Below are 94,149 nucleotides of genomic sequence, written 5' to 3'. Positions count from 1 at the left end.
GTAGCGGCCGAACACCTGCCAGCTCACCGCGCAGATCACCGCGACGAGTCCGACGATGCCCAGCCACATGCAAAGCCGCGCGAGCGTGCGGCACAGGGTGGTGTACATGATGGTTGATCCTTGGGGAGGTATGACTCCCTCCCCTTGCGGGGGAGGGCGGGGGTGGGGGCCGGGGGCCGGTCCACCGCCAAAGCGGCGAGCTTCGCTGGCGCCGTCGGCCCCCATCCCCACCTTCCCCCGGTGGGGGAAGGAGCAAGACAGGACGACGCGGCGGCGCGCGGCCGGCTTACTTGGTTTCTTGGACGCGCTTGACCAGGTCCTTGAGCTTGTCGTCGGTGATGAACTTGTCGTACACCGGCTTCATCGCCGCCTGGAACGGCGCCTTGTCGATCTCGATGATCTCCGCGCCCCCGGCCTTCACGGTGGCCAGCGACTTCACCTCGCGCGCCTCCCACTGCTTGCGCATGTAGGGCACCGACTCCTTGGCCGCCTGGCGGATCCAGCCCTGCTCCTCGGCCGAGAGCTTGTCCCAGGCGCGCTTGGAGAACAAGAGCATCTCCGGGGCCATCGAGTGCTCGGTCTTGGTGTAGTACTTGGCCACCTCGAAGGCGCGCGCGCTCTCGTAGGTCGGGTAGTTGTTCTCCGCCGCGTCGATCAGCCCGGTCTTCAGGCCCGTGTAGACCTCCCCCATGGGCATGGGCGTGGCGTTCGCGCCCATGGCCTCGAGCATCGTCACCCACAGGTCCGACTGCTGCACCCGCACCTTCAGGCCCTTCATGTCGGCGAAGGTGCGCACGGGCTTCTTGGCCGTGAACATCGAGCGCGCGCCGCTGTCGTAGTAGGCCAGCCCGACGAAGCCCTGCTTCTCGCAGCTCTTGAGGATCTCCTCGCCGATCGGGCCGTCGAGCACCTTGTGCAGGTGGTCCACCGAGCGGAAGAGGAACGGCATCGTGGGCACCTGGGTCTCCGCGCAGATGTTGTTCATCGGCGCGATGTTCACACGCACCATCTGCAGCGCTCCGATCTTGGTCTGCTCGATGGTGTCCTTCTCCTGGCCGAGCGAGGAGTTGTTGAACACCTTGATCGTGTGCTTGCCCCCGGACAGCGCCTTGAGCCGCTCGCCCATGAACTTCACCGCCGTCACCGTCGGGTAGTCGTCCGGGTGGATGTCCGCCGAGCGGAACTCCGTGGCCTGCGCGCTCAGGCTGGCGAATGCGGTGAGAGCGGCGCAGGCACAGGCGGCCAGCGCGGTCAGGGTGCGTCGATGCGATTTCATTTGTCTTCCTCTGCGGGTGGTGGTTTGGTTGGATTTGTCCGGGAATCTTCAAAAGACGCAGGCCGGCTCGGGCAGGCCGGCGACGCCGGGGCGCAGCGCGAACACGCCGCCGGCGAGCGGCTGGTCCGACAGGTCGCCGCCCGGGCGGATGGAGGTGACGAACAGCGTGTCGAGCCGCTCGCCGCCGAAGGCGCACATCGCGGGCTTCTTCACCGGCACGGCGAGCGAGCGGTCGAGCCGGCCGTCGGGCGTGAAGCGATGCACCCGGCCGGCGTCGTTGCCGCAGATCCAGTAGCAGCCTTCGGCATCCACGGCCGCGCCGTCGGGTCGGCCCGGCAGCGACTTCATGTCGACGAACAGGCGCCGCCCGTGCGGCGTGCCGGTGTCGGTGTCGTAGTCGAAGGCCCAGATCGCCTGCACGTCGGGGTGCGAGTCGGACAGGTACATCGTGGCGCCGTCGGGACTGAAGGCGAGGCCGTTGGGCACGACGAGCGCGTCGAGCTCCAGCCGCAGCGCGGCCTCGGCGTTGACGTCGGCCTGGTAGCGGTAGACGCGGCCGACGTCGCGGCCGGCGGCCATGTCCATGAGCATCGTGCCGGCGCGGAAGCGGCCCTGGCGGTCGCAGCGGCCGTCGTTGAAGCGCATGCCCGGCGCGGCGTGCGCGGCGCTCGCCAGCAGCGTGCTGCCCAGCGTGCCGTCGTCGCGCGCGGCGATGGCGAACAGGCCGCTCTCCATGCCGGCGATCCACTGGCCCGGCCGGCCCGCGCGCGGAGCGATGCAGGCCAGCATCTCGTCGCCGGTCCAGGTGGCGTGGGCGCCGGTCGCGGGATCGAGCCGGTGCAGCCGCCGCGCCGGGATGTCGACCCAGTAGAGCGCCCGTTCGTCGGCCCGCCAGACCGGGCTCTCGCCGGTGGCGCAGCGCGCGTCGAGGACGAGCTCGGCGTCCGAGCCGGAACCGGTCGGCATGACGTGCGCCATGGTCAGAACGGACCCTGGGCCGTGAACGCGCCGCCCTGGTAGAGGGCGTTGGGGTCGTCCGCCGCCACCGGCGGCTGGGCCTCGACCTTGGCGCGGAAGGGCTCCGAGCTGTCCCGGGCGACGAAGCCCAGGTGCGCCGCCTTCGCGTTGTCCCACCAGACGTCGCGGTTGGCCGACATGCCGTAGACCACCGTGTGTCCCACGTCCGGCGTGAACAGGGCGCGCTCGATCAGTGCGGTCAGGTCGTCGTAGCTCAGCCAGGTGCTCATCATCCGGCGGTTGAGCGGCTCCGGGAACGAGGAGCCGATGCGGATGCTGACGGTCTCGATGCCGTAGCGGTCGAAGTAGAACTGGGCCATGTCCTCGCCGAAGGACTTCGACAGGCCGTAGTAGCCGTCGGGCCGGCGCCGGGCATCGGCGTCGATGGTCTGGTCCTGCCGGTAGAAACCGATGGCGTGGTTGGAACTGGCGAACACCACGCGCTTGACGCCGTGGCGGCGCGCCGCCTCGTAGACGTTGAACACGCCACGGATGTTGGCCTCGATGATCTCCTCGAACGGCCGCTCCACCGAGATGCCGCCGAGGTGGACGATGGCGTCGCAGCCCGCGACCAGCGCGTCGACGGCCTGCTTGTCGGCGAGGTCGCAGGTCACGATCTCCTCGTGTGCATGCGCTCCCGGGGCCAGCGCCGCGATGTCCGACAGGCGCAGCGTCTGCGCGAAGGGCAGCAGCCGCTCGCGCAGCACCTTGCCGAGGCCGCCGGCGGCGCCGGTCAGCAGCAGGCGCGCGAAACGGTCGTGGCGCGGTGCGGGGGAGGCCTGGGAAGGTCCGGAAGGAGCGGGGGCGCCGGCATCGGTCATCTGCGTCGTCTCTTGTAAGTTATCGGTTGTCATACAACCTGTGCGCCGATTATCATGAGCCGATGGCGAGCGTGTCAACAGAACTTCCCAGCATGTCCGAGGCCTCCGCCGCGGACCCGGCGCCGGCCGTCCCGGCGGGTCCGCCGCCACCGCGCCCGCGGCCCCGTGGCCGCGGTCTGGCGCACAGCCTGGTCGACGATTTCAGCGTCCGCATCCGCGACGCCGTGCTGCGCCCGGGCGACAAGCTGCCCACCGAGTCGGAGATCATGCAGGCCTTCGGCGTCAGCCGGACGGTGGTGCGCGAGGCGCTGTCGAAGCTGCAGGCCGGCGGCCTGGTCGAGACGCGCCACGGCATCGGCACCTTCGTGCTGCACCCGCGCGCGGGCAGCGTGTTCCGGCTCGACGCCGGCGACATCGCGACCTCGGTCGACGTGCTGGCGGTGCTGGAACTGCGCATCAGCCTGGAGACCGAGGCCGCCGGCCTGGCCGCCGTGCGGCGCAGTCCCGAGCAGCTCCAGGCCCTGCGCGCGGCGCTCGACGAGTTCGAGCGCAACGTGACGCTCGGGCACGACACGGTCGAGGCCGACTTCCGCTTCCACCTGCAGATCGCGCAGGCGACCGGCAACCCGTACTTCGCCGACATCCTGTCGCACCTCGGCCGCACCATCATCCCGCGCACGCGCATCAAGGCGATCCGCGACCACGTGCGCGGCGGCGCCTACCTCAGCCGCGTCAACCGCGAGCACGAGGAGATCCACGCCGCCATCGCGCGCCGCGACGCCGAGTCGGCCCGCGCCGCCATGCGCATCCACCTGACCAACAGCCGGGAGCGCCTGCGGCTGTCCCAGCAGGCGGCGCGGACCGCCGACGCGGCCGATCCGGACGCCGCCGTCGCGCCCGACTGGAGCGACTGAGCCGTCGCGCCGCTCAGGGAAAGCCCTGTTGCGGAGCGAATTTCCTTCAGTCATACGATGACTGACCACTGCCGATGGGTGCTTCGCGCACCCCAGAACCTTCCAGGAGACCGACCATGACGCCTTCCCGCCGCCACTTCGGCGCCAGCTGCCTCGCCGCCGCGTGCCTCGCCGCGCCGTTCGCCACGTTGGCCCAACCCGCGCCCTGGCCCTCGAAGCCGCTGCGCATCGTCGTGCCCTACCCGCCGGGCGGCTCGTCCGACATCATCGCGCGCGCCATCTCGCAGCCATTGGCCGAGGCGCTCAAGACGACGGTGCTGGTGGAGAACAAGCCCGGCGCCAACGGCAACCTCGGCGCCGACTACGTCGCCAAGTCCGCGCCGGACGGCTACACGATCCTGCTGTGCGACGTCGGCGCGCTGGCGATCAGCCCGTCGGTCTACACCAAGCTGGCCTTCGACCCGTCGAAGGACCTGCGCGGCGTGACCATGCTGGCGTACTCGCCGCACCTGCTGGTGGTGCATCCGTCGGTCAAGGCGAACAACCTCAAGGAACTGGTCGCGCTGTCCAAGACCGCCGACCTGAACTTCGCCGTCACGGCCTCGGGCAGCGCGCCGCACCTCGCGGGCGTGGCGCTCGAGCGCGCCAGCGGCGCCAAGTGGACCTACGTGCCCTACAAGGGCGGCGTGCAGGCGATCCAGGACACCGTCTCCGGCCAGACCCAGGTGCTCATGAACGGCATGCTCGCCACGCTGCCGCAGGTGCAGGCCGGCCGGCTGAAGGTGCTGGGCGTCTCCAAACCGACCCGCATGCCGCTCATCGGCGACGTGCCCACGCTGGCCGAGCAGGGCGCCACCGGCTTCGAGTCCGGCACCTGGCAGGGCGTGGTGATGGCGCGCGGCACGCCCGACGCCATCGTCAACCGCCTTAACAAGGAGCTCGTCGCCGTCATCCGCTCGGCCGACATCCGCTCGCGCCTGGCCGGGCAGGGCGCCGAGGTCGTGACCATGACGCCGCAGGAGGAGGAGCAGTTCTTCAACAAGGAGCGCGCGCGCTGGGCGGCGGTCGTGAAGCAGGCCGACATCCGGCTCGACTGATCCGGGCCGCGGCACCGAAAGAAATCCGACAACGACAGGAGACGAAGACATGACCCGCAAGACCACCCTCATCGCCGCCGCCGCGCTGGCGATCGCCGCCGTGAGCGGCTGCGCCAACATGCCGCGCCCGCCGATGGCGGGACCGGCCATGGCCAGCGCCGACATGCCGGCCGCCACGATGGCCGTGACGGCGGCCGCCGAGCGCCTGCGCGTGGCGATGATCGACCCCACGCCCGCCGCGCTCGGCGCGCTGGTGGCCGACGACCTGAGCTACGGTCACTCCGGCGGCAAGGTCGACACCAAGGCCAGCTTCATCGCCGACCTGATGGACGGCAAGTCCGATTTCGTCACGCTGGTCGTCACCGACCAGACCGTGAAGGTGACGGGCGACACGGCCGTCGTGCGCCACACCCTGACGGCCGACACCAACGACGCCGGCAAGCCCGGCAAGGTGGCGATCAAGGTGCTCGGCGTCTGGCAGCGGCAGGCCGACGGCGCCTGGCGCCTGCTGGCGCGTCAGGCGGTGCGCCCGCCGGTCTGACGCCGGCGCCGGGCGGCGAGCCACGCGCCGCCCTCGAACAGCAGCTCGCTCGCGATCGCCAGCGCCGCGGCCGGCAGCGCGCCGGCCATCAGCAGCTGGCGGTCGTTGAGCGCCAGTCCCGTGACGATGCGCTCGCCGAAGCCGCCCGCGCCGATGAAGGCGGCGATGGTCGCCGTGCCGATGGCGATCGCCGTCGCCGTGCGCACGCCCGCCACCAGCGTCGGCAGGGCGATCGGCAGCAGCACGAAGCGCAGGTTCTGCCCACGCGTCAGGCCCAGGGCGGTGCCGGCCTGCCGCACGCCCGCGGGCACCTCGCCCAGGCCGGTGACGGTGTTGCGCATGATGGGCAGCAGCGCGTAGAGCGTGAGCGCGATCAGCGCCGGCCATGTGCCGATGGCGCCCAGCGCCGAGATCAGCACCGCCAGCAATGCGAGCGAGGGCACCGTCTGCAGCAGGCTGGCGACGCCCAGTGCCAGCGCCCGCCAGCGCGCGTGCGCGGACACCGCCACCGCCACCGGCACCCCGATCAGGATCGCCAGCCCGACGGCGACGGCCACCAGCAGCAGGTGCTCGCGCGCGAGCCGACCGAGGTCGGCGCCGAACAGCTTGGCCGCGAAGCCGCGTGGTGCTTCCGACACCGCGCCGCCGGCGAGGAAGTCGCGCGCGATGGTGTCGAAGGCCACGCCCTGCAGCTCGGCGCGCGCGTTCATGGCGATCATGGCGCGCTCGTCGATGCGGCCCTCGAGCGTGCGCAATGCGGCCCAGGCGGCCGGCTGGCGCGCGGGCAGGTCCAGCCGGTGCAGCAGCACGGCGTCGTAGCGCGGGAAGTAGGCCCGGTCGTCCCGCAGCACGCGCAGGCCCAGGTGGTCGATGCGCGCGTCGGTGGTGTAGATGTCGATGACGTCGATCTGCCCGGCGGCGATGGCGTCGTAGGCCAAGCCGTGGTCGATGCCGGTGGGCCGCTGGGCCAGGCCGTAGCGCGCGGCCAGGCCGCGCCAGCCGTCGGCGCGGCCGATGAACTCGTTGGACAGGCCCAGGCGCAGCGCCGGGTGCGCCGCGAGGTCGGACAGCGTGCGCACGCCCAGGCGGTCGGCATCGGCCGCGCGCATCGCCAGGGCGTAGCCGTCGTTGAAGCCCAGCGGCACCGCGACGGCCAGGCCCAGCGGCGCGAGCGCGGCGTTGAGCGCCTCGGGCGCGAGGGCCGACGCGTCCGTCGCGCCGCCCTTGAGGATCTCCAGCGCGATGGTGCCGGTGTACTCGGCGTAGACGTCGATGGCGCCCGAGCGCAGCGCCTCCTGGACGATGGCCGTGTTGCCCAGGCCCTGGCGCAGCACCGGCGGCACCGGCGCGCGCGCGGCGGCGGTCTGCGCCATCACCTCGGCCAGGATGTACGACTCGGTGAAACGCTTGGAGCCGATGCGCAGGGCGTCGGAGGCGGGGGCCGGGGTCTGCGCGAGGCACGACAGGCCGGACCCGATCAGCAGCCACGCCAGCACCCGGCGCGCGAACCGGCCCGCCGTCGATCGCCATGGGTCGCGAAAGGCGCCGGACACCGGGCGGGACGGGGAGGGCGACGGTGCGGACATCGCGGCAGTGTAGGGGCGGCACCGGGGGCGGCCGGCCGTTCACGTCGGCTTCCTACAGGCGGTCGTGCGCGAGGCCGATGCGCCGCGACGGGGCGGCGCCGCGACACTCGAAAGGCCGCCGCGCGGCGCCCGCGCGACGGCCACGGCCGGTCCGCACGATCGCCTGTTTCGAACCATCCACGACGAAAGACATCCCCGCCATGGCCTCCCACGATCCCGACCACGCCACCCTCGTCGACGTCCACGGCGCGCGTGAACTCCCCCTGGTGACGGTCGAGGGCTACAGCCTGCAGCTGCGCGACAAGGACGGCTTCATCGGCGACGGCGCCAGCCAGACGGCGTTCCGCGAACTGCTGCAGCAGGCACGCAAGGCGCGGCCGGAGGGAACCCCCGATCCGTTCGGCCGCAAGCACTCGCGCAACTTCACGAAGAAGGAGCTCGACGCCATCCTGGCCGACGACGAGCCCCCGGCGGCGGCGGCGATGCTGCACGGCGTGATCGAGACCTTCGCCGTCGAACTCGCGCACGTGACGCGGCAGTTCCTGCGCGAGCCGTCGTGGAAGGGCGTCGAGCGCGTGGTGATCGGCGGCGGCTTCCCGGAGAGCGACGTCGGCGAGCGGGCGATCCTGCAGGCCTCGGTGATCCTGCGGTCGCAGCGCATCCACGTGCCGCTCGGGCGCCTGTCGCACGAGGTCGACGACGGCGGGCTGATCGGCTGGGTGCACCTGGTGCCGCCGACGATGCTGCGCCATCACGACGCCATCCTGGCCGTCGACATCGGCGGCACCAACCTGCGCTGCGGCATCGTCAAGTTGCGCAGGAAGCGCGCCGAGGACCTCTCGAAGGCCAAGGTGCTGGAGCGCCAGAAGTGGCGCCACGCCGACGACAAGCCCACGCGCAGCGCGCTGGTCGAGCGGCTGGCGTCGATGCTGCAGGAACTCATCGACCACTGCGACGAGGAAGGCCTGAGCCTGGCGCCCTTCATCGGCATCGCCTGCCCGGGCCAGGTCCGCAAGGACGGCTCCATCGCGCGCGGCACGCAGAACCTGCCGGGCGACTGGGAGAGCGACACCTTCCACCTGCCCAGCGAGCTGCAGAAGAAGCTGCCGACCGTCGGCGGCATCCCGACCATGGTGCGCCTGCACAACGACGCCGTGGTGCAGGGCCTGAGCGAGCTGCCGCTGATGCGCGACGTCAAGCGCTGGGCCATCCTGACCATCGGCACCGGCCTGGGCAACGTGAGCTACGCCAACAAGCCCGAACCGCCCGAGGACCCGGAGGAGGAGGCGAGGAAGGCGCGCAAGGCGAGGAGGAAGCAGCGGGAGGCGAAGGAGAAGGCCGCCAGGAAGAAGGAGAAGGCGGAGAAGGAAAAGGCGGAGAAGAAGGCCGCGAAGGCGGGCAGGTCGTAGCGCGGCGGCGCCGACCGCCGACCCCGCCCCCGGGTCAGAGCTGGAAGGCGATCGTCAGCAGCAGCCCCTCGGCCAGATCGCGCACCACGCCCGGCCGGCGCGCGCGGTAGGGCTCGCCGGCCGAGGCGGTGGTCTCGATCCATTGCGCCAGCCAGTCGATGTCGCCGGCGCCGTAGAACACGACGGCGGCCTCGTGGTTGAGCAGCAGGCTGCGCAGGTCGAGGTTGATCGAGCCGCACAGCGCCAGCGTGTCGTCGACCACCACCGCCTTGGCGTGCGCCATGAAGGGCAGCAGGCGGAAGATCACCCCCGCCGCGGCCAAGTCGCGCATGGCGCGGGCGCGCACGAAATCCGCCAGCCGGTGGTTGGAGCGCCGCGGGATCGCCACGGTCACCTGCACCCCGCGCCGGGCCGCCAGGCGCAGGGCGTTGCGCAGGCCGTCGTCGGGCACGAAGTAGGGCGTGATGGCGAGCACCCGGTGCTCGGCGCGGAAGCAGGCGTCGATGAGCAGCGCGTTGGCGGTGTCCTCGGTCTGGTCGGGGCCGCTGGGCAGGAACTGCGCGAGCGGCAGCGGCGATCCGGCGCCGTCCTCGGGCGCGGCCGGCGGCACCGGGATCTCGCGCGGCGCGTCCTGCCGCACCGAGCGCCAGTCGTGGTCGAACTGCTGGGCCGCCGCGTGCGCGACGCCGCCGTCGAGGTCGAAGGACAGGTCGCGCCAGGGCTGCGGATGGGCGTCGTTGCCGGTGAAGTACTCGCCGGCCAGGTTGCGGCCGCCCGCCCAGAGCCGGGCGTCGTCGGCGATCAGCATCTTGCGGTGGTTGCGCAGGTTGCGCGGGCCGCTGCGCCGCAGGCTCAGCAGCGGGCGGAAGACGGCCACCTCGGCGCCGGCCGCGCGCAGGGCGTCGAGCCGCTGGCGCGGCAGCGTGAGCGCGCCGAAGCCGTCGAGCAGCAGCCGCACGCACACGCCCTCGCGCGCGCGCCGGGCCAGCCGCTCGACCGCCTCGGCGCCCAGCGCGTCGTCGCCGATGATGAAGGTGCATACGTCGATGCGCGCGCGCGCGCCGTCGATCACGCGCCAGAGCGCCTCGCGCGCGGCGGCGCCGTCGGCGTGGAAGCGCGTGCGGCAGGGCGAGGGCGCGGGCAGCCCGAAGCTCTCGATCAGCTCGGCCGCCCAGTGCGCGACCACGTGGGTGCGCGGCGGCCGCGGCAGGCCGACGGGCCGCAGCTTGCGCTGGCCGAACAGCAGGTAGCCGGGCAACGCGACGTAGGGCATCAGCACCAGTCCCATGACCCAGGCGATGGCCGTCGTCGGCGGGCGCTGTTCGCGGCGCGCCCGCGTCGTCACGACGTACACCAGCAGCGCGATCGAGACGACGAGGAAGTGCTGCGAGGGCGAGGGCAGCCAGGCGAGGAACAAGGGGGTCATCGGCCGCGAGGTTAACGCGCGCGCCGCAGGTCCTGCGCCCGGGCCGCCCGCCACGACCGCCTCAGATCGGCAGCGCGGTCGTCGTCTTGACGCGGTCGAGCACGAAGCTGGTCTTGCAGTCCTGCACGCTGGGGTGTCGGAGCAGCGTGTCCATCACGAAGCGGGAGTAGTGCGCCATGTCGGCCACGACCACGCGCAGCAGGTAGTCCATGTCGCCGGTGAGCGAGGCGCACTCGACCACCTCCGGCCAGGCCTGGACGGAGGCGCGGAAGGCGTCCATCGGGTTGCGCTTGTGGCTCTCGGTGTGCTTTTCCAGGCGCACGTTGATGTAGGCCATCAGCGGCAGGCCGACCCGCTCGGGCCGCAGCAGGGCGACGTAGCCCTGGATCACGTCGGCCTCCTCCAGTCGCTTGACGCGCCGCAGCGTGGCCGAGGCCGACAGGCTGACCTGCGCGGCCAGCTCGTCGTAGGTGGCGCGGCCGTGAACCTGCAGCGCGCGAAGCACGCGCAGATCGATGGCATCGAGTTCGACCGGAGCGTTCATGCCGTCGATTTTGCAGGAATCCTGCGTTCCTCGATCGTCGGTACCGCAAGTTGCAGGAATCGTGTGCCGAGAGCGCCTAGCATCCGAAGACATCCCCCACCCGATGAGCACACCACTTCTGGAGACGACGATGGCCGATCTGTTCGACAACCCCATGGGCCTGCAAGGCTTCGAATTCGTCGAGTTCGCCTCGCCGACGCCCGGCCTGCTGGAACCGGTCTTCGAGACCCTCGGCTTCACGCTCGTGGCCAGGCACCGTTCCAAGGACGTGGTGCTCTACCGCCAGGGCGACATCAACTTCATCATCAACCGCGAGCCCAAGAGCCCGGCGGCCTACTTCGCGGCCGAGCACGGCCCGTCGGCCTGCGGCCTGGCGTTCCGCGTCAAGGACGCCCACAAGGCCTACAACCGCGCCCTCGAACTCGGCGCCCAGCCGGTGGAGATCGCCACCGGCCCGATGGAACTGCGCCTGCCGGCCATCAAGGGCATCGGCGGCGCGCCGCTCTACCTGATCGACCGCTTCGAGGACGGCAAGTCGATCTACGACATCGACTTCGAGTTCGTCGAGGGCGTCGACCGCCATCCGCCCGGCCACGGCCTGAAGCTCATCGACCATCTGACGCACAACGTCTACCGCGGCCGCATGGCCTTCTGGGCCGACTTCTACGAGCGGCTGTTCAACTTCCGCGAGATCCGCTACTTCGACATCTCGGGCGAGTACACCGGCCTGACCTCCAAGGCCATGACGGCGCCGGACGGCCAGATCCGCATCCCGCTCAACGAAGAGGCCAAGAAGGGCGGCGGCCAGATCGAGGAGTTCCTCATGCAGTTCAACGGCGAGGGCATCCAGCACATCGCCCTGATCTGCGACGACCTCAAGGACACGGTCGACCGACTGGCCCTGGCCGGCGTGCAGACGGCCACCGCGCCCAACGACTACTACTACGAGATGCTCGACAGCCGGCTGCCGGGCCACGGCCAGAACGTGCCCGAGCTGCAGTCCCGGGGCATCCTGATGGACGGCACCACCGAGGGCGGCGAACCGCGCCTGCTGCTGCAGATCTTCTCCACACCGGCGCTGGGTCCGGTGTTCTTCGAGTTCATCGAGCGTCGCGGCGACTACCGCGAAGGCTTCGGCGAGGGCAACTTCAAGGCGCTGTTCGAATCGCTCGAACGCGACCAGATCCGCCGCGGCGTCCTCGAAGCCGACCCCGTCTGACCTCGCGTCGAAAGGAGTTCGTCATGGACACACCGGTGATCGATCGAGGCGAGGCGCCGGTGAAGCACGGCCTCGCGGCGGGTGACGCGGCCGCGCCGGAGCGGCCCGACTGGACCATTGACCAGGGCTGGGAGCGCTACACGCCGGCCGACCACGCGGTCTGGCAGACGCTGTTCGAGCGCCAGTCGACGCTGCTGCCGGGGCGCGCCTGCGAAGAGTTCGTCGCCGGCATGGCCCAGCTGCCGATGCGCGCCGACCGCATCCCGGATTTCGTCGAGCTCAGCGAAGTCCTCATGCGGCGCACCGGCTGGCAGGTGGTGGCCGTGCCGGGGCTGGTGCCCGACGAGGTGTTCTTCGAGCACCTGGCCAACCGGCGCTTCCCGGCCGGCAACTTCATCCGCGGCGCGCACCAGCTCGACTACCTGGAGGAGCCCGACGTCTTCCACGACGTCTTCGGCCACGTGCCGATGCTCATGGACCCGTCGATCGCCGACTACATCCAGGCCTACGGCGTCGGCGGCCTGCGGGCCAAGGAACTCGGCGTGCTCGACAAGTTGGCGCGCGCCTACTGGTACACGGTCGAGTTCGGCCTCGTGCGGCAGTCCGGCGGCCTGCGCATCTATGGCGCCGGCATCGCTTCCTCGTACACCGAGAGCGTCTTCGCCCTCGACGACCCCTCGCCCAACCGCATCGCCTTCGACCTCGAACGCGTCATGCGCACCAACTACCGCATCGACGACTTCCAGGAGAGCTACTTCGTCGTCGACAGCCTCGCCCAGCTGCTCGAACTCGCCCGCATCGACTTCGCGCCGCTGTACGAGCGCATCGCTCGCCAGAGTGACCACCAGCCCGGCGACGTGCTCCCCGAGGACCGCGTCGTCACCCGCGGCACCGGCCGCTACCACGCGGCCAAGCGCCACCCGATCAAGGCGCAAGCGCAGGCGTAGCAGGCATCAGCCCGGGGACACCGCGGAACCGGCTTCGCCGGGCCGCCGGTGTCGCCCCCGGAAGGGGGTTGGCGAAGCGACACGCAGTGCGCGAAGCCTGGGGGTGAGCTTCACCTCCCGATGTCCGGCCACCGCCGGTGCAGCCAGGACCAGGCCGCGAGACCGATGCCCAGCATCAGCGCCGACGTCAGCGCCAGCGCGATCGCCGAATGCATCACCAGCGGCGCGATGGCGCCGGCCACCAGGCCGTTGGCGGTCGAGCCGATCACGGCCTGCAGCGACGACGCCATGCCGCGCCGTTCCGGGTGCAGGTCGAGCACCAGCAGCGTGACGGCCGGCACCATCAGCGCCCAGCCGAAGGCGAAGATCGCCACCGGCGGCAGCGACCAGACCGGGTGCGCCGGAAAGACGAGGTGGATCGCGATGTTGACGAGCGACACGATCGCCATGATCAGGAAGCCGTGCCGGATCTGGCGCTTGGGCGGCACCCGGCCGGCCATGCGGCCGCTGATCCAGGCGCCGGCCATGATGCCGCCGATGGTCAGCAGGAAGAACCAGAAGAAGCGCGTGGGTGGCAGGCCCAGCAGATCGCCCAGGAACGCCGGCGCCGACAGCACGTAGAGGAACATGCCGTTGAAGGGCACGCCGCTCGCCAGCGCCAGCAGCAGGAAGCGGGGGTCCGAGCACAGCTCGCGATACCCGCGCAGCAGCGGGCGCGGGGCGAAGGGCTGGCGCTGGTCGACGTGCAGGGTCTCCGGCAGCAGCTTCCAGTTGGCCGCGAACAGCACCACGCCGACGGCCACCAGGAACCAGAACACCGCGTGCCAGCCCGCGTGCACGAACAGGAAGCCGCCGACGATCGGCGCGATCGCCGGCGCGACGCCGAAGTAGATCGTGACCTGGCTCATCACCTTCTGCGCCTCGGCCGGCGGGAACATGTCGCGGATCACCGCGCGAGAGACCACGATGCCGGCACCGGTCGACAGCCCCTGCATGGCCCGGAAGAACACCAGCTGGCCGATGGTCTGCGACAGCGCGCAGCCCAGCGACGCCAGCGTGAACACCGCCAGCCCCGCCAGCACCACCGGCCGGCGCCCGAAGCTGTCCGACAGGGCGCCGTGGAACAGGTTCATGAACGCGAAGCCGAACAGGTAGGCCGAGAGCGTCTGCTGCATCTCCACCGGCGTCGCCCCGATCGACGCCGCGATGCCCGAGAACGCCGGGATGTAGGTGTCGATCGAGAACGGCCCCAGCATGCCCAGCACCGCCAGCAGCACCGCCAACGCCCAGCGCGGCGCCTTCCAGAGGGTCTGGGCATCCGGATTCATGGGTCGTCTTCCTGTCTGTCTTTGGGTTGAATGGGGACTCAGCGTCGCCCAAAAGCAGCAAAGCGCCCGTAGGCGCTTTGCTGCATGTTCGTGGACACCGCGGAACCGGCTCCGCCGGGCCGCAGGTGTCGCCCCCTCGAAGGGGGGAGGCGCTGCTACGCGAAGCGAGCAAGCCTGGGGGTGGTCAAAGCGTATCGATGAAGGACCGCAGCTTGTCCGAACGGCTCGGGTGCTTGAGCTTGCGCAGCGCCTTGGCCTCGATCTGGCGGATGCGCTCGCGCGTCACGTCGAACTGCTTGCCCACTTCCTCCAGCGTGTGGTCGGTCGACATCTCGATGCCGAAGCGCATGCGCAACACCTTGGCCTCGCGCGGCGTGAGCGAGTCCAGGATGTCCTTGACCACGTCGCGCAGGCCGGCCTGCATCGCCGCCTCGATGGGCGCCGTGTTGCTGCTGTCCTCGATGAAGTCGCCCAGGTGCGAATCGTCGTCGTCGCCGATCGGCGTCTCCATGGAGATCGGCTCCTTGGCGATCTTCATGATCTTGCGGATCTTGTCTTCCGGGATCTCCATCTTCGCCGCCAGGATGCCGGCATCGGGCTCGAAGCCGAACTCCTGCAGATGCTGGCGCGAGATGCGGTTCATCTTGTTGATCGTCTCGATCATGTGGACCGGGATGCGGATGGTGCGTGCCTGGTCGGCGATCGAGCGGGTGATGGCCTGGCGGATCCACCACGTGGCGTAGGTCGAGAACTTGTAGCCGCGGCGGTATTCGAACTTGTCCACCGCCTTCATCAGGCCGATGTTGCCTTCCTGGATCAGGTCCAGGAACTGCAGGCCGCGGTTGGTGTACTTCTTGGCGATGGAGATCACCAGGCGCAGGTTGGCCTCGATCATCTCCTTCTTGGCATCGCGCGACGAGCGCTCGCCGTCGTTCATGCGCTTGTTGATGTCCTTGAGCTGGGTCAGCGGCACCACCACGCTCGACTGGATGTCGGCGAGCTTCTGCTGCAGTTCCTGCACCGGCGGGATGTTGCGCGCGAGCACCGTGCTCCACGGCTTGCCCGAGGCGGCCTGCTTCTCGACCCACTTCAGGTTGAGCAGGTTCGACGCGACGCGGTTGCCGTTCTTGTCGAAGCCGCTGAAGTCGCGGATGAAGTCCTCCTGCGGGAAGCCGCACTTGTCCACGATGATGCGGCGCAGCTCGCGCTCCTTCTTGCGCACGTCGTCGACCTGCGTGCGCACCAGGTCGCACAGCTTCTCGATGGTCTTGGCCGTGAAGCGGATGGTCATCAGCTCCTCGGACATGGCTTCCTGGGCCTTGAGGTACGCCGGCGTGCCGTAGCCTTCCTTCTCGTAGATCTGGTGGATCTTCTCGAACATGGAGGCGATGCGGTCGAAGCGCTCCAGCGCGTCGCGCTTGAGTTCCTCGAGCTTCTTGGTCAGCGCCTTGGAGCCGCCCTTGCCGTCGTCGTCGTCCTCCTCGTCGAACTCGTCGAAGTCCTCCTCGGCCACGTAGTCGTCGGCCTCGTTGGGGTTGGAGAAGCCGTCGACGATGGTCGAGATGACGACCTTGCCGTCACGGATGGTGCCGGCCATCTCCAGGATGGCGGCGATGGTCGCGGGCGAGGCGGAGATCGCCTCCATCATGGCCATCAGGCCGCCCTCGATGCGCTTGGCGATCTCGATCTCGCCCTCGCGCGTGAGCAGCTCGACCGTGCCCATCTCGCGCATGTACATGCGCACCGGGTCGGTCGTGCGTCCGAACTCGCTGTCGACGGTGGACAGGGCGGCCTCGGCCTCCTCTTCCGCTTCCTCGACGGTGGTCGCGGTGGGAGCGGTGTTGTTGAGCAGCAGCGTCTCGGCGTCGGGCGTCTGTTCGTAGACCGCCACGCCCAGGTCGTTGAGCATGGTGACCACGACTTCCATGGTCTCGGCGTCGACCAGCTTGTCGGGCAGGTGGTCGGAGATCTCGCCCTGGGTCAGGTAGCCGCGGGTCTTGCCCAGCGTGATCAGGGTCTTCAGGCGCGAGCGGCGCTTGGCCATGTCCTCTTCGGACAGCACGGTCTCGTCGAGACCGAATTCCTTCATCAGCGCGCGTTCCTTCGCCTTGCTGATCTTCATGCGCAGCGGCTTGACCTTCTCCTCGGTCGAGCCGGGCGTGCCGGTGGCGGCCGGCTCGTCGCCGACGAACTCGTCCTCGATGTCGGACAGGTCGACGTCGCTCGACGGCTCGGAGGCCGCCTTGGGCTTGCGGCCGCGCTTGGCGCCGGCGGCGGGCGCGGCGGCACCGGCGGCGGCGGTCGTGGCGGCCTTGGGCGGACGGCCGACCTTCTTGGCCGGCACGGCGGCGGTGGCGGTGTCGGAGGCGACGGTGGCGGCCTTGGCGGCGGCTTTCGGGAGATCGGCGGACGGGTTTTTGGTGGGCACGGTTTTCACTTGGGTTGTCGCATTCGCCTTCGTTGCGGAGGCACCCTTCACAGGTGCTGCCGCTGCGGCTGCTTTCAACGGTGGGGCCGCGGCGGTGGGCGGGACGACGGACGCGGCAGGCTTCTTTGGACTGGTCATAAAACCTCGTGCGAAAAGAATGGACGAGCGGAATCAGGCGTCACGCTCCCGACGCGGGAACGGACACGGAGAGCGAGGAAACACGAGCGAACGCGGGACGACGCGTTCCTCGGGCCATCGACGGCCAACGGCAAGATGTCGGGCGAACATTTGGGATGCAGTCCTTGCGGTGTATGAGCCCGTTTCCCTGTGGGAAGTGCATTGCGCATGGGGCCGGGTCCGGAGGTGCTGCTGTCGCTCTTGCCTGGTTTCGCGATCAGCGAAGCCACACATTATAGCGAGCTGCCCAATTTCAAGGCACCCGGAAGGTGCCGGCTACGCATCGTTACATCCCGCCGGTGGCGGGTTTCAGGCGCTGGCGCAGCTCGAGGCGGCGCTTCTCCAGCGCCCGGTAGCGCTCCAGGGCCGACGGGTCGGTCTCGGCCGCGGCGATGGCCTCGCTCTGGCGCGCCTTGAGCGCGTCGTCGAGCATGAAGTCCAGCACGTTGCGCAGCTCCCGCACCGCATCGGCGGCCGAGTCGGCCTCCGGGTCGCGGCCCGGATCGCTGTCGGGATGGCTCATGAGGCGCTCGGCCAGGCCTTCGAAGGACTGGCCGCGCAGGCCCTCGCGCAGGGCGGCCCAGGCCTGCACGCCGTGCTCGTGCAGCTGGCTGTCGAGCCAGCGGAACAGCAGGCCGTGCTCGCCGGGCAGCGCGCACAGCAGGTCGTGCAGCTCGTGCGGCAGGGCTTCCCACTCGGCCATGTTCGACAGCAGGCGGCGCGCCGCGACGTCGGGCCGGCTCGGCGGCAGGGTGCGGGTGCGCGACGGCGCTCGGGGCGGCGGCGCGCCCCGACCGCCGGACCGGCGCGGCGCGGCGCGGCGCTCGCCCGGCTCGTCCCAGCCGACGGGCTCGCGGTCGTCGCGGTCGTCGCGGAAGTCGTGGCCGTCGAACGCGTCCGGGCCGGGACCGTCGTCGCGTCGCGGGGCCGACCGGGACGACGCCGAACCCCGGCGCGACGCGGCGGCGGCGCCCCACAGTTCGGTCAGCTCCGCCGTGCCGAGCTGCACCGTCTCGGCGATCTCGCCGAGCAGCTGGCGCTTGAGCGCGCCGTCGGGCAGTGCGCTCCACAGGGGGCGGGCATGGCTCGTCATGCGGGCGCGGCCCTCGGCGCTGCCGAGGTCGCAGCCCTCGCGCGCCGCCTCCAGCATGAAGCGGCTCAGCGGCGTGGCCTCGGCGACGACGCCGGCGAAGGCCTCGGCGCCGAACTCGCGGATGTAGCTGTCGGGATCGTGCTCGGCCGGCAGGAACAGGAACTTGATGCTGCGCACGTCGCTGGCATAGGGCAGGGCGCCGTCGAGCGCCTTGCGCGCCGCGCGCCGGCCGGCGGCATCGCCGTCGAAGCTGAAGACCACCGAGTCGGTGAAGCGGAACAGTTTCTGCACGTGCTCGGGCGTGCAGGCGGTGCCCAGCGTGGCCACCGCGTTCGGGAAGCCCAGCTGCGCCAGCGCCACGACGTCCATGTAGCCCTCGGTGACGAGGGCGTAGCCGAGCTGGCGGAAGGCGGTGCGCGCCTCGTACAGGCCGTAGAGCTCGCGGCCCTTGCTGAAGACCGGCGTCTCGGGCGAGTTCAGGTACTTGGGTTTCTCGTCGCCCAGCACGCGGCCGCCGAAGCCGATGGTCTCGCCCTTGACGTTGCGGATAGGGAACATCACGCGGTCGCGGAAGCGGTCGTAGCGCTTGCCGTCCTCCTCCTCGCCGACGATCACCAGGCCGCTCTCGGCCAGCAGCGGGTCGTCGTAGCTGGGGAACACGCTCGCCAGGCTGCGCCAGCCCGCGGGCGCGTAGCCGATGCCGAACTGCTTGGCGACCTCGCCGGAGACGCCGCGGCCCTTGAGGTAGTCGATGGCGCCGGGGGACTGGCGCAGGTGCTTGCGGTAGGCGTCGCCGGCCTTCTCCAGCACGTCGGTCAGCGTGGCCTGTTTCTCGCGCTGGCCGGCGGCGCGGGCGCGCTCCTCGGGCGAGGCGTCGTCCTCGGGCACCTGCAGGCCGTACTGGCCGGCCAGGTCGTGCACCGCCTCGACGAAGCCCATGCCCGCGTGCTCCATCAGGAAGCCGATGGCGTTGCCGTGCGCGCCGCAGCCGAAGCAGTGATAGAACTGCTTGGTCGGACTGACCGAGAACGAGGGCGACTTCTCGCCGTGGAACGGGCACAGGCCCATGAAGTTGGCGCCGGCCTTGCGCAGCTGCACGTAGCGCCCGACGATCTCCACCACGTCCGCGCGCGCGATGAGTTCCTGGATGAATGCTTGGGGGATGGACATGTAGGCGCGGAGCGGCAAATCATACGCAAGCCACCGTGCCGACACGACCGGGCGGCATACTGGCGCGGCCCGACATTGTCCTCAACCGCCCACCTGCGCACCGCATGATCCGCAGATTCCTCCGCCTCGACGATCCGCTGTTGCGCCATCCGCTGCGATTCCTGTGGGAAGCGCTCAAGGGCTTCCGCGCCAACCAAGGGCTGCTGCTGGCCGGCGCGGTCGCCTACTACGCGCTGCTGTCGATGGTGCCGCTGCTCATCGTCAGCGTGATCGCGCTGTCCCATTTCATCGAGCAGCGCGAGCTGCTGGTCACCATCGGGCGCTACCTCGAGTGGCTGCTGCCGGGCCAGTCGCGCGCCATCATCGCCGAGCTGTCGAACTTCCTCGCGCATCGCGACGTGCTCGGCCCGGTGCTGCTGGTGACGATGATCTTCTTCAGCTCGCTGGCCTTCACGGTGCTGGAGAGCGCGATGTCGGTGATCTTCAAACACCGCAAGGCCGACCGGTCGAGGCACTTCCTGATCTCGGCGGTGATGCCCTACCTCTACATCCTGAGCCTGTGCGTCGGCCTGCTGCTGGTGACGCTGGTGTCGGGCGCGCTGCAGATCATCGGCCAGGAGCGCGTGGAACTGCTGGGCTACAGCTGGTCGATGTCGGGCGTGTCGGGCCTGTTGCTCTACCTGCTGGGCCTGGGCGGCGAGATCTTCCTGCTGACCTCGCTCTACATGGTGATGCCGGTGGGGCGCCTGTCGCTGCGCCACGCACTGGTCGGCGGCATCACCGCCACGCTGCTGTGGGAGGTCACGCGCCGGGTGCTGGTGTGGTACTTCTCGACGCTCTCGCAGGTCAACGTGGTCTACGGCTCGCTCACGACCGCGATCGTCGTGCTGCTGAGCCTGGAGATCGCCGCCACGCTGGTGCTCTTCGGCGCCCAGGTCATCGCCCAGTACGAACGCATGGACCGCCAGCAGCTCGCCGCCGCCCGACGGGGCACGGCGCCAGTCTGAGCCCGGGCCTGGCGGTCCCGGGCGGTGCTCCGCGCCTCAGCGCGGCGCCAGGCGGATCGCGCCGTCGAGGCGGATCACCTCGCCGTTGAGCATCTCGTTCTCGATGATGTGGCGGGCCAGCTTGGCGTAGTCCTCGGGCGTGCCCAGGCGCGACGGGAAGGGCACGCCCGCGGCCAGCGCGTCCTGCACCTCCTGGGGCATGCCGAAGAGCATCGGCGTGCCGAAGATGCCCGGCGCGATCGTCATGTTGCGGATGCCGCTGCGCGCCAGGTCGCGCGCGATGGGCAGGGTCATGCCCACGATGCCGCCCTTGGAGGCGCTGTACGCCGCCTGGCCGATCTGGCCGTCGTAGGCCGCCACCGAGGCGGTGGAGATCAGCACGCCGCGCTCGCCGGTCGACTCGGGCTCGTTCTTCGCCATCGCGTCGGCGGCCAGGCGGATCATGTTGAAGCTGCCGATCAGGTTGATCGTCACGGTCCGGGCGAAGGAGGCGAGGGCGTGCGGCCCGTTCTTGCCGACGACCTTCTCGGCCGGCGCGACGCCGGCGCAGTTGACGAGACCGACCAGCTTGCCGCGCTGCTGCGCCGCCGCCACGGCGGCCTGGCCGTCGGCTTCCTGGGTCACGTCGCACTTCACGAAGACGCCGCCGATCTCGCGCGCCACGGCCTCGCCCTTGTCGGCCTGCATGTCGGCGATCACCACCGTCGCGCCGTTCGCGGCCAACATGCGCGCCGTGCCTTCGCCGAGGCCCGAGGCGCCGCCGGTGACGAGAAATACCTTGCCGTCGATCTGCATCTGTCTGTCTCCTGATAGGTGGTTCGAAGGGCGATTATCGAAGCGCATCCCATGAGGCCGCCGGAAAAGCCGGATCCAGAACGACGAAGGCCCCGACCGAAGTCGGGGCCCGTGGCGCGTCCCGAAGGACGTGCGGCTCGCGATCAGCGGCGGGACGGACCCGCCACCGTCGTTCAGCGCTTGCGCGAAGCGGTCTGCGTGGTCGTCTTGGCGGCGTTGACGGCCGTGTTCTGGACGGCCTGGAAGTTGGCTTCGGCGACGTCGGACGCCTGCTTGACGGCCTTCTGCACCGATTCGAACGCGTTGTTGGCGGCGGCCACGGCGCTCTTCATCACGGCGACGGCGGTCTCCGAACCGGCGGGAGCGTTCTTGGCGGCGCTGTCGACCAGGCCGGCGAAGTTCTGCTGGGCTTCGGCGGCCTTCGATTCGAAGGCCTTGCCGAACTCGGCGCCCGTGCCCTGGGCGATGTCGTACAGGTGACGGCTGTAGGCAGCGGTCTTCTCGGCCAGGGGCTGGAACAGGCTGGCTTGCAGCGTCAGCAGTTCCTGGGCGTCCTTGACGCTGAGCATGGCTTGCGTGGTGCTCGCAGCTTCGCTCAGGGCAGCCTTGGACGCGGTGACGTTCAGCTCGACGAGCTTCTCGACGCCTTCGAAGGCCTTGGTGGTCAGGCCGAACAGCGTTTCGAGGTTGGCTTTTTGTGCGGCGAGGATTTGGTCAGCGGTCAGTGCCATGGTGGAACTCCAGAAGTTGATTGAGTGGATCGGCTTGCGCTGCTTCTACATCGTTATGTTGCGCTGCAGCATGGACGGAAGTATAGGCCGATGCAGGACTGCGGCAAGCGTTTCGGCCTACATCCAATGCTTTTAGAAAGGGCTTACTAAAACGTGGCACTTCGAAGGGTTCCACAAGCGAATGGCAGAATTTCCCCACATGACCACCTCCCGCATCCCCGCCAGCCAGCGCACCGAATTCCGCTCGTTCAAGCGCATTCCGACGCGCTGGGCCGACAACGATCTGTATGGTCACGTCAACAACGTCGTCTATTACACGTGGTTCGACACGGCGATCAATTCCCTCCTGATCGAGGAGGGCGTGCTCGACATCCAGCATGGTTCGACGGTGGGATTCGTGGTCGAGACGCATTGCAACTACATCGCACCGGTGTCCTATCCCCAGATCGTGGACATCGGCATCCGCGTGGGCCGCATCGGTACGTCCAGCGTGCGCTACGAATTGGCGGTGTTCCCGGAGGACGACGACCGGGCCTGCGCCCAGGGCCATTTCGTGCATGTCTACGTCGATCGCGCCACTCAGCGGCCGGTCCCGATCGCGGGCGACCTGGCGACGTTGCTGCAGCGGCTCGTCTGGCCATGAAAAACGGCGCCCGAGGGCGCCGTTTCGCTGCGATGCCGGAATGACCGGTCTTACATCTTCATCTTCTTGACGTCGGCCTTTCCCTTGGCTTCGTCGGCCTTGGCCTGCTTCACGCAGGCGTCCTTGGCGGCACCCGACTGGTCGTCGCACTTCTCCTTGGCGACCTCGTAGGCCATGCTGACCTTCTCTTCGGCGACCTTGCGGGCGTGCGAGGCGCTCGGCTTGTACTGGTTCTCCAGATCGGCCTTGGCGACCTTCTCGGTGCCCGATGCCTCCTTCTGGCAGACGTCCTTGGCGTTGTCCTTCATCGTGTCGCACTGGGCCTTGGCGACCTTGTAATCGGCTTCGATCTTTTCCTTGGCGACCTTGTACTCGTCCTTGGTCAGTGCGTTGGCACCACCGGCGACGAAGAAGGAGGACACGATGGCGAGGGCGAGGAGTTGTTTCTTCATGATGATTTCCTTGGTGCTTCTGTAATTTTTCGTTTGTCGAATCGTCGAATTGCCCGGATCCACCGCGACGGCGGCGGACGCGGTCCTCAGATCTTTTCCATCCACAGGGCGGCCGGCGTGCGGCCGTCGCGGCTTTCCCAGTCGGCCACCTGCGTCTCGGCTTCGTCGCGGCTGATGCCATGGCGCTCCTGGATGCGGCCGAGCAGCTGGTCGCGCTTGCCGGCGATGACGTCGAAGTCGTCGTCGGTCAGCTTGCCCCATTGCTCCTTGACCTTGCCCTTCAACTGCTTCCAGTTCCCTTCGAGGGTGTCCTTGTTCATTGCGCTTCTCCTTATGCGTTCATGCCGAACAAAACGTCTTGCGGGGAACGACGGGGTCTTTGGAAACCACCGACGTCCTCTTCAATGGCGTAATGGGAATGTAGAAGCACCGATATTCGGAACGTGGTAGGACTTCCGTCGAGCCGACCGTAGGCACAAGCCGACGGGGGTCGTGATAATCGGGCGCACGCCGCGCGGAGGGCCGAGACCGCCTCTTTTTCGCGGCCTAATGCAAGGACGACGAGACGTCCGCGATTCCTCCCCAGCCTGCGCACCGCACCATGATCATCCAGAGCCTGCTCGACACCGACCTCTACAAGTTCACGATGATGCAGGTCGTGCTGCACCACTTCCCCGGCGCACGCGTCGAGTACCGCTTCAAGTGCCGCAATCCCGGGGTCGACCTCGCGCGCTTCGCCGACGAGATCCGTGCCGAGGTGCGCCATCTCTGTTCGCTGCAGTTCACGGACACCGAACTCGCCTACCTGAGTTCGATGCGCTTCATCAAGAGCGACTTCGTCGATTTCCTCGGCCTGTTCCGGCTCAACGAGAAGTACATCCGCATCGTTCCGCAGCCATCGGGCGAACTGGAGATCGGCATCGAAGGGCCGTGGCTGCACACGATCCTGTTCGAGATCCCGGTGCTGGCGATCGTCAACGAGGTCTACTTCCGCAACACGCAGCCGAATCCCGATTTCGCCGAGGGCCGGCGCCGGCTGGAGACCAAGATCGGCCAGCTCCAGGCGGCCGGGCTGTCGGACCTGAAGATCGCCGACTACGGCACGCGCCGCCGCTTCGCCAAGGGCTGGCACGAGGAGGTGCTGCAGACGCTCACCGCGCGCCTGGGCGTGGTCGCGGCGCCGGCGCCGCCGCCGACCTCGGTGCCGGTGCAGATCCCGGTGCCCACGCCGGCGACCGGCCGCGCGGCGCAGCTCGCGGGCACGAGCAACGTGCTGTTCGCGATGAAGCTCGGCCTCATCCCGCTGGGCACCATGGCGCACGAGTACCTGCAGGCCTGCCAGGCGCTCGGCCCGCGCCTGCGCGACAGCCAGATCTTCGGTTTCGAGTCGTGGGCGCGCGAATACCGGGGCGACCTCGGCATCGCGCTGTCGGACGTCTACGGCATGACCGCCTTCCTGCGCGACTTCGACCTCTACTTCTGCAAGCTCTTCGACGGCGCGCGGCACGACAGCGGCGATCCGTTCCAGTGGGGCGAGCGCATGCTGGCGCACTACGTCGCCAACCGTGTCGACCCGCGCACCAAGACCCTGATCTTCAGCGACGGCCTGACAGTGCCGCGCACCATCGAGCTCTATCACCAGTTCCGCGGCCGCTGCCAGCTGGCGTTCGGCATCGGCACCAACCTCACCAACGACCTCGGCTGCGAGCCGCTGCAGATCGTCATCAAGATGCTGCGCTGCAACGGCCAGCCGGTGGCCAAGCTCTCGGACACGCCCTCGAAGAACATGTGCGACGACGAGCGCTACCTCGGCTACCTGCGCCAGGTCTTCCAGATCGAGCAGCCGGCCTGATGGCAGGAGGACACGCGGCGGTGCTCGACGGCGGCGCGCTGTCGCCGCTGTGGGGCGTGCCCTTCGCCGGGCTGCTGCTGTCGATCGCGCTGGTGCCGCTGTTCGCGCCGGCCTTCTGGCACCGCCACGACGGCAAGGTCGCGCTGGCCTGGGCGCTGGCCTTCATGGTGCCGTTCACGGTCGTCTTCGGCGCGCCGATGGCGATCGGGCAGCTCGTCCACGCGGCCGTCGCCGAGTACGTCCCCTTCATCGTCCTGCTCACGGCGCTGTTCACGGTGGCCGGCGGCATCCACGTGAGCGGCAACCTGCGCGGTTCGCCGGGGCTCAACGTGGCGATCCTGGCCCTCGGCGCGGTGCTGGCGAGCGTGATGGGCACCACCGGCGCCTCGATGCTGCTGATCCGCCCGCTGATCCGCGCCAACGACGACCGCGTCCGCCAGGCCCACGTGGTGGTGTTCTTCATCTTCATCGTCTCCAACGTCGGCGGCGCGCTCACGCCCTTGGGCGACCCGCCGCTGTTCCTGGGTTTCCTCAAAGGCGTCGACTTCTTCTGGACCGCGCGCCATCTGCTGCCGGCGACCCTATGCCTCGTGGGCGCGCTGCTGGCGCTGTTCTGGGTCGTCGATCGGCGCCTCTTCGCGATCGATGGCGTGCGACCGGTCGACCCGACGCCCGACACGGTGGCGCCGGCCGTCGCCGCCGGCCGGTGGCCGATCGGCATCGACGGCGCGCACAACCTCTGGCTGCTGGCCGGCGTGATCGGTCTGGTGCTGATGAGCGGCACCTGGAAGTCGCCGGTCGCATTCGACGTCATGGGCACGCCGGTCGGCCTGCCGGGCCTGCTGCGCGACCTGGGCCTGGTCGCGCTGACGGTGCTGTCGCTGGTGCTGACGCCGCGCCGCGTGCATGCGGCCAACCGGTTCGGCTGGGCACCGATGGCCGAGGTGGCGACGCTGTTCGCCGGCATCTTCCTGACCATCGTGCCGGTCATCGCCATGCTCAAGGCCGGCGCGGCCGGACCGTTCGGCGCCGTGGTGTCGGCCGTCACGCGCGCCGACGGCCAGCCCGATCCGGCGATGTACTTCTGGGCCACGGGCCTGCTGAGTTCGTTCCTCGACAACGCGCCGACCTACCTGGTCTTCTTCAACACCGCCGGCGGCGACGCGGCCACGCTCATGACCACGCACGCCGCCACGCTGGCCGCGATCTCCGCCGGCGCCGTGTTCATGGGCGCCAACACCTACATCGGCAACGCGCCCAACCTCATGGTCAAGGCCATCGCCGAGAGCCGGGGCGTGCGCATGCCGGGCTTCTTCGGCTTCATGGCGTGGTCGGGCGTCTGCCTGATCCCGCTGTTCGTCCTCGTCACCTTCCTTTTCATCCGCTGAGCCGGTCGGCCGGCTCCTTCGTCAACCTGACCCTCCACCCACAGCCATGTCCAACGCAGCCACCCCCCAACGCCCCCGCATCCTCGTCACGCGCGCCGTGTTCCCCGAGGTCGTCGCCAGGCTCGAACGGCACTTCGACGTCGAGTCCAACCCCGACGACGCCGACTGGTCGCGCGACGACCTGATCGCCCGGCTGCAGGGCTGCCAGGGCGCCTTCACCACCGGCAGCGTGAAGATCGACGAGCCGCTGCTCGCGGCCTGCCCGGACCTGAGGATCTGCGCCAACATGGCCGTGGGCTACAACAACTTCGACGTCGACGCCATGGCGCGCCACGGCGTCACCGCCACCAATACGCCCGACGTGCTGACCGAGACCACCGCCGACTTCGGCTTCGCCCTGCTGATGGCGACCGCGCGCCGCCTCACCGAGAGCGAGCATTTCCTGCGCCGGGGCGAGTGGAAGAAGTGGAGCTACGACATGTTCGCCGGCTCCGACATCCACGGCGCGACGCTCGGCATCCTGGGCATGGGCCGCATCGGGCAGGGCATCGCGCGGCGCGGCGCGCTCGGCTTCGGCATGAAGGTGATCTATCACAACCGTTCGCGCCTGCCGGCGGAGGTCGAGGCCGAACTGGGCGCGCGCTACGTGGACAAGGACGAACTGCTGGCCCAGGCCGACCACCTGGTGCTGGTGCTGCCGTACTCGGCCTCGTCGCACCACGCCATCGGCGCGGCCGAGCTGGCGCGCATGAAGCCGACCGCGACGCTGGTCAACCTCGCGCGCGGCGGCATCGTCGACGACGCGGCATTGGCCGAGGCCCTGCGCGCGCGCACCATCTCGGCCGCCGGGCTGGACGTGTTCGAGGGCGAGCCCTCGGTGCATCCGGCCTTGCTCACGGTGCCCAACGTCGTGCTGACGCCGCACATCGCCAGCGCCTCGATCCCCACGCGCCGCGCGATGGCCGATCTGGCGGCCGACAACCTGATCTCCTTCCTCGAAGGTCGGGGCGCGCTCACGCCCGTGCAGCCGACCCCGGCGCCCGCGGGCACGGGCGCGGCACGCTGACGTGGAGGCGTCCACCGCCGCCACCGCCGCCGCCGGGTCCGGCATCGGCCTCTGGCTGCTCGCCGGCCTCGCGCTCCTGAACCTGGGCGTGCTGGTCGCGCTGTTCCTGCGCCGGCCGCCCAAGCCCGTGCCGCCGGACGACGCGCTGTCCGACCAGGTGGTCGACGCGCTGGCTGCCTCCAGCGAGCGCACCGAGCGCTCGCTGCGCCACGAGATCGCCGAGTCGGCGCGCGGCACGCGGCAGGAACTCGGCCACCACCTCGCGAGCTTCCAGGCCGCGCTGGTGCAGCAGGGCGCCGAATCCACCCGCACGCAGAACGCGCAGATCGACGCCTTCGCGCAGCAGCTCGCGCTGATGCAGAAGTCGCTGGCCGACACGCTGCACACGCAGCTCCAGGGCCTGTCGGAGTCGAACGCGCGGCGTCTGGCGGAGGTGCGCTCGACCATGGAGACCCAGCTCGCGCAGCTGCAGCAGACCAATTCCGCCAAGCTCGACGAGATGCGCCGCACCGTCGACGAGAAGCTCCAGAGCACGCTGGAGGCGCGCATCGGCGAGAGCTTCCGGCAGGTGGCCGACCGCCTCGACCAGGTCCACAAGGGCCTGGGCGAGATGCAGAGCCTGGCCGTCGGCGTGGGCAGCCTGCAGCGCGTGCTGACCAACGTGAAGACGCGCGGCATCTTCGGCGAGGTGCAGCTGGAAGCCCTGCTCGAGCAGGTGCTCACGACCGAGCAGTACGCGCGCCAGGTCGAGACACGCCCGCGCAGCGGCCAGCGCGTCGACTTCGCGGTGCGCTTCCCCGGCCGCAGCGCCGACGGCGCGCCGGTGTGGCTGCCCATCGACGCCAAGTTCCCGCGCGACGACTACGAACGCCTGATCGAGGCCCACGAGCGCGCCGACGCGGTGGCGGTCGAGCTGGCCGGCAAGGCGCTGGAGGCGCGCATCCGCGCCGAGGCCAGGTCCATCGCCGACAACTACCTCTGCGCGCCGCACACCACCGACTTCGCGATCCTGTTCCTGCCGGTGGAGAGCCTCTACGCCGAGGTGCTGCGCCGCCCCGGCCTGATGGACGCCGTGCAGCGCCAGCACCGCGTGACGTTGGCCGGCCCGACCACGCTGCTGGCCATGCTCAACAGCCTGCACATGGGCTTCCGCACATTGGCGCTGGAGCAGCAGGCCTCGGAGGTCTGGAAGACGCTGGGCGCGGTCAAGACCGAGTTCGAGCGCTTCGGCGACTGGGTGGCGCGCATCAAGGAGCAGGTCGCCAAGGCCTCGGACACGCTGGACAAGGCCGACATGCGCGCGCGCCAGATGCGCCGCGTGCTCAAGGGCGTCGAGGCGCTGCCCGAGCTGCAGTCGCAGGCCCTGCTGCCAGTGGGCGAGGGCGACGCCGATGCCGACGAGCGCGAGGGCGCGCGCGCGCCGTGACGCCCGAGCTGCTCCGGCTGATCGCCGCGCAGGTCTGCCTGCACGCCGCCATGACCGGCACGCGCCTGGCCGCGCCGTTGCTGGCGCTGCAGCAGGGCCACAGCGCGGCGGCGGTGGGCGTGCTGCTGGCGCTGTTCGCGCTGACGCAGGTGTTCCTGGCGCTGCCGGCCGGCCGCTATGCCGACCGCCACGGGCTGCGGCGGCCGCTGGCCATCGCGGTGACGTCGGCCGTGCTGGGCGCCGCGCTGGCGGCGGCGTTGCCGGTCTTTCCGGTGCTGTGCCTGGCGGCGCTGCTGACCGGCGGGGCCACCGGCATCGCCGTGATCGCGTTGCAGCGCCACGTCGGGCGGGTGGCGCAGAACCCGACGCAGCTGCGCCAAGTCTTCAGCTGGCTGGCGATCTCGCCGGCGGCGGCCAACTTCGTCGGGCCGTTCGCCGCCGGCCTGCTGATCGACCACGCGGGCCGCGCGCCGGCGGACCTGCCGGGTTTCCGCATCGCCTTCGGCGTGCTGGCGCTGCTGCCGCTGGCCTGCTGGCTGCTCGCGCGCGGTACGCGCGAGCGTCCGAGCCCGCGCCCGCCGCCGGGCTCGCCCAAGCCGCGCGCGCTCGACCTGCTGGGCCAACCGATGTTCCGCCGCCTGCTGTTCGTCAACTGGCTGCAGTCGGCCGCCTGGGACGTGCACACCTTCGTGCTGCCGATCCTCGGCCACGAGCGCGGCCTGAGCGCCTCGGTCATCGGCGCGCTGCTGGGCGCCTTCGCCATCGCCGCGGCCGGCATCCGCGTGGTGCTGCCGCTGGTGGCCTCGCGACTGAGCGAGCGGCAGGTGATCACGGCGTCCAACGTGGTGACGGCGGTGGTGTTCGCGGTCTATCCGCTGACGGGGTCGGCGCTCGGCATGGGGGTGTGCTCGGTGGTGCTGGGCATCGCGCTGGGCGCCGTGCAGCCGATGGTGATGAGCATGCTGCACCAGATCACGCCCCACGCGCGCCACGGCGAGGCGCTGGGGCTGCGCGTGCTCACGCTCAACGCGTCGAGCGTGGCCATGCCGATGCTCTTCGGCGCGGCCGGCGCACTCATCGGCGTGGCCGGGGTGTTCTGGGTCGTGGGCGGCGTGGTGGCGCTGGGCACGCGCGCGGTCGGCGGATTACGGGTGCCGCCGCCATCGGCGACCCCCGAGGCGGACTCCCGGACTCAGAGCTTGTAGAAGCGCTTGATCGCGTCCCAGGCATCGGCCGGCGCGTCGACGTACTCGAACAGCTTCACGTCCTCGGGCGAGATCACGCCTTCCTCGGCCAGGAAGTCGAAGTCGATCAGGCGCTTCCAGTAGTCCGAGCCGAACAGCACGATCGGCACCGGCTTGGCCTTGCGCGTCTGCACCAGCGTGACGACCTCGAACAGCTCGTCGAGCGTGCCGAAGCCGCCGGGAAAGGCCACCAGCGCCTTGGCCCGCATCATGAAATGCATCTTGCGGATGGCGAAGTAGTGGAACTTGAAGCTCAGCGCCGGCGTGACGTAGGGGTTGGGCTCCTCCTCCATCGGCAGCGCGATCGCCAGGCCGATGTTCAGGCCGCCGCCCTCGTGGGAGCCGCGGTTGGCCGCCTGCATGATGCCGGGGCCGCCGCCGGTGCAGATGAAGAGCTTGTCGGCGGCTTCCTTGTCGGCGCTGTACCGGGCGACGATCTTGCCGAAGGCGCGTGCCTCCTCGTAGTAGTGCGCGTTGTGCGCGAGCTTGCGCCAGCGCGCGGCGGCCTTGGCGTCGCCCGCGGCGTCGGCCTGGGCGATCAGCGCATCCGACTCTTCCTGGCTGCGGAAGCGCGCGCTGCCGAAGACCACCACCGTGTTCTGGATGCCGTGCTCGCGCATCTGCAGGTCGGGCTTCATCAGCTCGAGCTGCATGCGGATGCCGCGCGTCTCGCGGCGCAGCAGGAATTCGGGGTCGGCGAAGGCCAGGCGCGCGGGATCGTTGTCCAGCGGCAGTCCTTCGTTGGAATGGGCCTGGAGCGTGGCCCAGGCGTCGGCGAGGCGTTTGTCGTGAAGGTCGTGCGTCTTGTCGCTCATGCGGTGCTCCGTGTCGCCGCCGGTCGGGGCGGGTGCTGGGCCTGCGGGAAGGCCATGAAAAAAGGCTCCCGAGGGAGCCTTGTGGATGGTACGCAGAAGTTCAGACGCGCTTGCGGTATTCGCCCGTGCGGGTGTCGATTTCGATCTTGTCGCCCTGCGCCACGAACAGCGGCACGGGCACTTCGAAGCCGGTCGCGATCTTGGCCGGCTTGAGCACCTTGCCGGAGGTGTCGCCCTTGACGGCGGGTTCGGTCCAGGTGATCTCGCGCTCGACGCTGGTGGGCAGTTCGACCGAGATGGCCTTGCCTTCGTAGAACACCACCTCGACGGCCATGCCGTCTTCCAGGTAGTTCAGGGCGTCGCCCATGTTCTCGGCCTCGACCTCGTACTGGTTGTACTCGGTGTCCATGCAGACGTAGAGCGGGTCGGCGAAGTAGGAATAGGTGCACTCCTTCTTCTCCAGCACGATCTGGTCGATCTTGTCGTCGGCCTTGAAGACCACTTCGGTGTTGAAGTTGGCCACCAGGCTCTTCATCTTCATGCGCACGGTGGCGGAGTTGCGGCCGCCGCGGCTGTACTCGGTCTTGAGCACGACCATCGGGTCCTTGCCGTGCATGATGACGTTGCCGGCACGGATTTCTTGAGCGATTTTCATAGGTTGTCTGGCTGGTTGGCCGCGAGGCGCGGCAGGCCGGGGGCCATCGCGGCACCCGGAAGGCATCCGGGCCGAACAGCGGGCGGCACATGTTGGGGAACCCGGGATTTTAGCGGGTTTCGCGCCGACCGGCCCCTGCCGGTCGGCGTGCGCGCCCGGCGGCGGCGCTCCGCGCCCGGCCGGCGAGAGCTCGCGAGCCCCGCCGTGGATCACGCGTCGCGGGCCGTCGCGGTGAACCTCAGGAGTTGCGTGACGAGGTCGTCCTGCGCGGCCAGGCGCAGCCGCGCGGCCCGTGCCGCGGCCGCCCATTCGCCCCGCGTCGCCGCGTCGGGCCAGACGACGGACGCGTCCTCGACCCCGTTCCACGCCGCGTGGAAGCGGCGCAGCGCGGCCGGCGCGGCGACGGCGTCGAGCAGCGCCTCGAGCTTGACGTGATGGGCGTCGTCGTCCTGCGGATAGATCTGCCAGGCGAACGGCGCGCCGGCCCAGATCGCGCGCACCAGCGAATCCTCGCCGCGCACGAAGTTGAAGTCGCCGGCCCACAGCAGTTCGTCGAAGGCGGCCTGGGTCAGCAGGGGGAGGAAGGTGACGGCGAGCCGGCCCGCGACGACCTCCGTGGCCATGTCCGCCGTCGGCGCCGGACCCGGATCGGTCGTCGCCTGCGCGCCGACCTCCAGCCCCCCGCGCACCGGTGACGTGCCGACGCCCAGCGCGGGCAGCGCGGCGCGCACCGCCCGCGCGGCGCGTCCGGCGGTCACCAGCAACCGGATCGGTTCCGTGCCGCCGGCCCACGCCGCCAGCAAGGCCGGCAGCGCGCGGGGCTCGTAGCAGAACAGCGTCACCACCGACTCGCCCCGCCACGCGATGCCCTGCGCGGCCAGCCAGGCGGCGCGGTCGAAGGCACCGCGCCGCGCGGCCAGGTCGGGCTCGCGCAGCAGGCCGCCGGTCGCGGGCGTGAAGCCGGGATAGAAGAAGTGCTTCGTCAGCCCGGCGCCCGGTCCCCGGAAGACCGGCGAGGGCAGGGTGTGCAGCCGTTCGACGTAGGGCTCGGCCGAGAGGTATTCGAGGTTGATCCACGGCCGCGCGCGCCCCGAGGCCGCGATGTCCGCCGCGAAGCGCGCGACCCGTTCCGGCGCCGGATCGCAGCCGAAGGCCTCGACCAGCACGTCCGGCGCGCTCGCCGCCACGGCCGGGCGCACGGCGGCCGGGTCCGAGGCGTCGATCACCTCGACGCCCGGCTCGCCCCCGGGCGCCATCCAGGCGACCAGCGCCGGATCGTCGATCCAGAGCCGGACGGCCGCGCCGGCCCGGGCCAGTCCGCAGGCCAGGCGCCAGCAGACGCCGGCGTCGCCGTAGTTGTCGACGACCGTGCAGAACAGGTCCCAGTGCATGTGCTTGTGCGTGTGCATGGTTCGATTCTGGCTGCCGCCGATGGAAGAAGGCCCCCGCGGTCTCGATCGACGGCGGGGGCCTGCGGTGACGCCGGCGTGGCCGGGCGCGCGCGTCAGGGCGTGGACGTGTCGCCCAGCACGATGCCTTCGCGACGCGGATCGGCGCCGCCGGTCAGCACGGTGGTGCCGCCGACCTGCCGGCGGATGATCGTGCTGATGCCGCTGGACTGCGCGGCGACGGACACCGTGTGACCCAGGGCGCGCAGACCGGTGACCAGCGGATCGTCGTTGCCGTTGTTCGTCGCGTTGACGTTCGGATGCTCGCCGCCGACGTTGGTCGTCGCGCTGTTGGCGGCGCCGAAGTCGACCAGCGAGGTGGCCTGCTGGGCGTCCAGACCCCAGTCGAGCGCGCCGACCACCGTCTTCACGACGTACTGGATGATGGTGCCGCCGCCGGGCGAGCCGGTGGCCATCAGGAAGTCGCCGGGGCCGCTGCCGTTGAAGACCATCGTCGGCGCCATCGTGCTGCGCGGGCGCTTGCCCGGCGCGACGCGGTTGGCCACCGGCAGGCCGGCGCTGTCGACGGGCGAGGCGCTGAAGTCGGTCAGCTGGTTGTTGAGCATGATGCCGCGGCTCATGTGGTAGGACCCGAGCGTGGACTCGACCGTCGTCGTCATGGTCACGACGTTGCCGTCGCGGTCGACGATGCTCAGGTGCGTGGTGCCGCGCTCGACCGTGGTGTCGATGCCCTGCGGTACGGCGCCCAGGTTGCCCGCCTGCGCCACGCCCATGCTGCGGGTCGTGCTGACGAGGCTGGCGCGCGTGCGCATGTAGGCCTTGTTGAGCAGCGTGTCGGCGCTGCCGCCGGGCAGCGGCACGTAGTCGGTGTCGGCCACGTACTTGTCGCGGTCGGCATAGGCCAGGCGCTCGGCCTCGGCCACCAGATGGACGCCCTGCACGGTCGGCTTGCCGCCTTCGAGGTCGATGGCCGTGGGCGCGTTGCGCGCCATGTCGAAGTTCTCCAGGATGCCCAGCGACGACAGCACGCCGATGCCGCCGGACGACGGCGGCGACATGCTGCAGACGTAATAGGCGCGGTAGGTGGTGCAGACCGGCTCGCGGCGCACCGCCTTGTAGGCCCGCAGGTCGGCCAGCGTGGTCTTGCCGGGCGTGATGGCCGAGCCGTTGGCGCCGGTCGTGATCTGGATCTTGGCGACGATGTCGGCGGCGATCGGGCCGGTGTAGAGCGCGTCGGCGCCCTGGCTCGCGAGCGCGCGCAGCACCTCGGCATAGGCCGGGTTGGTCAGCGTGGTGCCCAGCGGCTTGGGATTGCCGGCGGCGTCGAGGAAGTAGGCGGCGGCTTCGGCGTCGTTCTTGAGGTTGGAGGCCGACGAGGCGATGGCCGCGGCCAGACGGCCGCCGATCCGGAAGCCGTTGGCCGCCAGATCGGTGCCCTGGCCGAACAGGGCGTTCCAGGGCAGGGCGCCATGGTCGCCGTGGGCCAGCTCGAGCATCCGCATCACGCCGGGCGTGCCGATGGAGCGGCCGCTCGCGCGCGCGCTGGGCACGGGCGGGTTCAGGTTGCCGGCGTCGTCGATGTAGCGCAGGTAGTTGGCCGTGGCGGCGGCCGGCGCGGTCTCGCGGCCGTCGTAGGCCTGCACCTTCTTCGTCCGCGCGTCGTAGTGCAGCATGAAGGCGCCGCCGGCCAGGCTGCTCGACTGCGGCTCGACCAGGCCCAGCACGGCCTGCACGGCGACGGCCGCGTCGACCGCGCTGCCGCCGGCCTTCAGGATGTCGCAGCCCGCCTTGGTGGCCAGCGGGTGGTTGGCGACGACCATGTAGCTCTTCGCGGTCACGAGCTTGTGGCCGACCACGTAGCCCGAGGCCGGCTCCGGCGCGGCCGGGTCGCCGGCGAGCCCGGAGCCGACCACCACGGGCGTGCTGCCGGTGGTGGTCAGGCAGCCGTTGTCAGCGACCGGCGCGACGGGGGCGTCGTCGGAGCTGCCGCCGCAGCCCGCAAGGGCCAGCGACAGCGACACGGTCAGGGCGAGGGCGGCGGGCTCGCGCCAGGTCGTCGGATGGTTTTTCATGGGCGGATGTCCGTGCATCGGAAGCGATGCGAAGTTGGAGAACGGCAGGGAGGCCGGGCAGGCGAATGCCCGGAGCGGTGCGTGCAGGAACCGCGCCAGCCGCAGGCGGCGACCCGGCCCGGACGCCACAATACCTGCATGTCCGACGTGCACTCCGATCAATTGCTCAGCGAAGTCGCGGCCCTGCCGCAGCTCCCGGGCGTCTACCGCTATTTCGACGCCGCCGGCGCCGTGCTCTACGTGGGCAAGGCGCGCAACCTCAAGCGGCGCGTGGCCAACTACTTCCAGAAGAACCACGGCGGCACGCGCATCGGCCACATGATCGGCAAGATCGCGCGCATGGAGACCACCGTGGTGCGCTCCGAGGCCGAGGCGCTGCTGCTGGAGAACAACCTCATCAAGAGCCTCAAGCCGCGCTACAACATCCTGTTTCGCGACGACAAGAGCTACCCCTACCTGAAGATCGCCTCGCACGCCTTCCCGCGCCTGGCCTACTACCGCGGCGCCACCGACCGCCGCCATCGCTACTTCGGTCCCTACCCGAGCGCCTGGGCGGTGAAGGAGTCGATCCAGCTGCTGCAGAAGGTCTTCAAGCTGCGCACCTGCGAGGACACCGTCTACGCCAACCGCACGCGGCCCTGCCTGCTCTACCAGATCAAGCGCTGCACCGCGCCGTGCGTCGGCCACGTCACGCCCGAGGCCTACGCGCAGGACGTCGCCAACGCCGAGGCCTTCCTGCTGGGCGACACGCAGGCCGTGCTGGGCCAGCTGGAGTCGCGCATGACGACGCACGCCGAGCGCCTGGAGTTCGAGCAGGCCGCCGAGCTGCGCAACCAGATGACGGCGCTGTCGCGCGTGCTGCACCAGCAGTCCATCGAGATCGCCTCCGACAAGGACGTCGACGTGCTGGCCGTGCAGGTGCAGGGCGGCCGCGCCTGCGTCAATCTGGCGATGGTGCGCGGCGGCCGGCACCTGGGCGACCGCGCCTACTTCCCGGTGCACGTCGAGGACGCCGCGCAGATGGACCACGACGAGCTCGAGGCCGAAGGCGCGGCGGCGCCGGCCTCGGTCGAGACCCGGGTGCTGGAGGCCTTCATCGCCCAGCACTACATCGACGTGCCGGTGCCCGGCATCCTGGTGCTGAGCGAGCCGGTCGGCCGCGAGCTGATCGAGGCGGTGGTGCAGCAGTCCGGCACCCGCGTCACGGCGGTGTTCCAGCCGCGCGAGCAGCGCCGCCTGTGGCTGGAGATGGCGCAGAAGAACGCCGGCCTGCAGCTCGCGCGGCTGCTGGCCGAGGAGGGCTCGCAGCAGTCGCGCACGCGCGCGCTGGTCGACGCGCTCGAACTCGCGCCGGACGACCTCGACAACTTCCGCGTCGAGTGCTTCGACATCTCGCACACCGCTGGCGAGGCGACGCAGGCCTCGTGCGTGGTGTTCGAGCACCACGCGATGCAGAACCGCGACTACCGCCGCTACAACATCGAGGGCATCACGCCGGGCGACGACTACGCCGCCATGCGCCAGGTGCTGCGCCGCCGTTACGCCAAGCTGGCCGAGGCGATGACCGCCGAGAGCGACGCCCCGCCGGCGGGCGACGCGGCCGGCGCGGGCAGCGACGCGCCCCCCGCCACCCGCGCGGCGCGCATGCCCGACCTGGTGCTGGTCGACGGCGGCAAGGGCCAGGTCTCGATGGCGCGCGAGGTGTTCGCCGAACTCGGCCTGCCGCTGTCGCTGATCGTCGGCGTCGAGAAGGGCGAGGGCCGCAAGGTCGGCCTGGAGGAGCTGGTCTTCGCCGACGGGCGCGAGAAGGTCTACCTCGGGCGCGATTCGGCGGCGCTGATGCTCGTCGCGCAGATCCGCGACGAGGCGCACCGCTTCGCCATCACCGGCATGCGCGCCAAGCGCGCCAAGGTGCGCGTGGGCGGCAGCCAGCTCGAGGACATCCCCGGCATCGGCCCGAAGCGTCGGGCGCGCCTGCTGCAGCGCTTCGGCGGCATCCGTGGCGTGGCGGCCGCCAGCGTGGAGGACATCGCCTCCGTCGAGGGCATCGCGTCGGAACTGGCCGAGGAGATCTACCGCGCACTGCATTGAGGCGCGGCGCCCCGGCCGGGTCGTCGGGCTCATGCACAATCGAGCGCATGTTCTGGACCCTTCCGACCATCATGACCTGGACGCGCATCGTCGCGATCCCCCTGATCGTCGGCGTCTTCTATCTGCCCTTTCCCGAGCCGATGCGCAACCTGACCGCCACGGTCATGTTCATCGTCTTCGCCGCCACCGACTGGCTCGACGGCTTCCTCGCGCGCAAGCTCAACCAGACGTCGGCCTTCGGCGCCTTCCTCGATCCGGTGGCGGACAAGTTCCTGGTGTGCGCCTCGCTGCTGGTGCTGGTGCATCTGCAGCGCACCGACGTCTTCGTCGCCCTCATCATCATCGGCCGCGAGATCGCGATCTCGGCGCTGCGCGAGTGGATGGCCCAGATCGGCGCGGGCAAGAGCGTGGCGGTGCACATGCTCGGCAAGGTCAAGACCGTGGTGCAGATGGTGGCGATCCCCTTCCTGCTCTACGAAGGCACGCTCTTCGGCGCGATCGACACCGGCCTCTGGGGCCGGTGGCTGATCTGGGTCTCGGCCGTGCTCACGGTCTGGTCGATGATCTATTACCTGCAGAAGGCCATTCCCGAGATCCGGGCCCGGACCCGCTGACTTCCGCGGCAGCCGCCGATGCGCGGGCCGAGGGTGCCGAAGCCCCTAGAATCGCCCCCTTCGCCAAGGGATAGAGCGGCAGGAGCCGTGTTGACACCCCGCAGCCCCCTGGTTGTAATCGTCGTCGCCGGTGGCGCGCCACCCGCGCATCGAAACCACCTTCCTCAGGCCGGATCGCCCGTCCACCACGACCGCGAACCTGCAGCCGACGACCATCGTCCACCTTTTCCAACGAGGCCCTCGTGAACAAGACCGAACTGATTGAGCACATCGCAAAGAACGCCGACATCTCGAAAGCCGCCGCCACCCGCGCACTGGAATCCACCATCGGCGCCGTTCGCACCACGCTCAAGAAAGGCGGCTCGGTGTCGCTGGTCGGTTTCGGAACGTTCGCAGTCGGAAAACGCGCCGCACGCACCGGCCGCAATCCACGCACCGGCGAGGCGATTAAGATCAAGGCCGCCAAGATTCCGAAGTTCCGGCCCGGCAAGGCCCTGAAGGACGCGTTGAACTGAGGCGCAGTTTCTCGGGGGTGCTTAGCTCAGTTGGTAGAGCGGCGCCTTTACACGGCGTAGGTCGGGGGTTCGAGCCCCTCAGCACCCACCACCCCGGCCAAGAAGGCGAACGCGACGTTCGCCTTTTTTGTTGGCTCCCGGCACCGTCACAGAGAGTGTTCAAGCATGTTTGAGTTCTTCCGCAAGTACAACAAGATCGTCATGGGATTCTTGTTCTTGTTGATCATCCCGTCGTTCGTGCTGTTCGGCGTCGACCGCTACGACGGCGACCAGAAGGGCGAGAAGGTGGCCCGCGTCGACGGCCACGACATCACGCGGCCCCAGTGGGACGCCCAGCACCGCAACGAGGTCGACCGCATCCGCCAGCAGATGACCAATGTCGACCCGGCGCTGCTCGACTCCGACGCCTCGCGCTACGCGACGCTCGAGCGCATGGTGCGCGACCGCGTGCTGGCCGCCGCCGCCGAGAAGGCGCACATGGCGGTGTCCGAGGAGCGGCTCGCGCGCCTGTTCGCCGAGGACACCGGCCTGGCCTCGTTCCGCACCGCCGACGGCAAGTTCGACCGCCAGCGCTTCATGCTCGCCACCGGCAGCACGCCCGAGCAGTACGAAGCCTCCGTGCGCGCGCAGCTGGCGACGCAGCAGGTCATGCTGGGCGTCTCGGGCACCGCGTTCGCGACGCCGGCGCAGGCGCGCCTGGCGCTCGACGCCTTCTACGATCGCCGCGAGATCCAGACCGTGCGCTTCGATCCGGCCGACTTCCGCACCAAGGTCAGCGTCGACGATGCCGCCCTCGAGACCTACTACAAGGCCCATGCCACGCAGTTCCAGGCGCCCGAACAGGCCAGCGTCGAGTACGTCGTGCTCGACATGGACGCGGTCAAGAAGAACATCGCGGTCAGCGATGCCGACCTGCGCAGCTACTACGAGCAGAACAAGGCCCGCTTCGGAACGCCCGAGGAACGCCGTGCCAGCCACATCCTGATCACCTCGCCGGCCGGCGCGCCGGCGGCCGAACGCGACAAGGCGCGCGCCCGCGCGACCGAACTCCTCGCCGAGGTCCACAAGGCGCCGGCGACCTTCGCCGCCGTCGCACGCAAGAACTCGCAGGACCCGGGCTCGGCGGAGAAGGGCGGCGACCTCGGCTTCGTCGCGCGCGGTGCCATGGTCAAGCCGTTCGAGGACGCCATGTTCGCCCTGAAGAAAGGCGACATCAGCGACGTCGTCGAGAGCGAGTTCGGCTTCCACGTCATCCAACTCGACGACATCAAGCCGAGCGTGGTGCAGCCCTTCGAGCAGGTGCGCGCCACCATCGAGAACGACATCCGCGGCCAGCAGGCAACGCAGGAGTTCGCCAAGGCGGCCGAGGCGCTGTCCGATGCCGTCTACCAGCAGCCCGACAGCCTGCAGCCCGCGGCGGACCGCCTCAAGCTCACCGTGCAGAAGGCGGCGAACGTCGCGCGCGTGCCGGCTGCCGGTGCCACCGGCGCCCTCGCCAACCGCAATTTCCTGACGGCGCTCTTCGCGCCCGAATCCCTGGAGCGCAAGCACAACACCGAGGCCGTCGAGATCGGATCCAGCCAGCTCGCCGTCGGCCGCGTCGTCCAGTATTCGCCCGCGCGCGTCGTGCCACTGGCCGAAGTGAAGGAGCAGGTGCGCAGCCAACTCGTCGCCGAGCGTGCGGCGGCCCTCGCCAAGGCCGAGGGCGAAGCCAAGCTCGCCGCCTGGAAGGCCGACGCGTCCGGCGCGCCGTTCGGTGCGGCGGTCACGGTCTCGCGGCTGGAGACCCAGTCCCAGTCGCCGGCGGTGATCGACGCCGCCCTGCGCACCGACGCTTCCAAGCTGCCGGCGCTCACCGGCGTCGACCTCGGCCAGCAGGGTTACGTCGTGCTGCGGACGGTGAAGTCGGTGCCACGCACCACACCCAGCGCCGAAACGGCCAAGCAGGAAACCGAGCAGGTCGCGCAGGCCATCTCGACAGCCGAGAACGCGGCCTACTACGACCTCCTCAAGCAGCGCTTCAAGGCGGAAATCCTGGTGCCCAAGCCCGCCGACGCCATGTAAATCGGTGACGGGGCGATTTTCGCGCTACAATCGCAGGCTCTAACGGTGGCTGTAGCTCAGCTGGTAGAGTCCCAGATTGTGATTCTGGTCGTCGTGGGTTCGAGTCCCATCAGCCACCCCAAGAACCCCATCCAAGCGGTTCAGTAAAGTTTCAAAACCATCCAAGCCCCTGAGTCATTCGAGACTCAGGGGCTTTTTTGCGTTTTCTGACGTTCGATGGGCGTGCGGGTCACGGAAACGCAGGCGAGGCCGGTGCCGTCACAAGAGCCTGCCGCCTCTTCAAAACCCGTCTTCGATGAGTTCTTCAGCATCACCTTGACGCTCTCGGCAACTTAAAGCCAGCCGAGCCAGACCGGGCCGACGAGCGCTCCGTCTGCGCCTCCATCCCTCCATCTTCGACCGCCGATCCGGCACGCCAGCCGCGGCGATGCGACTGGCAGCGCATTCATCGAATCGTCGGTTCAATCGCCCGAATTCCACCGGCCAGCGATGCCGTCGCCGACGCGATGCCTCGCGTTGCCGTCGACGTCATCGCTCGGACTTCAGGACACATCGGACGTGCCACATCGATGACTGATGCAACCGATACGCAAGTACTCGTCAGGAGTTGTGTCGTCGATCGCACGGAACCACGACGAACTTTCATTGAGTTCAAAACGCTGTATTCGTCTTGCTCGGGGGTTCCGATCTTTCAAAAGAAAGATTCGTTCAGATTAGTTGACATATTAATTTGGAAATTAAGAAGAATCCAATTGCGTTCGACGCAGGATTGCTGAAGCGTAAGAAGAAGTAATTAGAAATTATTCAACAATACAAAAAATCAAGTTTGAATAATTGTTTCAATTTGAGACGGAATGAAGGCGTGTTTTGTGATCATCGGTTCATCGCCACCGAGACCAAGGAACGCATGGCGCGGTCCGTAGAGATTTTGTGGATATGCAGAAAACACAGCTGCTTGATGGCCTCTGTGAATTCTTGGTGAAGTCATTCGAAGACCGCTTCCTCTCTTCATCCCGTGGAAGACATCTTCGACACGTTATCTCTGAGCCTTCGTGGCGAGAAGGACTCCCTGTGCAAGCAACCGTGATCGGCCCGGAATTCGACGCGTTGCTGAAGAAATGCCGGATCCGCGGTCCAGTTTCTCTCGAAGCGATTCAAGAAGATTCACCACGCCGGTCGTCGTGCGAGAGAGCGGTATCTAGACATTGAAAAACAAAAAAGAAGAGCGAAAAAGACCGTCGCCTTCGTTCGAGATGGCGGGTATTCGAACGCATCGACCGGAATTCAGGGAAATCTTTTGTCCATCTTTCAGAACACGCACATCAAATCTCAAGAGGATCATGAAATGAACAAGAAGTCGATTGTTTTGGCGATCTGCTTGTCGGTGGCCATGTCCGCCTTCGCGCAGTTCGCACCCGAGAAGGGGTCCGCCCGTGCTTCCGAGGCCGTGATTTCCAAGCCGGTCGTCGAAGTGAAGCTGGTGCAGAAGAAGGTCGTGAGCGGGGACAAAGGCGCGGAGCGTCTGGTCGATGCGGACAGCGCCAAGCCCAACGACGTCATCGAATACCAAGCCACCTACACGAACAACAGCCTGGCGACGATGAGCGCGTTCGCCGTCAACGACGCGACGCCGCAGTACACGACGTTCCAGTCGGCGGTGGCGGGCACGACGCCCGCGGCGCTGGGCAACTGCAAGAAGGCGACACCGCAGAACGTGGCGCCCGCCGCGCAGGTGGCGTGCTCGACCGTGCAGGCCACGGGTGGTTCGGGCTCGGTGCGCTGGATCTTCGACGGCGTGCTCGCCCCGAGCGCCACGGGCGACGTGCGCATGACGGTGGTGGTGGACTGATGCACAGGCAGACCCAGGTGAAAACCGGAAAGTCATGGTTCGAAGACATGCGGTGTCGGCTGCTTGCGTCGAGCCCCGCCTTCGCCGTCCTGCCAGAAGGTTCGAATGAACGCGATCAGGGCGAGATCGGGGACCGATTGCAGGACCTCTCGGCTCGCGATCGGGCGGTGCTCGCCGCGTGCATGCGCCGCAAAGGCTATGTGGACGATCTGGTCAACGCGTTCGCCAAGTTTTCTTCATTCCTGAGCATGGCACCCGGTACCACCGTGGTGGATGTCGGAGGCGGCCCTTTCACCGCCGGCTTGGCCCTCGCGAAGATGATCGGAGACGAAGCGAAATTTCGTTATTTCGGCATCGAGCAGACAGACGCGATGCGCGCGCTGGGTGCTGCGATTGCCCGGGAGGTGAAGGCGCTGAGTCATCTGGACCCCCGCACCGAAATCGATTTCCACGCATCGCTCGACGAGATGGATTTCGATCCGAAGCCGTCGGAGGAATTGATCGTTTTCGTTCTTCCCTATCTGCTTTCAGGCTCTCCGGTCGATGTGGGTGCGCTGGTCAAAGATATGGCGAAGGCCCGCAGAAGAATCGGCTGGGGAACCGCCGCGGTGCTCTATTCGAATTCCGAGAGGGTGGTTCCGAAGGCGATATTTTCGGAATTCAAGAACCGGATGGAAGACGTGGGGTTCCGCATGATCGTCAAGGACTCGGAGATCTCCTGTGAGTCCGAAGGCCTGCGGGAGACGCGCTACGCAATATTCCGTCAACTCTCCGTCGCGAACATCCCGGTCAGCAGGTCGTGAGGAAGGGCCTGTCGAACGGGGCGCGTTGGGCCGATCCGGCCTCATGGACAGGTGGCGTTGTCCTATAGGCCTTCCGTCTGTGGGGACACATGCTGACGTTCTTCCAATTTTCTCAAGGGGTAAGCAGCATGAACTTCATCATTTGGCTCGTGGTCGGTGGTCTCATCGGTTGGGTGGCGAGCAAGATCATGAACACCGACGCGCAACAGGGCATCTTCCTGAACATCGTGGTGGGCATCGTCGGTTCGATGCTCGGCGGCTGGCTCGTCGCGCCGCTGCTCGGTTCGGCGACCGTCAACCAGAACGACTTCAGCATCATGGGCCTGCTGTCCTCGCTGATCGGCGCGGTCATCCTGCTGGCGATCGTCAACTTCTTCCGTCGCGGCAAGGTGCGTTGAACGTCGGCTGAAACGGGTCGGTCGCATCGTTCGATGCGATCGGCCCGCCCAGCAAAAAGCCCCCAGGAACCGTCGCCGTCGTGGCGACATGTCCTGGGGGCTTTTTTCGTCTTGGTGCCCGAGGCCGGAATCGAACCGGCACGCCTTGCGGCGGGGGATTTTCTTACCACTTCGGCTTTCGCCGCCCCGGTGACGGGTTCGTGGTCTGGAGCACGCCTTCACCTTGGTCTTTCGACTTTAGGTGCCCGCCGTCTGCTCTCTACACCTTCCCCGGGCCTTTCGGTCCGAGGCTTGGCTCGGTATTAGCTCGGACTCGCGTCCAGGGCCTTCGCCGAGTTTGACGGGCTTCACCTCCCGGATTTCTCCAGGAGGGCTCAAATTTGGTCTGAGTCCCCTGCGTCTACCAATTTCACCACTCGGGCTGGAACGCAATCCTTCTGTTTCACCACGCTTCGATCGAACCCGATACGGATATCCGGCCGAGCGAAGCGCAGCCGAAAATTATGGCACAGTGCTCCGGCGCGAAGTTGAATTTCCCGTGCCGGCGCATCGCATTCACGACGCGCGGCCACTTCTCCCCGATTTTTCGAACGGACGACGAGATGAGCTACCCCACGATCGAAGACGCCATCGGCAAGACGCCGCTGGTGGCGCTGCAACGCATCGACGCCGAGGAGAGCGCCCGGCGCGGCAACGTGATCCTCGGCAAGCTGGAGGGCAACAACCCGGCCGGCTCGGTGAAGGACCGGCCGGCGCTGTCGATGATCCGGCGGGCGGAGGAGCGCGGCGAGATCCGACCGGGCGACACGCTCATTGAGGCCACGTCCGGCAACACCGGCATCGCGCTGGCGATGGCCGCGGCGATCAAGGGCTACCGGATGATCCTGATCATGCCGGAGGACCTGTCGATCGAGCGCGCCCAGACCATGAAGGCGTTCGGTGCCGAACTGATGCTCACGCCCAAGAGCGGCGGCATGGAGTACGCGCGCGACCTGGCCGACCAGATGGTGCGCCAGGGCAAGGGCCGCGTGCTCGACCAGTTCGCCAATCCGGACAACCCGCGCATCCACTACGAGACCACCGGTCCGGAGATCTGGAACGACACCCAGGGCCGCGTGACCCATTTCGTGAGCGCGATGGGCACCACCGGCACCATCACCGGCGTGTCGCGTTACCTGAAGGAGAAGAACCCGGCGGTGCGTATCATCGGCGCGCAGCCCGAGGACGGCTCGCGCATCCCGGGCATCCGCAAGTGGCCGCAGGAGTACATGCCGCGCATCTACGACCCGAGCCACGTCGACCAGCTTATCAACGTGAGCCAGGACGACGCCGAGGAGATGTGCCGCCGGCTGGCGCGCGAGGAGGGCGTCTTCGGCGGCATCTCGGCGGCCGGCGCCCTGTGGGCGGCGCTGCAGATCTCGCGCACGGTGGAGAACGCCACCATCGTGTTCATCGTCTGCGACCGGGGCGACCGGTACCTGTCGACCGGCGTGTTCCCCGCCTGAGCCGCCGCGCCATGCAAGCCCCCAAGTTCTGCCCGGCCTGCGCCACCCCGCTCGAATGGATCGAGCAGCCCGAGGACGGCGGTCCCAAGGCCCGCCTGCGCTGCCCGGCCTGCGACTACACCCACTGGAACAACCCGACGCCGGTGCTCGCCGCCATCGTCGAGTACCGCGGCCAGGTGCTGCTGGCGCGCAACGCGGCCTGGCCGCCGAAGATGTTCGCGCTGATCACCGGCTTCATGGAGGCCGGGGAGACGCCGCAGGAGGGCATCGCGCGCGAGGTCAAGGAGGAAACCAACCTCGACGCGAGCGAAGTCCACCTGGTGGGCGTCTACGACTTCCAGCGCATGAACCAGGTGATCATCGCCTACCACGTGGTGGCCGACGGCGAGGTGCGCCTGTCGCCGGAGCTGTTGGACTGGCGGCTCCACGACCTCGCCGACCTGAAGTGCTGGCCGGCGGGCACGGGCCATGCGCTGGCCGACTGGCTGCGCTCGCGCGGGCACGAGCCGGTCTATTTCACCGCCGAGGAGAACGAGGAGCGCCGTCGCGGCCTCGACGCGCAGCCCGGCGAAGGCGATCGACCCAAATGAATTCCGTACCCATTCCGACGCCCGTCACCGTCGACCGCGAGATCGACACGCGCGGCCTGCGCTGTCCGCTGCCCATCCTCAAGGCCAAGCGCTCGCTGAACGACATGGCGAGCGGCCAGCTGCTGCGCGTGATCTCGACCGACCCGGGCTCACTGCGCGACTTCGAGGCCTTCGCGCGCCAGACCGGCAACGAGCTGGTCGAGCAGCAGACGCAGGGCGACGAGTTCGTCCACGTCCTGCGGCGCCGCTGAGGCCCGCCGTACGCCGATGCCGAGCGGGCGACCCCTCCGCGACCCGTCGCGCCGTGCCACGACGCGCCGTCGATCGGTCGCGGCCGCCGTGGCGGTGCTGGCGGTCGGGATCGCGGTCGCCGCCGTCGTGATGTCCGTGACGGAGACGAGGCCCGCCATGCCCGCCGACGAGGCCGCTTCGACCTCCGGCATCCCTTTCGCGGTGCTGGGCGACTCCAACAGCCATGCCTACCAGGACGGGATCGCGTTCCCTCCCGGTTCGGGCGCGCGTGGCGGCGAGTTCCACGCGACGACGTTGCAATGGACCGAGGTGCTGGCGCGCCTGCGTGGCGACGAGATCGATCCGGGGCCGTGGGTCGAGTGGGGGCGCTCCGGCATCCTGGCCCAGGCCGGCACGGTGCTGGGGCTGCCGCTGGGCCGCGTGCCGCGCAAGCAGGACCATCTCCACAACTTCGCCGTCTCGGGCGCCGTCTGCAGCCACCTGACCGAAGGCACGCAACGCCAGGCGCGACGGCTGGCCGCGCTGATGGCCGACGACGCCGAACGCTGGCGGCGCGGCGTGGTGGTGATCCGCATCGGCCTGAACGACTGGGCCGGTCTCATGGACGCGCAGTCCCGCACGCCCGACGCGGCCGACGCGCCCGAGACGCGCGACACCATCGCGCGCTGCACCGATCACATGGCCGAGGCCATCCGGCAGGTGCGTGCCGTGCAGCCCGAGGTGCGCATCGTGCTCGTCGGCGTGGCCAACGAGGCGGCCGATCCGGAGACCTTCGGCCAATGGAGGAGTCGCACCGCGATCGGCCGCATCGACATGGCCCTGAAACGCTTCAACGAGGCGATCCGGAAACTGGCCGAGACCACGCCCCGCACCGTCTTCTTCGACGACGACGCCTGGGTGCGAAGGACCTGGGGATCGCGCGACGCCGAGGGCCGGCCGGCCTACAAGACGGTGTCCGTCGGCCCCGCGCTGCGCGTGACCAACACCACGGGCGATGCGCCCGAACACGCCGTCCTGGCCGATCACCACTCGGGCCTGGTCTACAACACGCTGTGGACGCAGTCCTTCGTCGAGCGCCTGCGCGAGGGCTTCGGCCTGCCCCTCACGCCGATCGGCGACGAGGAGGTCGCCCGCTTCGTCGGAGCGCTGGTGGCGAAGTCGCCACCCAAGGCCCCGACGCCGTGAACGAACTCAGAGCGTCAGGGACTTGAGGTACTCGCGGAACTGGTCGCCCACTTCCGGATGGGCCAGGGCCAGTTCGACGGTGGCCTGCAGGAAGCCTTCCTTGCTGCCGCAGTCGTAGCGCGTGCCCTTGTAGGCATAGGCGTAGACGGCTTCCTTCTTCATCAGCGCGGCGATGCCGTCGGTCAGCTGGATCTCGCCGCCGGCGCCCTTGGGCTGGTTGCGGATCTCGGCGAACACGCCGGGCGTGAGCACGTAGCGGCCGGCCACGCCCAGGCGCGAGGGCGCCGATTCGGGCGAGGGCTTCTCGACCATGCGGTTGACCTTGACCAGGCCGTCCTCGATCTGGTCGCCGGCCACGATGCCGTAACGCTTGACTTGGTCGAGCGGCACTTCCTGCACCGCCAGCAGCGAGCGGCCGAGCTGCGCGAAGGCGGCGGTCATCTGTGCCAGGACCGGTTGGCCGTCGGTGGGACCGACCATCAGGTCGTCGGCCAGCAGCACGGCGAAGGGCTCGTTGCCCACCAGGTGCTCGGCGCACAGCACGGCGTGGCCCAGGCCCAGCATGCGCGGCTGGCGCACGTAGGAGACCGTCATGTCGTCGGGCATCACCGAACGGGCGATGTTGAGCAGCGCGGTCTTGCCGCTGGATTCGAGCTGGCTCTCCAGTTCGTAGGCGGTGTCGTAGTGGTCCTCGATGGCGCGCTTGTTGCGCCCGGTGACGAAGATCATGTCGCGGATGCCGGCGGCATACGCCTCCTCGACGGCGTACTGGATCAGCGGCTTGTCGACGACCGGCAGCATCTCCTTGGGCTGGGCTTTGGTGGCCGGCAGGAAACGGGTGCCGAAGCCGGCCACGGGAAAGACGGCCTTGCGGATGCGCGTGGAATTGGACATTGAGGTCTGTAAGGGGAAACTACGAATGTTTTTGATGTTAACGGGCGATTAATACATTCGTCTGTCAGTTAACGTGCAGAAAGTCCGTTTAGCCCAAGCGGGAGAGCTGATCCTTCAAGCGCACGACGGCGGCACCGAAATCGGCCAGTCGCTTGCGCTCCTGCTCGATGACGGCCGCCGGTGCCTTGGCGACGAAGGCCTCGTTGCCGAGCTTGCCGTTGACCTTGGCGATCTCGCCCTCGACGCGGGCCAGTTCCTTGCCGATGCGCAGCTTCTCGGCCGCCTTGTCGACCTCCATGTGCAGGCACAGGCGTACCGCGCCGACCAGCGCGACCGGCGCGGCACCGGCCGCGTCCGCCCAGGCGGCCTCGTCGTCGAACACGCGCACTTCCTTGAGCTTGGCGAGCGCCTGCAGGACGGGCGCGGCGGCGCGCAGGAACGCGGCGTCGTCGGCGCCGTCGGCCACTGCGAACAGCGGCAGGCGCGTGGCGGGCGAGACGTTCATCTCGCCGCGCAGGGTGCGGCAGGCGTCGACCAGCGACTTCAGGCGTGCGACGTGCGCCTCGGCGGCCTCGTCGATGCGCTCGGGCTGGCTCTGCGGGTAGGCGGCGATCATGATCGATTCACCCGCGCGGCCGGCCACCGGCGCCACCTTCTGCCACAACGCCTCGGTGATGAACGGGATCACCGGATGGGCCAGCCGCAGCAGGGTCTCCAGCGTGCGGATCAGCGTGCGCCGGGTGGCGCGCTGCTGCGCCGCGTCGCCGGTCTGGATCTGCACCTTGGCGATCTCCAGGTACCAGTCGCAGAACTCGTCCCAGGCAAACTGGTAGACCGCCGTGGCGACGTTGTCGAGCCGGTAGTCCTCGAAGCCCTTGGCGACGTCGGCCTCGACGCGCTGCAGGCGCGAGACGATCCAGCGGTCGGCCTGGCTGAAGCGCAGGTGGCCGTGCGCCGCGCCGCCGGGCGCGCAATCGGCCTGGGTGTGCTCCATCAGGCCGCAGTCCTGGCCCTCGCAGTTCATCAGCACGAAGCGCGTCGCGTTCCAGAGCTTGTTGCAGAAGTTGCGGTAGCCCTCGCAGCGCTTGCTGTCGAAGTTGATGCTGCGGCCCAGCGAGGCGAGCGAGGCGAAGGTGAAGCGCAGGGCGTCGGCGCCGAAGGCCGGGATGCCCTCGGGGAACTCCTTCTGCGTGTTCTTGCGCACCACGGGCGCGGTCTCCGGCTTGCGCAGGCCCTGGGTGCGCTTGTCGAGCAGCTCGGGCAACGCGATGCCGTCGATCAGGTCGACCGGGTCGAGCACGTTGCCTTCGGACTTGCTCATCTTCTTGCCCTGCGCGTCGCGCACCAGGCCGTGGATGTAGACGTCGCGGAAGGGCACCTTGCCGGTGAAGTGCTTGGTCATCATGATCATCCGGGCGACCCAGAAGAAGATGATGTCGTAGCCCGTGACCAGCACGGAGGAGGGCAGGTAGCGCGCGAGGTCGTCGGTCTTCTCCGGCCAGCCGAGCGACGAGAAGGGCACCAGCGCCGACGAGTACCAGGTGTCGAGCACGTCCTCGTCGCGGCGCAGGACCTTGCCCGGCGCCTGGGCCTGCGCCGCGGCCTCGTCGACCGCGACGTAGACCCGCCCGTCCTCGTCGTACCACGCCGGGATCTGGTGGCCCCACCAGAGCTGGCGCGAGATGGTCCAGTCCTGGATGTTCTCCATCCAGTGGTCGTAGGTGTTGACCCAGCTCTCCGGCACGAAGCGCACCTCGCCGGACTTCACCACGTCGATCGCCTTCTGCGCGATCGACTGGCCGTCGGCGCCGGGCTTCTTCATGGCGACGTACCACTGGTCGGTGAGCATCGGCTCGACCACGGCGCCCGAGCGCGCGCAGCGCGGCACCATCAGCCGGTGCTTCTTGACCTCGACCAGCAGGCCCTGCGCCTCGAGGTCGGCGACGACGGCCTTGCGGGCGACGAAGCGGTCGAGACCGCGGTACTTCTCGGGCGCGTTGGCGTTGACGGTCGCATCCAGCGCGAGCACGCCGATCATCGGCAGCCTGTGGCGCTGGCCGACGGCGTAGTCGTTGTAGTCGTGCGCCGGCGTGACCTTCACGACGCCGGTGCCGAAGGCCTTGTCGACGTAGTCGTCGGCGATGACCGGGATGAGGCGGTCCACCAGCGGCAGCTTCACGTTTTTGCCGACGAGGTGCGCGTAGCGCTCGTCCTCGGGGTGGACCATCACGGCGGTGTCGCCCAGCAGGGTCTCGGGCCGGGTGGTGGCCACGGTCAGCGTGCCGCTGCCGTCCGCGAGCGGGTAGGCGATGTGCCAGAGGAAGCCGTCCTCCTCTTCGCTCTCGACCTCCAGGTCGCTCACCGAGGTCTTGAGCACCGGGTCCCAGTTGCCCAGGCGCTTGCCGCGGTAGATGAGGCCTTCGTCGTAGAGCGCGACGAAGGTCTGCGTCACGACCTGCGACAGGTCCTCGTCCATGGTGAAGTACTCGCGGCTCCAGTCGACCGTGTCGCCCATGCGGCGCATCTGGCGCGTGATGGTGCTGCCGGACTGCTCCTTCCACTCCCACACCTTGGCGACGAAGTTCCTGCGCGCCTCCGCCGGCGTCGGCCCCATGTCGTGGCGGCTGATCCCCTGTGCCTGCAGCTGGCGCTCCACCACGATCTGGGTGGCGATGCCGGCGTGGTCGGTGCCCGGCACCCACAGCGTGTTGTCGCCCTTCATGCGGTGATAGCGCGCCAGGCTGTCCATGATGGTCTGGTTGAACGCGTGGCCCATGTGCAGCGTGCCCGTGACGTTGGGCGGCGGCAGCTGGATGGCGAAGGCGCCGGCGTCGTCCCGGGGCGCGCCGGTGCCGCGGAAGCCGGCGGCGGCATAGCCGCGGCGCTCCCATTCCGGACCCCAGTGCGCCTCGATGGCGGTGGGCTCGAAGGATTTGGCGAGGCTGTCGAGGCCGGGCTGGGCGGGGGAGGTGTGGAGGGTGTCGCTCATGGCGTGGCGGACGGCGAACGGTGCCTGCGGGCACCGTCGTCGACGGGATGGGGGTGACGGGGAAGGCGCGATTTTAGCCGGGGCCTCCCGGGTGCCATCCCCCGGCCGCGGCCGTGCGTGCCACGGGGCGCACCCATAATTCCGACCATGCTGTTCCTGCTCTCGCCAGCCAAGTCGCTCGACTACGAAACCCCGCTTCCCGCCCACGTGCCCGCCGCCACCCCGCCGGCGTTCGAGGGCCCGCGCGGTCCCGCCGCCGAACTCGCCGCGCTGCTGCGCGCGCAGTCGCCGCAGCAGATCGCCACGCTGATGAGCCTGTCGGACAAGCTCGCCGCGCTCAACTTCGCGCGCTACGCCGCCTGGTCGCCGCGCGGCACGGACGCCAACGCGCGACCGGCCGCGCTGGCCTTCGACGGCGACGTCTACGCCGGCCTCGACGCCCGCAGCCTCGACGCCGCGCAGCTCGCCTGGGCGCAGGCGCACGTGACCATCCTGAGCGGTCTCTACGGCGTGCTGCGGCCGCTCGACCGCCTGCAGCCCTATCGCCTGGAGATGGGCACGAAACTCGCCAACCCGCGCGGCAAGGACCTCTACGCCTTCTGGGGTCCGCGCATCGCCGAGCACCTCAACGCCCGCCTCGCGGCCGACGCCACGCCGGTGGTCGTGAACCTGGCCTCGCAGGAGTACTTCAAGGCGGTCGATCGGCGCGTGCTCAAGGCGCGGGTGGTGGAGTGCGTGTTCGAGGACTGGAAGGCCGACGCGCGCGGCGGCGGGCAGCACAGGGTCGTGAGCTTCCACGCCAAGCGCGCCCGCGGCCTGATGGCGCGCTGGGCCGTGTTGCACGAGGCCGTCACGCCGCGGCGGCTGGAGGCCTTCGACCTCGACGGCTACCGCTTCGACGGCGCGGCCTCGGCCCCCGAGCGGCTGGTGTTCCGCCGCCGGAGCGCCGCATGACGGTCGCCCTCACGCCCGAACTGCGCGCCTGGGCCGAAGCGCAGCGCGCCGCCGGCCACGACGCGGCGGCGCTGCGCCGCTCGATGCGCGAGGCCGGCTGGGACGACGCCTCGGCCGACGCCATGCTGGCCGGGCTCGGGCTGGCGCCGATCCGCCCGGCCGGCGCCGACGCCGCGCAGGCGCCGCGCGGCGCGATGCCCGGTCCCGACCTCACCGCGGCGCCGCTCCATCTCGACGCCGGCGACCGCCGCGTCCAGGTGCTGCAGACCGTGCGCCATCCGCGCGTGATCGTCTTCGGCGACCTGCTCTCCGACGACGAGTGCGCCGCCCTGGTGGCCGCCGCCGCGCAGCGTCTGGCGCGCTCGCTCACCGTCGAGACGAAGACCGGCGGCGAAGCGCTCAACGTCGACCGCACCAGCGAGGGCATGTTCTTCGAGCGCGGCGAGAACGAGGTCGTCGCGCGCGTCGAGCGGCGCATCGCCACGCTGCTGCGCTGGCCGGTCGCGTACGGGGAGGGCCTGCAGGTGCTGCGCTACGCGCCCGGGGCGCAGTACCGGCCGCACTACGACTACTTCGACCCCGGCGAGCCTGGCACGCCGACCATCCTGCGCCGCGGCGGCCAGCGCGTCGCCACGCTGGTGATGTACCTGCAGGAGCCGGAACGGGGCGGCGCCACCACCTTCCCCGACATCGGCCTGGAGATCGCGCCCCGGCGCGGGACGGGGGTGTTCTTCAGCTACGACCGTCCCGACCCCGCCACCCACACCCTGCACGGCGGCGCGCCGGTGCTCGCGGGCGAGAAATGGGTCGCGACCAAGTGGCTGCGCGAGCGGGAGTTCGCATGAAGGTGCGCGCCAACGGCATCGACATCGAGGTCGAGGACACCGGCGGCGCGGGCCGCCCGGTGATGCTGCTGATCATGGGCCTGGGCATGCAACTCGTCGCCTGGCCCGACAACCTGGTGCGCTGGCTGGTCGACGCCGGCTACCGCGTGGTGCGCCACGACAACCGCGACGCCGGCCTGAGCCAGGCCTTCGACGAACTCGGCACCGGCAACCTGCTGTGGCAGGGCCTGCGCTACCGGCTGGGCCTGCAGGTCCGCTCGGCCTACACGCTGCAGGACATGGCCGGCGATTCGCTGGGCGTGCTCGACGCGCTGGGCATCCGCTGCGCGCACGTGATGGGCGCCTCGATGGGCGGGATGATCGCCCAGCGCGTGGCCGCGACGGCGCCCGAACGCGTCGCGAGCCTGCTGAGCGTGATGAGCTCCAGCGGCGCGCGCGGCCTGCCGGGGCCGCGCCCGGACGTGCAGCGCCTGCTGATGCGCCGGCCCGCCGGCACCGACGAGGCCGCGCTGGTCGCGCACAGCGTGCGGCTGGTGAAGCTCATCGCCGGTCCGGTGTTCCCGCCCGACGAGGCCGTCCTGCGCGAGCGCCTGGTGCTGGCGCTGCGCCGGGCCTACCGCCCGCGCGGTCTGCTGCGCCAGATCGTCGCCGTGGCCGCCGACCGCGACCGGGCCGCCCTGCTCTCGCGCATCGCGAGCCCGACCCTGGTGCTGCACGGCGACGCCGACCCGCTGGTGCCGGTCGCCTGCGGGCTCGACACCGCGCGGCGCATCCCGGGGGCGCGCTTCGCGCTGGTACCGGGCATGGGCCACGACCTCACGCCCCAGCTGGTCGAGATGCTGCTCGTCCACATCGCGCCCTTCCTGCGCGACCTCGAATCCCAAGGAACATCCGCATGACGACGACCCCGATCCCCGACAACACCCCCGAACGGTCGCAGCTCGGCCGCGCTTCGGCCTACGCCGACCGCTACGACCCCACCCTGCTGTTCCCGATCGCGCGCGCCACCCAGCGCGAGGCCATGGGCCTGCGCGGCGACGCCCTGCCGTTCTTCGGCGCCGACCTCTGGACCGCCTTCGAGCTGAGCTGGCTCAACGCGCGCGGCCGGCCGCAGGTGGCGATCGCGCACGTCACCGTGCCCTGCGAGACGCCCCACATCATCGAGAGCAAGTCCTTCAAGCTCTACCTCAACAGCTTCAACAACAGCGTCTTCGCCGATGCCGAGGCGGTGCGCGAGCGTCTGCGGGCCGACCTGGCCGAGGCGGCCTGGCGCGGCAGCGGGCGCAGCGGCGGCATCGGCGTGCGGCTGGTCGCGCCCGACGCTTTCGCGCGCGAGAAGGTGCAGGAACTCGAAGGGGTGGACCTCGACCGGCTCGACATCGAATGCACTCATTACCAGCCGGCTCCCGAGCTGCTGTCGTGCGACGTCACGCAGACCGCCGTCGAGGAGACGCTCACGAGCCGCCTGCTCAAGAGCAACTGCCTGGTCACCGGTCAGCCGGACTGGGGCAGCGTGCAGGTCCACTACAGCGGCGCGCCCATCGACCAGGCCGGTCTGCTAGCGTACGTCGTGAGCTTCCGCAACCACAACGAATTCCACGAGCCCTGCGTGGAGCGCATGTTCCGGGACATCATGGAACGCTGCCGGCCGCACAAGCTGGCCGTGTACGCGCGCTACACGCGGCGCGGCGGACTCGACATCAACCCGTTCCGCACCAGCTTCCCGCAGGCCCTGCCGGTCAACGCGCGCACCGCGCGACAGTAGGCCCGTTCCTACGTGCGCGTTTTCGCTTCGGATCGATACTCTCGACCACTGTTTTTTCAGCCACCGTCTGGCATTTGGGGTATCCACTTTGAACGTGTTGATCGTTGACGACAACCAGGCTGCGGCCGACCTGCTGCAGGAACTCCTCTCGCTGCAGGACCACACGGCGCGCTGCACGTACTCGGCGCAGGAGGCCCTCGCGGCCGGTGCCGAGGAGACATTCGACGTCGCGCTGATCGACATCACGCTGCCCGACCTGCCCGGCACCGAGGTCGCGCGTCGTCTGCGCGCGTCCAGCCGGCCGCCGGCACTGCTGGTGGCCGTGACCGGCCTGTCCTCGCACGACACGCTGGGCAGCGACCCGAAGCTGTTCGACCACCACCTGCAGAAGCCGATCGATTTCGACGCGCTCGACCGCATCCTCGAGCAGGCGGCCGCGAAGTCCGCGTCCTCTTCATGAAGGCTTCACCGGGCGCGCGCAGCTGGATCGCCGCCGGCGTGCGGCACGAGCTCCTCACGCGCGCGCTGCCGGCCCTGCGCCACGACATGGCCGCGCCGGTGTCGGTGATGCGCATGGGCCTCCTGATGCTGCGTCGCCAGCTGGGCGCGGCGACTATCGATCCGGCGGTGTGCGAGGAGCGCGTCGCCCTGATCGACCACCAGATCGCCGAACTCGTCGGCGCCGTGCGTTCGCTGCGCGACTGGGAACTGGCGGTGGAGGACGACGGCATCACCCGCGGCGCGCTGGTGGCCCAGTGCCTGAACCTGATGCGCGCCGCCTTCGACTTCCAGGGCGTGCGGCTGACCTCCGACGAGGCGTTCGAGGCCGCGCCGGTCGCCGCGCCCGACGCGGCGGCGGAAACCGTCTGGCCGTCCGGCGCCTCGTTGCGCTACCTGCTGCTGGGCGCGTTGGGCTACCTGCACGACAACGTCGCCGATGTCGTGGGCATCGGCATCTCGGCCGACGGCACGGACGGCCTCTGGGTGCGGGCGACCTCGGGCGCCACCGACGCCGCGCCCTCGGACACCGGCGCGCACCGCGCCCCGCGCGCGTTGGCCATCGACGCCATCGCGCTGCAATCGCTGGCCGACGACCTGGGCTACGCGCTGACCATCGAGCGCGACGCGGTGCGCCTGCCGCTGGCGGCGGGCTGACACCCGGCCGCTGCCGCCTTTCTTCCCGACGCTTTCGGCCGCTCCGGTCGCTTCGGCATGGCCGCGACGGCTTTCCCGACCGCGTGTCCCGCGGCCTCGTCGACATCCTGGCGAACGGATCGCCGCGCGCCGGTCCCCGCCGCCTGCTTCGCCTCCCGCGCGAGGGCGGGCCGATGGCCCTTCAGGAACGCCAGCAGACGCGTCTCGGCGGCGTGCAGGCGACGCACGGCGCGCGCCTTGCCGGCGACCGTCCGCCAGATGTCGTTCATGGTGCCGGCGTCGGCCGCCAGCCGGGTGCCCAGCGCCAGCACCGCCGGGTGCACGTAGGCCTTGCGGCACACGGCCGGCGTGTTGCCCAGCTGCCGGGCCACGGCGACGACGATGGCCTTGGCATCGAAGCGCGCGGCCGGCAGCGACCGCCCGGCGGTCGCCGCGTCCACGCCGGTCGCACAGACCGTGTCGCCGTCGCCGCAGGACTCGCAGGCTAGCCGCGTGAGTTCCAGTGCCTGCACCGTGCCGTGCCAGGTGCGGAAATCCTTGGCCGTGAGCCGGTCGCCCGAGGCCTCGCGCAGGTAGTCGTTGACGTCGCCCGAGGACAGCCCGCGCGGCCGGCCGTCCTCGTCCTGGTACTGGAACAGGTCCTGTCCCGGCAGCTGCCGGCAGCGCCGCACGATGCGCGCCACGCGCGGATCGTCGACCTCGGCGGTGTGCATCACGCCGCTCTTGCCCTTGAAGTGCAGCTTCAGGGTCGTGCCCTTCACGTCGGCATGGCGGTTGCGCAGCGTGGTGAGGCCGTAGGAGCCGTTGCTCGCCGCGTATTCCTCGTTGCCCACGCGCAGGAAGGTGGTGTCGAGCAGGCGCACCAGGGTCGCCAGCACGCGCTGGCGGTCGAGCGCCGCGTCCCCGCCGCCGGCGAGGTCGCGCGCGACGCGGGCCCGGATGCGCGGCAGGGCGCGGCCGAAGGCCTCCAGGCGCTCGAACTTGGTCTCGTCCTTCTGCAGCCGCCACTGCGCGTGGTAGCGGTACTGCCGGCGCCCGCGCGCGTCGATGCCGGTGGCCTGCAGGTGGCCGTTGGCCAGCGGGCAGATCCAGACGTCGGTGTAGGCCGGCGGGATCGCCAGGGCATCGATGCGCGCGATCTCGTCGGCGTCGCGCAGCCAGTGTCCGGCCGCGTCCTTGTAGCGGAAGCGCTCGCCGTGCCGGAAGCGGTGCAGGCCGGGCATCGTCGGGTCGACGTGGACCAGATCGCCGGCGGGCTTCTCGGGGGCGGCCCCGGAGGTCGCGGCAGATCGCGAGGGGGAGGGCGCTGCGGACGGGCGGGCGTTGGGCATGGCGTCTCGATGCTCCTGGAATGTGTCTCGTGTCTGTCCCGGACCATGCGCGCGCCGGCCGCACGGTGCCTGTAGGACGCCGCAAATGTGCCGGGTGCGCGGCGTGCCCGTGGGCACGCGCGTTGCCAGGCCACGCGCTCGGGGAGGTTCCCTCAGAACAGCGAGGCGGTCGTCGCCGGAGGCCGCCCGGCCTCCGATGCCTTGCCGGACGCCTCGCCCGAAGGCGCGACGGCGGGCATCGCCGCGGCGGCGCTGTCGGCCTTCACCAGCGCGCCGACGCGCACGCCGATCAGCCGCAGCGGCCGCTCCAGCGGCACGCGCTTGAGGCACTGGCCGGCGGCCTGCCGGATCGACTTCGCGTCGGCGACGAAGCGCTCGATGGTGCGGTCGCGCGTCGCGATGCGGAAGTCGTCGTAGCGCAACTTGATGCCGATGGTGCGGCCGACGTAGCCCTTGCGCTGCAGGTCCTCGGCCACGCGCTCGCACAGGCGGGTGAAGATGGCGCCCAGCTCGGCGCGGTCGCGCACGGCGTGCAGGTTGCGCTCGAAGGTGGTCTCGCGGCTCATCGACACCGGCTCGCTCTCGGTGACCACCGGCCGGTCGTCGCGGCCCCACGAGACCTCGTGCATCCAGGCGCCGGTGGCCTTGCCGAAGTGCGCCATCAGCCAGTCGCGGTCGCGCGCGGCGATGTCGCCCACGGTGCGCAGGCCCAGCGCCTCCAGCTTGGCGTCGGCCTTCGGTCCGATGCCGTTGACCTTGCGCGCGGGCAGCGGCCAGATGCGCGTCTGCAGATCCTCCTCGTGGACCACCGAGATGCCGTTGGGCTTGTCGAACTCGCTGGCCATCTTGGCGATGAGCTTGTTGGGCGCCACGCCGATCGAGCAGGTCAGGCCGGTGGCCGCCAGGATCGAGCGCTGCATCAGGCGCGCCAGCACGCGGCCGCCCTCGCGCTGGCCGCCGGGCACGTCGGTGAAGTCGATGTAGACCTCGTCGACGCCGCGGTCCTCCATCACCGGCGCCAGCTCGGTCACGACGTCCTTGAACCGGCGCGAGAAGCGCCGGTACTCGTCGAAGTCCACCGGCAGGATGAGCGCCTGCGGGCACAGCTTGGCCGCCTTCATGAGCCCCATGGCCGAGCCGACGCCGAACTGCCGCGCCGCGTAGGTGGCGGTGGTGATGACGCCGCGCCCGACGTAGTCCTTCAGGCGCGGGAAGGCGGCCACGGGGATGTCGGCCAGCGTGCCGCCTTCGGGCACGTCGCGCACGGCGTCGTCGGCCTTGCGCCGCCCGCCGCCGATGACCAGCGGCAGGCCCTTGAGCTGCGGATAGCGCAGCAGTTCGACCGAGGCGTAGAACGCGTCCATGTCGAGGTGGGCGATGCGCCGGGGGAGGGGGGCGGGGGCGTTCACGTCACGGATTCTCGTCGCCGTCGGAGGCGCCCTGCCACCTGCCTATCGGTCCGATGAAAACCCTGACGGACACCTGACCCACAAGCGACACCGAAAGAAGGAGAATCCGCTGCCTTTTTCCCCGAAACAATTACTCAAAAATCATGACACCACCGCCCAGCACCGGCAAGTTGCCGATCTATCGCTCCCTGTACGTGCAGGTCATCACGGCCGTGATCATCGGCGTGGCGCTCGGGCACTTCTTCCCGCACCTGGGCGAGTCGATGAAGCCGCTGGGCGACGGCTTCATCAAGCTGATCAAGATGATCATCGCGCCGATCATCTTCTGCACGGTGGTGGTGGGCATCGCGGGCATGGAGGACATGAAGAAGGTCGGCAAGACCGGCGGCCTGGCGCTGCTGTACTTCGAGATCGTCAGCACCATCGCGCTGATCGTCGGCCTGGTGCTGGTCAACGTGCTCAAGCCCGGCACGGGCATGAACATCGACGCCTCCACGCTCGACACCAAGGCCATCGCCGCCTACACCGGCCCGGGCAAGATGACCGGCACGGTCGACTTCCTGCTCAACATCATCCCCACCACGGTGGTCGACGCCTTCGCCAAGGGCGAGATCCTGCAGGTGCTGCTGATCGCGGTGCTGTTCGGCTTCGCGCTGCACCGCTTCGGCGGCCGCGGCACGATGGTGTTCGACATGATCGAGAAGAGCTCGCACGTGCTCTTCACCATCGTGGGCTACATCATGAAGCTCGCGCCCATCGGCGCCTTCGGCGCCATGGCCTTCACCATCGGCAAGTACGGCGTGGGCACGCTGCTGTCGCTGGGCTACCTGATGTTCGTGTTCTACCTGACCTGCCTGCTGTTCATCTTCGTCGTGCTCGGGGCCATCGCCCGCTTCCACGGCTTCAGCATCTGGAAGTTCATCAAGTACATCAAGGAAGAGCTGCTGATCGTGCTGGGCACGTCGTCCTCCGAGTCGGTGCTGCCGCGCATGATGGAGAAGATGGAGAACCTCGGCGCCAAGAAGACCTGCGTCGGCCTGGTGATCCCCACGGGCTACTCGTTCAACCTCGACGGCACCTCGATCTACCTGACCATGGCGGCCGTGTTCATCGCCCAGGCCACCAACACGCCCATGACGCTGACGCAGGAGATCACGCTGCTGGCCGTGCTGCTGCTGACCTCCAAGGGCGCCGCCGGCATCACCGGCAGCGGCTTCATCGTGCTGGCGGCCACGCTGTCGGCGGTGGGAACGGTGCCCGTCGCCGGCCTGGCATTGATCCTGGGCATCGACCGCTTCATGTCCGAGGCGCGCGCGCTGACCAACCTGATCGGCAACGGCGTGGCGACCCTGGTGGTGGCCAAGTGGACCGACGAACTCGACGAGAAGCGCCTGCACGCGGCGCTCAACAACGAGACCTGGATCGAAGCCCAGGAGCCCGAGGTGCTGGTCACCGCCAAGGACTCGCAGATGGCCGCCAGCGCCGGCCGCGTCAACCACTGACGCGTCGACGCCGCGCCGGCGCGTTCAGCGCCCGGCCGCATCCGGACGCCGCCGGCCGGCGTCCCGTTCCCCGCTCGCGTCCCTGACGCCCGCGCCGCGCACTTCGAGCCGCACGCGGTCGAGCACCCGACCCCCCGCATCCGTCAGTTCGACCACGTGGCGCCCCGGCCACGGCAGCCAGCCGGAGCGGGCGCCGCGCCCGTGCGGCCGGCCGTCGACGCGCCAGCGCAGGCCGTCGTCCGCGCCCCTGGCCTCGAAGCGCACCCGCTGGCGGTCCGGCGGGATGTCGGGGTCGAGGGCGACGATCGAGCCGTCGGCCGGCGCCACGATGCGGCCGGCGCCCGCCACGGTCGCGCCGGCCGCGTCGGCGGGCACGACCAGGGCCTGCTCGGTGCCGGCGACGAACCATTCCTCGCGCGCGGCCTCGAGGTCGCCGCCGAAGCGCACCGCCTGGCGCACCACGCCGGTCGGAGGTCGTGGCGGACGGCTCGGCGTGCGCGCGTGCAGGTGGCCCATGACCTCGGCCCAGATCGGCGCCGCGCCGCTGGTGCCGCTGACGTCGTGCATCGGCGCCCCGCCGGCGTTGCCGACCCACACGCCCACCGTGAAGCGCTCCGACCAGCCGATCGCCCAGTTGTCGCGCATGTCCTTGCTGGTGCCGGTCTTCACGGCCGTCCAGAAGCGGGTGGCCAGCACGCTGTCGGTGCCGAAGGTGCGCGTGCGCGCGTTGGCGTCCGCGAGGATGTCACCGACGATGAAGGCGGCGTTCGCGTCGACGACGGGCGTGGGGGCGGGCGACGGTGGCGTCGCCGCCGCCGTGCCGGCGGCCCGGTCCGTCGGCGGCACGATGCGCGTTGGCCCGGGGCGCCCGCCGTTGGCCAGCATGCGGTAGGCGTTGGTCAGACCCAGCAGCGACACCTCGGCGCTGCCCAGCGCCAGGCTGTAGCCGTAGTAGCCGCCGCCCTCGCGCAGAGCCAGGCCGGCGGCGTCGAGCCGTCGCGCGAAGGCCTCGGGCGAGACCATCACCAGCGTGCGCACCGCCGGCACGTTGAGCGACGCTGCCAACGCGGTGCGCACCGACACCGGCCCCTTGAAGTGCCGGTCGTAGTTCTGCGGGATGTAGAGCCCGCCGGCCGTGGCGATCTGCGCCGGGGAATCGTCGAGCAGCGACGCGGCGGTGAGCCGCCGCTCGGCGATCGCCTGCGCGTAGAGCAGCGGCTTGAGCGTCGAGCCGGGCTGGCGGCGCGCGAGCACGCCGTCGACCTCCGGCGCGCGGCCGAGCTCGCCCGACGACCCGACCCACGCCAGCACGTCGCCGCTGGCGTTGTCGATCACCACCAGCGCGGCGTCCTCGACGTTGCGGCCGCGCAGTTCGCGCAGCTGGCGCCGGAGGGCCGCCTGCGCGAAGCGCTGGAGCGGGGCGCTCAGGGTCGTGCGCACGGCGTCGTCCGCGCGGGCGCCCACCGCGCGCGACGCGTCGCCCTCCCGCAGCGCCTGCAGGGCGCGCCGCGCCGCGTGCGGCGCGATGCCCGCGCTCGGCTCGAACGCCCGGCGCTGCAGCGCGGCTTCCGTGAACAGGGCCAGCGCCTCGCAGTCGGCGGGGCGCTCGCTCGCCGCCGGCGGCTCCACCGCGCGCAGCACCTCGCAGGCGCGTCGCGCGACGGCGGCGGCGCGAGCGTTGGGCGCTCGCACCAGCGCCGCCGCCACCGCGGCCTCGCGGGCGTCGAGCCCGTGCGGCGCCTTGCCGAAGAGCGTGCGCGAGAGCGCGTCGATGCCGACGATCTCGCCGCGGAAGGGCACCAGGTTCAGGTAGGCCTCCAGGATCTGGTCCTTGCGCCAGTGCGTCTCCAGCCGCGTGGCGGCCACCGTCTGGCCGAGCTTCTGCGCCAGGTTGCGGCCCCCGTCGCCGGCGCGCAGGTCCTCGTCGAGCAGCCCGGCGAGCTGCATCGTGAGGGTCGAGGCGCCGCGCGTGCGCGTGTTCCAGAGGTTGCCCCAGGCGGCCGCCGGCACCGCCCGCCAGTCGACGCCGCCATGTTCGTGGAAGCGGCGGTCCTCGCTCAGCACGATGGCGGTGCGCAGGGCCGGCGACACGTCGGCCAGGGCGATCCACTGCCCGCGCCGGGCGCCGGTGTCCACGCGCACGCGCTGGAGCGGCACGCCGTCGCGGTCGAGCACGGCGACGTCGGAGGGCCGGAAGCCGGCGCGCACGGCGTCGAAACCCGCCAGGGCCGCGGCCGGCGGCGCGTGCAGGCACAGGGCGAGCGCCACGGCGCCGAGGCCGCGCGGAACGCCCGGAACACCCGGAACGCCTGGGATGAGGGCGCGGGAGCGCAGCGGCGCCGGTGCCCCGGGGCCCCGGTTCATCGCGGCTCGCCCACCGCCATCCGGGCGTTGGGCGTCTCGCCGAACACTTCCGGCGCGTACAGCGCCTCGACGCGGCTCGGGGGCAGGGCGAAGTCGCCGGCGTTGTTCAAACGCACGGTGTATTCGACCTTCGTCGATCCCTTGGGCAGGTACTCGTAGTAGCCGCGGAAGGCCTCGAAGCCGCGCTCCTCGAAGGCCGGCACGCCGCGCCCCGACGCCTTCTCGCCCCGGGTCGCGAGCTGCGAGTCGCGACCCAGGCCGCTGCCCAGGATGGTCGCGCCGGCGGGCACGGGGTCGGTGATCGCGACCCAGGTCATGTCGGCGGCGGCGTCCACTTCCAGCGTCACGCGCAGCACGTCGCCGCGCGTGTGGCGCCCGGGCACGGCCTGCTCGACCGGCGTCACGGTCCGCCGGATCGCGTAGCCGGCGGCGAACGGTGCCTTCAGCGGCACGGCGGCCACCGACTGCAGCGTGAGCCAGGGCCGGCCGCCGCCGTTGTGCGCGACGCTCAGCGTCTGCCGCGCCGGCGGCGTCGCCCAGGGCAGGAACATCGCGTTGTCGCGCAGCTGGCCTGGCGCGGTCGGCGCGCCGAAGGCGTCGGACTGCCGGGGCGCGCCCGCGGCGTCGGTGGTCCTCGCGCGCTCGACGCGGGCCCAGTCGACGCTGGCGGTCCGCGCCGGCACGGTGTCGGCGCCGCCGGCCGGGGGCCGCAGGGTGGCGGTCGTCGTGCCGTCGACCGGCTCGCGCTCGAAGGTCCGGGAGAAGCGTTCCAGCGCCAGCCCGCCCCACAGGTTCGCGGTCGTGGTCTGCCAGGCGCCGTTCCGCTGCCGGCCGATGAGGCCGCCGGCGAGCCGGCCCATGTCGTCCTTCCAGGCCGGGTCGTCCATCGTCGCGAGCAGCAGGCGCGCGGCGTTGACGTCGCCGTTGGTCATCAGCCACCACCACTGGTCGTCGCGCTCGGTGCTGAAGACCAGCCGCGTGCCTTGGTAGGAGAGGCGGGCGCGCAGCACGTTGCCGGCTTCCTCCAGGCGCTGCCGGCGCTGCGGCGCGTCGGGAAGGCGCTGGAGGATATGCAGCCAGTCGACGACCGCGCCGGTGGGCCACTGGTCGGGCGCGACGGCGATGCTCGCGAGCATGCCCGCGCGCGCCTTGCCGTGGCGCGACAGCGCCTCCAGCGCGGCGAGCTTGCGCACGTCGAGGTCCTTGCGCGGGCTCCAGAACGTGCGCTGGATGCGGCCCTCGACGAAGGCGATCAGTCCGGCCTCCATCGGCGCGCGCACCGCCTCGGGCAGGGCGAAGGCCGGGTCGATGGCCGCGGCCTCGTGCGTGGCCGCGAGCAGGTAGGACGTCAGGATGTCGCTGCCGCGGTCGGCCTCGCCGTCGCGCGGCGGGAAGTAGTTGGCCAGCCCGTCGGCGTCGAGGTAGGTCGGCAACTGCGCGAGCACGCCGCGCCACATCGCGACGTCGCGCAGGCCGATCGCCTTGCTGGTCTTCTGCTCCAGGCAGCTGAAGGGGTAGCGGGCGAACCAGTCGCGCACGCCGGGCAGGCCCTCGGCCAGGCGCGGCACGAGCGCCATGCGCAGGCCGCCGCGCCCGGGCAGGGCGTCCGCGGGCGGGGCGACGTCGAGCGAGAAGGCGCCGTCGGTGCCGCCGCCGAGCTGCACCAGCGTGGCCTGCTGCACCGTGAGCGGCACCGCCGGCACGATGCGCTGGCTCACCTTGAGCGCGTCGCGCGCGCCGTCCCGGCCGGCCAGCGTGTCGCGCGCCTCGATCTCCCACAGGATCGCCTCGGCGCGGGTCTGCCCCATCTGCGCCGGCGCGGTCGCGTCCCAGGCGGCGACGCGCGACTCGCCCGCCGGGACGTCGATCGTCTGCGGCGCGAGCGCGAGCAGCGTCGCGCGCGGTGCCACCTCCACCCTCATCGCCTTCCGCGTCGTGTTGCGCAACGTGACCTGCGCGCGGAAGCGGTCGTCCTCGCGCACCAGCGCCGGCAGGCCGCTGATGATCTGCAGATCCTGCGTCGCCCGGATCGTTGTCTGGCCGGTGCCGAAGAGGCCGGTGCCGGCGTCGGCCACGGCGACGATGCGGAAGGTGGTGAGCGCGTCGTTGAGCGGCACCGTCACCACCGCCCGGCCCTGGGTGTCGAGCACCACGGCCGGGTTCCACAGCAGCAACGTGTCGAGCAGCTCGCGCGTCGGCGACCGGCCGCCGCCGCCGCCGGCGGGCACGGCCTTCCTGCCGTAGTGGCGGCGCCCGACGATTTCCATCTGAGCGGTCGAGGTCGAGACGCCCCAGGCGCGCCGCTGCAGCATCGCCTCCAGCAGGTTCCAGCTGTCGTTGGGCATGAGTTCGAGCAGCGCCTGGTCGACCGCGGCGAGCGCCACCTCGGCGCCGGCGGCGGGTCGGCCGTCGGGCAGCGTCGCGGAGAGGGTGACCTGCGCTTTGCCGCGCACCGGGTAGGTCGGCCGGTCGCTCGCCACCTTCACGTCGATGCGGTGCGCCTGCGTGCCGACGCGGATCTCCGCCATGCCGAAGCGATAGGCCGGCTTGCTCAGGTCGACCCGCGCGGTCGGCGCGACGTAATCCCGGCCCTCGTGGCGGAAGGCCGTCCACCACGCGCGCGGCGCCTTGAAGCCCCAGGTGAAGAAGCTGTACCAGGGCACCTCGCGCAGCCGCCCGCGCAGTGCGAGCACGCTCACGTAGGTGTTGGGGCCCCACTCGGGCTTCACCTGGAGCGCGACGGTCGGGTCCTGGCCGTCGAGCCGCACGACGTGCGTCTCGATCACGCCTTCGCGCTCCACCGCCACCAGCGCGGTGGCGAAGCGGAACGGGCTGCGCACCTGGAACTTCGCCGTCTCGCCGGGCTGGTAGGTCTTCTTCTCGGGCAGCACGTCGATGCGGTCGTGGTCCTCGCCGCCGAACCACAGCTCGCCCTGCCTGGTCACGTAGACCGAGCTCGCGGCGCGGCTCGCGCGGCCGTCCCTGTCAGTGGCCGTCACGACCAGCTCGACCTCGCCCGCCTCCTCGATCTCGGCCGTGCAGGCGAGCAGGCCGCGTGCGTCGCTGGTGCCGTCGCAGACGCGGCCGAGGTCCTTCACCTCGGTGCGGTTGTCGTAGGTGTAGAAGCCGCCGACCATGCGCTTCCTGCTGCTGGTGGTGATGCGCGCGACGGCGTCGACCCGCAGCGTCACGCCGGCGCGGGGCTTGCCGTCGAGGTCGAGCGCGAGCGCCTGCACGGCGAGCTTGCGGCCGACCGAGACCCAGCCCTCGGTCTTCAGGCCCGCGACTACGTCGGCCGGCCACAGCGTGTGCGTGCCACGGATCGTCTGCACCTCGCCGTTGGGATCGGCGTAGGTGGCCTCGACGAGCAGCTCGCGCGGCGCGGCCTCGGCCGGCGGCAGCTTGTCGATGGTCACGCGGCCGGCGCCGTCGCGGTCGAGCACGAGCGGCAGCTTGTCGGCGACGACGCGGGTGTCGTCGGCGGCGCCGGCCTCCTCGTCGGCGTCCGACGCGACGGAGGACGAGGTCTCCTCGCGCTTGCGCGGCGCCGAGAAGGAGAAGCCGTCGTGGTCGGGGAAGTCCGGGCGCTTGCCGCGCACCATCGCCGACACGCGCACCGGCAGGTTCGCCGCGCCGCCGCCGGCGACGTAGCCGATGCGTACGTCCACGGGCAGCGACGCGACGCCCACCAGCGGCTGCTTCCCGCCCGCGCCCACGCGGCCCTCGAAGACCGGCAGGCGGAATTCCTCGACGCGGAACCGGCCGGTGGCGTAGGCGCGGCCCTCGTCCGGGTCGATGTCGACGCCGGTCCCGGCCCGGCCCTTGCCGTGGCGCAGTTCCACCTCGTAGAGCCCCAGCCTGGCCGCCGGCGGGACGGCGAAGGTGCTCTGCGCGCTGCGCCCGCCCGTGGGCGTCCTGCGCCACGTCACGTCCTGCGTGAAGCGCGTGCCGCTGCCCGTGTGCGTGACGACCAGCGTGTCGGGCAGGTCGTCGGCGACGCCCAGGCCCCGGGCGGTCTGGGTGCGCATCAGGTGCTTCATCGACACCGTCTCGCCGGCGCGCAGCAGCGTGCGGTCGAACACCGTGTGGGCGACGCGGTCGGGCTCGGGCGCGAGGCTGGTGGGCACGTCGAAGCGCCACGGCTCGATGCCGCGCTGCCAGTGGCTCCAGGTGAAGGCGAGGTCCTCGACGGTGGGGCCGGTGGCGGCGCCCCGGGCCGGCGACGCGGCCGGCAGCGTGGCGCGCGCGCTCACGAAGTAGGCCGGCTCGCCGTCGTAGCCGCCGCCTTCCTCGGCGCAGGAAGGCGGCTCCGACGCGATGCCCGCCAGCGTGGCGATGCCGCGCGCGTCGGTGGTGCCGCGCGCGACCTCGCGGCCGCGGCAGTCCGACACGCGCACGGCGGCCCCGGGCACCACGGCGCCCTGGTCCAGCGTGGTCACCCAGGCCAGCGCGTTCTCGCGGCCGAGCTTGAAATGCACCGCCAGGTTGGTCGCCAGCGCGGTGGTGCGCACGTACATCGTGCGGCCCTCGCCGTGGCGCGCGTCGAGCAATGCGTCGCCGAGCCGGCGCGAGGCGATCTCCAGCACGTGGAAGCCCGGCGTCAGCGGAATGCCCACGACCTCGAACGGGCGCGGGTCGCCGCCCTCGGCGCGGGGCATGTCCAGCGTCCGCGCCTCCGGTCGGCCGGCGAGCAGCGAGACCATGCGTGTCTGCACGACGTCGCGCTCCTCCTTGTCGATCGCGCGCGGCAGCGGCCCCCGCACGTCGCGCGCGGCGGTCTTGCGGTCGATGGTGGAGGCCTGGTCGTAGCGCTGCACCTTGCGCAGCCACGCGATGATCTCGGCGTCGGTCTTCGGATTCAGGTCGCCGACCGTGCCGGGCGTGAGCGCGCGCACCTGCAGCGCCGGTTCCACGCGGCGCACCGTCACCGGCATGACCGCCACGCCGTCGGGCTCGGCCAGGCGTTCGACGACGCCGAAGGGCGAGGCCGCGAACTTCGCCAGCGGCGGCATCGCGCCGGTGGCGACGGCCAGCGGAAAGCCCTCCGGCGCGGCCAGCGGCCGGCCGGCGGCGTCGCGCATGCCGGCGGGCAGCACGAGGGCGAACTTCGCGTTCTCGGAGAACGGCGCGGCGAACGCGATCGCGTCGACCAGCGCGTCGTCGCCGCCGGCGGCGCTGCCGTCGTCGAGCACGGGCTCGCGGGCCGCGCCCGGGCCTTCGAGGCGGACCTGGGCGGCGAGGGCGCGCGTGACTGGGGCGTTGAAGCGCAGCGTCATCGGGCGCAGCGGCAGGCACGCGGCCTGCGCGTTCTCGCGCTCGCAGCCGAAGGTCGCCGCGAAGGGCTCGCGCACCTCGAAGTCGAAGCGCCGCTCCACGCCGTTGACCACGCCCGAGGGCGTCGCGACGCCCTGGCCGTAGACCAGCTGCACGCGCCCGCCGGCGGTGAGCGTGCGGTTGCAGCGCAGCGTGGCGAAGCGCTCCGGGGCGGCGCGCGCGGCCTTGTCGCGGCCGACCGCCCGGAGCGCCGCGTCGCGCTCGGCGCCGTCGACGGGCGCGACCGGGATGCGCTCGCCGGGGCCGTCGGCCGCGCACCAGACGTGCTCCCGCAGGCTGGCGGGCGTGGCCGCGCCGTTGAGTTCGAGCACGAAGGTCTGCTGCTCGTCGATCTTTCCGTAGGAAGGCCACAGGGTTCGCACGGCCGGCCCGCCGGTGTTGAACGGGGTCCGCCCGGGCGCCTTGAGTTCCGCGCCCGAGGCCGCGCGGAAGCCCGCCGCGCGCTCGATCGTGCAGCGCACGCCGGGCGGCAGGTCGGCCGCGAAGTCGAACACCCAGCGCTTCGGACCGGTCCAGCGCGGCGTGCCCCGGCCGGCCTGGGCGTCGTCGCAGCGCACCGTGAACGGTGCGGCGGCCTGGGGGTCGCCGAAGTCGACGGCGGCCTCGTCGAACGTGGCGACGACCTGTCGCACGCGCGAGACCTCGCCGCGCGGCGAGAGTTCGACCAGTTGCAACGCATGGGCCTGGAAGACGCCCAGCGCGAGCAGCGCACCGGCCACGACGGAGGTGATTTTTCTTCCCTGCATGACTTCTCCCTTCGGCCGGGAGACTAGCCCAAGTCCATGTCGGAGCAAGCCTTTTCGGCCGGGGGCGCTCCACTATGATCGGCCGCTATGAAAGTGCTATTGAGCCATTCCGCCGGTAATCAAAACGTTCGCGCCATGCTGGACGCGCTCACCCGTGCGGGGCTCCTGGCGCGCTTCGCCACCACCGTGGCGGCCGACGAGAACAGCGCCATGCTGCGCCTGATGCCCGCCGGTGTGCGCCGCGACTGGCTGCGCCGCCGCTTCGACGTGCCGCGCGAGAAGATCCTGCAGCATCGCTGGCGCGAACTCGCGCGCGTGATCTGCGGCGGCGCCGGCTGGCGCTCGGCGTTGCGCCACGAGGAGGGCTTCGCCTCGCTCGACGCCGTGATCCAGGACTTCGACCGCTTCGTGGCGCGCTCGCTGACCTCGGTGCAGCGGCGCGAGCCGCTGGGCGCGGTCTATGCCTACGAGGACGGCGCGCTCGACACCTTCCGCGCCGCCGGCGCGCTGGGCATGAAGCGCATCTACGACCTGCCGATCGCCTACTGGGAGCTCGGCCACCGCCTGCAGCAGGAAGAGGCCGAGCGCCTGCCCGACTGGGCCGCCACGCTCGGCGGCGGCCTGGTCGACTCGCGCGCCAAGCTCGCGCGCAAGACGCAGGAGCTCGAGCTCGCCGACCTGGTGGTCGTGGCCAGCACCTTCGTGCGCGACTCGCTGCCGGCGTCGGCCGCGCACAAGGCGATCGTGATGTCGCCCTTCGGCTCGCCCGCGCGCTGGACCGGCGGCTGGTCGCAGGCCGCGCTCGATCCGGCGCGGCCGATGCGCGTGCTCTTCGCCGGCTCCATGGGCCAGCGCAAGGGCCTGGCCGACCTGTTCGCCGCCATGAAGCTGCTCGCCGGCGAGAACATCGAGCTGGTGGTGCTCGGCTCGCCGATGGAGAGCATGGACTTCTACAAGGGCCAGTACGCCGGCTTCACGCACGAGAAGAGCCGCCCGCACGCCGAGGTGCTGGCGCTGATGCGCAGCTGCGACGTGTTCTGCCTGCCCTCGATCGTCGAGGGCCGCGCGCTGGTCATGCAGGAGGCGATGAGCCAGGGCCTGCCGGTGGTCATCACCGCCAACACCGGCGGCGCCGACCTGGTGGTCGAGGGTCGCACCGGCTTCCTGGTGCCGATCCGCGCGCCCGAGCGGATCGCCGAGAAGCTCTCCTGGCTCAACCGGCACCGCGCCGAACTGGTGGCGATGAAGGAGGAGGCCGCGCGTCATTCGGCGAGCTATTCCTGGACCGCCTACGGCGACACCGTGGTCGAGGCCATCCGCCGACTCGAGGGCGTGGCGCCGGCCGTCGCCGCGCCGACCTGAGCCGATGAAGGACGCGCCGCCCCAGGGCACCGGGCCGGCGTCCGCGCCTTCGCAGCGCTATTGGGAGGTCGACGCCCTGCGCGGGCTGATGCTCGTGCTGATGACCGTCACGCACCTGCCCACGCGGCTGACCGATCCGCTGGGCCAGCCCTTCGGCTTCGTCTCGGCGGCCGAGGGTTTCGTGCTGCTGTCGGCCTTCATGGCCGGGCTGGTCTACAGCCGCACCGGCTATCGCGACGGCATCGACGCCATGCGCCGCGCCTTCTGGCAGCGCGCGCTCAAGATCTACATGGCGCAGGCGGCGACCCTGCTGTTCCTCTTCACCATCATCGCGGCGGTCGGCCTGCGCATCGACCAGCCGGCGGTGAAGAACCTGATGTCGTACTACCTGACGCAGCCGCGCGAGGGCTTCCTCTTCGGCCTGCTGCTGGTCTACGAGCCGGCGCTGCTCGACATCCTGCCGATGTACATCTTCTTCATGCTGCTGAGTCCGTGGGTGCTGGCGTTCGCGTTCCGCCACGGCTGGACGGCCGTGATCCTGACGAGCACCGCCGTGTGGGCGGCGGCGCAGTTCGGGCTGAGCGAGGCGATCTACGGCTTCGCGGTGCGCTGGACCGGCATCCCCGTGCCGTTCCACGAGATGGGCGCCTTCAACGCCTACGCCTGGCAGTTCCTGTGGTTCGTCGGCCTGTGGATGGGGGCGGCGCGCAGCGCGCCGGGCGCGCGACCGCTGCGCATGCCGCCGTGGCTGCTGGTCGTGGCGGCGGCGATCGCGCTCTACGGCTTCTACTGGCGCCACCACGGCCCGCACGGGCAGGCGCCCTTCGGAGCCGACGACCACCTCAACCTGCTGTTCGACAAGTGGCTGCTCGGGCCGCTGCGCCTGGTCGACCTGGTGGCGCTGGGCGTGCTGGCGATCGGCTTCGGCCCGGCCCTGATGCGGCGGCTGCCGCGCCTGCACTGGCTGGAGGCGATGGGCTCGGCCTCGCTGCCGGTGTTCTGCGCGCACCTGGTGGCGGTGCTGCTGGTGCTGGCCTTCTTCGGCAACGGCCAGACCGCGCGGCCCTGGTGGGGCGACGCGCTGCTGCTGGCGGCGGTGTTCGGCGGGCTCTACGCGGTGGCGCGCGCCACGCTGTGGGTCGACACGCGCCGCGCGGCGCGGCGTCTCAGGGGCGCGAAGCCGGCGCCGCGCTCGACACCTTCGTGACGGCCGCGCCGCCGGCGGGCAGCGCCGGCAGGGCGGGCGCGGCGGCCAGGGCGGCCGGCGCCGGGCCGACGTGGGACGCGATCACCGAGTGCCACAGGCGGTAGCCGGTCTCGTTCATGTGCAGGCGGTCGCCCAGGAACAGGTCGGCGCGCGGGCGGTTGTCGGCGCCCATCATGGGCGTGAAGATGTCGATGTACTCGCTGTTGTCCAGGGTGCGGACATAGGCCGAGAGGATGTTGTTGGTCTCGCGGATCTTCGGCAGCAGCGCCTCGCGCGAGGGGCTGGGCTTGACCGAGATGTAGCTGATGCGCGCGTCGGGCAGTTCCTCGCGCACGGTGCGGGCGAAGCGGATGAAGCTGTCGAGCACCTGCAGCGGCGTGCGGCCCTCGGCCAGGTCGTTGTCGCCGGCGTAGACCAGCACGTGGCGCGGCTTGTAGCGCACCACCAGCTCGCGCGTGAACAGGCTGCAGTCGGCCATCGTGGAGCCGCCGAAGCCGCGGTTGATGACCACCGGCTGCTCGCGGAAGTCCTGCGCCAGGTGCGTCCAGAAGCGGATCGTCGAGCTGCCGACGAAGAGCACGCCGCCTTCGCCCGGCAGGCGTTCCTTGTCGGCGCTGTCGAAGGCCGAGAGGGAACCCTGCCAGCGGCTGACCGCGGCGGCGTATTCGGGGGAGGGGGCGAGGGGGGAGGCCGCCGGGGCGGTGGGCCGGAGGGCGCCGGTGGGGACCGGGATCTCGGCGTGGGCCGTGGCCTGGGCGGCCAGGGCGATCAGGATCGAAGCACAGAATGAAAAGAGGGGTTTCATGAGTACCATGGGACAGGCAACGTGCTTCGACACCTTTGCGTTGGCAAGTTTCCCCGCCATCGTCGATCTAAATCGTATCCAGATGCATCGGCCGACGCCCGGACGGCCTGCTCGCCGACATCCACGGTCGCCGAAGCGAGTCCTTACAGCGTCTTCTCGATCAGCGCACCCTTGAACAGCACCGGCCCGGTCGGCCCGCTGCCGCGCGGCGCGCCGCCGGCCGGCTCCAGGCTGACGGCCAGCGCCGGCACCGCGCGCACCGCCGATTCCGGCGCCGGCAGCCGCAGGGCCTGCGCACGGTCGAGCACGCCCAGGGACTGCGGCGCCCCGCCGGGCGGCAGCGCCCACAGCTGCAGCGACTTGTCCTGCCCCTCCTGGAAGGCGCCCACGCGCTGCAGCGTGAGCTGCTGGCGGACCGGATCGAAGGTCACCAGCATCGACGCCCGGGCGGCGTCGTCGGACAGCACGGCGACGTAGCGCACGGCCGGCGCGTTGCGCAGCTGCTCGTTCAGGTTCAGGCCGACCACCGCCGCGGCGACGGTCGCCAGCGCGCCGGCCGCCGCCGCGCCGCGCCACAGCGCCAGGCTGCGCAGCCAGCCGCGCCGGGGCGCCGCCAGGGGCCGTGCCGCCTGGCGCTGGCGTTCCAGCGCCTGCTCGGTCCGGTCGATCTCGATCTGGTTGAGGATGCGGCTCCAGACGGCCGCGTCGGGCTTCACGCCCGGCCCGATCTCGGTCAGGCTGGACAGGCGGCCCTGCCAGACCAGCGCGGCGGCGCGCACCGGGGCCTGTTCGCGGGCGATGGTCTCGAAGCGGCGTCGCGCGCCGCCGCGCAGGGTGCCCAGCGCGTAGCTCGCGGCCAGGAGTTCGAGGCGCTTTCCGGGGGTCGAGATGTTCATGGCAGGGTCCTCGTCAGGCGAAGCGCGTCATGCAGACACGCAGTTTTTCCAGTCCGCGGCGGATCCAGGTCTTGACGGTGCCCAGCGGCAGCTTGAGCTGCTCGGCCAGCTCGCCGTGGCTGAGGTCGCGCAGGTAGGCCAGGCTGACCACCTCGCGCTGCCGGCCTTCGAGCTGCTGCAGGCACTGCTGCAGGGCCCAGGCCTGCTCGCTGGCCTCGGTGATGTCCATGGGGCCGGGGCCGTCCGCGGCCAGCGTGTCGGCCATCACGTCGTCGAATTCCTGCGTGAGCTGGGCGCGGTCGGCGGTGCGCCGGCGCAGCAGGTCGAGCGCGCGGCTGCGCACGATCAGGCCCATCCAGGCCATCGGCGGGCTCAGCGAGGCGCGGTAGTCGCCAGCCACGCGCCAGATCGTGATGAAGGCCTCCTGCAGGGCGTCCTCGGCCCATTCCCGCTGCCGCACCACGCGCAGCGCCAGTCCGAAGAGCCGCGGCGAGGCGCTGTCGTAGAGCAGCCGCAGCGCGGCTTCGTCGCGTTGGCCGACGCGGTCGATGAGGGCCATGAGATCGGCATCGGAGAGGGGGGCGTTCATGCCGGGATTGTGCAGGGGAGACCATGAAACGGATACGGCGCGGGAGCGGCCGCGGATTCAAGACGCGAAGGAGTTGAATCCGTCGGGCGGATCGTCGCGTACCCCGGATCGGGCCGGGCGCCGACGAGGAAGTTGGCGTCGTCCGGCCATAAAGCCCCTGCATCCGGTTCCCTTTTCTTCAACGCTCCCATCCTCCAAGGAAACGACCATGAACACCCGCCTCCTCGCCCTCGCTCCCGTCCTCTGCGCCGTCGCCGCGCTGTCCGCGTGTTCGGGCACCGGCATGAAGCCCATGGGCGCCATGGGCTCGTCGATGGCCGCCAAACCCTTTTCGCAGGCCATGCTGCCCGAGCCCGTGAAGGTGCCGGCCGGCAACGTGGTGGCCCTGGAGACCGTGGGCGCCGGCGACATCACCTACGAATGCCGCGCCAAGACGGCCATGCCCGGCCAGTTCGAATGGGTCTTCGTCGGTCCCGACGCGAAGCTGATGGACCGCGCCGGCAAGCAGGTCGGCACCTATGTCGGCCCGCCGGCCACCTGGGCGCACATGGACGGCTCCAAGGTCACGGCCACGCAGGTCGCGGTCGCGCCCAACGGCCCGGACAACATCCCGCACCAGCTGGTCAAGGCCAATCCGGCCATGGGCATGGGCGCGATGCAGGGCGTGACCTACATCCAGCGCACCGCCACCCGGGGCGGCGTGGCGCCGTCGATGCCCTGCGGCGCATCGAACATGGCCCAGAAGCAGGTCGTGAAGTACCAGGCCGACTACATCTTCTATCGCGCGATGTGATCCGGGGCGGTGCCCGTCACCGGGCATCGCCGAAGGTCGTCGGCAGGCGTCGGGTTCAGGCCCCGAGCCGGCCCCGATGCCGCGCGATCTGGGCGCGCACCTGCGCCGGCGCCGTGCCGCCCAGGATGTCGCGCGCGTTCAGCGAGCCGCGCAGGCTCAGGACGTCGTAGACGTCCTGCTCGATCGTCGGGTTGAACTGCTGCAGCACGGCCAGCGGCAGCTCCGACAGGTCGACCTGGTGCGAGATCGCCGCCTTGACCGCGTGCGCCACGGTCTCGTGGGCGTCGCGAAAGGGCAGGCCCTTCTTGACCAGGTAGTCGGCCAGATCGGTGGCGGTGGCGTAGCCGCGCAGGGCGGCGCGCTCCATGGCCTCGGGCTTGACGGTGATGCCGCCGACCATCTCCGCGAAGATGCGCAGGGTGTCCTTGAGCGTGTCGACGGTGTCGAACAGCGGCTCCTTGTCCTCCTGGTTGTCCTTGTTGTAGGCCAGCGGCTGGGCCTTCATGAGGGTTATGAGGCCCATCAGGTGACCGACCACGCGGCCGGTCTTGCCACGCGCCAGCTCGGGCACGTCGGGGTTCTTCTTCTGCGGCATGATCGACGAGCCGGTGCAGAAGCGGTCGGCGATGTCGATGAAGCCGAAGCTCTGGCTCATCCACAGGATCAGTTCCTCGCTCAGGCGGCTGACGTGGATCATCGCCAGCGAGGCGGCGGCGGTGAACTCGATCGCGAAGTCGCGGTCGCTCACGGCGTCCAGGCTGTTCTGGCAGACCACGGCATCGCCGTTCCCGTCGACCATGCCCAGCGTGCGCGCGACCCGTTCGCGGTCCAGCGGATAGCTGGTGCCGGCCAAGGCTGCAGCGCCCAGCGGCAGGCGGTTGACGCGCTTCCTCACGTCGAGCAGCCGCTCGGCGTCGCGCGCGAACATCTCCACGTAGGCCAGCATGTGGTGGCCGAAGCTCACCGGCTGCGCCACCTGCAGGTGCGTGAAGCCCGGCAGGATGACCTCGACGTTCTTCTCGGCGATGTCCACCAGCGCGCGCTGCAGGGCCATCAGCAGGTCGCCGATCAGGTCGATCTCGCCGCGCAGCCACAGCCGCACGTCGGTGGCGACCTGGTCGTTGCGGCTGCGGCCGGTGTGCAGGCGCTTGCCGGCATCGCCCACGATCTGGGTCAGGCGCGCCTCGATGTTCAGGTGCACGTCCTCCAGGTCGAGCTTCCATTCGAAGGCGCCGGATTCGATTTCGGAGCGCACCTGTGCCATCCCGCGCTCGATCGCGGCATGGTCCTGCGCACCGATGATTCCCTGTGCCGCCAGCATGCCCGCGTGCGCGAGGGAGCCGGTGATGTCGGCCTCCCACAGCCGCTGGTCGAAGAACACGCTGGAGGTGTAGCGTTTGACGAGGTCGCTCATCGGCTCGGAGAACAGGGCCGACCAGGCTTCGGATTTCTTGTCGAATTGGTTTTGGGTCATGGAAGGCGTTGGCGAGGCAATAATGAGTTTGTCACTCGATGTATCTGCAGTCTGTCATGCGCAAGCCGTCGATCTTATCGACTCCCCCTCCGGCCCACCGGGAACCTTCGCCATCCTTGCACGGCGCGAAGCGGGCGGAGCCGCGCGCCGGGACGCTGCTGTTCGACACCTGCCGGATCGGCGTGGTGCTGCGCGCGGTGCTGCTGGTGGAAGCGGTGATCGCCGTGGTGATGATCTTCATGGCGCCGACGCCGACCGCCTGGCTGGTCCTGACCGGCTCGGCGACCGCCGGGGCCCTGCCCGCGACGATGCACTGGCTGGCCGCGGCTTGCGCGGCGAAGAAGCTCATGGCCAGGCGGTCGCACCGCGCGCAGTTCGCATTCGGCATCGCCCTGGGGGTGGTCTCGGCGCTCTACGGCTGCGCGCTGCTGCGCCTGAGCGATGTCGTGACGGCGGCGCCGTGGCTCGCCTCGGCCGTGGCCGGCGGGATGCTGGCGGCGCTCTTCATGGAACTGCTGGTGCTGCGCGCGCGCGGCCGGATGCCGGCGGCGACGACCGCGCGGCTGCAGGAGCTGCAGGCGCGCATCCGGCCGCACTTCCTCTTCAACACCCTGAACAGCGCCATCGCCCTGGTGCGCGACGATCCGGTCAAGGCCGAGACGATGCTGGAGGACCTGAGCGAGCTCTTCCGCGGCGCGCTCGCCGAACCGGGCGAGTCGGTCACGCTGGCCGACGAGATCCAGCTGGCGCGGCGCTACCTGGCCATCGAACAGGTGCGCTTCGACATGCGTCTGAGCATCCTCTGGGACATCGATCCGGCGGCCGACGGCGCCCGCCTGCCGCCGCTGCTGCTGCAGCCGCTGGTGGAGAACTCGGTGCGGCACGGCATCGAACCCAGTCCCGAGGGCGGACGCCTGCTGGTGCGCACGCAGCGCCGCGGCGCCATGGTGGTGATCGAGGTGGTCAACACCCTCGCGCCCGAGCCCTGGAACACCACGGCACGTACCGCCGGCAACGGCATCGCGCTGGAGAACGTCCGCGACCGGCTGCGGCTGCTGCACGACGTTCAGGCCCAGTTCAGCGCCGGCGTCGAAAAGAACAACTATCGCGTGCGCATCGCCGTCCCGGTCGGGACATGAGCATGCCGCGCACGGAGAAGCCCCCATGCCCCTGAGAACCCTGATCGTCGACGACGAGGCCCTGGCGCGATCGCGCTTGCGGACCCTGCTGGGCGACTGCACGGAACCGGCCGCCGACGTGGTGTCCGAAGCGTCGCATGCCGCGCAGGCGAAGCAACTGCTCAAGAGCACGGTCTTCGACCTGGTGCTGCTGGACATCCACATGCCGGGCATGGACGGCATCGAGCTCGCGCGCTCGCTCGCGGAGCTGCCCGACGCGCCGGCGCTGGTCTTCGTGACGGCGCACGCGATGCACGCCGTCACGGCGTTCGAACTCGACGTGGTCGACTACCTGACCAAGCCGGTGCGGGTGGAGCGCCTGCAGCAGGCGCTGCAGAAGGTCGAGCGCCACCGCAGGGATCGGCAGGCGAAGGCGCAGAGTCCGGCCGGCCAGGTGCAGGAGACGCTCCTGATCCAGGACCGCGGTCGCGTCGAGCGCGTGCCGCTGGCCTCGGTGCGCTACCTGAAGTCCGAATTCAAGTACCTCACCGTGCGCACGTCGGCGCGCAGCTACATCCTCGAAGGCTCGCTGAGCGAGTTCGAGGAGCGCCACGCCGGGCGCTTCGTGCGCGTGCACCGCAACGCGCTGGTCGCGCTGGCGGCGGTGCGCAAGCTCGAGCGCGTGGCCGCCGGCGACGAGGCCGAGGGCTGGGCGGTGCGCCTGGACGGCATCCCGGAGCCGATCGCGGTCTCGCGCCGGCAGCTCGCCAGCGTGCGGGAGGCGCTGAAGGAGGCGCCGTGACGACCCCCGAAGGCGCCACGCCCGACGAGGCGCGCGAACTCGCCGCGCTCGCCGCCACCGAGGCGGTGCAGCGCGCGGAAGAGCACCGCGAGCGCGTGCTGCTGCACATGCCCGTCGACGTGCGCAGCGCCTCGCTGGTGGTGCTCGCGGTGCTGGCCGGCATCTTCACGCTGCGCTGGGCGGCGGCGGTGTTCATCCCGCTGATGCTCAGCCTGATCCTGACCTACGCGCTGGCGCCGCTGGTCGACCGGCTGGAGCGCTGGCGGGTGCCGCGCGTGATCGGCGCGGCGGTCATCCTGCTGGGCATCGCCGGGGCCATCGGCACCACCGGCTACTCGCTCTCGGGCAGCGCCGCGCAACTGGTCGATTCGCTGCCGGTGGCGGCGCAGAAGCTGCGCCAGGCCATGACCACCCGGCCGAGCCCGAGCAACCCCAGCACGCTCGACACCGTGCAGCAAGCCGCCGCGCAGCTGGAGCAGGCCGCGCAGGCGGCGTCCGTGCAGGCCGGCCGGCGCGGCGTCACGCGCGTCGTCATCGAGCGGCCGCCGTTCAACGTGCGCGACTACCTCTGGAGCGGCACGGTCGGACTGGCCGGGGCGCTGGGGCAGCTCACGCTGGTGGCCTTCCTGACCTTCTTCGCGCTGTGCTCGGGCGACACCTTCCGCCGCAAGCTGGTGAAGATCACCGGCCACAGCCTGCAGAAGAAGAAGATCACCGTGCACGTGCTCGACGACATTACCGGCAACATCGAGCGCTACCTGCTGGTGCAGATCTTCACCAGCGCGCTGGTGGGCGTCGCCACCGGCCTCGCGTTCTGGGCCATCGGGCTGGAGAACGCGGCGGTGTGGGGCATCGTCGCGGGGGTGACCAACCTGATCCCCTACGTCGGCTCGCTGCTGGTGCTGGGCACCTCGGCGCTGGTGGCCTTCCTGCAGTTCAACAGCCTGGGGACGGCGGCGCTGGTGGGCGGCACGTCGCTGATGATCCACACCCTGGTGGGCAATCTGCTCGCGCCCTGGCTGACCAGCCGCACCAGCCGCATGAACCCGGTGGCGGTGTTCGTCGGCGTGATCTTCTGGGGCTGGCTGTGGGGCGTGTGGGGACTGCTGCTGGGCATCCCGATCATGATGATCGTGAAGTCGGTCTGCGACCGCGTGGAAGACCTGCAGCCGATCGGCGAACTGCTGGGGGACTGAGTTCGCCCCCGGGCCGCGCGCATTCCGTGTCGCTTCGTCCATCCCTTTTCCAGAGGAGGGCACCGAAGGCCTGGCACAGCCGGCTGCACGGCGTTGTTGGCTGGCAAATCTTTCCAAATGGCAATCGAACGCGCTCGATCTGCGCACTACGTCACCGAATTCGAATGAACCTGGGCGGGTTCGCGGTCACCGGCTTCCCGTTACGTGAGGGCTCACTACATTCGGGCCTCCTCGTTTCCATGCGTGACACCGAGAGCCCTGCATGTCCATGTTCTTCGGCGCGGATCGCGCCCTGGCGGTTCGCGGCCCCGCCATTCCCCTGATCGCGGGCGAACCCGCGCTGGTGCCGCTGAAGCTGCAGGGCCGCGAAGGCGTCAACAGCCTGTTCGAGTACCGGCTGGTCCTGCAGACGCCCGACGCCTACGACTTCAGGGCCGGCGAGGGCTCGAACTTCGATCTGGACGCCTTCGTCGGGCGCGAGCTCACCTGCGCCATCGAGCTGGAGGGCCACGGCAGCTTCGTGCCCGGGGTGCCCGGCGGCTTGGGCCCCAACCAGGGCGCGGGCGAGCGCGAGATCTCCGGGCTCGTCACCCGGGCGCGCTTCATCGGCGAGAGCAGCCGCCACGCCCTGTACGAACTCACCCTGCGCCCCTGGCTGCACCTGGCCACGCTCACCACCGACTGCCGGGTCTTCCAGGACCAGAGCCCCGTCGAGATCATCGAAGACGTCCTCGCGCGCTATGCCTTCGCCGCGGACAAGCGCCTGATCGAGACCTACCCGCGGCGCGACTACACCGTCCAGTACAACGAGAGCGACTTCGAGTTCGTCACGCGCCTCATGCAGGCGTGGGGCATCAACTACCACTTCGAGCACTCGGGGGGCGTGCACCGCCTGGTGTGGAGCGATCACAACGGTGCGTTCCAGGTGACCCAAAAGGATCAGGGCAAGAGACTCAGCGCCTACCACCATATCCCCTTCTACCCGCTGGGCCACAAGATCGACCGGGAGTACATCCACGGCTTCAGTCCCACCGATGCGCTCACCAGCGGCAGCTACAGCAGCCGTGACTACGACCATACCCGTCCACGCGCCACCCTGGAGGTGAGTGCGGCCGCACCGCGCCCGACCGGCCACGCGCAGCAGGCCGTCTACCTCTGGCGGGGCGACCGCGCGGGCCTGGGCGGCAGCGACTACAGCCAGCCCAACCGCGGCGCGGACAAGGCCGCCAACCAGACCGAAGCCCAGGGCGAGCACCTCGCGCGCCTGCGCATGCAGGTGCTGCGCCAGGGCGGGCGACGCGCCACGGGCGTGGGCCACCTGCGCGGCATCGTGGCGGGTTGCACCTTCGCCCTGACGGGGCACCCGCGCGAGCGGGCCAACGTCGAGTACGTCGTCCTGGAGACGCGCTTCGTCATCGAGAACGTGGGTGAGGATGCGCAGCGTGCCGTGCAGGCGACCGACCTCACGGCCACCACCGGCACCCCCGGCCCCACGGCCCTGAGCGACGCCCAGCGCCTGAGCGGTCAGTGGCGCGTGGCCGTCGAGTTCGACGTGCAGCCCACCACCGAGGCGCTGCGCCCGGCGCTCACCCAGCGCAAGCCCAAGACCGGCGGCCCCGAGACCGCCGTGGTCGTGGGCCCCGAAGCGGGCACGGCCGAGACCCACATCCACACCGACGCCCTCGGGCGCATCAAGGTCCAGTTCCCCTGGGACCGCCACGGCCGGAGGAACCAGGACAGCTCGTGCTGGGTGCGCGTGGCCAGCGCCTGGGCGGGCAACCAGCTCGGGGCGATGCACGTGCCCCGGGTGGGCCAGGAGGTGGTGATCGACTTCCTGGGCGGTGACCCGGACCTGCCCATCGTCACCGGACGTGTGTACAACCAGCTCAACCCGCCGCCCTGGGCGCTGCCCGCGCAGCAGGCCCTCAGCGGCTTCAGGAGCCGCGAGCTCACCTCCGGGGGCGGCAACAGCGCCGGTGGGCGCAGCAACCACCTGATCCTGGACGACACCGCTGAGAAGATTCAGGCACAGCTCAAGTCGGACCACCAGAGCAGTTCCCTGAGCCTGGGACACCTCACACGCGTCGAAGACAACGCAGGGCGCCAGGACGCGCGGGGCGAGGGCTTCGAGCTGCGCACGGACGGCCACGGGGTGGTGCGCGCGAAGGACGGGCTGCTGATCACCACCGAGGCGCGCGCCGCTGCCCGGGGGCACGCAAAGGCCATGACCGAGACCACCGCTCGCCTCGCACACGGGCAGGACCAGCACGAGCGGCTGGCCGACCTGGCGCAGCAGCACCGGGCGCAGGAGGCGGGCGACCAGGGCGAGGTGGTCCAGCGCCTGAAGGCGCAGAACGGGGCGATCGAGGGTGAGGCGAGGCCGGGCAACAACGGCAGTGAGGGCAGCGACTTCCCCGAGCTGAGCGAGCCGCACCTCACGCTGGCGAGCCCGGCGGGCATCCAGAGCACCACCGCCGGCAGCACGCATCACCACAGCGACGGCCACCATGCGATCACGGCCGGCGGCCATGCGAGCGTGAGCACGGCCGGGAGCTGGCTGGTCAGCGCCACGGAGGCCGTCAAGCTGTTTGCGTACCGCGCCGGCATGAAGCTGATCGCGGCGAGAGCGGACATCGACATCCAGGCCCTCGAGACCTCGGTCAATTTCCTGGCCAAGGTGGACATCACCCACACCGCCAACCGCATCACGCTCACCGCCAAGGAGGAGATCGTGGTCAACGGTGGAGGCAGCTACACGGCGTGGAAGAGCGACGGCATCGAGGAAGGTACTCCCGGTGACTGGGTCAGCCACGCGGCCACGCACGACATGGCCGGGCCGGCCAACCTGAGCGTCGCGCCGATGGCGATGCCGACAGCCTTGCTCCAGCCCGAACCCGGAACGCTGGTCTTCGACGTCTTGACCCAACCGGAAGATGTGGAGGGAACCGCATGGGCAGCGGAACCCTACGAACTGCTCAAGGGTGGAGCCGTCATCGAACAGGGCCTGACCAACGAACGAGGCCAGGTGGTCGTCAAGAACCACCAACCAGGCACCACCACGTACCAGGTGCGTTTCAGCCACGGCGCCGAGCATGAGCTCCGGGTGAGCGAGGCCCTGGACCACACCTCCGAACACCGGCTGGCCAACCACGGCTACCGCACCGACACCCACCACCGAGACCGTGCCACCGGCAACGGCTTCGACAAGGTCTGAACGGCATTCGCGTCACCTCATCCCGGAAACGTCCATGGCCCAACCAGCAGCCGATCCCCTCAAGACCCAGAACCCGCAGATCGTTCACATCGATGAGCGAAAGCGCACGGCCACCGTCACGCAGCAGTGGTTGCTGGAGAAAAGCACGTCGCACCCCATCCGCACTGGCAACAAGCTGCAGGCCTTCATCGGCGGTCGAGAAGGCTTCCAGGCCATCGCCCGAGACATCGAAGCCGCGCGCGAGAGCATCGATCTGGTGTGCTGGGGATTCGACCCTGGCATGGCGCTGGTGCGTGGAAATTGCATGGCCGCGTACCCCTGGGCGCAAGGCGAGCCCTATGGTGAACTCCTCAGGCGCAAGGCCGCCCAGGGCGTCAAGGTGCGCCTGCTGGTGTGGTACAGCCCCCGGGGGTCGGCCAAGCAGAACTCGTTGGTCGGGTATGTCAATCCGACCGAGTTCCTCGTGGGTGGCGTCATCAATCACACGTCCGACGAATTGCGCGCTCCCACCGTCGGCATGGCCGGCAGCATCGGAAGATCTTCCATCACCTCCATGTCCTCGAAGTCCGTGGCGGAGCAACGCCTGGACTACTGCACACGGTGGTGGCGCGAAGCGACGGCGGGCCAGATCCGGAACCTGGAGGTGCGTGGACGCGACGGCGTGGCGCAGCACGTCAAGACCAGCGTGGCCGACGAAGCCGATCAGCCGCAGACAACGGCCGGCACCCTTGGAGGACTGGTCACCGAGAAGATGCTGATTGAAGAAAATGCCACCCACCACCAGAAGCCCATCCTGATCGACTACGCCTACCAAGAAGGCAGCCTTGCCGTGGGCTACGTGATGGGCCTCAACAGCGTGAGCGATTACTGGGACAGCGCGGAGCACGGCTTCGACGACCCGCTGCGCGAGCAGGACCTCGCTGGCACGAGCGATGACGTGGCCAGACAGGCCCTCCAGTCGGGACGGCCTGTCAGCCGCAAGCCGCTGCAGGACTACGCCTTTCGTGTCGAGGGGCATGCGCTCATCGACGTGCACCAGAACTTCTGCCGTGCCTGGAACCGCGCGCCGCTGCTGCCCAAGCTGGCGGCCACGAGCAACGCCAAGGCCCAGGCCGTGCGCAGCGCCGACATCGATCCCTCGCTGGATCCTCGCAAGCTGGGCAAGACCGGCAGCCCGGCCGAGCGACGTCTGCGCCTGCAGGTGCTGCGCACCCAGCCCGAGGAAGAGTATGACGATCAGGAGAAGTGCTGGGCCTTCGACAAAAGCATCAAGCACGCCTACTTCCAGGCCACCAGCGTCGCGCGCAACTACATCTATCTGGAGAACCAGTACTTCTTCTACGAGGAATGGGCGCGCCACCTCAAGGCCAACCGCACGGCGTTCATGCAGTGGGTGCAGGGAGCGGGCCGCACGAGCCGGGACGCGCGCACCCTGCACCTGATGGTGGTGATGCCCCTGCCCGAGGACGAAGGAATGATCCCGCGCACCTACGACACGTTCAAAAGCCTGGGCCAGGGGCAGTCGATGCAGAACCAGAGAGACGTGTATGCGAGCGAGGAGAAAACCCTGGCAGCACAGCAGGCGTGGGATGCACGCCATGCCGCGCTGTCGCCCCAGGAAAAGGCATCCGGCCGCGCCGTGCTGGGACGGATCGGCCCCCGGCCGTCCGTGCTCCTGAGCCCCGTGACGCAGGATGCGCAGAAGGTCAAGGAACCCACGCTCGACAAGGATGGCGTGCTGATGCAGGACGGCAAGAGCCTGGGCCTGAAGGTGCTCGTCTGCAAGATGGCCACGCCCAACCAGACTGGTCAGGCTGCGCTGGGCGCCAGTCGCGACATCTACATCCACAGCAAGCTGCTGATGATCGACGACTGCTTCATGACGCTGGGCAGCGCCAACCTGAACCTGCGCAGCATGGCTGCAGACAGCGAGATCAATCTGGCGACCGACAGCATCGGGCATGTTCGATCGTTCAGGCGGCGGGTGTGGGGGATGCAGACGGGGGGTGATGCGGAGGGGGTTGGGAGGAACGGGTCTACGAAAGAAATTGCATTGGCATTTGAGCGCTGGAAGACGCTCGCGTTGAACAACAAACAGGGACTTGCGAAAAGTCCGCCTGAGCCTATGACGGGCTTTCTCGTCCGGTTCGAAGACACACGCATTTCGATGCACCGCTACGGGTGAATGGGTGAAGACATGCCGATTCCTACCCGTGCAATTGTCATTCTTCTTAACTTCTTCCTGTACGCCACACTGAACGCCTGCAAGCCCGACATGCAAGCCTATGCCTATCCCTTCACCGCACAGTCCGACCTCGCCCAGCTAAGCGAGGAGGGTGTGCTGCCGCGCAACATCAACCTGAAGACCTTCGATCCGCACCGCGATGCGGGCGAGTTCGCTTGTCGCAACCAAGCCACCAGCGCCCCGACCCTGACACCGCAGGCGCAGGAACTGCATGAACACGCCATGACTTTGACCAGCGGGGAGCTATGGCCGAACGAGCGCGACTGGCCACAGGCCATGAAGCTATGGGATCAGGCGGCGGCCCAGGGGCACTGGAAGGCCGCGCTGATGTGGCTGCAGACGGCGCGCACCGGCGCCGGTGTGAACAGTGTCAAGGGCCGTTTCCAGGTTTCGCCAGAAATGTCGGAGGTAGTGGTTTCGAAGATGGAAGTGCTAATGCGCCAAGGGGTGGCCGATGCCTTCTTTTGGATGGGGGAGTTTTATGGTGGAGGCTATGGGGTCAAGCAAAGCACTGACCGGCAATGGGCGTTCTACGAACTCGCGGCAGACCTAGGCAGTCCGTTGGCGCAAACCATGATTGCCGGTGTGTTGGAGTTGGGACACCGAGATATGGAGAAGCCCGGACAGGCCAAATGGGCAAATCATGCGTTGATGTTCAAGTTGCTCGAATGCGCATATGCCCAAGGCTACGGCAAGGCTGGTTTTCAACTTGGAACTTGGCTGCGCATTAAAGCTAAGGGCGTGCCTCAACTCATCCCTCCCAGTACTACACCTGAAGAGCAATTCGCCCGTGCCCTGCAAATCCTGCACGACGGCGTCAAGTTCGGCAGCGAAGACGCAGCAGGCTACTTGTCCTCATCCTTGCGTTCGGGCGATCCGATCAACAGGCATCAGATCGACAAGGTGCGGGCCGACCGATATCGCGCATTGGCCGAAGCCCTCTGGCACAACCCCGACCTGCGCTTCCCCAACCTCGACCGTGTCCTGCCCCTGCCACCGGCGAAGCTGCCCCAGTGGGACGGCAACCCCGACACCCTGATCGACGCGGCCAAGGCCGTGCGCGTGACGCCCAGGGCCCAGAAGCTCTCGGGCCACGTCCATCCACCCGCTCACCGCGCCCACATCCCGCCCGGGCAGACCCTGCAGGTGCCCCCGCACCTCGCGCACATGCTCGGGCTGCCGGGCTTCACCAGCATCCTGGCCGACGTGCCCGGTGCCACCGGCCTGGCCCGCGCGAGCGTGACCGGCTATTGGCAGCCCAGGGTCTCTCCGGCCCGCGCCACCGACTCCATCGCCACGGCCCGCCTGCGCCGCGACCTCGCCAACCGGCCGCCCCTGCGCTTTCGCGAAGGCGAGCGCATGCAGCTCGACGTGGGCAACACCGACTTGCCGCACGAAGACCTCGCGCACTACCTCGTCACCTGGCACTTCATGGGCTGGCCCGTGGCCCAGCGGGTACCGCAGGACTGGTTGGTCGAGGCCGGTACCGCGCGCGCCATCGACGAGGCCACGCAGATGACTTGCAAGGGCGACCAGGCCTGCCCGCAGACGGGCATCTGGCAGCCCCATGTCGTCGACGAAGCCCAGTCGCTGTCGCGGACCTCGGGAACGTCGTCGTTGGAGAGTGAAGGCTGGAAGTGGCAAGCCTTTGTCGAGAAGGGGCAGCGCATGCCGAGCCTGCGGGCCAAGGGCGTGCCGATGAAAGACGAGCAGGTGGACTGGCGGCTGATGCTCGCCTGCGAGTCGGGTTTCGACGGGCCGATGGCGGGCTGAGCAGACGGCAATGCAAACGGGCACGCATCACGCACACAGGCGATTGGCAGTACGCAGCGAAGGCGCCAGCACTGGCACGGTTTGGTGGCGCGCCCTGCTGGCGCTGCCGCTCGTGCTCAGCCTCGCGGCCTGCTCCATGGACTCCAACTCTCCCGGCAGCGATCTGCCGCGCTTCACCCAACTGCCGGCCTTCCAGCCGCATCGCAAGAGCTTCGAATGCAAGCAGGAGGCGGCGGTCAACCCACCCATCGGCGCCGAAGCGCAGTCGCTGTTCGAGCAGGCCCTGGCGCTCGACGACTGGCAGATCTGGTACGACCAGCGCGACTACGCCGGCATGGCTCGGCTGTACACGCAGGCCATGAAGCTGGGGCACTGGAAGGCGCAGCTGAACCTCGCACAGATGTACCTCGAAGGCCGGGGCGTGGAGGTCGATGCGAAGGAGGCGATCCGGCTGACGGAGGACCTGATGCGCCAGGGCGTGCCGGCCGCCTGGCACCGCATGGGCAGCCTGTACATGATGGGTGCGGGGCCGCTCAAGCAGGACGACACGGTGGCCTATGCGTTCTGGCAGTGGGCCGCGGACATGGGCAGCATGGAGTCGCAGGCGTTCCTGGGCGAGAAGCTCGATGCCGATCACGACAGCCCACCGAGCTACTGGGGAAATAAAGTCATCGGGCTGCAGATGCTGGAGTGCGCATTTGCGCAAGGGTCCGCGCTGGCGGCCTACAGCCTCGGCTTATCCCTGAATCAGTCAGCCCGAACGCCAGAGGCTTCTCAGCGAGCCCTGCAGGTCATGCACGAAGGTGTCAAGCGCGGATACCAGAAATGTGCGAACTATTTGTTCGCCTCGTTTGACGATGGCGATCCCATTGTTGGACATGCCAAGGATCCGATTCGCGCTCGCAGATATCAGGCGATCTCCGAACGCCTGCGCTTCGACAAGCACCTCCAACTCCCCAACCTCGACCGGGTGCTGCCCCTGCCACCGGCGAAGCTGCCCCAGTGGGACGGCAATCCCGACACCCTAATCGACGCGGCCAAGGCCGTGCGCGTGACGCCCAGGGCCCAGAAGCTCTCGGGCCACGTCCATCCACCCGCCCACCGCGCCCACATCCCGCCCGGGCAGACCCTGCAGGTGCCCCCGCACCTCGCGCACATGCCCGAGCTGCCGGGCTTCACCAGCATCCTGGCCGACGCGCCCGGTGCCACCGGCCTGGCCCGCGCGAGCGTGACCGGCTACTGGCAGCCCCGTGTCTCTCCGGCCCGCGCCACCGACGCCATCTTCGATGTCAGCTGCCGATTTGCAGGACGGCGCCGTCTGGCAGGGCATGCCAGTCGATCCACTCGCCGGACGCGGCATGGTGGGTCGGACCTTGCGGCGTCGACTGGGCCGTCGCGTCGGCCGGTGGCGTGCCGTGGCGCAGCGTGAAGGACTTGCCGCCGAGCTTCAACGTCATCTCGAAGCCGCTCCAGTGCGCCGGCACGCGCGGGGTGAGGGACAGGCGGTCGCCGTGTACCGCGAGGCCCAGCAGGGTCTCGGTCGCGGCGCGGTGCAGCCAGGCGGCCGAGCCGGTGTACCAGCTCCAGCCGCCACGGCCGACGTAGGGCGCGGCGCCGTAGATGTCGCCGGCCATCACGTAGGGCTCCAGCTCGTAGGCCGGACCGCGCGTCGGATGGACCGCGCGGTGCGCCGGGCTCAGGCCCTCGAAACTCTCCCACGCGGCCGCGACGTCGCCCGAGAGCGCCTGCGCCATCAGCGCCCAGACGGCGGCATGCGAGTACTGGCCGCCGTTCTCGCGCACGCCCGGCGGGTAGGCCTGGATGTAGCCGGGGTTGGGCTCCGAGTGCGCCAGCGGCGGATGCAGCAGGCGCAACAGGCCGGCGGGCTCGTCGTGCAGCCGTGCCTCCAGGGCGGCCATGGCCGGCTTCGTGTGCGCGTCGTCGGAGGCGCCCGAGAGCACCGACCAGGCCTGCGCGATCAGGTCGATGCGGCATTCCTCGTTGGCCGACGAGCCCAGCGGCGTGCCGTCGTCGAAGAAGGCGCGGCGGAACCAGGCGCCGTCCCAGCCGGCGTCGTGCAGCGCGGCGATCCAGCCGCGCCGCGCGTCGAGCCAGCGCCGGGCGCGCTCGCCGTCGCCGCGCGCCTCGGCCAGCGGTGCGTAGCGCTCGACCACGCTGCACAGGAACCACGCGAGCCAGACCGACTCGCCCCTGCCTTCGTGGCCGACGCGGTTCATGCCGTCGTTCCAGTCGCCCGTGCCCATCAGCGGCAGGCCATGGACGCCGGTGACCAGGCTGCGGTCGATGGCGCGCGCGCCGTGCTCGTAGACGCTGGCCCGCGCCTCGGTGACCTGCGGCGCGTAGTAGGCGTCCTCGGCACCCTCGGGGATGCCGGGGCCGTCGACGAAGGGCACCTCCACGTCGGCCAGCGTCGCGTCGCCCGTGACCTCGGCGTGGTGGGAGATCGCGTAGGGCAGCCACAGCAGGTCGTCCGAGAAATGCGTGCGCACGCCGGCGCCGCCGGGCATGTGCCACCAGTGCTGCACGTCGCCCTCGGGGAACTGCCGCGCCGCGTTGACGATGATCTGCTCGCGCAGGCGGTCGGGGTCGGTCAGCGCGAAGGCCATCGCGTCCTGCAGCTGATCGCGGAAGCCGAAGGCGCCGCCGGCCTGGTAGAAGCCGGCCTTCGACCACAGCCGGCAGACCAGCGTCTGGTACATCAGCCAGCGGTTGACCAGGGCGTCGAAGAGCGGATCGGGCGTGCGCACCTGCTGCCGGCCGAGCAGCTCGTCCCAGAAGCCGCGCGCGCGCGCCAGGGCGGCGTCGACGTCCTGCCGTTGCCAGCGCCGCGCCAATGCGACGGCGGCCTCGGCGTCGGGAGCGTGGCCGAGCATGAAGCACAGCTGCGCGCTGGCGCCGGCCTCCAGGAAGAACTCGCCGTCGATGGCGGCGCAGGCGTCCAGGCCGTGGCCGGCGCGGCGTCCGAGCAGGTCCGGAATCTCGACGCCGCCGCGGCCGGCGAAGAACTCGCTGCGCTCGCAGGTCCATTGCACGGCGTCGGTCACGCCCGCGGGCAGGCCGGCCAGCGCCAGGAAGGCGGTGCTGCCGCCGAAGCCGCCGCTGCACTCGCGCTGCTGGCCGAACACGGCATCCAGGTCCTCGCCCTTCCAGGTGTGGACGGTGCGCCGCTCGCCGCGCGCCGCGCCCAGCTGCCATTCGACCAGCGCCAGCGCGCGCAGCCGGCGCCGGCGGGGGCCGCCGTTGCGCATCCGCACCTGCACCAGCTTCACGCGCTCGTCGCGGTCGGCGAAGAAGGTGGTCTCCAGCGTCATGCCGCCGGTCGCGCACTCGAACACGCTGTAGCCCTGGCCGTGGCGCACGCGGTGCGCGGCGGTGCCGTCGCCCCGGCTCGCCGGCGTGAGCGGCAGCAACTCGCGCGTGTCGACGTCCTGCAGCAGGTAGTGCTCGAAGGCCGGGTCCTGGACCGGGTCGTTCGACCACGGCGTGAGCTGGTGCATGCGGCTGTTGGCGGCCCAGGTGTAGCCGGTGCCGGTCTCCGACACCTGGAAGCCGAACGTGGCGTTGGCGATCACGTTGACCCACGGCTTGGGCGTGCGCCGCGCCGCGTCGACCTCGAAGCGGAATTCGCCGCTGGCGGCGTCGAAGCCGCCGTGCACCGTCGCGGCCGGCGCGCCGGCCGTCGGCGCCGTGGCGACGCGCGTGGCGGCCAGCGGCGTGCGCGGTTCCGCCGGCGCCTCGTCGCCGTCGCCCGCCGGCGCGGGCAGGGCCGGCGTCGCCGCCTCGCGCAATGCCGCCATCTGGGCCTCCAGCGTGCGACCGTCGGCGGTGAACACCGCCCGCGCCAGGCTCGACAGCGCGGCACGTTCGGCCGGCACCACCTCGGCGTCGCGCAGCAGGTAGAAACCCGCCGCGTCGTTGCGCGGGAAGCTGTTCTGCGTCTCGTGGGCCACGCGGTTGCGCAGGGCCTCGATCTCGCGCTGCAGCGGCATCAGGTAGGAGTTGGGTTCGCCGTTGAGCACCACCAGGTCGCAGGCCACGCCGCCGAAGCCCCACCACGGCTGCGCGCGCAGCAAGGTGTCGACCAGGCCCATGCCGCCGACCGAGTGGATGTGCACCAGCACGATCGGCTTGTCGCCGGAGATGCCGAAGCGCCAGATGTGGCGCAGGTCGATCGGCCCCCGGTCGCTCATCACGCGCGGCGTGGTGTAGGTCAGGATGGTCGTGAGGTCCTGCAGCGCGACGTTCTTGGCCGGGTCGATCGACAGGTCGCGCAGCCGCACCTGCGCCAGCGTGGCAGCCATGCGCATGGCGCGCTCGACGTGCATGGGCTGCAGGTAGCGGTCGATGCGCGGGATCAGCGCCTCGACGTTCTCGTCGGCCGCCGTCGCGAAGGTCACGCGCGCGGTGGCGCCGGCGGGGATGCGCAATGTCACGCGCAGGCAGGCGATCGGGTCGAGTCCGTCGATCGGCGCGCCGCCGGCGTCGCGCGGCTGCGCGTCCAGGCGCGGCGCGGCCAGCGTGCCGTTGCGCCCGATGAAGGCGCGGCGGTCGGTCATGCAGTCGACCGCGACCACGTGGTCGTCGGTCGCGGCCAGGAAGTGCGCCACCGCCATCACCGCATCGCCGTGCAGGCGGGGCTTGCGCGAGAGCAGCAGGGCACGCCAGTGCGGCTCCCAGCGCGTCTGCACGAACAGGTTGGCGAACGCCGGATGCGCCTCGTCGGCCTTCGGCTGGGACAGCACCGGCTCGAAGTAGGAGACCAGTTCGAGCGTGCGCTCGACCTCGCCGTCGTTGTGCAGCGTCACCGTGCGCAGCTCGGTGTCGTCCTCGGGGCTGATGAGCACCAGGGTGCGCGCGTGCAGGCCGTCGCCCACGGCGTCGAACTGGGCCTGGTCGGCCAGGAAGCGGGTGCGGTACTGCCAGCCCTCGCCCGGGGCGGGCAGGGCGGTCAGCGAAGTGAAGTCCCGGCCGCCGGCCTCGCGCACGTAGAAGAAGGTGCCGTGGGCGTCGCGCAGCGGGTCGTCGCGCCAGCGCGTGACGTTGAACGAGCGCCAGCGGCTCACGCCCGCGCCGCTGGCGCGCAGGGCCAGCGTGTAGCGGCCGTTGGACAGCAGGTGCGTCGGCTGGAAGCCCGGCACGGTCGGATCGATCACGCGCGGCTGGTGGGCCACCGGCGCCTCGCCCATGCTCGGCTCGGGCGGCGGGCGCGGGTCGGCGCTGCCGATGATCTGGCGCGGCGTGCGTTCGTGCAGCAGCGGCAGGTGGGCCTCCACCAGCGCGGCGGCGGCGAACCAGCGGCGCGGCGCGTCGTCGCGCAGCACGTTGCCCAGGGCGACGAGCGCCATGCCCTGGTGATGCGCCATGAAGTTGCGCACCACCGACAGCGGCTGGCCCTCGGGCTGGCGCGCGACGGTGAAGTCGACGGCGTCGAAGAAACCGAACTCGCCGCGCGCGCCCATCGTCTCCAGCCGCCGCAGGTTGGCCACCGCTTCGGCCGGCGCCACCAGCGTGGCCATCAGGCTGGCGTAGGGGGCGACCACGCGGTCGGTCGGCGGCGTGCGGCGCAGCGCCAGGCGCGGCACACCGAAAGGCGAGTACTGATAGGCCAGCGAATGGTCCTGCGCGAAGTACGCCGACTCCGACACGCCCCAGGGCAGGCCCTGCTGCGCGCCGTAGGCCTGCTGCTCGCGCACGGCGGCGAGGTTGGCGACCTGCAGCAGGCCGTCCTCGGGCTCGGCCATGACCAGCGCCGGCATCAGGTACTCGAACATCGAGCCCGACCACGACTTCAGCCCCGGCGTGGCGCCCACCGACAGGAACGGCCGCCCGAGCGCCATCCAGTGGCGCCGCGGTGCGTCGCCCTTGGCGATGGCCAGGAAGCTCAGCAGGCGCGACTCGGAGGCCAGCAGGTCGTAGTAGCTGGCGTCGAGCGCGTCGTCCTCGACCCGCAGGCCGATGTGGAACAGGTGGCGCTTGGCGTCGTAGAGGCCGCTGAAGTCCATGCCGTGGCACAGCGCTTCGCAGCGCGCGGCCAGCGCCAGCAGCTCGTGGGGCCGCCCGGCGGGCAAGACCGGCGGCGCCGCCGCCGCGAAGGCCCGGCAGGCGCCGGCCACGGCCAGCAGGTGGCCGGCGAGGTTGCCGCTGTCCACGCTGGAGACGTAGGCCGGCGGCAGCAGGGCCAGCGTGCGCGTGTCGTACCAGTTGTAGAGATGGCCGCGGTGCTTGCCCAGCCGGTCGACGCTCCCGAGCGTGGCGCGCAGGCGCGCGGCCAGCGCGGCGTCGTCGATCCAGCCGAAGTCGCGCGCGCAGCAGCAGGCCAGCAGGTACATGCCGATGTTGGTCGGCGAGGTCCGGTGGGCCAGCGTGGGTTCGGGTTCGAGCTGCAGGTTGTCGGGCGGCAGGTGGTTGTCCTCGGGGCCGACGGCGTGCTCGAAGAAGCGCCAGGTGTCGTGCGCGAGCGTCTGCAGATAGGCGCGGTCGTCGGCGTCGAGCGCGTGCGTCGCCTGCCGGTGCGCCGGCACGCGGCTGGCCCACCAGGCCGCCACGGGCGCCAGCGCCCACAGGCCGAACAGCAGCACGCCCGCGACCGGGTGCGGACTCCATGCGGCGGCGACCACGGCCAGCCCCAGGCACGCGAGGCTCGTCGGCGCCGCGCCGCGCACGAACGACGCCAGGCCGTAGCGCGCCTGCGCCTGGGCCTGCTCGGCGGTGGTCCACTGCAGCAGGTGGCGCCGGCTCGCGGCGAGGCGCCAGAGCGCGCGCAGCAGGGCGTCGATCAGCAGCCGGCTCGACGCCGCGAGCTGCGAGAACTGCCAGGCCGCGCCGGCGACGGCGCGCCCCAGGTCGACCGCGCCGACCTCGAAGAAGTGCCGCAACGCGATCGAGCGCCGCGTCGGCACCAGCCCGGCCAGGGCACCCAGCAGCGGTCCCAGCACCAGCGCGGCGGCGACGGCGCCGAAGGCCCAGGCCAGCGGCAGCGCGTCGGCGAAGACCGCCAGCGCCAGCAGCGCGGCCGAGGCCGGCGCCACCAGCGAGCGGCGCAGGTTGTCGCCCATCTTCCACAGGCCCAGGGCGTCGATGCCGAAACGCCGCGCGCGCAGCATCAGCGGCAGCAGTTGCCAGTCGCCGCGCGTCCAGCGGTGGATGCGCGAGGCGGCGACGCCGGCGTGGTGCGGATGGTCCTCGATCAGCACCAGGTCGCTCACCACGGCGCAGCGCGCGACCGTGCCTTCGAGCAGGTCGTGGCTGAGGACGGCGTCGGCCGGCAGGCGGGCGTCGAGCACGGCGTGGACGGCGCGCACGTCGAGCAGGCCCTTGCCGGTGAAGGAGCCGGTGCCGAAGAGGTCCTGGTAGATGTCCGAGGCGCCGCTGCTGTAGGGGTCGATGCCGCAGCGGCCGGCGAACATCCAGTGGAACGGCGAGCGCTCCTCGCGCCCGGGCAGCGGCGTGACCACGCGCGGCTGCAGGATGCCGAAGCCGGCCGTCACCCGGCCGGCGGCGACGTCGACCTGCGGCGCGTTGAGCGGATGCGCGGCAATGGCGACCAGTTCGCGCAGGCCGCCCGGGGGCAGCCCGGTGTCGCTGTCGAGCGTGACGACGTAGGGGATCGCGTGCGCCAGCCACAGGCCCGGCGCCATCGGCAGGAAACCGCTCGCGTCGCCGGTGGCGAGCAGGCGCAGCAGCATCTCCAGCTTGCCGCGCTTGCGCTCCCAGCCGATCCAGCGCCGCTCGGTCGCGCTCCAGGTGCGCGGGCGGTGCAGCAGCACGAAGCGCGGCGGTCCGCCCGGTGCGTGGGGGTGGCGGGCGTTGAGGGCGGCGATGCGGCCCAGCGCGTCGGCCAGCAGTTCCTCGTCGCCCGGCTGCACCGCCTCGGCGGCATCGGCGAAGTCGGTCAGCAGCGCGAACTGCGCGTGGGCCTCGCGGTTGGCCAGCCAGTGCAGTTCGAGCCGCTGCGCGAGCCGGGCGTTGCCGGCGCTGGAGGTCAGCATCGTCGGCATCGCCACCAGCACGCGGTGCGCGGCCGGGATGCCGGCGGCGAAATCCAGCCGCGGCAGCGTCTGCACGCGCGTGGACTCGGCGACGACGCGGTGGATCAGCGCGATCACCGCCTCCGACAGCGGCCAGACCAGCAGCGCCAGCGCCGCCAGCGTCGGCCAGCCGAACTCGGCGATGCCGCGCCGGTGCAGCCCGTGCACGGCGGCGGCCAGCAGCACGGCGGTGCCCGCCGCGATCGCCAGCACGTAGAGCATCAGGCGCCGGTCGTGCCAGTCGCGCGGGATGGCCGGGCGCCGCGCGGCGGCCTTCGCGGCGCCGCGGACCGCCGGGTAGGGCGACTGCGTCTCCAGCGCGGCGACCAGCGCGCCGCGGCCCTGGCCGAGCAGGTGGTAGCCGGCGGTGCGCGCGGCGGCCTGTGCGGTGGTGGCCATGCCCGGCGGCGGCCTGGACGGCGAGGGCTGCTGCGTTGCGCGCGCTAGCCGCACCACGGTCTCGGCGACGGCGCGTTCGGTGCGCCCCGTGGCGCGCGCGATGCGCTCCATCGCCTGCGTGATCTGCTGGCGCGTGCCCTCGCTCTCCTCGCCGAAGCTCGGCAGCTCGCGCAGCACGCGCAGCGAGCGGCTCACGGGCTCGATCAGGTCGGCCCACTCCACCTGCCCGATCATGCGCAGCGTGGTGATGATGTTGCCCACCGTGAGATTGGCGGCGGCCTGCTCGGCCTGGGCGTCGGCGATCAGGCCGGGTCCGTTCTCGCAGTTGCGCTCGGTCCAGGCGACCAGGGGCGGCGGCTCGGCCGGCCGCTCGACCGGCAGGCGCTGCCACAGCTGCGTGCAGTAGGTCGCCTCCAGGCCGTGCTCGCGCACCACGGCGAAGAGCGCGTCGAGGTCCTCGTGCGTGAGCCGGTCGGCCGCGTCCCAGGCGGCGTGCGCGAGTTCGCGCGCGATCTTGTTCTCGGCG

The 94,149-nt window shown here is 70.3% G+C and carries 68 protein-coding genes, 2 tRNA genes and 2 pseudogenes (1 of these 72 only partly in view); 43 read left to right on the top strand and 29 right to left on the bottom strand.

What is annotated here, in order from left to right:
- From ABID77_RS07835 to ABID77_RS07820, 4 genes and pseudogenes are all read right to left on the bottom strand, one after another.
- Positions 1-225, bottom strand: a pseudogene (locus ABID77_RS07835) (hypothetical protein); the annotation flags it as partial.
- A 61-nt stretch (positions 226-286) separates the two neighbouring features.
- Positions 287-1,276 carry a TRAP transporter substrate-binding protein gene (locus ABID77_RS07830; protein WP_429593197.1) on the bottom strand — a complete coding sequence of 330 codons (990 nt, stop codon included), beginning with the start codon at positions 1,274-1,276 and terminating at the stop codon, positions 287-289.
- Between the two features lie 48 nt (positions 1,277-1,324).
- Positions 1,325-2,242, bottom strand: coding sequence for an SMP-30/gluconolactonase/LRE family protein (locus ABID77_RS07825; protein WP_429593194.1), 918 nt, complete (start codon positions 2,240-2,242; stop codon positions 1,325-1,327).
- A gap of 14 nt (positions 2,243-2,256) precedes the next feature.
- Complete coding sequence (locus ABID77_RS07820; protein ID WP_429593191.1) at positions 2,257-3,114, bottom strand: NAD-dependent epimerase/dehydratase family protein; 858 nt, start codon at positions 3,112-3,114, stop codon at positions 2,257-2,259.
- A gap of 92 nt (positions 3,115-3,206) precedes the next feature.
- Here ABID77_RS07820 and ABID77_RS07815 point away from each other — a divergent pair, with 92 nt between their 5' ends.
- The 3 genes from ABID77_RS07815 (at position 3,207) to ABID77_RS07805 (ending at position 5,666) form a co-directional block, all read left to right on the top strand.
- Complete coding sequence (locus tag ABID77_RS07815; RefSeq protein ID WP_429593188.1) at positions 3,207-4,028, top strand: FadR/GntR family transcriptional regulator; 822 nt, start codon at positions 3,207-3,209, stop codon at positions 4,026-4,028.
- 116 nt (positions 4,029-4,144) lie between these two features.
- Complete coding sequence (locus ABID77_RS07810; protein WP_429593186.1) at positions 4,145-5,125, top strand: Bug family tripartite tricarboxylate transporter substrate binding protein; 981 nt, start codon at positions 4,145-4,147, stop codon at positions 5,123-5,125.
- 49 nt (positions 5,126-5,174) lie between these two features.
- A complete protein-coding gene (locus ABID77_RS07805; RefSeq protein WP_429593183.1) occupies positions 5,175-5,666 on the top strand; it encodes a nuclear transport factor 2 family protein in 492 nt (163 codons plus the stop codon).
- Here ABID77_RS07805 and ABID77_RS07800 read toward each other — a convergent pair.
- Positions 5,642-7,219 carry a glycine betaine ABC transporter substrate-binding protein gene (locus tag ABID77_RS07800; protein WP_429593180.1) on the bottom strand — a complete coding sequence of 526 codons (1,578 nt, stop codon included), beginning with the start codon at positions 7,217-7,219 and terminating at the stop codon, positions 5,642-5,644. The genes ABID77_RS07805 and ABID77_RS07800 overlap by 25 nt on opposite strands.
- A gap of 233 nt (positions 7,220-7,452) precedes the next feature.
- Here ABID77_RS07800 and ABID77_RS07795 point away from each other — a divergent pair, with 233 nt between their 5' ends.
- Positions 7,453-8,661, top strand: a complete 1,209-nt coding sequence (locus tag ABID77_RS07795; protein ID WP_429593177.1) for an ROK family protein — start codon at positions 7,453-7,455, stop codon at positions 8,659-8,661.
- Between the two features lie 34 nt (positions 8,662-8,695).
- On the opposite strand, the gene ABID77_RS07790 is transcribed toward ABID77_RS07795, so the two are convergent.
- Together ABID77_RS07790 and ABID77_RS07785 are read right to left on the bottom strand one after the other, a co-directional pair.
- Positions 8,696-10,087, bottom strand: coding sequence for a phospholipase D-like domain-containing protein (locus tag ABID77_RS07790; protein ID WP_429593174.1), 1,392 nt, complete (start codon positions 10,085-10,087; stop codon positions 8,696-8,698).
- A 61-nt stretch (positions 10,088-10,148) separates the two neighbouring features.
- Entirely contained in the window at positions 10,149-10,631 is a 483-nt protein-coding gene (locus ABID77_RS07785) for an Lrp/AsnC family transcriptional regulator (protein WP_429593171.1), read from the bottom strand.
- A gap of 130 nt (positions 10,632-10,761) precedes the next feature.
- On the opposite strand from ABID77_RS07785, the gene hppD reads away from it, so the two are divergent.
- Both hppD and phhA read left to right on the top strand, forming a co-directional pair.
- Positions 10,762-11,850, top strand: coding sequence for a 4-hydroxyphenylpyruvate dioxygenase (hppD, locus tag ABID77_RS07780; RefSeq protein ID WP_429593368.1), 1,089 nt, complete (start codon positions 10,762-10,764; stop codon positions 11,848-11,850).
- A gap of 23 nt (positions 11,851-11,873) precedes the next feature.
- Positions 11,874-12,797, top strand: coding sequence for a phenylalanine 4-monooxygenase (gene phhA / locus ABID77_RS07775; protein WP_429593168.1), 924 nt, complete (start codon positions 11,874-11,876; stop codon positions 12,795-12,797).
- A gap of 110 nt (positions 12,798-12,907) precedes the next feature.
- Here phhA and ABID77_RS07770 read toward each other — a convergent pair whose 3' ends face one another.
- The 3 genes from ABID77_RS07770 to dnaG all read right to left on the bottom strand — a co-directional run bounded on the left by ABID77_RS07770 (position 12,908) and on the right by dnaG (position 18,993).
- Positions 12,908-14,125 (bottom strand): multidrug effflux MFS transporter, encoded by a 1,218-nt coding sequence (locus ABID77_RS07770; protein WP_429593165.1) that lies wholly within the window; start codon positions 14,123-14,125, stop codon positions 12,908-12,910.
- A 184-nt stretch (positions 14,126-14,309) separates the two neighbouring features.
- Positions 14,310-16,691, bottom strand: a complete 2,382-nt coding sequence (rpoD, locus tag ABID77_RS07765; RefSeq protein WP_429593162.1) for an RNA polymerase sigma factor RpoD — start codon at positions 16,689-16,691, stop codon at positions 14,310-14,312.
- 325 nt (positions 16,692-17,016) lie between these two features.
- Positions 17,017-18,993 carry a DNA primase gene (dnaG, locus tag ABID77_RS07760; protein WP_429593159.1) on the bottom strand — a complete coding sequence of 659 codons (1,977 nt, stop codon included), beginning with the start codon at positions 18,991-18,993 and terminating at the stop codon, positions 17,017-17,019.
- A 104-nt stretch (positions 18,994-19,097) separates the two neighbouring features.
- On the opposite strand from dnaG, the gene ABID77_RS07755 reads away from it, so the two are divergent.
- Positions 19,098-20,000 carry a YihY/virulence factor BrkB family protein gene (locus tag ABID77_RS07755; RefSeq protein WP_429593156.1) on the top strand — a complete coding sequence of 301 codons (903 nt, stop codon included), beginning with the start codon at positions 19,098-19,100 and terminating at the stop codon, positions 19,998-20,000.
- A 36-nt stretch (positions 20,001-20,036) separates the two neighbouring features.
- Here the strand turns inward: ABID77_RS07755 and ABID77_RS07750 are convergent, their stop codons facing one another.
- Positions 20,037-20,795, bottom strand: coding sequence for a 3-hydroxyacyl-CoA dehydrogenase (locus tag ABID77_RS07750; RefSeq protein ID WP_429593154.1), 759 nt, complete (start codon positions 20,793-20,795; stop codon positions 20,037-20,039).
- A 173-nt stretch (positions 20,796-20,968) separates the two neighbouring features.
- Positions 20,969-21,526 (bottom strand): phasin family protein, encoded by a 558-nt coding sequence (locus ABID77_RS07745; protein WP_429593151.1) that lies wholly within the window; start codon positions 21,524-21,526, stop codon positions 20,969-20,971.
- A gap of 199 nt (positions 21,527-21,725) precedes the next feature.
- Between ABID77_RS07745 and ABID77_RS07740 the strand changes: the two genes are divergently transcribed.
- On the top strand, positions 21,726-22,169 hold the full coding sequence (locus ABID77_RS07740; RefSeq protein ID WP_429593148.1) for an acyl-CoA thioesterase: 444 nt from the start codon (positions 21,726-21,728) through the stop codon (positions 22,167-22,169).
- Between the two features lie 50 nt (positions 22,170-22,219).
- Here ABID77_RS07740 and ABID77_RS07735 read toward each other — a convergent pair whose 3' ends face one another.
- Both ABID77_RS07735 and ABID77_RS07730 read right to left on the bottom strand, forming a co-directional pair.
- Positions 22,220-22,621: a hypothetical protein gene (locus ABID77_RS07735; protein WP_429593146.1), complete on the bottom strand. Its 402-nt coding sequence runs from the start codon at positions 22,619-22,621 to the stop codon at positions 22,220-22,222.
- Between the two features lie 86 nt (positions 22,622-22,707).
- Positions 22,708-22,941, bottom strand: coding sequence for a CsbD family protein (locus tag ABID77_RS07730; protein WP_429593143.1), 234 nt, complete (start codon positions 22,939-22,941; stop codon positions 22,708-22,710).
- Positions 22,942-23,222: 281 nt separating this feature from the next.
- On the opposite strand from ABID77_RS07730, the gene pncB reads away from it, so the two are divergent.
- Genes pncB through ABID77_RS07705 form a run of 5 tightly spaced genes read left to right on the top strand, consistent with a single transcriptional unit; the run spans position 23,223 to position 29,558 of the window.
- A complete protein-coding gene (gene pncB / locus ABID77_RS07725; protein WP_429593141.1) occupies positions 23,223-24,473 on the top strand; it encodes a nicotinate phosphoribosyltransferase in 1,251 nt (416 codons plus the stop codon).
- Positions 24,473-25,861, top strand: coding sequence for a sodium:proton antiporter (locus ABID77_RS07720; RefSeq protein WP_429593138.1), 1,389 nt, complete (start codon positions 24,473-24,475; stop codon positions 25,859-25,861). Before pncB ends, ABID77_RS07720 begins: the two co-directional genes overlap by 1 nt.
- Before the next feature lie 46 nt (positions 25,862-25,907).
- Positions 25,908-26,927: a 2-hydroxyacid dehydrogenase gene (locus tag ABID77_RS07715; RefSeq protein ID WP_429593135.1), complete on the top strand. Its 1,020-nt coding sequence runs from the start codon at positions 25,908-25,910 to the stop codon at positions 26,925-26,927.
- A 43-nt stretch (positions 26,928-26,970) separates the two neighbouring features.
- On the top strand, positions 26,971-28,353 hold the full coding sequence (locus tag ABID77_RS07710; RefSeq protein WP_429593365.1) for a DNA recombination protein RmuC: 1,383 nt from the start codon (positions 26,971-26,973) through the stop codon (positions 28,351-28,353).
- 50 nt (positions 28,354-28,403) lie between these two features.
- Positions 28,404-29,558: an MFS transporter gene (locus ABID77_RS07705; protein WP_429593362.1), complete on the top strand. Its 1,155-nt coding sequence runs from the start codon at positions 28,404-28,406 to the stop codon at positions 29,556-29,558.
- Here the strand turns inward: ABID77_RS07705 and ABID77_RS07700 are convergent.
- The 4 genes from ABID77_RS07700 to ABID77_RS07685 all read right to left on the bottom strand — a co-directional run bounded on the left by ABID77_RS07700 (position 29,546) and on the right by ABID77_RS07685 (position 34,548).
- On the bottom strand, positions 29,546-30,412 hold the full coding sequence (locus ABID77_RS07700; protein WP_429593132.1) for a TIGR00730 family Rossman fold protein: 867 nt from the start codon (positions 30,410-30,412) through the stop codon (positions 29,546-29,548). The genes ABID77_RS07705 and ABID77_RS07700 overlap by 13 nt on opposite strands.
- Positions 30,413-30,512: 100 nt before the next feature.
- The gene (gene efp / locus ABID77_RS07695; protein ID WP_429593129.1) at positions 30,513-31,067 is read right to left on the bottom strand and encodes an elongation factor P; all 555 of its coding nucleotides are present in this window, start codon (positions 31,065-31,067) and stop codon (positions 30,513-30,515) included.
- A gap of 209 nt (positions 31,068-31,276) precedes the next feature.
- Positions 31,277-32,476, bottom strand: a complete 1,200-nt coding sequence (gene earP, locus ABID77_RS07690) for an elongation factor P maturation arginine rhamnosyltransferase EarP (protein ID WP_429593126.1) — start codon at positions 32,474-32,476, stop codon at positions 31,277-31,279.
- Between the two features lie 95 nt (positions 32,477-32,571).
- The gene (locus ABID77_RS07685) at positions 32,572-34,548 is read right to left on the bottom strand and encodes a gamma-glutamyltransferase family protein (RefSeq protein WP_429593123.1); all 1,977 of its coding nucleotides are present in this window, start codon (positions 34,546-34,548) and stop codon (positions 32,572-32,574) included.
- Positions 34,549-34,686: 138 nt separating this feature from the next.
- Between ABID77_RS07685 and uvrC the strand changes: the two genes are divergently transcribed.
- The 13 genes from uvrC (at position 34,687) to ABID77_RS07620 (ending at position 46,414) form a co-directional block, all read left to right on the top strand.
- Positions 34,687-36,639 carry an excinuclease ABC subunit UvrC gene (gene uvrC, locus ABID77_RS07680; RefSeq protein WP_429593120.1) on the top strand — a complete coding sequence of 651 codons (1,953 nt, stop codon included), beginning with the start codon at positions 34,687-34,689 and terminating at the stop codon, positions 36,637-36,639.
- 47 nt (positions 36,640-36,686) lie between these two features.
- Positions 36,687-37,253, top strand: coding sequence for a CDP-diacylglycerol--glycerol-3-phosphate 3-phosphatidyltransferase (gene pgsA, locus ABID77_RS07675; RefSeq protein WP_429593117.1), 567 nt, complete (start codon positions 36,687-36,689; stop codon positions 37,251-37,253).
- Between the two features lie 242 nt (positions 37,254-37,495).
- Positions 37,496-37,768 carry an HU family DNA-binding protein gene (locus ABID77_RS07670; protein ID WP_215247508.1) on the top strand — a complete coding sequence of 91 codons (273 nt, stop codon included), beginning with the start codon at positions 37,496-37,498 and terminating at the stop codon, positions 37,766-37,768.
- A gap of 15 nt (positions 37,769-37,783) precedes the next feature.
- Positions 37,784-37,859, top strand: a tRNA-Val gene (locus ABID77_RS07665).
- Between the two features lie 74 nt (positions 37,860-37,933).
- On the top strand, positions 37,934-39,832 hold the full coding sequence (locus ABID77_RS07660) for a SurA N-terminal domain-containing protein (RefSeq protein WP_429593114.1): 1,899 nt from the start codon (positions 37,934-37,936) through the stop codon (positions 39,830-39,832).
- A 45-nt stretch (positions 39,833-39,877) separates the two neighbouring features.
- A tRNA-His gene (locus ABID77_RS07655) sits at positions 39,878-39,953 on the top strand.
- A 1,176-nt stretch (positions 39,954-41,129) separates the two neighbouring features.
- Positions 41,130-41,681 (top strand): hypothetical protein, encoded by a 552-nt coding sequence (locus ABID77_RS07650; RefSeq protein ID WP_429593111.1) that lies wholly within the window; start codon positions 41,130-41,132, stop codon positions 41,679-41,681.
- A complete protein-coding gene (locus ABID77_RS07645; protein WP_429593108.1) occupies positions 41,681-42,484 on the top strand; it encodes a hypothetical protein in 804 nt (267 codons plus the stop codon). Before ABID77_RS07650 ends, ABID77_RS07645 begins: the two co-directional genes overlap by 1 nt.
- A gap of 128 nt (positions 42,485-42,612) precedes the next feature.
- Positions 42,613-42,882 (top strand): GlsB/YeaQ/YmgE family stress response membrane protein, encoded by a 270-nt coding sequence (locus tag ABID77_RS07640; protein ID WP_429593359.1) that lies wholly within the window; start codon positions 42,613-42,615, stop codon positions 42,880-42,882.
- 602 nt (positions 42,883-43,484) lie between these two features.
- Entirely contained in the window at positions 43,485-44,387 is a 903-nt protein-coding gene (gene cysM, locus ABID77_RS07635) for a cysteine synthase CysM (RefSeq protein WP_429593105.1), read from the top strand.
- Positions 44,388-44,398: 11 nt separating this feature from the next.
- Positions 44,399-44,977 carry an NUDIX domain-containing protein gene (locus tag ABID77_RS07630; RefSeq protein ID WP_429593103.1) on the top strand — a complete coding sequence of 193 codons (579 nt, stop codon included), beginning with the start codon at positions 44,399-44,401 and terminating at the stop codon, positions 44,975-44,977.
- Positions 44,974-45,228, top strand: coding sequence for a sulfurtransferase TusA family protein (locus ABID77_RS07625; protein WP_429593100.1), 255 nt, complete (start codon positions 44,974-44,976; stop codon positions 45,226-45,228). Before ABID77_RS07630 ends, ABID77_RS07625 begins: the two co-directional genes overlap by 4 nt.
- A gap of 157 nt (positions 45,229-45,385) precedes the next feature.
- Positions 45,386-46,414, top strand: a complete 1,029-nt coding sequence (locus tag ABID77_RS07620) for a GDSL-type esterase/lipase family protein (protein WP_429593097.1) — start codon at positions 45,386-45,388, stop codon at positions 46,412-46,414.
- Between the two features lie 6 nt (positions 46,415-46,420).
- On the opposite strand, the gene galU is transcribed toward ABID77_RS07620, so the two are convergent.
- Complete coding sequence (gene galU / locus ABID77_RS07615; RefSeq protein ID WP_429593094.1) at positions 46,421-47,308, bottom strand: UTP--glucose-1-phosphate uridylyltransferase GalU; 888 nt, start codon at positions 47,306-47,308, stop codon at positions 46,421-46,423.
- Positions 47,309-47,396: 88 nt separating this feature from the next.
- Complete coding sequence (locus ABID77_RS07610) at positions 47,397-50,297, bottom strand: valine--tRNA ligase (protein WP_429593091.1); 2,901 nt, start codon at positions 50,295-50,297, stop codon at positions 47,397-47,399.
- A gap of 147 nt (positions 50,298-50,444) precedes the next feature.
- On the opposite strand from ABID77_RS07610, the gene yaaA reads away from it, so the two are divergent.
- The 6 genes from yaaA to ABID77_RS07580 all read left to right on the top strand — a co-directional run bounded on the left by yaaA (position 50,445) and on the right by ABID77_RS07580 (position 55,016).
- Positions 50,445-51,251, top strand: a complete 807-nt coding sequence (gene yaaA, locus ABID77_RS07605) for a peroxide stress protein YaaA (protein WP_429593088.1) — start codon at positions 50,445-50,447, stop codon at positions 51,249-51,251.
- The gene (locus ABID77_RS07600) at positions 51,248-52,096 is read left to right on the top strand and encodes a 2OG-Fe(II) oxygenase (protein WP_429593087.1); all 849 of its coding nucleotides are present in this window, start codon (positions 51,248-51,250) and stop codon (positions 52,094-52,096) included. The genes yaaA and ABID77_RS07600 overlap by 4 nt, the downstream gene beginning before the upstream one ends.
- Entirely contained in the window at positions 52,093-52,995 is a 903-nt protein-coding gene (locus ABID77_RS07595) for an alpha/beta fold hydrolase (protein WP_429593085.1), read from the top strand. Before ABID77_RS07600 ends, ABID77_RS07595 begins: the two co-directional genes overlap by 4 nt.
- Positions 52,992-53,861 (top strand): NADPH-dependent 7-cyano-7-deazaguanine reductase QueF, encoded by an 870-nt coding sequence (gene queF, locus ABID77_RS07590; protein WP_429593083.1) that lies wholly within the window; start codon positions 52,992-52,994, stop codon positions 53,859-53,861. The genes ABID77_RS07595 and queF overlap by 4 nt, the downstream gene beginning before the upstream one ends.
- 94 nt (positions 53,862-53,955) lie before the next feature.
- On the top strand, positions 53,956-54,321 hold the full coding sequence (locus tag ABID77_RS07585) for a response regulator (protein WP_429593081.1): 366 nt from the start codon (positions 53,956-53,958) through the stop codon (positions 54,319-54,321).
- Positions 54,318-55,016 (top strand): hypothetical protein, encoded by a 699-nt coding sequence (locus ABID77_RS07580; RefSeq protein ID WP_429593079.1) that lies wholly within the window; start codon positions 54,318-54,320, stop codon positions 55,014-55,016. Before ABID77_RS07585 ends, ABID77_RS07580 begins: the two co-directional genes overlap by 4 nt.
- On the opposite strand, the gene ABID77_RS07575 is transcribed toward ABID77_RS07580, so the two are convergent.
- Together ABID77_RS07575 and ABID77_RS07570 are read right to left on the bottom strand one after the other, a co-directional pair.
- A complete protein-coding gene (locus tag ABID77_RS07575) occupies positions 54,962-56,347 on the bottom strand; it encodes a DNA topoisomerase IB (RefSeq protein WP_429593076.1) in 1,386 nt (461 codons plus the stop codon). The two genes, ABID77_RS07580 and ABID77_RS07575, sit on opposite strands and share 55 nt — an antisense overlap.
- A 152-nt stretch (positions 56,348-56,499) precedes the next feature.
- On the bottom strand, positions 56,500-57,711 hold the full coding sequence (locus ABID77_RS07570; protein ID WP_429593356.1) for a Y-family DNA polymerase: 1,212 nt from the start codon (positions 57,709-57,711) through the stop codon (positions 56,500-56,502).
- A 188-nt stretch (positions 57,712-57,899) separates the two neighbouring features.
- On the opposite strand from ABID77_RS07570, the gene ABID77_RS07565 reads away from it, so the two are divergent.
- Entirely contained in the window at positions 57,900-59,258 is a 1,359-nt protein-coding gene (locus ABID77_RS07565) for a dicarboxylate/amino acid:cation symporter (RefSeq protein ID WP_429593072.1), read from the top strand.
- 24 nt (positions 59,259-59,282) lie between these two features.
- On the opposite strand, the gene pbpC is transcribed toward ABID77_RS07565, so the two are convergent.
- On the bottom strand, positions 59,283-61,622 hold the full coding sequence (gene pbpC / locus ABID77_RS07560) for a penicillin-binding protein 1C (RefSeq protein ID WP_429593069.1): 2,340 nt from the start codon (positions 61,620-61,622) through the stop codon (positions 59,283-59,285).
- On the bottom strand, positions 61,619-67,702 hold the full coding sequence (locus ABID77_RS07555) for an alpha-2-macroglobulin family protein (RefSeq protein WP_429593066.1): 6,084 nt from the start codon (positions 67,700-67,702) through the stop codon (positions 61,619-61,621). The genes pbpC and ABID77_RS07555 overlap by 4 nt, the downstream gene beginning before the upstream one ends.
- Before the next feature lie 135 nt (positions 67,703-67,837).
- Here ABID77_RS07555 and ABID77_RS07550 point away from each other — a divergent pair, with 135 nt between their 5' ends.
- Together ABID77_RS07550 and opgC are read left to right on the top strand one after the other, a co-directional pair.
- On the top strand, positions 67,838-69,064 hold the full coding sequence (locus ABID77_RS07550) for a glycosyltransferase family 4 protein (protein WP_429593063.1): 1,227 nt from the start codon (positions 67,838-67,840) through the stop codon (positions 69,062-69,064).
- Positions 69,065-69,068: 4 nt separating this feature from the next.
- Positions 69,069-70,271: an OpgC domain-containing protein gene (gene opgC, locus ABID77_RS07545; protein WP_429593060.1), complete on the top strand. Its 1,203-nt coding sequence runs from the start codon at positions 69,069-69,071 to the stop codon at positions 70,269-70,271.
- Here opgC and ABID77_RS07540 read toward each other — a convergent pair.
- The 3 genes from ABID77_RS07540 to ABID77_RS07530 all read right to left on the bottom strand — a co-directional run bounded on the left by ABID77_RS07540 (position 70,231) and on the right by ABID77_RS07530 (position 72,561).
- A complete protein-coding gene (locus tag ABID77_RS07540) occupies positions 70,231-71,076 on the bottom strand; it encodes an SGNH/GDSL hydrolase family protein (protein WP_429593058.1) in 846 nt (281 codons plus the stop codon). The two genes, opgC and ABID77_RS07540, sit on opposite strands and share 41 nt — an antisense overlap.
- Before the next feature lie 143 nt (positions 71,077-71,219).
- Positions 71,220-71,972: an anti-sigma factor gene (locus ABID77_RS07535; RefSeq protein ID WP_429593055.1), complete on the bottom strand. Its 753-nt coding sequence runs from the start codon at positions 71,970-71,972 to the stop codon at positions 71,220-71,222.
- Between the two features lie 13 nt (positions 71,973-71,985).
- Positions 71,986-72,561, bottom strand: a complete 576-nt coding sequence (locus ABID77_RS07530) for a sigma-70 family RNA polymerase sigma factor (RefSeq protein ID WP_429593053.1) — start codon at positions 72,559-72,561, stop codon at positions 71,986-71,988.
- 208 nt (positions 72,562-72,769) lie between these two features.
- On the opposite strand from ABID77_RS07530, the gene ABID77_RS07525 reads away from it, so the two are divergent.
- The gene (locus ABID77_RS07525; RefSeq protein ID WP_429593050.1) at positions 72,770-73,354 is read left to right on the top strand and encodes a DUF3455 domain-containing protein; all 585 of its coding nucleotides are present in this window, start codon (positions 72,770-72,772) and stop codon (positions 73,352-73,354) included.
- A gap of 55 nt (positions 73,355-73,409) precedes the next feature.
- Here the strand turns inward: ABID77_RS07525 and argH are convergent, their stop codons facing one another.
- Positions 73,410-74,828 (bottom strand): argininosuccinate lyase, encoded by a 1,419-nt coding sequence (gene argH / locus ABID77_RS07520; protein ID WP_429593047.1) that lies wholly within the window; start codon positions 74,826-74,828, stop codon positions 73,410-73,412.
- A 56-nt stretch (positions 74,829-74,884) separates the two neighbouring features.
- On the opposite strand from argH, the gene ABID77_RS07515 reads away from it, so the two are divergent.
- The 7 genes and pseudogenes from ABID77_RS07515 to ABID77_RS07485 form a co-directional block, all read left to right on the top strand.
- Positions 74,885-75,967, top strand: coding sequence for a sensor histidine kinase (locus tag ABID77_RS07515; RefSeq protein WP_429593353.1), 1,083 nt, complete (start codon positions 74,885-74,887; stop codon positions 75,965-75,967).
- Positions 75,968-75,992: 25 nt separating this feature from the next.
- Complete coding sequence (locus tag ABID77_RS07510) at positions 75,993-76,748, top strand: LytR/AlgR family response regulator transcription factor (protein WP_429593043.1); 756 nt, start codon at positions 75,993-75,995, stop codon at positions 76,746-76,748.
- Positions 76,745-77,944, top strand: coding sequence for an AI-2E family transporter (locus tag ABID77_RS07505; protein WP_429593040.1), 1,200 nt, complete (start codon positions 76,745-76,747; stop codon positions 77,942-77,944). Before ABID77_RS07510 ends, ABID77_RS07505 begins: the two co-directional genes overlap by 4 nt.
- Positions 77,945-78,206: 262 nt before the next feature.
- On the top strand, positions 78,207-81,158 hold the full coding sequence (locus tag ABID77_RS07500; protein WP_429593037.1) for a type VI secretion system Vgr family protein: 2,952 nt from the start codon (positions 78,207-78,209) through the stop codon (positions 81,156-81,158).
- A 34-nt stretch (positions 81,159-81,192) separates the two neighbouring features.
- Entirely contained in the window at positions 81,193-83,343 is a 2,151-nt protein-coding gene (locus tag ABID77_RS07495; RefSeq protein WP_429593034.1) for a hypothetical protein, read from the top strand.
- A gap of 12 nt (positions 83,344-83,355) precedes the next feature.
- Positions 83,356-85,176 (top strand): tetratricopeptide repeat protein, encoded by a 1,821-nt coding sequence (locus tag ABID77_RS07490; protein ID WP_429593031.1) that lies wholly within the window; start codon positions 83,356-83,358, stop codon positions 85,174-85,176.
- Between the two features lie 10 nt (positions 85,177-85,186).
- Positions 85,187-86,179: pseudogene (locus ABID77_RS07485) on the top strand (DUF6396 domain-containing protein); the annotation flags it as partial.
- 286 nt (positions 86,180-86,465) lie between these two features.
- Here ABID77_RS07485 and ABID77_RS07480 read toward each other — a convergent pair.
- Positions 86,466-94,149, bottom strand: the 3' portion of a protein-coding gene (locus tag ABID77_RS07480) for a GH36-type glycosyl hydrolase domain-containing protein (RefSeq protein WP_429593028.1). 602 nt of this gene lie beyond the right edge of the window; 7,684 of the gene's 8,286 nt are visible here — the last part of the coding sequence; its start codon lies beyond the right edge, outside the window; its stop codon occupies positions 86,466-86,468.

The organism is Variovorax sp. PvP013 (assembly GCF_050435945.1).
Taxonomy (GTDB): Bacteria; Pseudomonadota; Gammaproteobacteria; order Burkholderiales; family Burkholderiaceae_C; genus Variovorax.
This window is presented reverse-complemented; position numbering and strand designations above follow the sequence as displayed.

Excerpts from the sequence above, each read along its gene's own strand:
- ABID77_RS07830 (WP_429593197.1), bottom strand. The coding sequence starts at position 1,276 with ATGAAATCGCATCGACGCACCCTGACCGCGCTGGCCGCCTGTGCCTGC.
- ABID77_RS07825 (WP_429593194.1), bottom strand. The coding sequence starts at position 2,242 with ATGCCGACCGGTTCCGGCTCGGACGCCGAGCTCGTCCTCGACGCGCGC.
- ABID77_RS07820 (WP_429593191.1), bottom strand. The coding sequence starts at position 3,114 with ATGACCGATGCCGGCGCCCCCGCTCCTTCCGGACCTTCCCAGGCCTCC.
- ABID77_RS07815 (WP_429593188.1), top strand. The coding sequence starts at position 3,207 with ATGTCCGAGGCCTCCGCCGCGGACCCGGCGCCGGCCGTCCCGGCGGGT.
- ABID77_RS07810 (WP_429593186.1), top strand. The coding sequence starts at position 4,145 with ATGACGCCTTCCCGCCGCCACTTCGGCGCCAGCTGCCTCGCCGCCGCG.
- ABID77_RS07805 (WP_429593183.1), top strand. The coding sequence starts at position 5,175 with ATGACCCGCAAGACCACCCTCATCGCCGCCGCCGCGCTGGCGATCGCC.
- ABID77_RS07795 (WP_429593177.1), top strand. The coding sequence starts at position 7,453 with ATGGCCTCCCACGATCCCGACCACGCCACCCTCGTCGACGTCCACGGC.
- ABID77_RS07790 (WP_429593174.1), bottom strand. The coding sequence starts at position 10,087 with ATGACCCCCTTGTTCCTCGCCTGGCTGCCCTCGCCCTCGCAGCACTTC.
- ABID77_RS07785 (WP_429593171.1), bottom strand. The coding sequence starts at position 10,631 with ATGAACGCTCCGGTCGAACTCGATGCCATCGATCTGCGCGTGCTTCGC.
- hppD (WP_429593368.1), top strand. The coding sequence starts at position 10,762 with ATGGCCGATCTGTTCGACAACCCCATGGGCCTGCAAGGCTTCGAATTC.
- phhA (WP_429593168.1), top strand. The coding sequence starts at position 11,874 with ATGGACACACCGGTGATCGATCGAGGCGAGGCGCCGGTGAAGCACGGC.
- ABID77_RS07770 (WP_429593165.1), bottom strand. The coding sequence starts at position 14,125 with ATGAATCCGGATGCCCAGACCCTCTGGAAGGCGCCGCGCTGGGCGTTG.
- rpoD (WP_429593162.1), bottom strand. The coding sequence starts at position 16,691 with ATGACCAGTCCAAAGAAGCCTGCCGCGTCCGTCGTCCCGCCCACCGCC.
- dnaG (WP_429593159.1), bottom strand. The coding sequence starts at position 18,993 with ATGTCCATCCCCCAAGCATTCATCCAGGAACTCATCGCGCGCGCGGAC.
- ABID77_RS07755 (WP_429593156.1), top strand. The coding sequence starts at position 19,098 with ATGATCCGCAGATTCCTCCGCCTCGACGATCCGCTGTTGCGCCATCCG.
- ABID77_RS07750 (WP_429593154.1), bottom strand. The coding sequence starts at position 20,795 with ATGCAGATCGACGGCAAGGTATTTCTCGTCACCGGCGGCGCCTCGGGC.
- ABID77_RS07745 (WP_429593151.1), bottom strand. The coding sequence starts at position 21,526 with ATGGCACTGACCGCTGACCAAATCCTCGCCGCACAAAAAGCCAACCTC.
- ABID77_RS07740 (WP_429593148.1), top strand. The coding sequence starts at position 21,726 with ATGACCACCTCCCGCATCCCCGCCAGCCAGCGCACCGAATTCCGCTCG.
- ABID77_RS07735 (WP_429593146.1), bottom strand. The coding sequence starts at position 22,621 with ATGAAGAAACAACTCCTCGCCCTCGCCATCGTGTCCTCCTTCTTCGTC.
- ABID77_RS07730 (WP_429593143.1), bottom strand. The coding sequence starts at position 22,941 with ATGAACAAGGACACCCTCGAAGGGAACTGGAAGCAGTTGAAGGGCAAG.
- pncB (WP_429593141.1), top strand. The coding sequence starts at position 23,223 with ATGATCATCCAGAGCCTGCTCGACACCGACCTCTACAAGTTCACGATG.
- ABID77_RS07720 (WP_429593138.1), top strand. The coding sequence starts at position 24,473 with ATGGCAGGAGGACACGCGGCGGTGCTCGACGGCGGCGCGCTGTCGCCG.
- ABID77_RS07715 (WP_429593135.1), top strand. The coding sequence starts at position 25,908 with ATGTCCAACGCAGCCACCCCCCAACGCCCCCGCATCCTCGTCACGCGC.
- ABID77_RS07705 (WP_429593362.1), top strand. The coding sequence starts at position 28,404 with ATGACCGGCACGCGCCTGGCCGCGCCGTTGCTGGCGCTGCAGCAGGGC.
- ABID77_RS07700 (WP_429593132.1), bottom strand. The coding sequence starts at position 30,412 with ATGAGCGACAAGACGCACGACCTTCACGACAAACGCCTCGCCGACGCC.
- efp (WP_429593129.1), bottom strand. The coding sequence starts at position 31,067 with ATGAAAATCGCTCAAGAAATCCGTGCCGGCAACGTCATCATGCACGGC.
- earP (WP_429593126.1), bottom strand. The coding sequence starts at position 32,476 with ATGCACACGCACAAGCACATGCACTGGGACCTGTTCTGCACGGTCGTC.
- ABID77_RS07685 (WP_429593123.1), bottom strand. The coding sequence starts at position 34,548 with ATGAAAAACCATCCGACGACCTGGCGCGAGCCCGCCGCCCTCGCCCTG.
- uvrC (WP_429593120.1), top strand. The coding sequence starts at position 34,687 with ATGTCCGACGTGCACTCCGATCAATTGCTCAGCGAAGTCGCGGCCCTG.
- pgsA (WP_429593117.1), top strand. The coding sequence starts at position 36,687 with ATGTTCTGGACCCTTCCGACCATCATGACCTGGACGCGCATCGTCGCG.
- ABID77_RS07660 (WP_429593114.1), top strand. The coding sequence starts at position 37,934 with ATGTTTGAGTTCTTCCGCAAGTACAACAAGATCGTCATGGGATTCTTG.
- ABID77_RS07645 (WP_429593108.1), top strand. The coding sequence starts at position 41,681 with ATGCACAGGCAGACCCAGGTGAAAACCGGAAAGTCATGGTTCGAAGAC.
- ABID77_RS07640 (WP_429593359.1), top strand. The coding sequence starts at position 42,613 with ATGAACTTCATCATTTGGCTCGTGGTCGGTGGTCTCATCGGTTGGGTG.
- cysM (WP_429593105.1), top strand. The coding sequence starts at position 43,485 with ATGAGCTACCCCACGATCGAAGACGCCATCGGCAAGACGCCGCTGGTG.
- ABID77_RS07630 (WP_429593103.1), top strand. The coding sequence starts at position 44,399 with ATGCAAGCCCCCAAGTTCTGCCCGGCCTGCGCCACCCCGCTCGAATGG.
- ABID77_RS07625 (WP_429593100.1), top strand. The coding sequence starts at position 44,974 with ATGAATTCCGTACCCATTCCGACGCCCGTCACCGTCGACCGCGAGATC.
- ABID77_RS07620 (WP_429593097.1), top strand. The coding sequence starts at position 45,386 with ATGCCCGCCGACGAGGCCGCTTCGACCTCCGGCATCCCTTTCGCGGTG.
- galU (WP_429593094.1), bottom strand. The coding sequence starts at position 47,308 with ATGTCCAATTCCACGCGCATCCGCAAGGCCGTCTTTCCCGTGGCCGGC.
- ABID77_RS07610 (WP_429593091.1), bottom strand. The coding sequence starts at position 50,297 with ATGAGCGACACCCTCCACACCTCCCCCGCCCAGCCCGGCCTCGACAGC.
- yaaA (WP_429593088.1), top strand. The coding sequence starts at position 50,445 with ATGCTGTTCCTGCTCTCGCCAGCCAAGTCGCTCGACTACGAAACCCCG.
- ABID77_RS07600 (WP_429593087.1), top strand. The coding sequence starts at position 51,248 with ATGACGGTCGCCCTCACGCCCGAACTGCGCGCCTGGGCCGAAGCGCAG.
- ABID77_RS07595 (WP_429593085.1), top strand. The coding sequence starts at position 52,093 with ATGAAGGTGCGCGCCAACGGCATCGACATCGAGGTCGAGGACACCGGC.
- queF (WP_429593083.1), top strand. The coding sequence starts at position 52,992 with ATGACGACGACCCCGATCCCCGACAACACCCCCGAACGGTCGCAGCTC.
- ABID77_RS07580 (WP_429593079.1), top strand. The coding sequence starts at position 54,318 with ATGAAGGCTTCACCGGGCGCGCGCAGCTGGATCGCCGCCGGCGTGCGG.
- ABID77_RS07575 (WP_429593076.1), bottom strand. The coding sequence starts at position 56,347 with ATGCCCAACGCCCGCCCGTCCGCAGCGCCCTCCCCCTCGCGATCTGCC.
- ABID77_RS07570 (WP_429593356.1), bottom strand. The coding sequence starts at position 57,711 with ATGGACGCGTTCTACGCCTCGGTCGAACTGCTGCGCTATCCGCAGCTC.
- ABID77_RS07565 (WP_429593072.1), top strand. The coding sequence starts at position 57,900 with ATGACACCACCGCCCAGCACCGGCAAGTTGCCGATCTATCGCTCCCTG.
- pbpC (WP_429593069.1), bottom strand. The coding sequence starts at position 61,622 with ATGAACCGGGGCCCCGGGGCACCGGCGCCGCTGCGCTCCCGCGCCCTC.
- ABID77_RS07555 (WP_429593066.1), bottom strand. The coding sequence starts at position 67,702 with ATGCAGGGAAGAAAAATCACCTCCGTCGTGGCCGGTGCGCTGCTCGCG.
- ABID77_RS07550 (WP_429593063.1), top strand. The coding sequence starts at position 67,838 with ATGCTGGACGCGCTCACCCGTGCGGGGCTCCTGGCGCGCTTCGCCACC.
- opgC (WP_429593060.1), top strand. The coding sequence starts at position 69,069 with ATGAAGGACGCGCCGCCCCAGGGCACCGGGCCGGCGTCCGCGCCTTCG.
- ABID77_RS07540 (WP_429593058.1), bottom strand. The coding sequence starts at position 71,076 with ATGAAACCCCTCTTTTCATTCTGTGCTTCGATCCTGATCGCCCTGGCC.
- ABID77_RS07535 (WP_429593055.1), bottom strand. The coding sequence starts at position 71,972 with ATGAACATCTCGACCCCCGGAAAGCGCCTCGAACTCCTGGCCGCGAGC.
- ABID77_RS07530 (WP_429593053.1), bottom strand. The coding sequence starts at position 72,561 with ATGAACGCCCCCCTCTCCGATGCCGATCTCATGGCCCTCATCGACCGC.
- ABID77_RS07525 (WP_429593050.1), top strand. The coding sequence starts at position 72,770 with ATGAACACCCGCCTCCTCGCCCTCGCTCCCGTCCTCTGCGCCGTCGCC.
- argH (WP_429593047.1), bottom strand. The coding sequence starts at position 74,828 with ATGACCCAAAACCAATTCGACAAGAAATCCGAAGCCTGGTCGGCCCTG.
- ABID77_RS07515 (WP_429593353.1), top strand. The coding sequence starts at position 74,885 with ATGCGCAAGCCGTCGATCTTATCGACTCCCCCTCCGGCCCACCGGGAA.
- ABID77_RS07510 (WP_429593043.1), top strand. The coding sequence starts at position 75,993 with ATGCCCCTGAGAACCCTGATCGTCGACGACGAGGCCCTGGCGCGATCG.
- ABID77_RS07500 (WP_429593037.1), top strand. The coding sequence starts at position 78,207 with ATGTCCATGTTCTTCGGCGCGGATCGCGCCCTGGCGGTTCGCGGCCCC.
- ABID77_RS07495 (WP_429593034.1), top strand. The coding sequence starts at position 81,193 with ATGGCCCAACCAGCAGCCGATCCCCTCAAGACCCAGAACCCGCAGATC.
- ABID77_RS07490 (WP_429593031.1), top strand. The coding sequence starts at position 83,356 with ATGCCGATTCCTACCCGTGCAATTGTCATTCTTCTTAACTTCTTCCTG.